This window comes from Cellulomonas sp. P2_B4 (assembly GCF_056404795.1).
Window position 1 is genome coordinate 1 of the sequence record NZ_JBFUDI010000012.1, and the last position, 113552, is coordinate 113552.

105 protein-coding genes (1 of these 105 running past the window's edge) are annotated in these 113552 nt (G+C 73.0%); 33 read left to right on the forward strand and 72 right to left on the reverse strand.

The window, feature by feature from the left end:
* The coding region (gene infC / locus AC1DZC_RS17225; protein WP_477044201.1) for a translation initiation factor IF-3 at positions 1-854 on the reverse strand (854 nt) is incomplete at its 3' end.
* Between the two features lie 327 nt (positions 855-1181).
* Here infC and AC1DZC_RS17230 point away from each other — a divergent pair.
* Positions 1182-1541 carry a DUF1844 domain-containing protein gene (locus AC1DZC_RS17230; RefSeq protein WP_477041153.1) on the forward strand — a complete coding sequence of 120 codons (360 nt, stop codon included), beginning with the start codon at positions 1182-1184 and terminating at the stop codon, positions 1539-1541.
* On the opposite strand, the gene AC1DZC_RS17235 is transcribed toward AC1DZC_RS17230, so the two are convergent.
* On the reverse strand, positions 1522-2856 hold the full coding sequence (locus AC1DZC_RS17235) for an MFS transporter (protein WP_477044126.1): 1335 nt from the start codon (positions 2854-2856) through the stop codon (positions 1522-1524). The two genes, AC1DZC_RS17230 and AC1DZC_RS17235, sit on opposite strands and share 20 nt — an antisense overlap.
* Before the next feature lie 114 nt (positions 2857-2970).
* Here AC1DZC_RS17235 and AC1DZC_RS17240 point away from each other — a divergent pair, with 114 nt between their 5' ends.
* The 3 genes from AC1DZC_RS17240 to AC1DZC_RS17250 are packed head-to-tail and all read left to right on the forward strand — an operon-like array spanning position 2971 to position 4930.
* On the forward strand, positions 2971-3774 hold the full coding sequence (locus AC1DZC_RS17240; RefSeq protein ID WP_477044127.1) for a hypothetical protein: 804 nt from the start codon (positions 2971-2973) through the stop codon (positions 3772-3774).
* On the forward strand, positions 3771-4496 hold the full coding sequence (locus AC1DZC_RS17245) for a S1C family serine protease (RefSeq protein ID WP_477044128.1): 726 nt from the start codon (positions 3771-3773) through the stop codon (positions 4494-4496). Before AC1DZC_RS17240 ends, AC1DZC_RS17245 begins: the two co-directional genes overlap by 4 nt.
* Positions 4497-4513: 17 nt before the next feature.
* Positions 4514-4930, forward strand: a complete 417-nt coding sequence (locus AC1DZC_RS17250) for a hypothetical protein (protein WP_477044129.1) — start codon at positions 4514-4516, stop codon at positions 4928-4930.
* A 9-nt stretch (positions 4931-4939) separates the two neighbouring features.
* On the opposite strand, the gene AC1DZC_RS17255 is transcribed toward AC1DZC_RS17250, so the two are convergent.
* The 11 genes from AC1DZC_RS17255 to hisD form a co-directional block, all read right to left on the reverse strand.
* Positions 4940-5671, reverse strand: coding sequence for an SseB family protein (locus tag AC1DZC_RS17255; RefSeq protein ID WP_477044130.1), 732 nt, complete (start codon positions 5669-5671; stop codon positions 4940-4942).
* 2 nt (positions 5672-5673) lie between these two features.
* A complete protein-coding gene (gene priA / locus AC1DZC_RS17260) occupies positions 5674-6414 on the reverse strand; it encodes a bifunctional 1-(5-phosphoribosyl)-5-((5-phosphoribosylamino)methylideneamino)imidazole-4-carboxamide isomerase/phosphoribosylanthranilate isomerase PriA (protein ID WP_477040812.1) in 741 nt (246 codons plus the stop codon).
* Entirely contained in the window at positions 6411-7043 is a 633-nt protein-coding gene (locus AC1DZC_RS17265; RefSeq protein WP_477044131.1) for a type 1 glutamine amidotransferase family protein, read from the reverse strand. The genes priA and AC1DZC_RS17265 overlap by 4 nt, the downstream gene beginning before the upstream one ends.
* Positions 7044-7101: 58 nt before the next feature.
* Positions 7102-8856 (reverse strand): cation:proton antiporter, encoded by a 1755-nt coding sequence (locus AC1DZC_RS17270; protein WP_477044132.1) that lies wholly within the window; start codon positions 8854-8856, stop codon positions 7102-7104.
* A 9-nt stretch (positions 8857-8865) separates the two neighbouring features.
* Positions 8866-9357 (reverse strand): hypothetical protein, encoded by a 492-nt coding sequence (locus AC1DZC_RS17275; RefSeq protein WP_477040809.1) that lies wholly within the window; start codon positions 9355-9357, stop codon positions 8866-8868.
* A complete protein-coding gene (hisB, locus tag AC1DZC_RS17280) occupies positions 9354-9968 on the reverse strand; it encodes an imidazoleglycerol-phosphate dehydratase HisB (protein WP_477040808.1) in 615 nt (204 codons plus the stop codon). The genes AC1DZC_RS17275 and hisB overlap by 4 nt, the downstream gene beginning before the upstream one ends.
* The gene (locus AC1DZC_RS17285; RefSeq protein ID WP_477044133.1) at positions 9965-11086 is read right to left on the reverse strand and encodes a histidinol-phosphate transaminase; all 1122 of its coding nucleotides are present in this window, start codon (positions 11084-11086) and stop codon (positions 9965-9967) included. The genes hisB and AC1DZC_RS17285 overlap by 4 nt, the downstream gene beginning before the upstream one ends.
* A 9-nt stretch (positions 11087-11095) precedes the next feature.
* Entirely contained in the window at positions 11096-12085 is a 990-nt protein-coding gene (locus AC1DZC_RS17290) for an NAD-dependent epimerase/dehydratase family protein (protein WP_477044134.1), read from the reverse strand.
* Positions 12082-14679, reverse strand: coding sequence for an alpha/beta fold hydrolase (locus tag AC1DZC_RS17295; RefSeq protein WP_477044135.1), 2598 nt, complete (start codon positions 14677-14679; stop codon positions 12082-12084). Before AC1DZC_RS17295 ends, AC1DZC_RS17290 begins: the two co-directional genes overlap by 4 nt.
* Entirely contained in the window at positions 14676-15698 is a 1023-nt protein-coding gene (locus tag AC1DZC_RS17300) for a 3-oxoacyl-ACP synthase III (RefSeq protein ID WP_477040804.1), read from the reverse strand. Before AC1DZC_RS17300 ends, AC1DZC_RS17295 begins: the two co-directional genes overlap by 4 nt.
* 73 nt (positions 15699-15771) lie before the next feature.
* Positions 15772-17094 (reverse strand): histidinol dehydrogenase, encoded by a 1323-nt coding sequence (gene hisD, locus AC1DZC_RS17305; RefSeq protein WP_477044136.1) that lies wholly within the window; start codon positions 17092-17094, stop codon positions 15772-15774.
* Positions 17095-17173: 79 nt separating this feature from the next.
* On the opposite strand from hisD, the gene AC1DZC_RS17310 reads away from it, so the two are divergent.
* Positions 17174-17392 carry an RNA-binding S4 domain-containing protein gene (locus tag AC1DZC_RS17310; protein ID WP_034622432.1) on the forward strand — a complete coding sequence of 73 codons (219 nt, stop codon included), beginning with the start codon at positions 17174-17176 and terminating at the stop codon, positions 17390-17392.
* Positions 17393-17399: 7 nt separating this feature from the next.
* On the opposite strand, the gene dnaE is transcribed toward AC1DZC_RS17310, so the two are convergent.
* The 21 genes from dnaE to mraZ form a co-directional block, all read right to left on the reverse strand.
* Positions 17400-20939, reverse strand: a complete 3540-nt coding sequence (dnaE, locus tag AC1DZC_RS17315; RefSeq protein ID WP_477040802.1) for a DNA polymerase III subunit alpha — start codon at positions 20937-20939, stop codon at positions 17400-17402.
* 81 nt (positions 20940-21020) lie between these two features.
* Entirely contained in the window at positions 21021-21512 is a 492-nt protein-coding gene (locus AC1DZC_RS17320) for a GNAT family N-acetyltransferase (protein WP_477044137.1), read from the reverse strand.
* Positions 21509-22447: an RluA family pseudouridine synthase gene (locus tag AC1DZC_RS17325; protein WP_477044138.1), complete on the reverse strand. Its 939-nt coding sequence runs from the start codon at positions 22445-22447 to the stop codon at positions 21509-21511. Before AC1DZC_RS17325 ends, AC1DZC_RS17320 begins: the two co-directional genes overlap by 4 nt.
* Positions 22440-23051, reverse strand: a complete 612-nt coding sequence (lspA, locus tag AC1DZC_RS17330; RefSeq protein WP_477044139.1) for a signal peptidase II — start codon at positions 23049-23051, stop codon at positions 22440-22442. The genes AC1DZC_RS17325 and lspA overlap by 8 nt, the downstream gene beginning before the upstream one ends.
* Positions 23052-23071: 20 nt before the next feature.
* Positions 23072-23533, reverse strand: a complete 462-nt coding sequence (locus AC1DZC_RS17335; RefSeq protein ID WP_477040798.1) for a TraR/DksA family transcriptional regulator — start codon at positions 23531-23533, stop codon at positions 23072-23074.
* Between the two features lie 191 nt (positions 23534-23724).
* A complete protein-coding gene (locus AC1DZC_RS17340; protein ID WP_477044140.1) occupies positions 23725-24408 on the reverse strand; it encodes a DivIVA domain-containing protein in 684 nt (227 codons plus the stop codon).
* Positions 24409-24541: 133 nt separating this feature from the next.
* A complete protein-coding gene (locus AC1DZC_RS17345) occupies positions 24542-24826 on the reverse strand; it encodes a YggT family protein (RefSeq protein WP_477040796.1) in 285 nt (94 codons plus the stop codon).
* 3 nt (positions 24827-24829) lie between these two features.
* The gene (locus tag AC1DZC_RS17350) at positions 24830-25324 is read right to left on the reverse strand and encodes a cell division protein SepF (RefSeq protein WP_477040795.1); all 495 of its coding nucleotides are present in this window, start codon (positions 25322-25324) and stop codon (positions 24830-24832) included.
* Between the two features lie 176 nt (positions 25325-25500).
* Positions 25501-26217 carry a peptidoglycan editing factor PgeF gene (gene pgeF, locus AC1DZC_RS17355; RefSeq protein WP_477044141.1) on the reverse strand — a complete coding sequence of 239 codons (717 nt, stop codon included), beginning with the start codon at positions 26215-26217 and terminating at the stop codon, positions 25501-25503.
* A gap of 5 nt (positions 26218-26222) precedes the next feature.
* Positions 26223-27479, reverse strand: a complete 1257-nt coding sequence (ftsZ, locus tag AC1DZC_RS17360; RefSeq protein WP_477040793.1) for a cell division protein FtsZ — start codon at positions 27477-27479, stop codon at positions 26223-26225.
* 212 nt (positions 27480-27691) lie between these two features.
* A complete protein-coding gene (locus AC1DZC_RS17365; protein ID WP_477044142.1) occupies positions 27692-28741 on the reverse strand; it encodes a cell division protein FtsQ/DivIB in 1050 nt (349 codons plus the stop codon).
* Entirely contained in the window at positions 28738-31305 is a 2568-nt protein-coding gene (gene murC / locus AC1DZC_RS17370; protein WP_477044143.1) for a UDP-N-acetylmuramate--L-alanine ligase, read from the reverse strand. Before murC ends, AC1DZC_RS17365 begins: the two co-directional genes overlap by 4 nt.
* A complete protein-coding gene (gene ftsW, locus AC1DZC_RS17375) occupies positions 31298-32530 on the reverse strand; it encodes a putative lipid II flippase FtsW (RefSeq protein ID WP_477044144.1) in 1233 nt (410 codons plus the stop codon). Before ftsW ends, murC begins: the two co-directional genes overlap by 8 nt.
* A 22-nt stretch (positions 32531-32552) precedes the next feature.
* On the reverse strand, positions 32553-33983 hold the full coding sequence (murD, locus tag AC1DZC_RS17380; RefSeq protein ID WP_477044145.1) for a UDP-N-acetylmuramoyl-L-alanine--D-glutamate ligase: 1431 nt from the start codon (positions 33981-33983) through the stop codon (positions 32553-32555).
* Positions 33984-35066: a phospho-N-acetylmuramoyl-pentapeptide-transferase gene (mraY, locus tag AC1DZC_RS17385; protein ID WP_477040788.1), complete on the reverse strand. Its 1083-nt coding sequence runs from the start codon at positions 35064-35066 to the stop codon at positions 33984-33986.
* On the reverse strand, positions 35063-36502 hold the full coding sequence (locus AC1DZC_RS17390; RefSeq protein WP_477040787.1) for a UDP-N-acetylmuramoyl-tripeptide--D-alanyl-D-alanine ligase: 1440 nt from the start codon (positions 36500-36502) through the stop codon (positions 35063-35065). Before AC1DZC_RS17390 ends, mraY begins: the two co-directional genes overlap by 4 nt.
* On the reverse strand, positions 36499-38064 hold the full coding sequence (locus AC1DZC_RS17395; protein ID WP_477044146.1) for a UDP-N-acetylmuramoyl-L-alanyl-D-glutamate--2,6-diaminopimelate ligase: 1566 nt from the start codon (positions 38062-38064) through the stop codon (positions 36499-36501). The genes AC1DZC_RS17390 and AC1DZC_RS17395 overlap by 4 nt, the downstream gene beginning before the upstream one ends.
* Positions 38065-38125: 61 nt before the next feature.
* Positions 38126-40030: a peptidoglycan D,D-transpeptidase FtsI family protein gene (locus AC1DZC_RS17400; RefSeq protein WP_477040785.1), complete on the reverse strand. Its 1905-nt coding sequence runs from the start codon at positions 40028-40030 to the stop codon at positions 38126-38128.
* Positions 40027-40443: a cell division protein FtsL gene (gene ftsL / locus AC1DZC_RS17405; RefSeq protein WP_477044147.1), complete on the reverse strand. Its 417-nt coding sequence runs from the start codon at positions 40441-40443 to the stop codon at positions 40027-40029. The genes AC1DZC_RS17400 and ftsL overlap by 4 nt, the downstream gene beginning before the upstream one ends.
* The gene (gene rsmH / locus AC1DZC_RS17410) at positions 40440-41450 is read right to left on the reverse strand and encodes a 16S rRNA (cytosine(1402)-N(4))-methyltransferase RsmH (protein WP_477044148.1); all 1011 of its coding nucleotides are present in this window, start codon (positions 41448-41450) and stop codon (positions 40440-40442) included. Before rsmH ends, ftsL begins: the two co-directional genes overlap by 4 nt.
* A gap of 158 nt (positions 41451-41608) precedes the next feature.
* On the reverse strand, positions 41609-42085 hold the full coding sequence (gene mraZ, locus AC1DZC_RS17415; RefSeq protein ID WP_477040782.1) for a division/cell wall cluster transcriptional repressor MraZ: 477 nt from the start codon (positions 42083-42085) through the stop codon (positions 41609-41611).
* Between the two features lie 366 nt (positions 42086-42451).
* Here mraZ and AC1DZC_RS17420 point away from each other — a divergent pair, with 366 nt between their 5' ends.
* From AC1DZC_RS17420 to AC1DZC_RS17430, 3 genes are read left to right on the forward strand one after another with little or no spacing between them, the layout of a single operon-like run.
* Positions 42452-43453, forward strand: a complete 1002-nt coding sequence (locus tag AC1DZC_RS17420) for an AAA family ATPase (RefSeq protein WP_477040781.1) — start codon at positions 42452-42454, stop codon at positions 43451-43453.
* A complete protein-coding gene (locus tag AC1DZC_RS17425) occupies positions 43453-44706 on the forward strand; it encodes a DUF58 domain-containing protein (RefSeq protein WP_477040780.1) in 1254 nt (417 codons plus the stop codon). Before AC1DZC_RS17420 ends, AC1DZC_RS17425 begins: the two co-directional genes overlap by 1 nt.
* Positions 44703-47000 carry a transglutaminase TgpA family protein gene (locus AC1DZC_RS17430; protein ID WP_477044149.1) on the forward strand — a complete coding sequence of 766 codons (2298 nt, stop codon included), beginning with the start codon at positions 44703-44705 and terminating at the stop codon, positions 46998-47000. Before AC1DZC_RS17425 ends, AC1DZC_RS17430 begins: the two co-directional genes overlap by 4 nt.
* Here AC1DZC_RS17430 and AC1DZC_RS17435 read toward each other — a convergent pair.
* From AC1DZC_RS17435 to AC1DZC_RS17445, 3 genes are read right to left on the reverse strand one after another with little or no spacing between them, the layout of a single operon-like run.
* Positions 46945-47346, reverse strand: coding sequence for a DUF3040 domain-containing protein (locus AC1DZC_RS17435; RefSeq protein WP_477040778.1), 402 nt, complete (start codon positions 47344-47346; stop codon positions 46945-46947). The two genes, AC1DZC_RS17430 and AC1DZC_RS17435, sit on opposite strands and share 56 nt — an antisense overlap.
* Before the next feature lie 39 nt (positions 47347-47385).
* Complete coding sequence (gene dinB, locus AC1DZC_RS17440) at positions 47386-48660, reverse strand: DNA polymerase IV (RefSeq protein ID WP_477044150.1); 1275 nt, start codon at positions 48658-48660, stop codon at positions 47386-47388.
* Positions 48657-49136: an SAV_6107 family HEPN domain-containing protein gene (locus tag AC1DZC_RS17445; protein ID WP_477044151.1), complete on the reverse strand. Its 480-nt coding sequence runs from the start codon at positions 49134-49136 to the stop codon at positions 48657-48659. Before AC1DZC_RS17445 ends, dinB begins: the two co-directional genes overlap by 4 nt.
* 188 nt (positions 49137-49324) lie before the next feature.
* Between AC1DZC_RS17445 and AC1DZC_RS17450 the strand changes: the two genes are divergently transcribed.
* Positions 49325-50116 (forward strand): spermidine synthase, encoded by a 792-nt coding sequence (locus AC1DZC_RS17450; protein WP_477044152.1) that lies wholly within the window; start codon positions 49325-49327, stop codon positions 50114-50116.
* A gap of 92 nt (positions 50117-50208) precedes the next feature.
* On the opposite strand, the gene AC1DZC_RS17455 is transcribed toward AC1DZC_RS17450, so the two are convergent.
* The 3 genes from AC1DZC_RS17455 to AC1DZC_RS17465 all read right to left on the reverse strand — a co-directional run bounded on the left by AC1DZC_RS17455 (position 50209) and on the right by AC1DZC_RS17465 (position 52073).
* A complete protein-coding gene (locus AC1DZC_RS17455; RefSeq protein WP_028049841.1) occupies positions 50209-50412 on the reverse strand; it encodes a cold-shock protein in 204 nt (67 codons plus the stop codon).
* A 265-nt stretch (positions 50413-50677) separates the two neighbouring features.
* Entirely contained in the window at positions 50678-51610 is a 933-nt protein-coding gene (locus tag AC1DZC_RS17460) for a PAC2 family protein (RefSeq protein ID WP_477044202.1), read from the reverse strand.
* A 112-nt stretch (positions 51611-51722) separates the two neighbouring features.
* Complete coding sequence (locus AC1DZC_RS17465; RefSeq protein WP_477044153.1) at positions 51723-52073, reverse strand: response regulator; 351 nt, start codon at positions 52071-52073, stop codon at positions 51723-51725.
* Between the two features lie 285 nt (positions 52074-52358).
* Here AC1DZC_RS17465 and AC1DZC_RS17470 point away from each other — a divergent pair, with 285 nt between their 5' ends.
* Together AC1DZC_RS17470 and serA are read left to right on the forward strand one after the other, a co-directional pair.
* Positions 52359-54587 (forward strand): HelD family protein, encoded by a 2229-nt coding sequence (locus AC1DZC_RS17470; protein WP_477044154.1) that lies wholly within the window; start codon positions 52359-52361, stop codon positions 54585-54587.
* Positions 54588-54645: 58 nt separating this feature from the next.
* The gene (gene serA / locus AC1DZC_RS17475) at positions 54646-55845 is read left to right on the forward strand and encodes a phosphoglycerate dehydrogenase (protein WP_477044155.1); all 1200 of its coding nucleotides are present in this window, start codon (positions 54646-54648) and stop codon (positions 55843-55845) included.
* A 75-nt stretch (positions 55846-55920) separates the two neighbouring features.
* Here serA and AC1DZC_RS17480 read toward each other — a convergent pair whose 3' ends face one another.
* Positions 55921-56118, reverse strand: coding sequence for a DUF5302 domain-containing protein (locus AC1DZC_RS17480; protein ID WP_477040771.1), 198 nt, complete (start codon positions 56116-56118; stop codon positions 55921-55923).
* A 134-nt stretch (positions 56119-56252) separates the two neighbouring features.
* On the opposite strand from AC1DZC_RS17480, the gene AC1DZC_RS17485 reads away from it, so the two are divergent.
* Positions 56253-57257 carry an aldo/keto reductase gene (locus AC1DZC_RS17485; protein WP_477044156.1) on the forward strand — a complete coding sequence of 335 codons (1005 nt, stop codon included), beginning with the start codon at positions 56253-56255 and terminating at the stop codon, positions 57255-57257.
* Here AC1DZC_RS17485 and AC1DZC_RS17490 read toward each other — a convergent pair.
* From AC1DZC_RS17490 to AC1DZC_RS17500, 3 genes are all read right to left on the reverse strand, one after another.
* The gene (locus tag AC1DZC_RS17490) at positions 57223-59223 is read right to left on the reverse strand and encodes a S9 family peptidase (protein WP_477044157.1); all 2001 of its coding nucleotides are present in this window, start codon (positions 59221-59223) and stop codon (positions 57223-57225) included. The two genes, AC1DZC_RS17485 and AC1DZC_RS17490, sit on opposite strands and share 35 nt — an antisense overlap.
* 47 nt (positions 59224-59270) lie before the next feature.
* Positions 59271-59777 (reverse strand): transcriptional regulator NrdR, encoded by a 507-nt coding sequence (gene nrdR / locus AC1DZC_RS17495; protein ID WP_477040768.1) that lies wholly within the window; start codon positions 59775-59777, stop codon positions 59271-59273.
* Between the two features lie 515 nt (positions 59778-60292).
* Positions 60293-60685, reverse strand: coding sequence for a LysM peptidoglycan-binding domain-containing protein (locus tag AC1DZC_RS17500; protein ID WP_477044158.1), 393 nt, complete (start codon positions 60683-60685; stop codon positions 60293-60295).
* Positions 60686-61044: 359 nt separating this feature from the next.
* Here AC1DZC_RS17500 and lexA point away from each other — a divergent pair, with 359 nt between their 5' ends.
* Positions 61045-61806: a transcriptional repressor LexA gene (lexA, locus tag AC1DZC_RS17505; RefSeq protein ID WP_477044159.1), complete on the forward strand. Its 762-nt coding sequence runs from the start codon at positions 61045-61047 to the stop codon at positions 61804-61806.
* A 100-nt stretch (positions 61807-61906) separates the two neighbouring features.
* Positions 61907-62092, forward strand: a complete 186-nt coding sequence (locus AC1DZC_RS17510) for a Rho termination factor N-terminal domain-containing protein (protein WP_477044160.1) — start codon at positions 61907-61909, stop codon at positions 62090-62092.
* Between the two features lie 7 nt (positions 62093-62099).
* Here AC1DZC_RS17510 and AC1DZC_RS17515 read toward each other — a convergent pair whose 3' ends face one another.
* From AC1DZC_RS17515 to hflX, 3 genes are read right to left on the reverse strand one after another with little or no spacing between them, the layout of a single operon-like run.
* Positions 62100-63098, reverse strand: a complete 999-nt coding sequence (locus AC1DZC_RS17515) for an L-lactate dehydrogenase (RefSeq protein WP_477040764.1) — start codon at positions 63096-63098, stop codon at positions 62100-62102.
* 58 nt (positions 63099-63156) lie between these two features.
* Positions 63157-65214, reverse strand: coding sequence for an ATP-dependent DNA helicase (locus AC1DZC_RS17520; protein ID WP_477044161.1), 2058 nt, complete (start codon positions 65212-65214; stop codon positions 63157-63159).
* A 9-nt stretch (positions 65215-65223) separates the two neighbouring features.
* Positions 65224-66741: a GTPase HflX gene (hflX, locus tag AC1DZC_RS17525; RefSeq protein WP_477040762.1), complete on the reverse strand. Its 1518-nt coding sequence runs from the start codon at positions 66739-66741 to the stop codon at positions 65224-65226.
* Between the two features lie 106 nt (positions 66742-66847).
* Between hflX and AC1DZC_RS17530 the strand changes: the two genes are divergently transcribed.
* Positions 66848-67453 (forward strand): class I SAM-dependent methyltransferase, encoded by a 606-nt coding sequence (locus AC1DZC_RS17530; protein WP_477040761.1) that lies wholly within the window; start codon positions 66848-66850, stop codon positions 67451-67453.
* A 44-nt stretch (positions 67454-67497) separates the two neighbouring features.
* Positions 67498-68841, forward strand: a complete 1344-nt coding sequence (locus tag AC1DZC_RS17535; protein ID WP_477040819.1) for an MFS transporter — start codon at positions 67498-67500, stop codon at positions 68839-68841.
* Here AC1DZC_RS17535 and AC1DZC_RS17540 read toward each other — a convergent pair.
* The 5 genes from AC1DZC_RS17540 to AC1DZC_RS17560 all read right to left on the reverse strand — a co-directional run bounded on the left by AC1DZC_RS17540 (position 68790) and on the right by AC1DZC_RS17560 (position 72308).
* The gene (locus tag AC1DZC_RS17540) at positions 68790-69113 is read right to left on the reverse strand and encodes a TlpA family protein disulfide reductase (RefSeq protein ID WP_477044162.1); all 324 of its coding nucleotides are present in this window, start codon (positions 69111-69113) and stop codon (positions 68790-68792) included. The genes AC1DZC_RS17535 and AC1DZC_RS17540 overlap by 52 nt on opposite strands.
* On the reverse strand, positions 69110-70057 hold the full coding sequence (gene dapF, locus AC1DZC_RS17545) for a diaminopimelate epimerase (protein WP_477044163.1): 948 nt from the start codon (positions 70055-70057) through the stop codon (positions 69110-69112). Before dapF ends, AC1DZC_RS17540 begins: the two co-directional genes overlap by 4 nt.
* Positions 70054-71010 carry a tRNA (adenosine(37)-N6)-dimethylallyltransferase MiaA gene (gene miaA / locus AC1DZC_RS17550; RefSeq protein WP_477044164.1) on the reverse strand — a complete coding sequence of 319 codons (957 nt, stop codon included), beginning with the start codon at positions 71008-71010 and terminating at the stop codon, positions 70054-70056. Before miaA ends, dapF begins: the two co-directional genes overlap by 4 nt.
* Entirely contained in the window at positions 71010-71495 is a 486-nt protein-coding gene (locus tag AC1DZC_RS17555) for a YbjN domain-containing protein (RefSeq protein WP_477040757.1), read from the reverse strand. The genes miaA and AC1DZC_RS17555 overlap by 1 nt, the downstream gene beginning before the upstream one ends.
* A gap of 78 nt (positions 71496-71573) precedes the next feature.
* Positions 71574-72308, reverse strand: coding sequence for a class III extradiol ring-cleavage dioxygenase family protein (locus tag AC1DZC_RS17560; protein WP_477044165.1), 735 nt, complete (start codon positions 72306-72308; stop codon positions 71574-71576).
* An 80-nt stretch (positions 72309-72388) separates the two neighbouring features.
* Between AC1DZC_RS17560 and AC1DZC_RS17565 the strand changes: the two genes are divergently transcribed.
* Positions 72389-72982 carry a type III secretion system chaperone family protein gene (locus AC1DZC_RS17565; protein WP_477044166.1) on the forward strand — a complete coding sequence of 198 codons (594 nt, stop codon included), beginning with the start codon at positions 72389-72391 and terminating at the stop codon, positions 72980-72982.
* Positions 72979-73500 carry a type III secretion system chaperone family protein gene (locus tag AC1DZC_RS17570; RefSeq protein ID WP_477040754.1) on the forward strand — a complete coding sequence of 174 codons (522 nt, stop codon included), beginning with the start codon at positions 72979-72981 and terminating at the stop codon, positions 73498-73500. Before AC1DZC_RS17565 ends, AC1DZC_RS17570 begins: the two co-directional genes overlap by 4 nt.
* On the opposite strand, the gene miaB is transcribed toward AC1DZC_RS17570, so the two are convergent.
* On the reverse strand, positions 73497-75059 hold the full coding sequence (gene miaB / locus AC1DZC_RS17575; protein WP_477044167.1) for a tRNA (N6-isopentenyl adenosine(37)-C2)-methylthiotransferase MiaB: 1563 nt from the start codon (positions 75057-75059) through the stop codon (positions 73497-73499). The genes AC1DZC_RS17570 and miaB overlap by 4 nt on opposite strands.
* 76 nt (positions 75060-75135) lie before the next feature.
* Between miaB and AC1DZC_RS17580 the strand changes: the two genes are divergently transcribed.
* The 4 genes from AC1DZC_RS17580 (at position 75136) to AC1DZC_RS17595 (ending at position 78472) form a co-directional block, all read left to right on the forward strand.
* Positions 75136-75912 carry an amino acid ABC transporter ATP-binding protein gene (locus AC1DZC_RS17580; protein WP_477040752.1) on the forward strand — a complete coding sequence of 259 codons (777 nt, stop codon included), beginning with the start codon at positions 75136-75138 and terminating at the stop codon, positions 75910-75912.
* Between the two features lie 68 nt (positions 75913-75980).
* Positions 75981-76853: a glutamate ABC transporter substrate-binding protein gene (locus tag AC1DZC_RS17585; RefSeq protein ID WP_477044168.1), complete on the forward strand. Its 873-nt coding sequence runs from the start codon at positions 75981-75983 to the stop codon at positions 76851-76853.
* Between the two features lie 63 nt (positions 76854-76916).
* Complete coding sequence (locus AC1DZC_RS17590) at positions 76917-77606, forward strand: amino acid ABC transporter permease (protein WP_477040818.1); 690 nt, start codon at positions 76917-76919, stop codon at positions 77604-77606.
* The gene (locus AC1DZC_RS17595; RefSeq protein WP_477044169.1) at positions 77603-78472 is read left to right on the forward strand and encodes an amino acid ABC transporter permease; all 870 of its coding nucleotides are present in this window, start codon (positions 77603-77605) and stop codon (positions 78470-78472) included. The genes AC1DZC_RS17590 and AC1DZC_RS17595 overlap by 4 nt, the downstream gene beginning before the upstream one ends.
* A 6-nt stretch (positions 78473-78478) precedes the next feature.
* Here the strand turns inward: AC1DZC_RS17595 and rny are convergent, their stop codons facing one another.
* The 6 genes from rny to AC1DZC_RS17625 all read right to left on the reverse strand — a co-directional run bounded on the left by rny (position 78479) and on the right by AC1DZC_RS17625 (position 85143).
* Positions 78479-79981, reverse strand: coding sequence for a ribonuclease Y (gene rny, locus AC1DZC_RS17600; protein WP_477044170.1), 1503 nt, complete (start codon positions 79979-79981; stop codon positions 78479-78481).
* Positions 79982-80207: 226 nt separating this feature from the next.
* Positions 80208-80699, reverse strand: a complete 492-nt coding sequence (locus AC1DZC_RS17605; protein ID WP_477044171.1) for a regulatory protein RecX — start codon at positions 80697-80699, stop codon at positions 80208-80210.
* A 98-nt stretch (positions 80700-80797) separates the two neighbouring features.
* Positions 80798-81838 carry a recombinase RecA gene (gene recA, locus AC1DZC_RS17610; protein WP_477040748.1) on the reverse strand — a complete coding sequence of 347 codons (1041 nt, stop codon included), beginning with the start codon at positions 81836-81838 and terminating at the stop codon, positions 80798-80800.
* 214 nt (positions 81839-82052) lie between these two features.
* Entirely contained in the window at positions 82053-82820 is a 768-nt protein-coding gene (locus AC1DZC_RS17615; RefSeq protein WP_477040747.1) for an MBL fold metallo-hydrolase, read from the reverse strand.
* On the reverse strand, positions 82817-84895 hold the full coding sequence (locus AC1DZC_RS17620; RefSeq protein ID WP_477044172.1) for an alkaline phosphatase family protein: 2079 nt from the start codon (positions 84893-84895) through the stop codon (positions 82817-82819). Before AC1DZC_RS17620 ends, AC1DZC_RS17615 begins: the two co-directional genes overlap by 4 nt.
* Before the next feature lie 14 nt (positions 84896-84909).
* Positions 84910-85143: a DUF3046 domain-containing protein gene (locus tag AC1DZC_RS17625; RefSeq protein WP_477040745.1), complete on the reverse strand. Its 234-nt coding sequence runs from the start codon at positions 85141-85143 to the stop codon at positions 84910-84912.
* An 89-nt stretch (positions 85144-85232) separates the two neighbouring features.
* Between AC1DZC_RS17625 and AC1DZC_RS17630 the strand changes: the two genes are divergently transcribed.
* Both AC1DZC_RS17630 and AC1DZC_RS17635 read left to right on the forward strand, forming a co-directional pair.
* Entirely contained in the window at positions 85233-90089 is a 4857-nt protein-coding gene (locus AC1DZC_RS17630; RefSeq protein ID WP_477044173.1) for an ATP-dependent helicase, read from the forward strand.
* Between the two features lie 81 nt (positions 90090-90170).
* Complete coding sequence (locus AC1DZC_RS17635; RefSeq protein WP_477040743.1) at positions 90171-90935, forward strand: DNA-formamidopyrimidine glycosylase family protein; 765 nt, start codon at positions 90171-90173, stop codon at positions 90933-90935.
* Between the two features lie 308 nt (positions 90936-91243).
* On the opposite strand, the gene AC1DZC_RS17640 is transcribed toward AC1DZC_RS17635, so the two are convergent.
* The 3 genes from AC1DZC_RS17640 to pgsA form a co-directional block, all read right to left on the reverse strand.
* On the reverse strand, positions 91244-91585 hold the full coding sequence (locus tag AC1DZC_RS17640; protein WP_477040742.1) for a helix-turn-helix domain-containing protein: 342 nt from the start codon (positions 91583-91585) through the stop codon (positions 91244-91246).
* A gap of 240 nt (positions 91586-91825) precedes the next feature.
* Positions 91826-92299: a CinA family protein gene (locus AC1DZC_RS17645; RefSeq protein WP_477040741.1), complete on the reverse strand. Its 474-nt coding sequence runs from the start codon at positions 92297-92299 to the stop codon at positions 91826-91828.
* 4 nt (positions 92300-92303) lie between these two features.
* Positions 92304-92897 carry a CDP-diacylglycerol--glycerol-3-phosphate 3-phosphatidyltransferase gene (gene pgsA, locus AC1DZC_RS17650; protein ID WP_477040740.1) on the reverse strand — a complete coding sequence of 198 codons (594 nt, stop codon included), beginning with the start codon at positions 92895-92897 and terminating at the stop codon, positions 92304-92306.
* 64 nt (positions 92898-92961) lie between these two features.
* On the opposite strand from pgsA, the gene AC1DZC_RS17655 reads away from it, so the two are divergent.
* A complete protein-coding gene (locus AC1DZC_RS17655) occupies positions 92962-94284 on the forward strand; it encodes a CapA family protein (RefSeq protein WP_477044174.1) in 1323 nt (440 codons plus the stop codon).
* 64 nt (positions 94285-94348) lie between these two features.
* Here the strand turns inward: AC1DZC_RS17655 and AC1DZC_RS17660 are convergent, their stop codons facing one another.
* The 3 genes from AC1DZC_RS17660 to AC1DZC_RS17670 form a co-directional block, all read right to left on the reverse strand.
* On the reverse strand, positions 94349-96511 hold the full coding sequence (locus tag AC1DZC_RS17660; protein WP_477044175.1) for a putative bifunctional diguanylate cyclase/phosphodiesterase: 2163 nt from the start codon (positions 96509-96511) through the stop codon (positions 94349-94351).
* A 29-nt stretch (positions 96512-96540) separates the two neighbouring features.
* Positions 96541-99246 (reverse strand): FtsK/SpoIIIE family DNA translocase, encoded by a 2706-nt coding sequence (locus AC1DZC_RS17665; RefSeq protein WP_477044176.1) that lies wholly within the window; start codon positions 99244-99246, stop codon positions 96541-96543.
* A 64-nt stretch (positions 99247-99310) separates the two neighbouring features.
* Entirely contained in the window at positions 99311-99721 is a 411-nt protein-coding gene (locus AC1DZC_RS17670) for a hypothetical protein (RefSeq protein ID WP_477040736.1), read from the reverse strand.
* A gap of 75 nt (positions 99722-99796) precedes the next feature.
* Here AC1DZC_RS17670 and AC1DZC_RS17675 point away from each other — a divergent pair, with 75 nt between their 5' ends.
* Both AC1DZC_RS17675 and AC1DZC_RS17680 read left to right on the forward strand, forming a co-directional pair.
* Positions 99797-100396, forward strand: a complete 600-nt coding sequence (locus AC1DZC_RS17675) for a TetR/AcrR family transcriptional regulator (RefSeq protein WP_477044177.1) — start codon at positions 99797-99799, stop codon at positions 100394-100396.
* A complete protein-coding gene (locus AC1DZC_RS17680; protein WP_477044178.1) occupies positions 100393-101505 on the forward strand; it encodes a winged helix DNA-binding domain-containing protein in 1113 nt (370 codons plus the stop codon). The genes AC1DZC_RS17675 and AC1DZC_RS17680 overlap by 4 nt, the downstream gene beginning before the upstream one ends.
* Here AC1DZC_RS17680 and AC1DZC_RS17685 read toward each other — a convergent pair.
* Positions 101502-102278 carry an MBL fold metallo-hydrolase gene (locus AC1DZC_RS17685; RefSeq protein ID WP_477044179.1) on the reverse strand — a complete coding sequence of 259 codons (777 nt, stop codon included), beginning with the start codon at positions 102276-102278 and terminating at the stop codon, positions 101502-101504. The genes AC1DZC_RS17680 and AC1DZC_RS17685 overlap by 4 nt on opposite strands.
* A 70-nt stretch (positions 102279-102348) precedes the next feature.
* On the opposite strand from AC1DZC_RS17685, the gene AC1DZC_RS17690 reads away from it, so the two are divergent.
* Both AC1DZC_RS17690 and AC1DZC_RS17695 read left to right on the forward strand, forming a co-directional pair.
* Complete coding sequence (locus tag AC1DZC_RS17690; protein ID WP_477044180.1) at positions 102349-103299, forward strand: GlxA family transcriptional regulator; 951 nt, start codon at positions 102349-102351, stop codon at positions 103297-103299.
* A gap of 105 nt (positions 103300-103404) precedes the next feature.
* The gene (locus AC1DZC_RS17695; protein WP_477044181.1) at positions 103405-104334 is read left to right on the forward strand and encodes a DMT family transporter; all 930 of its coding nucleotides are present in this window, start codon (positions 103405-103407) and stop codon (positions 104332-104334) included.
* 65 nt (positions 104335-104399) lie between these two features.
* Here AC1DZC_RS17695 and AC1DZC_RS17700 read toward each other — a convergent pair whose 3' ends face one another.
* The 6 genes from AC1DZC_RS17700 to AC1DZC_RS17725 all read right to left on the reverse strand — a co-directional run bounded on the left by AC1DZC_RS17700 (position 104400) and on the right by AC1DZC_RS17725 (position 110320).
* Positions 104400-106085, reverse strand: coding sequence for a ribonuclease J (locus AC1DZC_RS17700; protein WP_477040730.1), 1686 nt, complete (start codon positions 106083-106085; stop codon positions 104400-104402).
* Positions 106086-106101: 16 nt separating this feature from the next.
* The gene (dapA, locus tag AC1DZC_RS17705; protein ID WP_477044182.1) at positions 106102-107019 is read right to left on the reverse strand and encodes a 4-hydroxy-tetrahydrodipicolinate synthase; all 918 of its coding nucleotides are present in this window, start codon (positions 107017-107019) and stop codon (positions 106102-106104) included.
* A 43-nt stretch (positions 107020-107062) separates the two neighbouring features.
* Positions 107063-107398 carry a hypothetical protein gene (locus tag AC1DZC_RS17710; protein ID WP_477040728.1) on the reverse strand — a complete coding sequence of 112 codons (336 nt, stop codon included), beginning with the start codon at positions 107396-107398 and terminating at the stop codon, positions 107063-107065.
* A gap of 3 nt (positions 107399-107401) precedes the next feature.
* The gene (locus AC1DZC_RS17715) at positions 107402-108922 is read right to left on the reverse strand and encodes a M6 family metalloprotease domain-containing protein (protein WP_477044183.1); all 1521 of its coding nucleotides are present in this window, start codon (positions 108920-108922) and stop codon (positions 107402-107404) included.
* Positions 108923-109022: 100 nt separating this feature from the next.
* Positions 109023-109517 carry a dihydrofolate reductase gene (locus tag AC1DZC_RS17720; RefSeq protein WP_477040726.1) on the reverse strand — a complete coding sequence of 165 codons (495 nt, stop codon included), beginning with the start codon at positions 109515-109517 and terminating at the stop codon, positions 109023-109025.
* Positions 109514-110320, reverse strand: a complete 807-nt coding sequence (locus tag AC1DZC_RS17725) for a thymidylate synthase (protein WP_477044184.1) — start codon at positions 110318-110320, stop codon at positions 109514-109516. The genes AC1DZC_RS17720 and AC1DZC_RS17725 overlap by 4 nt, the downstream gene beginning before the upstream one ends.
* 60 nt (positions 110321-110380) lie before the next feature.
* On the opposite strand from AC1DZC_RS17725, the gene AC1DZC_RS17730 reads away from it, so the two are divergent.
* From AC1DZC_RS17730 to AC1DZC_RS17745, 4 genes are all read left to right on the forward strand, one after another.
* Positions 110381-111853, forward strand: a complete 1473-nt coding sequence (locus tag AC1DZC_RS17730) for an NAD-dependent succinate-semialdehyde dehydrogenase (protein ID WP_477044185.1) — start codon at positions 110381-110383, stop codon at positions 111851-111853.
* The gene (locus AC1DZC_RS17735; RefSeq protein WP_477044186.1) at positions 111840-112583 is read left to right on the forward strand and encodes an AzlC family ABC transporter permease; all 744 of its coding nucleotides are present in this window, start codon (positions 111840-111842) and stop codon (positions 112581-112583) included. The genes AC1DZC_RS17730 and AC1DZC_RS17735 overlap by 14 nt, the downstream gene beginning before the upstream one ends.
* Entirely contained in the window at positions 112580-112900 is a 321-nt protein-coding gene (locus AC1DZC_RS17740) for an AzlD domain-containing protein (RefSeq protein WP_477040722.1), read from the forward strand. Before AC1DZC_RS17735 ends, AC1DZC_RS17740 begins: the two co-directional genes overlap by 4 nt.
* A 130-nt stretch (positions 112901-113030) precedes the next feature.
* Positions 113031-113552, forward strand: partial view of a TIGR00645 family protein gene (locus AC1DZC_RS17745; RefSeq protein ID WP_477040721.1) — the 5' portion only. The gene runs 57 nt beyond the window's last position; the window shows 522 of its 579 coding nt (coding positions 1-522); it begins with the start codon at positions 113031-113033; its stop codon lies off the right edge, out of view.

Genomic DNA, 113552 nt, shown 5'->3' on the forward strand with positions numbered 1-113552 from the left:
GCGGCGGCAGCCGGGYGGGGCGCGGCGGCGGGTCGCGGTGCTGCCGGAGCAGCGGGGGCGACCGGAGCAGCCTGAGCGGCCGGGGCGGCCGGCGTCTCGACGGCAGCGGGTGCTGCGGTCTCGACGACCTCGACAGCCTCGACGACCGGGGCGGGAGCCGCGACCGGCGTCTCGACGACGGCCGGAGCCTCGACGGGAGCCTCAGCAGGGGCGGTCTTCTGCGCGGCGGCGGCCGCAGCGGCTGCCGCGTTCGCCTCGCGCTGCGCAGCAGCCTGCGCCGCACGGCGCTGCTCCTGCTTCTGGTCGGCCTTCTTCTTGTTCGGGCCGAGCACCATGATCATGTTGCGGCCGTCCTGCTTCGGCGAGCTCTCGACGAAGCCCAGCTCGCTGACGTCGTCGGCGAGCCGCTGCAGCAGGCGGATGCCCATCTCCGGGCGCGACTGCTCGCGGCCGCGGAACATGATCATGACCTTGACCTTGTCGCCGGCCGTGAGGAACCGCTCGACGTGGCCCTTCTTGGTGCCGTAGTCGTGCGGGTCGATCTTCAGCCGGAAGCGGATCTCCTTGAGGACCGTGTTGGTCTGGTTCCGCCGGGCCTCGCGGGCCTTCATGTCTGCTTCGTACTTGAACTTGCCGTAGTCCATGATCTTGCAGACCGGCGGACGAGCGTCAGGGGCGACCTCGACGAGGTCGAGGTCGGCGTCCTGGGCCAGGCGCAGGGCGTCCTCCACGCGCACGATGCCGACCTGCTCGCCGTTGGGGCCGACCAGGCGGACCTCGGCTACGCGGATCCGATCGTTGATGCGGGGCTCGCTGATGTGGTGCTCCTCAGGTTCGTGGTGGTGGACCGCCAGGAACGAGGAAGGCCCCCGTCCTGGTCACAGGAGGAGGCCTCAGTACATCCGCTACGTGTGCACAGCCGTGGCCATGCTCACGCGACCGGGAGCGGCTTTTGCCGTCCGGTGCGGACTGTGACCCGGTCTCTGTCGTCGGAGCGAGTCGAGATCGCTTCGAGCATTCGAGGCCAAGGTGGGAGAGGACTCCACTTGTGCGCCTGGGCAGCCAACGTTCAGCCGTCCAGGTCAGTCAGCGGTCAAGACTACCAGAGGAGGCCGCTCGGACCGAATCGGGGCCGCACAGCTCGGGACCGTAGCCCGCGTCCGTGGTGAGACGATCTAGGCATGTCGCAGAGCACCGACCCCACCGCCGACGCCACCCGGGACATCGCCGACGTGGCCGCCGTCGAGGTCATCACCACGGCCGCCGTCCACCTCATGAGCGCGGCCGCTGTGAAGTGCGGCCTCGCGGAGGACGGACCGGACGGTGCCGGAGCTGACTACATGGACCTCGACGAGGCCCGCAAGCTCATCACGGCGCTCGCCGCGCTGGTCACCGCGTCGGCCCCGGACATCGGCAACCAGCACGCCCGCTCGCTGCGCGACGGTCTGCGCTCGCTGCAGCTCGCGTTCCGCGAGGCGTCGCCGTTCCCGGACGCCCCCGGCGACGGGCCCGGCGAGAAGTTCACCGGCTCGGTCGTCTGACCGCCGTCCGGGCCACGTCCCGCTCCCGTCGACGGACCGCGCGGGGGCGCAGACCGTGCCGGACCGAGTGCCGACGGGCGTCCGCGGACACGGACCGCGGCAGGCGCGGCGGCTCGGCGGCCCGGACCGGCGCGGCTGCGACGGGTGCCGGCGTCCGGCGACGACCGAGGCGCAGCGCGACCAGCCCGGCCACGGCGATGCCGCCGCCGACGACCGACGCCGTGAGGAACCCGGCACCGGGCGTCGCGCGGTCGATCACGGCCCCGCACAGCGGCGCCCCGAGCGCGTTGCCGACGGTCGACATGGTGCCGCTCCAGCCCATGACCTCGCCGCGGCGCCCCTCGGGCACCAGCCGGACGAGCGTGGCGTTGATCGACGCCAGCGCGGGAGCGCACGGCAGACCCGCGACGACGACCGCGACCGCGAGCCAGAGCTGACCCTGGGCGAACGCGGCGGGGACCGTGGCCAGCGCGAGGACCGCGACGAGCACCAGCGGGGACGGCGTGCGTCGGGCCGTCCCGTGGACCAGGCCGCCGATCACCGAGCCGCCGGCCCACAGCGCGATCATCCAGCCGATGTCCGCAGAGCGGCCGGCGTCGTTGAGGGTGGCGACCAGCGACACGTCGGTGCCGACGAGGACGAACGCCGCGGCGACGCCGGCGAGCAGCACGACGATCAGCGCCGGCGTCAGCAGGCGGCCCGGCGCGACCTCGTCGGAGACCTGCACGGTGACCGCGGACCGCGTGGGCGGGTTGGCCCACATCAGCAGCAGGCCAGCCAGGACGGTCAGGGTCCCGACGACGGTCAGGGCGAACGACGTCGACACCTGGGTCGCCAGGAGCACCCCGACGACCGGCGAGAGCATGAAGGTCAGCTCGACGGCGACCGAGTCGAGGGCGAACGCGGGCCGCTGGTGCTGGATGGGCACCAGGACGGACAGCGACTGCCGCGAGACCGAGAAGACGGGCACGAGGAACAGGCCGCCGAGGAACACCGCAGCGATCAGGGCCTCGTAGGACAGGTGCGGCGCGGCGAACCAGACGGCCGACTCCACGACGACCGACGGTGCGATCGCGCGCCGGAGGCCGAACGTGTCGACCAGCCGGCCACGCCACGGCGCACCGAGCGCCATCCCGATCGTGGCCGAGCCGACGACGACGCCCGCCTGGGCGTACCCGCGACCGAGGCTGGTGACCACGTGCAGGGTGAGGACGACCCCGATCATCGCGGCCGGGATCCGGGCGATGAAGGACACGACGAAGAGACGCGCGACGCCGGGCAGGCGCAGCACAGCTCCGTAGGTCGTGGTGGGCATGTGCTCGATTGTGCGGGGTGCGCAGACCTGCTCTCGCCCTGATTTCGGTACGACCCGGACATCCGGGTCCACCTGTGGCGAAGACCACACGGTCGGGCCTCCTATCCTGAACCGATGGCGCCCGACGACCCCCGACCGAGCGACGAGATGCCGACGCGCCCCGTCCCGGAGGCGCAGCCCGCGCGGGCCGACGAGGTCGGGTACGCGCATGCCGGCTGGTTCTCCGCCGGGCACCCGCTGGCCGCGCCCGTTCCGCCCCCGGCACCCGCCGCCACCACTCCGCCCGCCTCAGGCGAGCCGGTCCCCGATCCTGTGGCGCCCGGGGCGCCCGCCGAGCCGGTCCCCGTGCCCGCGGCCCTCGAGGCTCCGGGCGGCCCGGCCCCGACGGCGCCTCGCCGGCGGCGCGGGGCACGGATCGCGATCGTCGTCTTGTCGGTCGTCCTGGTGCTCGTCCTCGTCGCCTCCGGGCTGCTCCTCGCCCGCATGCTCACGACGACGAGTGCGTGGGAGGACTCGAGCGCCGGGTGGGAGAAGCTGGCGAACGAGAGTGCGACGGAGCTGGCCGCGACGCAGAGCGAGCTCGCGACGACCCAGGCGGAGCTCGACACGACCACCGCGCAGCTCGCCACGGCGCAGACGCGCATCACCGACCTCGCCAACGAGAAGGCGCAGCTGGGCGACACGAGCGCGACGCAGCAGCAGCTCGCCGACTACCAGTCCCGCGTCTCGCAGGCCGCCGGCCAGGTGGCGACGGCGCTGGCCGCCTGCGTCACCGGCCAGCAGAAGCTCATCGGGTACCTCAAGGAGTCCGAGAAGTACGACGCGGCCCAGCTGACGCAGTTCGGGCAGGACGTCCAGACGCTGTGCTCGCAGGCCACCGACGCGAACGCAGCGCTGCAGGCCGAGCTGACCCGATGATGCGCAGGCTCGTCGGCGCCGTCGTGGTGGTCGGCGTGCTCGCCGGGTGCAGCGCGCTGCCCGCGATGCCCGACCCGGTGCCGTCGCGCGTCGAGCCGACGATCGGTCCGGCGCCGGAGCCGACCTCGTCGGGAAACCTCTCCCCCGACGGCTTCGACACCGCCCAGCGCATCGCCGTCCGCATCCGCAACATCGGGTGCGGGGCGCTGTCGACCGGCTCGGGCTTCGCGATCGACGATCACACCGTCATCACCAACAAGCACGTCGTGGCGGACACCTCGACCCTCCAGGTCAGCACGTACGACGGGCGGGACCTGCCCGGGAACGAGGCCGCCACGGCCGGTCTGGCCGATCTCGCGATCGTGCGGACGTCCGACACGCTCCCGGCGGCCCCGGAGCTCGCGGAGTCCGACGCCCAGATCGGCGACGCCGTGACCGTCGTCGGTTATCCCCTGGGGCGGGCGCTGACGGTGACGCCCGGGCACGTCGTCTCACGTCAGACCGATCCGTTGAACGCCACCCTCGGGGAGGTGCTGGTGACGGACGCGCCGGTCGAGCCCGGCAGCTCCGGTTCGGCCGTCCTGGACGCCGACGGGCGTGTCGTCGGCGTGGTCTACGCGAAGGACATGAACGGGCACAGCTTTGTGGTGCCCGTGAGCACTTTGCGGTCCATGCTGGACGACGACACCGCATTCACGCCGCTGACGCCCTGCACCAGCTGACCGACCGGAGGACGACCATGGGCACACCGCGCTTCGACCCCGCGAGCCTGACGAACGCAGCGAACGACTCGATCACGGTGCGGCGCGTGTTCGGGGAGGCCTACGAGCGCGCCGGGACGCTGGTCATCCCCGTCGCGCGCGTCTGGGGTGCCACCGGCTCGGGCGCGGGCGGCGGCGAGATGGCGGTGCCGCACCACGGGGAGACCGGGGCGGCCGAGTCCGAGAAGGGGAATGAGCGCAGTGCGAGCGAGGGGCACGGCGGGGGCGGCGGGTACGCCACGCACGTCAAGGCGGTCGGCGTGTTCGTCGTCGACGACACCGGCACGCACTGGCAGCCGACCCTCGACGTCAACCGCGTGATCCTGGGCGGGCAGCTGGTCGGCGCGTTCGTGGTCTCGGTGATCGCGCTCGCCTGGGCCGTCAAGCGGCGCTAGGGAACGGGCTCAGCGCGCGGAGCGCGGCCGCAGCTCGAGCGAGTCGACGCGCTCGGCGACGAGCTCGACGCTGCCCAGAGCTGCGTTGACGCCGGCGAGGACCGCGTCGAGGCCGGTGCGGTCCAGGCCGGGCACGAGGTCGACCACCACCGCGACCTCCGCGCGCGTCCCGGGCACCGCGTCCACGGCGACGACCCCCCGCACCGGCGCGACCGCGGCGACGATCGCGTCCTTCACGGAGGCGTCGACCCCGTCCGGCCCGACCGCGGGCACCCACGGCTGCTGCTGCGCGAGCGCCCAGACGGCCGGCCGCGGGAGCAGGACGGTCGTCGGGCCGCCGGGGTCGACGACGAGGACCTCCCAGCCCTCGGTCACCGCCGAGAGCGCGGCCCGGGCGACGTCCGACGGCACCGGCCGGGCGTCCGGCCGCCACGCCGTCATCGCCGCGACGGACGTGAACACCGGCAGCGCGGTGCGACCGTCGGGAGCCTGCAGGGCGACGATGCCCGCCGAGGCCTCCTTGTCGACCGTGTGCGCGTGCCCGTCGTGCACGACGACGTCCTCGACCTCCAGCTCGGCCAGCACGGGCACCAGCACACGCGTGCCGTGCAGGGCCCCGACGACGTCGGCCACCGAACCGCTCCCGTCGCTCATCGCGCTCAGCGACGCGGCGACTGCGGGGTCGGCGGTGCCGTCGTCCCCGGCGAACGGCGACGACGGCGGCAGCTCGCGTCCGGCCACGGTCACGGCCTGCCGGCGACGTCCAAGGCCTCGGGAAGCGTGAACGCGCCCGCGTAGAGCGCCTTGCCGACGATCGAGCCCTCCACGCCCAGCGGCACGAGGGTGCGCAGCACGCGGATGTCCTCGAGGCTCGACACGCCACCGGACGCGACCACGGGGGCGTCGGTCTTCGCGCACATCTGCTTCAGGAGCTCGACGTTCGGACCGTTGAGCATGCCGTCCTTGGTCACGTCGGTGACCACGTAGCGCTCGCAGCCGACGTCCTCGAGGCGGGAGAGCACCTCCCAGAGGTCGCCCCCGTCCTTGGTCCAGCCGCGGGCCGCCAGCGTGGTGCCGCGTACGTCGAGCCCGACCGCGATCTTGTCGCCGTACTGCCCGATCATCCGCGCCGTCCACGACGGGTTCTCGAGCGCCGCGGTGCCGAGGTTCATCCGGGTCGCGCCCGTGGAGAGGGCCCACTCGACCGAGGCGTCGTCGCGGATGCCGCCGGACAGCTCGACCTTGACGCCCTTGCCGGCCAGCTCGGTGGTCACCTCGGCCAGCAGGGCCGCGTTCGTCCCGCGCCCGAAGGCGGCGTCGAGGTCGACCAGGTGGATCCACTCCGCGCCGCCGGCGTACCAGTCGAGCGCGGCCGACAACGGGTCGCCGTACCCGGTCTCGGTGCCGGCGGCGCCCTGGGTGAGCCGGACGGCCTGCCCGTCGGCGACGTCGACGGCGGGCAGCAGCTCGAGGCGTTCGGTCATGGGTGCTTCTCCTGGTTCAGCGAGGCGACCCAGCGGGTCAGGACGGTGGCGCCCGCGTCGCCCGAGAGCTCGGGTCGCAGCTGCAGCGCGGTCAGGGGGCCGTTCTCGACCGCGGCGACGAACGGCTCGTCGTGCCGCGCCCACGTGACGACGGGTGCGTTCAGACGGGTGTCGGACGGCCAGGTCTCGAGCAGCGGGAACCGGCGGGCGGCGTAGGCGTGCGCGAAGCGGAAGGCTGCGTCCTCCAGGCCGGCGAACAGGACGGACTCCGGCGGCACCTCGACCGTCGACCAGCCGTCGTGCTCGTGCGGCTCGACGGCGCCGGGCCACTCCTCGAGGCCCTCGACACCCGGCCCGGTGAACATCGCGTGCAGCCCGACGTCGACCGCGAGGACGGCGCGTCCGCCCGCTAGCCGGCGGTCGATCACCTGGTCGGCACCGGCGGCACGGATCCCGGCCATCAGGTCGGCGAGGTCGCCGTCCCCGACGATCACCAGGCCGTCCGCGACGAGCCCGCTGCGCTTGTCCGCGCTCAGGACCGCCGACGCGCCCGCACGCTCCAGCGCGGCGACGAAGCCGGTCGCGTCGCCTGAGCCGTGGTCGAGGACGACGACGGTGGGATTCGGCACCCGGCAAAGTTACCTTCACGTCTGAGGGCGCGCGCACAGCGCCGGTCCGCGAGACGGCTCAGTCGTCGGTTCTCGTGGTCCGACTGAGCCTGCGCTTCGCTACCGCTCCGTCGTCGGTCGGGGCGCCCTTGAGCTCGGCGCTGATCTGGTCCGCGTCGAGGATGGCGAGCGCACCGCTGAGTGCGCCCGAGCTGAACGTGCCGTCCATGCGTGCGTCGAGCAGAACCTCACGCTGCGCCTTGATGACGGCCAGCTGCAGCTCGAGCATCTGGTCGCTCATCGAGCGCGGCTCCTCGGCCGCGAAGTCCGCCGCGCGGCGCTCCGACACCTGTCGCATCCCCCGCAGGAGCTGCTCGTCGTAGGGCGACCCGTCGTGGCGCAGCAGCGTGGGGTCGTCGAGCATCGTCAGGGCCGCGTGCGACATCGCCTGCAGCAGCTCGGCGCGCTCCGGGTCGTTGTCGGGAGGTCCCGACGAGCCCAGGCCGAGGCGGCGGACCACCCACGGCAGCGTCCCGCCCTGCACCAGGAGGCTGCCCGCCGCGACGACGAACGCGATGAGGATGAGCAGCTCGCGCTGCGGCGTGCCCTCCGGCAGCGTCTGCGCGGCCGCGAGCGTCACCGCGCCGCGCATGCCGGCCCAGACGAGCACCACGCCCTCGCGCGCACCCAGGGGCGACGAGACCAGGTAGTCGATGTCCGCGAGCCCGCGCGTCATGCGCCGCGTCCAGTTCTGTCGCCGGCGCTCGGACCGCGGCCCCACCGACTCGTCGGCGGCGAGCGTGTCGTTGACCTGGGCGTAGCGCTCCTTCATGCGGTCGCTGGCGCCCGCCTTCTTGGTGAGCCACCAGACGAGCGGGGAGACGTACAGGCCGCGCACGACCAGCGTCAGGACGATCGCCGCGCACCCCAGCCCGACCGCGGGCCACACCGACGAGCCGCCGTCGCGCACGCCCGCCACGAGCTGTTGCAGCTCGTAGCCCATCAGCAGGAACACGGCCCCCTCGAGCAGCAGCTCGACCGTCCGCCAGTTCGACTCCTCCGCGATCCGGTCCTGCGGGCGCAGGAACCGCGGCGCCCCCTGGCCGGTCACCAGGCCGGCGACGACGGCCGCGACGAGGCCCGAGGCCCCCAGGTGCTCGGCGGGCAGGAACGCGACGAAGGGCGCGACGAACGAGACGGCCGTGTTCGCGGCAGGCTCGGGGATCGAGGCGCGCACCCGCAGGTTGAGGACACCGACGACCACCCCGATCGCCGCCGCGACCAGGACCGCGAAGACGAAGTCGCCGAGCACACCCCACAGCGAGACGGACACGGCCGTCGCCGCGATCGCCGAGCGGAGCAGGACGAGCGCGGAGGCGTCGTTGAGCAGGCTCTCGCCCTCGAGCACAGTGACCAGCCGCGACGAGACACCCAGCCGTCTGGTGATCGAGGTGGCGACGGCGTCGGTGGGGCTCACCACCGCACCGAGGGCGATGCCCGTCGCGAGGCTCAGGTCCAGCGCCCAGGAGAAGAACAGCCCGAGCCCGACGGCGCTGACGACGACGAGCACGACCGAGAGCCCGCCGATCGCGCCGAAGTCGCGCCGGAAGTCCATCCCCGGCATGGAGACCGCCGAGGAGTAGAGCAGCGGCGGCAGGACGCCCGCCAGGATCCACTCCGGCTCGATCGTCAGGTCCGGTGCACCCGGGACGAAGCTGGCGACGACACCGAGCGCGAGGAGGAGCAGCGGCGCGGCGACGCCGACCTTCGGCGCCAGCCGCGTGACCGCGACGATGCCGATGACCGCGACGACGAGGGCCGGTGCGACCTCCATGCCGGCTCCCTACTTCTTGGGCTTACCTGCTCCGGTGATCATGCGCAGCGCCTTCCAGCGCGAGATGCCCTCGGTGGGCACGACGCCGTCCAGCGACCCGACCTCGACCGAGCCGAGCAGCAGGTCCTCCAGCACGGGCGGCGCGTCCGAGAGCACGAGCCCGGGCGGCAGGTTGTCGCCCTGCTGGGCACCACCCATCCACCGGGTCGCCGTGATCTGGCCCTCGCGACGCTCCATGAGCACGATCGGCACCTGGCGCAGCAGCTGCGAGACCGCGGCGGCCGCGGCCCGGGCGGCGGCCGGCGCACGCAGGACGCCGATCGCGCCGACGTCGCTGAGCACGACGTCCGCGTCGACCTTGGCCAGCACGCACGTCGCCGCGAGCGGGGCCGCCTGCGCGACGGGCGTCAGGAGGAGTGCGACCGACGGCTCCTCGGTGGTGCCGTCGAGCAGCGACGACAGGTCGTCGGGAACCTCGAAGTCGTCGGGGAGGTCGGTCACAGCGCGCCCTTCGTCGACGGGATCCCGTCCACCCGCGGGTCCAGCTCGACCGCGAACCGCAGGGCGCGGGCCAGGGCCTTGAACTGCGCCTCGACGATGTGGTGCGGGTCGCGGCCGGCCAGCACGCGGACGTGGATGCTGAACGCGGCGTGGTGCGCGATCGACTCGAGCACGTGCCGCGTCAGCGACCCGGTGAAGTGCCCGCCGATGAGGTGGTACTCCTGCCCGGGCGGCTCGCCGGTGTGCACGAGGTACGGGCGGCCGGAGACGTCGACCACGGCCTGCGCCAGCGCCTCGTCGAGGGGCACCGTGGCGTCGCCGAACCGCGAGATGCCGCGCTTGTCCCCGAGCGCCTGGCGAAGGGCCTGGCCGATCGTGATGGCCACGTCCTCGACCGTGTGGTGCGCGTCGATGTCGGTGTCGCCGGTCGCCCTGACCGTGAGGTCGATGAGCGAGTGCTTGCCGAGCGCGGTGAGCATGTGGTCGTAGAACGGGACCGTCGTCGAGATGTCCGTGCGACCGGTCCCGTCCAGGTCGAGCTCGACGAGCACGCTGGACTCGCTCGTCGCGCGCTCGATGCGCGCGGTGCGAGCAGTCGTCTTGGGGCTCACAACGATGCCACCTCCACCAGGGCGTCCTTGAACGCCTGCGTCTCCTGCGGCGTGCCGACCGACACGCGCAGCCATCCGTCCGGGCCGACCTCACGGATCAGGACGCCACGGTCGAGCAGACCCTGCCAGATTGCGTGCCGGTCGTCGAACACCCCGAACAGCACGAAGTTCGCGTCGGAGTCGGCGACCGTCAGCCCGCGGTCCCGCAGCCAGGTCACGAGGGCGTCGCGCTCGTCGCGCAGCGACCCGACCTGGGCCATCAGCTCGGGTGCGTGACGCAGCGCCGCGCGGGCGGTCGCCTGCGTCACGGCCGACAGGTGGTACGGCAGCCGCACCACCGTGAGCGCGTCGACGAACGCGGTCGACGCCGCGAGGTAGCCGACGCGTGCGCCGGCCAGGCCGAACGCCTTGGACATGGTGCGGCTCACGGCCAGGTGCGGGTGGTCGGCGAGCAGCTCGAGCGCCGACGGGGTGCCGGTCCGGCGGAACTCGCCGTAGGCCTCGTCGACGACGACCACGCAGCCGCCCGGCACGCGCGCCGCGGCGTCCAGCACGGCCAGGACGGTGCGCGCCGGCAAGGCGGTGCCCGTGGGGTTGTTCGGGCTGGCCAGCAGGATCACCGACGGGGCGTGCTGCGCGATCGCGGCGACGGCGACGTCCGGGTCGAGCCCGAAGTCCTCCTCGCGGCGGCCGGCCACCCAGGTGGTCGACGTGTCGCGGGCGTACTCGGGGTACATCGAGTACGTCGGCGCGAACGACAGCGCGGTCCGACCGGGTCCGCCGAACGCCTGCAGGATGTGCAGCATGACCTCGTTGGACCCGTTGGCTGCCCAGACCTGCTCCGGGGCGACCGAGACGCCGGACTCGACGAGCAGGTAGTCCGCGAGCTCGGTTCGCAGCGCGACGAAGTCGCGGTCGGGGTACCGGTTCAGCCCGGTCGCGGCCTCGGCGACGGCGGCCGCGATGTCGGCGACGACCTGCTCCGAGGGGCCGTACGGGTTCTCGTTGACGTTGAGCACCACCGGCACGTCGAGGTGCGGAGCGCCGTACGGCGAGATCCCCTCGAGCTCGGGGCGCAGCGGGAGCGCCGCGGGTGCGGGACGGGCTTGTGCAGTCACGTGCCGAGTCTAGGGAACGTGCCGGTCCCGCTCCGCGGCGGTCCAGGACGCGAGCCGTTCGAGACCCTCGTCGAGTCTCACCACCGGCTCCCAGTCCAGCGCCTCCCGGGTGCGTCGCTGGTCGAACCAGTGCGCGGTCGAGAGCTGTTCGGCGACGAACCGGGTCAGGGGTGGCTCGCCGGGCAGGGGCAGCCTCGCCCACGCGGCGTCGAGCAGACCGCCGGCGGCGCGCGCGACGACCGCCGGCACGTGCCGGTGCGGCACCGGCACGCCGGAGGCCGTGCAGATGCCCGCGAGCAGCTCGACCACCGGACGCGGCTCGCCGTTGGTCACCACGTACGCCTCGCCGCACGCCTCCGCCGGCGCGGCCAGCGCGGCGACGAGCGCGTCGACCGCGTTGTCGATGTACGTCGTGTCGATGAGCGCGGCCCCGGCGCCGAGCACCGGGAGTCGCCCGGAGCGGGCACGGTCGACGATCCGGCCGACGAGCTGGGTGTCCCCCGGCCCCCAGACGACGTGCGGCCGCACGACGATCACGCGCATCCCGTGCGCGTCGTCGGCGGCGAGCGCCAGCAGCTCCGCGGCTGCCTTGGTGCGTGCGTAGCTCCCGCGCGCGTGCTCGGGGTCCGCCGGTCCGGCGCCGGCACCGGCCAGGGAGGTCCCGAGGTGCGCGACCGACGGCGAGGAGACGTGCACGAACCGGGCGACGCCGGCGTCCCTCGCCGCCCGCAGCAACCGTCGGGTGCCGCCGACGTTCACGTCCTCGTACTCGGCGAGCGGGCCGGTGATCGAGACCTTCGCCGCGAGGTGGATCACCGCCTCGCGGTCGCGCACCGCCTCCGCCACGGCGTCGTCGTCGGTGACCGAGCCCCGCACGTCCGTCGCCACACCGGACGCGCCGCGCTGCAGGGTGCGGACGTCGTGCCCGTCGGCGACGAGCCGCGCCGCGACACCGCGCCCGAGCATGCCGCTCGCGCCGGTGACCAGCACCCGGGTCACAGGCTCGCCCGTTCCCCCGCCAGCACCTTCGCCGCCCAGCCGGCGACGCGGGTCCGGTCGACCTTCGAGTTGTGCCGGACGTCCGTGGGCAGGCGTGGCGCGACCAGGACGGCCGCGACGTCGGTCGGCTCCAGGGCCTCGCGGACGCTCGCGGCCAGCACGGGATCCGCGACGAGGGCCGACGGGGACCCGGTCTCGACGACGACGACCACCTGCTCCGTCCCGCGGGGTCCGACGCCGACGACCGCCGCCGCGCGCACCCCCTCGACCGTCTGCGCCCGGTGCTCCAGACCGACCGGCGTGACCACGCCGGACGCCGTGACGACCACGTGGGCCAGCCGGCCCTCGATCCAGAGCCGCCCGTCCGCGTCGAGATGCCCCACGTCGCCGGTCCGGTGCCAACCCGCGTCGCGCGCGGAGGCCTCCTGCGTGAGCCAGAGGCCGTCGTAGCGCTCCTTGACGTGCGGTGCCGAGACGAGGACCTCGCCCGTGACGCCCGGATCGGTCCCGGGGGCGCCGAGAGCCTCGCCGTCCGGCCCGAGGGCGCTGGTCGCAATCCGTGCGCCGTGGACGGGGCGGCCGACGCAGACGCCGTCGCCGGTGCCCGCAATGCGCAGCTCGTCCAGGGAGACGTCGCTGACCAGCAGCGACTCGGTCATCCCGTACGGCGTGTGCGCGTCGGCGTTCGGCATGACCGCGACGGCAGACTCCAGCAGCTCCGGCGGCACGGGCGCTCCCGCCGACAGGAAGAGCCGCACGCCCGCGAGAGCCGCGCGATCGTGCGTCGCGAGCCCGTCCGCGGTGCGGACCACGTTGCGGAGCGCGGCCGGCGACGCGAAGACGACCGAGCCGTCGATCGCCCGCACGGCCTCGGCGAGCGCGGACGCGGTGAGCGAGCCGGGCGAGGTCACGTCCATGTCGGGGCTCACGCTGGTGGCACCGAGCGCGGGTCCGAGGAGCACGAACGGCGCGAACGCCGCGACCAGCGGGCTGTCGGGGCCGATGCCGTACGTGCCGCCCACCGCGTCGCGCATCGCGGCGAGCCGGCGGTGCGTGTAGGCGACGCCCTTGGCCGGCCCGGTCGAGCCCGAGGTGAACAGGATCGCCGCGTCCTCGTCGGGAGCGGGCCAGGGCAGCTCCTCCTCCCAGGACCGGCCGAGCGCGGCGACCTCGTCGAGCGACGCGGCGACGCCGAGCGCTCGACGCACGCCGGGACGCAGCGGGCCCGCGCTGATCAGCGTCGGCGCCCAGCGCAGCCAGCGGGCCGCGACCAGCGCACGCTCGATGCCGATCACGACCGTCGGCTCGGCCGCGCGCACCGCACGCGTGAGCCCCTGCACGCCGAGGCCCGCGTCCGCGACGACCACCACGGCCCCCAGGCGCAGGCACGCGTAGAGGATCGAGGTGAGGTCCACGCCCGGCGGGACGAGCAGCGCGACGCGGTCCCCCGGCTTGACCTCGTAGGCGGCCAGGCCGCGCGCCAGCTCGTCGGTCCGGGCCGCCAGGGCCCGCCAGCTGGCGCGACGCGCGTGCGCGCCGAGCTCCACAATCGCCGTGCCGTCGTCGTCCGACCGCTCGTCGAGCGCCGCCCCGAGGGGCCGGTAGGGCGTGTCCGCCGCGGTGGGTTCCGGTCCGGGTGAGCCACCGAGGCCCAGCCCGCGCGCGTCCAGCCAGCGCAGGACTCCCCCGGCGACGTCGCGGTCCTCGACCACGAGGTGTCCGGCACCCTCGAACCGGTGCACGTCTGCGTGCGGCAGACGCTCGCGCAGGTCGCGCAGGTACCGCGCGGTGAACACGGGGTCGCGCGGACCCCACAGCAGCAGCGCGGGGACGTCGAGCCCCGCGACGCCCTCGGCGATCTGCTCGAGCTCCGGCCGGCTCGGGTGCTCCGCCGTGGCCGGGATGTCCGCGACGAACCCGCCGATCCCCTCGCGCCGGTCGGCCGACCGGTACGGCGCGCGAAAGGCGTCGGCGACCTCGGGGTCGAGACGCGGGTGCGCGATCGCGAGCGTGGTCTCGAGGAACGCCGACGTCGTCACCGTGCCGAGCGGCCGCACGGCCGGGGCCATCGCGAGGCGCAGCACGGGCGGGACGCGCTCGTCGACGGGCTGGAACACCGCCGTGTTGGTGAGCACCACGCCCGCGAGCAGGTCGGGGTGGTCGATAGCCCAGCCGAGGCTGACCAGCCCGCCCCAGTCGTGCCCGACGGTCACCACGGGACCGGTCAGCCCGAGGGCGTCGGTCAGCGCGCCGAGCTCCGCGACGCGGTCGGCGAGCCGGTGGGTGTCCCCGGTCCGCTCGGAGAAGCCCATCTCCAGCTGGTCGACCGCGATCACGCGCCACGGGCGCTCCGCGCGGGCACCCGCGGCGACCAGACGCCGCCACAGGTACGACCACGTCGGGTTGCCGTGCACGCACAGGAGCGTCCCGACGGGCTCGTCGGTGAGCGTCGCCGCGTTGTCGAGCAGGTGCCAGCTCCGGTGCGGGGTGCCGGGCACGTCGACGACGCGCGACCAGCGTGGGTCGATGCCGCCCTCGTCGAGCAGTGCCCGTGGGGGCGAGGACGCGACCGTCGGGATGGGCCGGACCGTCACCAGACGATCTCGGCCATGGCCGTGTGCAGACCGGACCCGACGCCCATGCACAGCACGCGGTCGCCGGAGCGCAGCGAGTCTGCCTGCTCCGCGAGAGTCATCGGCAGCGCGGCGGGTCCGACGTTGCCCCAGCGCGGGAACGTCGTCGGCACCTTCTCGGGGTCGAGGTTGATCGCCTCGATGATCGAGCGGGTGTGCACGGACGACACCTGGTGGGTGACCACCCGGTCGACCCCGGACCAGTCCCAGTCGTCCTGCGCCTCGTTCCAGGCGTCGACGACGAGCTCCAGGCCGCCGGCCAGCAGCCCGCCCGGGTCGGTCTTCATCCCGTCGACCCCGCCGACGCACAGCTCGTGGTGCTGGGTGGCCGAGCGCGCGACCCCGCCGATGAGCCGGTGCGCACCGGGGTGCAGGTGGGCCGGGCCGAGGACCGCGGCGGCCGCGCCGGCGCCGAGCGTCAGGGTCGCGAACTCCTCGAGGAACTGCTCGCGCGTGCTGTCCGGGCTGGACAGGCGCTCGATCGTCGCCTCCTGGGTGGGGCGCGGGTCCTCGCCGTTGACGATCACGGCGTACTGCACCTGACCGGAGTCGATGAGCTGCGCGGCGAGTGTCATGCCGTTGACGAAGCCCAGGCACGCGTTCGTCAGGTCGAAGCCGAGCGCGCTGGACGGCAGGCCCAGCCCCGAGTGGATCCGGGAGGCGACCGAGGGCTCGAGGAACGTCCGGGTGACCGACGTGTTGATCAGCAGACCCACGTCCCCGGCATCGATGCCGGCCTCGGCGAGCGCCTTGGCGCCCGCGGCGGTCGCGGCGTCGTCGAACGTCATCTTGTCGTCCCACCAGCGACGCTCGTGCACGCCCGCGACCCGGGACAGCAGCCCCTTGGGCAGGTGCAGGCGCTTGAGCGTCGACGCGAGACGCTCGTCGAACACCGTGGACGGCACCACGACCGGTGCCTCGATGCCGACGACGGCCAGGAGCGCGACGTCACGGTGGCGGAACGTCGCGTTGCCCGTCACAGGCGGTCCTCGTTTCGGCAGGGGAAGGTGTTTAGGGCACGGTCGGGAGTGCGCTCGGCGCACGACGCGGTCATCAGAATCGGGCTCGCACCGCCTCGCCGTGCGCGGGCAGACCCTCGGCGTCCGCCAGGGCCACGATGCGGTCGGCGACCTCGGCGAGGGCGTCCGCGTCGTACTCGATCACCTGCACGGCGCGCAGGAACGAGTGCACGCCCAGCCCGCTCGTGAAGTGGGCGCAGCCGCCGGTGGGCAGCACGTGGTTGGAGCCCGCCATGTAGTCCCCGAGGGAGACGGGAGACCAGGGGCCGACGAAGATCGCGCCGGCGCTGGTCACGCGCTCGGCCAGCTCCGCGGCGCCGACCGTCTGGATCTCGAGGTGCTCGGCGCCGTAGGCGTTGACCACCTCGAGACCCTGCTCCAGGTCGTCGACGAGCACGATCGCGGACTGCTTGCCGCTCAGCGCGGTCATCACCCGGCCGCGGTGCTCGGTCGCGTCGACACGGTCGACCAGCTTGGCCTCGACCGAACCGGCCAGCTCGACGGACGGGGTGATCAGGACGGCCGCGGCCAGAGGGTCGTGCTCCGCCTGGGAGACCAGGTCGGCGGCGACGTGCGTCGCGTCCGCGGTGCCGTCGGCGAGGATCGCGATCTCCGTGGGGCCCGCCTCGGCGTCGATCCCGACGACCCCACGCACCAGCCGCTTCGCCGCCGCCACGTACACGTTGCCCGGACCCGTGATCACGTCGACCGGCTCGCACAGGATCGCGCCGTCGACGTCGTCGGACCCGTCCGCGCCGTACGCGAACATCGCGACCGCCTGCGCGCCGCCCACGGCGTAGACCTCGTCGACCCCGAGCAGGGCGCACGTCGCCAGCACCACCGCGTCCGGCAGGCCGCCGTCGTTCTTCTGCGGCGGCGACGCCACGGCGAGCGAGCCGACGCCCGCCTCCTGCGCCGCGACGACGTTCATCACGACGGACGACGGGTAGACCGCGAGACCGCCGGGCACGTACAGACCGACCCGGCGGACCGGGACCCAGCGCTGGCGGACCTGCGCACCGGGCACCACCTCGACCGTGAAGTTCGCCGGGCGCTGCGCCGCGTGCACGAGCCGGACGCGGCGGATCGTCTCGTCGAGCGCCGCCCGGACGTCGGGGTCGAGCGCGCCGACCGAGGCGGCGATCACGTCGGCGGGGACCCGCAGGTGCACCGGACGGACGCCGTCGAACCGCTCGGCGAGGTCACGCAGCTCCGCCGCGCCACGCTTGCGCACGTCGGCCAGGATGGGTGCGACGACCTCCGCGGCGTGCTCGACGTCGACCTCTGCACGGGGGAGCTCGTCGAGGAGCTCGCGGCGCGAGAGAGTGCGACCGCGCAGGTCGATGCGGGTGATCACGAGCCGAGTCTAAGACCGTCCCGGATCAGGGGCCTGACCACGCTCAACGTGCGGGCGTGCGCTGCGCCACACTGGTGCCATGACCAGCGTCCCCATCTCCGACGACTCCATCCGGCTCGGGCAGTTCCTCAAGCTCGCGGACCTCGCCGACTCCGGCGCCCACGCGCGTGCCCTGCTCGAGGACGGCGCCGTGACCGTGAACGGCGAGGACGAGACCCGACGCGGTCGCCAGCTCGTCAAAGGTGACGTCGTCGAGGTCGACCTGCCGGCCGGGTACAAGGAGGCGACCGTCGCCTAGCGACCGGTCAGGACGCCAGGCAGCTCGGGCCCAGCAGCGCCTTGAGGTCGCCGAACAGGGACGGTGAGCGCTGCACCCGCAGCCCGTGGTCGAGGCGCATGACGGTCGCCCGTCCCGGGCTGGTGAGCCGCAGGTGGACCTCGGTGACGCCCGGGTGCGTCGCGAGCACCTCGCGCAGCCGTTCGACGACGGGCGGCGTGCAGCGGGCCACCGACATCGAGACGACGACCGGCGCGTCGGCGGCCTGGCTCACGTCGGGCAGCGAGACCTCCATGGCCTGCAGCTGCATCGTCTCGTCGCGACGGCGCACCCGGCCCCGGATCACGACGACCGCGTCCTCGGCCAGCGCGGTGGAGTACGCCAGGTAGGTCTCGCCGAAGAACATGATCTCGACCGAGCCCTCCATGTCCTCGATCGTGACCGCGGCCCACGGGTTGCCCTGCTTGGACATCTTGCGCTGCAGCGACGTGATCAGGCCGGCCACCACGACGGTCGACCCGTCGGGCCGCGCCTCGTCGGCCAGCAGCGTGGCGATCGAGACGTCCGCCGCCGCCGCGAGCACGTGCTCCAGGCCGGACAGCGGGTGGTCCGACACGTACAGCCCGAGCATCTCGCGCTCGAACGCGAGCCGCTGCTTCTTGTCCCAGTCCGGCAGGTCCGGCACGACGACCGCGAAGCCCTGCGTGGCGTCGTCGCCGCCCATCAGGTCCGCGAAGAGGTCGAACTGGCCCTCGGCCTCCTTGCGCTTGACCCCGATGACCGAGTCGACGGCCTGCTCGTGGACCAGCAGGAGCGCGCGGCGCGGGTGGCCGAGCGAGTCGAACGCGCCGGCCTTGATGAGCGACTCGATCGTCCGCTTGTTGCAGACGACGGCCGGCACCTTGTCCAGGAAGTCGGTGAAGGACGTGAACTCGCCCTTCTCCTCGCGCGTCCGCACGATCGCGTCGACCACGTTGGCCCCGACGTTGCGGACCGCCGTCAGGCCGAAGCGGATGTCCTTGCCGACGGCCGTGAAGTTGGCGGACGACGAGTTCACGTCGGGCGGCAGGACGACGATCCCCATGTGCCGCGCCTCGCCGAGGTACAGCGCGGACTTGTCCTTGTCGTCGCGCACGCTGGTGAGCAGCGCGGCCATGTACTCCGTCGAGTAGTTCGCCTTCAGGTAGGCGGTCCAGTACGAGATGACCCCGTACGCCGCCGAGTGCGCCTTGTTGAAGGCGTAGTCGGAGAACGGCAGCAGGATGTCCCAGAGGGTCTGCACGGCCCCCATCGAGAAGCCGCGCTCGACCATGCCCGCCGAGAAGCCCTCGAACTGCTTGTCCAGCTCGGACTTCTTCTTCTTGCCCATGGCGCGGCGCAGGATGTCGGCCTGACCGAGCGAGTACCCGGCGACGCGCTGGGCGATCGCCATGACCTGCTCCTGGTAGACGATCAGGCCGTACGTCGTGCCCAGGATCTCCGCGAGCGGCTCCTCGAGCTCCGGGTGGATCGGGGTGACCGGCTGCGCGCCCGTCTTGCGCAGCGCGTAGTTGGTGTGCGAGTTGGCACCCATCGGACCGGGTCGGTAGAGCGCGCCGACGGCCGAGATGTCCTCGAAGTTGTCGGGGCGCATGAGCCGCAGCAGCGAGCGCATGCCGCCGCCGTCGAGCTGGAACACGCCCAGGGTGTCGCCGCGGCCGAGCAGCTCGTACGTGGCGCGGTCGTCGAGCGCCAGGTCCTCCAGGACCACGGGCTCCTTGCCGTTCATGACGATGTTCTCGAGCGCGTCGTCCAGGATCGTCAGGTTCCGCAGCCCGAGGAAGTCCATCTTGATCAGGCCGAGGCCTTCGGACGTCGGGTAGTCGAACTGCGTGATGACCGCGCCGTCCTGCGGGCGCCGCATGATCGGGATGATGTCGATGAGCGGGTCGCTCGACATGATCACGCCGGCCGCGTGCACGCCCCACTGGCGCTTCAGGCCCTCGATGCCCTTGGCCAGCTCGACGACGCGCTGCGCCTCCGGGTCCGCGGCGTGGACCTGGCGGAACTCCTCGGCCTCGTTGTAACGCTTGTCCGTCGGGTCGAAGATGCCCGTGAGCGAGATGTCCTTGCCCATGATCGCGGGCGGCATCGCCTTGGTGAGCTTCTCCCCCATCGCGAACGGCATCCCGAGGAGCCGCGCCGAGTCCTTGAGGGCCTGCTTGGCCTTGATGGTGCCGTAGGTGACGATCTGCGCGACGCGGTCCTCGCCGTACTTGTCGGTCACGTAGCGGATGACCTCGCCGCGACGACGCTCGTCGAAGTCGACGTCGAAGTCGGGCATCGAGACGCGGTCGGGGTTGAGGAACCGCTCGAAGATCAGGCCGTGCTGCAGCGGGTCCAGGTCGGTGATCCGCATGGCGTACGCGGCCATCGAGCCGGCGCCCGAACCACGGCCCGGCCCGACCCGGATCCCGTTGTTCTTGGCCCAGTTGATGAAGTCGGCGACCACGAGGAAGTACCCCGGGAAGCCCATGTTCGTGATGACCTCGGTCTCGAACTCGGCCTGCTTGCGCACGTCGTCGGGAATCCCGTCCGGGTAGCGCACGTGCAGGCCGGTCTCGACCTCCTTGATGAACCAGCTGGTCTCGTCCTCGCCGGCCGGGACCGGGTAGTTCGGCATGTAGTTGGCCGACGTGTTGAACGTGACCTCGCACTGCTCCGCGACGAGCAGGGTGTTGTCGCACGCCTCGGGGTGCTCGGCCCAGATCCTGCGCATCTCCGCGGCCGACTTCACGTAGAAGCCGTCGCCGTCGAACTTGAACCGGTCGGGATCGGCGAGCGTCGAGCCCGAGTTGATGGCCAGCAGCGCGTCCTGCGACGCGCGGTCCTCCTGCTTCACGTAGTGCAGGTCGTTGGTGGCCAGCAGCGGCGCGCCGATGGTCTCCGAGAGGCGCAGCAGGTCCTTGAGCACCCGGGTCTCGATGTCGATCCCGTGGTCCATCAGCTCGACGTAGAAGTACTCCTTGCCGAAGATGTCCTGCAGCTCGCCGGCCACGCGGACGGCCTCGTCCCACTGGCCCAGGCGCAGGCGCGTCTGGATCTCGCCCGACGGGCAGCCGCTGGTGGCGATCAGGCCCTTGCCGTACCGCTCCAGCAGGTCGCGGTCGATGCGCGGCCACTTGCCCATCTGGCCCTCGAGCGACGCGAGCGACGACGCGCGCATGAGGTTGTGCAGACCTTCGTTGTTCCGCGCCAGCAGCGTCATGTGCGTGTATGCGCCGCGGGCCGAGACGTCGTCCTGCTCCTGGCCCTGCTGCCCGAACCGCACCCGCGTCTGGTCGAACCGGCTGGTGCCCGGCGTGACGTAGGCCTCGACGCCGATGATCGGCTTGATCCCCGCGGCCGTGGCCTTGGCCCAGAAGTCGAACGCGCCGAACAGGTAGCCGTGGTCGGTGGTCGCGATGGCCGTCTGACCGAGCCGCTCGACCTCCGCGAACAGGTCGCCCAGGCGGGCCGCGCCGTCGAGCATCGAGTACTCGGTGTGCACGTGGAGGTGGACGAAGTCGGAGCCTCCAGCAGATGCCATGCGGGCGATCCTACGTCGCTCCACCGACACCCGACGGTCACCACTCCGCCACCCCGCAGGTGCCGACGGCGTGTCTGGCGGCTAGTGCTGCGGCGTGTCGGTCGACCGCACGATCTTGACCGCGTCGCGGTGCCAGATGTTCTCCGAGAGGTACCTCTCGGACCGTGCGACGTAGCCGGCTCGCTCGTAGAAGCCGATGGCCTGCTCCTGCGCGCTGAGCTCGACCGACACGCTCCGCACGTCGTCGACGACGACCCCGAACCGCGCGACGGCCTCAGCCTCGAGCGCCGTCATCAGGAGAGCGCCGACGCCCAGACCGCGCGCTTCCGACAGCACCGCGACGCGACCGATGTGCGCCGGCTCGTCCGCGTGGTGCGGCGCGAGCAGACGCGCGGTGCCCAACGCCCGGCCCTCCGACGAGAGAGCCACGACGTGCAGCGTCGAGGGGTCGTCGTCGAGCTCGTCCATCTCGACGTCCGCATCCACGCCCTGCTCGTCGACGAACACGGTCATCCGGATCGCGGTCATCGCCGCGCGCAGCTCGTCGGTGTCGACCGGGACGACTCGGATCACGCGTAGCCGTCCTGCAGGATGGCGAGCGAACGGGCCAGGTCCTGCGGGTACTCGCTGGTCAGCTCCAGCCACTCGCCGGTGCTCGGGTGGTGGAAGCCGAGCCGCATCGCGTGCAGCCACTGGCGCTCCAGGTGCACCCGCGCCGCGAGCGACGGGTCCGCACCGTAGGTGATGTCGCCGACGCACGGGTGCCGCAGCGCGGCGAAGTGCACGCGGATCTGGTGGGTGCGCCCGGTCTCCAGGTGCACCTCGACCAAGGACGCCGCGGGCAGCATCTCGAGCACCTCGTAGTGCGTGACCGACGGCTTGCCGTCGGCGACCACCGCGAACTTCCAGTCGGAGCTCGGGTGCCGGCCGATCGGGGCGTCGATCGTGCCGGTCGTCGGCTCCGGGTGGCCCTGCACGAGCGCGTGGTAGACCTTCTCGACCGTGCGCTCCTTGAACGCCCGCTTGAGCACCGTGTAGGCGTGCTCGCTCTTGGCGACGACCATCAGCCCCGAGGTACCGACGTCGAGCCGGTGCACGATGCCCTGCCGCTCGGCCGCCCCGGACGTCGAGATGCGGTAGCCCGCGGCCACGAGCGCGCCGACGACCGTGGGACCGGTCCAGCCCGGCGACGGGTGCGCCGCGACGCCGACCGGCTTGTCGATGACCACGACGTCGTCGTCGTCGTACACGATCACCATGCCGGGCACGGGCTCGGCGACGATCTCGATGCTCGCGGCCGGTGCGACGTCGGGGATCTCCACCTCGAGCCAGCCCCCGGCCACCAGCCGGTCGGACTTGCCCAGCTCCTTGCCGTCCAGGTGCACCCCGCCGGCCGCGGCGATCTCGGCGGCGCGGGTACGGGACAGGCCGAGGAGCCGGGACAGGGCGGCGTCGACGCGCTCGCCCACGAGCCCGTCGGGCACGGGCATCGCGCGGGTGTCAGGCATTCTGCTCGGTCGTGCTGCCGTCGGTGGCGACGGTCTCGTCGGCCGCCGTCTCGTCCGGCTGCTCGCCGTCCTTGGCGTCGCGCGTGCCGTCGATGTGCACGCCCGTCGCGGCGAGGAAGACGATCATCACGGCCGCGACCACGATGGCGATGTCGGCGACGTTGCCGACGAAGACGTTCCAGTACGCGATGAAGTCGACCACGTGCCCGCGCGCGAACCCGGGCTCCCGGAACAGCCGGTCCATGAGGTTCCCGAGCGCGCCACCGAGCAGCAGCCCGAGGGCGATCGCCCAGCCGCGGGACCCGATCCGCCGGCTCGCGCGGATGATGAAGACGATCACCGCGACCGCGACCAGCGTCAGCAGCCAGGTCATCCCCGTGCCGATGGACAGCGCCGCGCCGGAGTTGAACACCAGCTGCAGGCCGAGCAGGTCACCGACCAGGACCCGGCGGACGCCCTCCTCGAGGTTGTCGAGCGCCCAGACCTTCGACAGCTGGTCCAGGACGAGCACGACGGCCGTGATCGAGAAGAGCAGGATCAGCAGCCGGCGCCGGCGAGGGTTCGCCGAGGGCGCGACGGGATGGTCGTCCGGGGTGGTGGGCACCGCAGGAGTCTACGTGCGCGTCAGCGACGCTCTTCGCGCTGCTTGCACTCGACGCACAGGCTGGCACGCGGGAACGCCTGCAGGCGCGCCTTGCCGACCGCACGGCCGCAGGACTCGCAGGTGGCGAACGTGCCGTTCGCGATACGCGCCAGCGCACGCTGCGTCTGCGAGAGCAGGTCGCGCGTGTTGTTGACGAGCGTCAGCTCCTGCTCGCGCTCGAGCGCCGACGAACCGGAGTCCGCCTGGTCGTCGCCCGCGCCGTCGCCGGAGTTGCGCAGCAGGTCGGACAGCTCGGCGTCTGCAGCCGCAAGCTCGCTGGTCAGACGGTCGATGTCGCTCGTGAGCTCCTCGGCGATGTCCTTGACCTCGCGTGCGGTCCAGGCCTTCTCCCCGTCGCGGACGGGCAGCCCTCGAACGATCTTTGCCAGCTCCTTCGTGTCGGTGCTGACGTCGATCGCGCTCAGTGCGTCGTTGATGGCCACTTAACGGGCCCCCCTGTCCTCGAAGTCACGTGACTGTATGCGGGTGTCGGAGCGGACACAACACAACACGCCGGGTGAAACCCGGCGCTCCGCTCAGAGCGGACGCACCAGGCGCAACCCGGCGTGGTGTGTTGCGACGAACCCGACCTGACCTGTGGCGATGCTGTGACGCAGAGTCGGACGGGTGGCCGTCAGAGGTTCTGCGCGTCTCCGACCGGCTGCGGCTGGCCGGAACGCGGCGGGAGCGCGTTGCCCCGGTTGTCCAGGTCGCCGAGAAGGTTCTCGAGGTAGCTCTTGAGGCGCGTGCGGTAGTCCCGCTCGAACACCCGGAGCTCGTCGATCTTGCGCTCGAGCAGCGAACGCTCCTGCTCCAGCTGGCCGAGCGTCCGCTGCGACGTCTCCTCGGCCTCGCGCACGATGCGGTTGGCCTGGCTCTTCGCCTCGCCGACCAGACGGTCCGACTCCTCCTGGCCGCTGCGCACGTAGTCGTCGTGCAGCTTCTGGGCCAGGGCGAGCATCCCGGTGGCCGACTCCGGCTCGCTGGCGCGAGGCGCCTCGGCGACGGGGGCGACGATCGGCGCCGGCGCGGCGACGGGTGCCGCGACCACGGGGGCCGGCGCCGGAACGGGCTCGGGCGTGGGCTCGGGCTTCGCGGCGGRAGCGGGCTGCTGGGCACCCGCGCGGCTCAGCTCGGCGATGCGGCGCTCGGCCGCGGCAAGCTTGGTCTTGAGGTCGTCGTTCTCCCCCTGGAGGTCCCGGAGGGTGTTCACGACCTCGTCGAGGAAGTCGTCGACCTCGTCCTGGTCGTACCCCTCGCGGAACTTCGTGGCCTGGAACTTCTTGTTCAGGACCTCGTCTGCGGTCAGCAGCGCCATCGTCGTCACCTCTGTCGGTAGAGCTCATTGGTCGAGCTAGCCGGTCCGGCGGCAGTCCACCGACCGCCACGGGCCACGGTATCGGAGAAAGTCCTCGGTGCACGCCCCCACGACACGCCCACGGATGGGTGGTTCAGAGGGACGCGAAGACCCTCATCAGGATCAAGCACAGGATGAAGAGCACCATGAACGCCAGATCCAGGCGGACCGAGCCGATGGTGACCGGTGGGATGATCCGCCGCAACGCCTTCAACGGCGGGTCGGTCACCGAGTACGTCACCTCGGCGATCACCAGGGCGATGCCCGAGGGACGCCAGTCACGCGCGAAGAACTGCACCCAGTCGAGCACCAGCCGCACCAGCAGGATCAGGAAGAAGACCAGGACGACGAAGTACAGGATCGAGCCGACGAGATGCACGCGTCAGCTCTGGTTGTAGAAGCCCGCACGCGTCGGCTGCTCGGCGGGGGCGGCGGCCTCGCCGGCGACCTCGACGTGCGCCGGCGACAGCAGGAAGACCTTGCTGGTCACGCGCTCGATCGCCCCGTGCAGCCCGAAGATCAGACCCGCGGAGAAGTCGACGAGACGCTTGGCGTCGGCGTCGTCCATGTCCGTGAGGTTCATGATCACGGGCGTGCCCTCGCGGAACGCCTCGCCGATCTTGCGCGCGTCGTTGTACGACCGCGGGTGGATCGTGGTGATGCGGCGCAGCTCCCCGGCGGGCGCGGCCGTCTGGACGACCCGGTTCGCCTGGGTCGGCTCCGAACGCGTCGGGCGGTGCAGCGGTGTGACCTGGGCCTCGTACTCGGTCGGCACGGCGACCTCCCCGTCGTCGTAGTCGTCGAGGTACTCCTCGTGCTCGGCCCTGTCGTCGGCCAGGCCGAGGTACAGCATCGTCTTGCGCAGCGCTCCGGCCATCGCCTTGGCTCCCTCCCCGCATTCCTGCGGACCACTTCTGTCACTACTGGCGGCCCGGCGTCGATGTGGGTCGCGAAGACGCTGGTGGGCTCCCTCTGCCGGTCACGCTAGCAACGGGTGCGCACCGATCACCGTCGCGACACGCCCGCACACCGGCCCGGCGTGCAGAGCGGTCCTCAGAGCGGCGGGCGGACAACCCCGGCGAACCGACCCGTCCGCGACGAGCGCCGGAACGAGTACAGGTCGCCGTCGGTGTACGTGTCGCGGTCCGACACGAGCACGTCCCGGATGCCGAGCCTGCCCAGGACCGCGACCGCACCCGCCGGCAGGTCGAGCGCAGGCGTGCCCCACGACGTCGTGGCGTAGGTCTCCGGCACGACGTCGGCCACCTCGTCGCGCAGCTCGGCCGGCACCTCGTACGACCGACCGGCGATCGCCGGACCGGTCGCCGCACGGATCCGCCCGACGTCCGCCCCCGCACCGACCATCGCCGCGACCGCCCACTGCAGGACCCCGGCCGCGAGCCCGCGCCGTCCGGCGTGCACCGCGGCGACGACCCCCGAGGACGCGTCGGCGAGCAGGACCGGCACGCAGTCCGCCACGAGCACCGCCACCGCGACGTCCGGCGAGGTCGAGACCAGCGCGTCGGCCTCCCCCACGTCCGTGGGCTCGGTCAGCACCACCACCCCGGTGCCGTGCACCTGGGTGGCATAGACGACGGGCGCGCCGGCCCAGTCGTCGAGCACCGCCCGGTTGCGCGCGACCACGGACGGGTCGTCACCGACGGCCAGCCCGAGGTTGAGCGTGTCGAACGGCGCCACGCTGGACCCACCACGACGCGAGGTGAAGCCGGCGCGGACCCCGGTCCCGAGGTCGACGCCATCGACGAGCACGGCTGCTACTTGAGGAAGTCCGGCACGTCGAGCTCGTCGCGCTCACGGTCGCGACGCGGTGCGTCCTCCGTGAAGATCCGCGGCACCTCGAGCGCACCCGTGATCGGGGTCGGCTCGGCCTCGGTCGACAGGAAGGCGGGCACGCCCGGCTGGCCTGCGGTGCCGGCGTAGGCACCGACCGGGACCGGGACCTCCTCGCGCTCGACGACCGGTCGGGGCGTCGGGACCTGGGCGGGCGCCGGCGCCGGACGGGCGGCACCGGCGGAGTTGCCGGAGACCTGACCCAGCGCGCGGGCGTCGCGGCGGATCGTCGGCGAGCCGCTGTCGAAGCCGGCGGCGATGACGGTGACCCGCACCTCGTCGCCGAGCGCGTCGTCGATCACCGCGCCGAAGATGATGTTGGCCTCGGGGTGCGCGGCCTCCTGGACCAGCCGGGCCGCCTCGTTGATCTCGAACAGGCCGAGGTCCGAGCCACCCTGGATCGACAGGAGCACGCCGTGCGCGCCGTCGATGCTGGCCTCGAGCAGGGGCGACGAGATGGCCATCTCGGCGGCCTGGACCGCGCGGTCGTCGCCGCGGGCGAAGCCGATGCCCATGAGCGCGGACCCGGCACCCTGCATGACCGACTTCACGTCGGCGAAGTCGAGGTTGATCAGGCCCGGCGTGGTGATGAGGTCCGTGATGCCCTGGACACCGGAGAGCAGCACCTGGTCGGCCGAGTGGAACGCGTCGAGCACCGAGACGGACCGGTCCGAGATCTGCAGGAGGCGGTCGTTCGGGATGACGATGAGCGTGTCGACCTCGGCGCGCAGCGCCTCGATCCCGGAGTCGGCCTGCACGGAGCGGCGACGACCCTCGAAGGTGAACGGGCGCGTGACCACACCGATGGTCAGGGCTCCGAGCGAGCGGGCGATCCGCGCGACGACCGGCGCGCCACCGGTGCCGGTGCCGCCGCCCTCGCCCGCGGTGACGAAGACCATGTCAGCCCCGCGCAGGACGTCCTCGATCTCGTCCTTGTGGTCCTCGGCGGCCTTCTTGCCGACCTCGGGGTCCGCGCCGGCGCCGAGACCGCGCGTCAGCTCACGGCCGATGTCGAGCTTGACGTCGGCGTCCGACATGAGGAGCGCCTGCGCGTCCGTGTTGACGGCGATGAACTCGACACCCTTGAGGCCGACCTCGATCATGCGGTTCACGGCGTTGACGCCGCCGCCGCCGATGCCGACGACCTTGATGACCGCCAGGTAGTTCTGCGGAGCTGCCACGGTGGGTGCCTCTCGTTCTGTGCGTTGCGCGGTGCCGGTGTGCGGCACGGGCCGCGGGGTCCGTCCCGACGACACGCCGGGGACGGGTTCAAACCTTCACCCTCAAGTTGAGGGTTATAGTTATGTCAGGTTCTGCTGTCAGGCGTGACGCTAGGTCGCGCACCCGGCACTATCAACGACCGCGCCGCGCGTGTCGGCACTTGCCGACGAATTCAGCCCTGCTTCGTGATGGGCAGCCGCGGCGCGGACACGTCGATGACCGTCGCCCCCGCCGCCGCGGGCGACGCGCGCAGCGCCTTGAGGACCGCGATCTTCAGCGGGGTCTCGTGCGCGCTCCCCCAGTCGACGCGCACGCCGTCGCGCAGCTGCATGGTGACGGTGTCCTGCGTGTGCGCGGCGACACCCTGGACCTGCGCGAGCAGGTCGGCAGGAAGCTGCTGCAGGACGCCCAGGACGGCCGACAGCGTCCGCTTGTCGCCCACGGGCACGTCCACGACGGGGAGCCCCTCCGGAGCCGCGTCGACGCGACCCACCTGCACGCCGTCCTGGTCGAGCAGCGCGAAGCCGGCGCCGGAGGCGCTGTCGGGCACCGCCGCGACCGGTTCCCGGGCGACGAGCGTGACGGACAGGCCCGTCGGCCAGTCGCGCGTCACGCGCGCCTCGCGGACGCCCGGGACGTCGAGCAGCTCGTCGCGCAGCGACACCGTGTCGAGGCGGGGCAGCGGCGTGCCGGCATGGGCCGCGACGACGGCCTGGACCTGGTCGACGGCGACGACCGTCCCGGCACCGTCGACCTCGACGCCGGCCGGGTCGAGCGCGAGGACCGGCGAGGCGAACAGCAGCCAGCCCAGGCCGACCACCGCGACCACGACGGCGGCGGTGAGGATCAGCTGGCGGCGCGCGAGGTTGCGGCGTGCCCGGGCCCGCTCGGCGAAGCGCGCGATCGAGCTGGTGGACACCACGGGCGGTGCGACCGGCCCGCCGTAGGAGCGACCGCGGCCCGCCGCGTAGGTGGTCACCGACCGGCCGAACGCGTCGGTCGCGGCCCCGGTGGGCTCCGTCCGCGGCGACGGGCCGGGCTTCTCGACGACCGGCTTGGCGACGGCCGGCTTCTCGACGACCGGCTTGGCGGCGGCCGGCTTCTCGGCGGCCGGACGTTCGGCGGCGGGCTTCGGGACCGGCGCGGTGCTGGGACGGGCGGTCGGACGCGCGGGCCGGGTCGGTGCCGGGTCGCGCGGGGCGGTGGGTCGCGACGGGCTCACGACGACCCCCCGGCCAGCTCGTCGAGCACCACCGGCGCGAGGAGCGTGACGTCGCCCGCGCCGACGGTCAGGACGAGGTCGCCCGGCCGCGCGGCGCGCGCGACGGCGCGGGCGGCGTCGAGGCGGTCCGGCACGAACGTGGCCTTGCCCTCGGTCGGCACGCGGTCGACGATCAGCGCGCCGGTCACCTCCGGGTCGAGGTCCTCGCGTGCGGCGTAGACGTCCGTCACCACGACCACGTCCGCCAGGTCGAACGCGGCCCCGAACTCGGCCGCGAACGTGCGGGTGCGCGAGTAGAGGTGCGGCTGGAACAGGACGATCACCCGGCCGTCCCCGACGACGGAGCGCGCCTGCCGGAGCAGCGCGGCGACCTCGGTCGGGTGGTGGGCGTAGTCGTCCACGACGCGCACCCCGCCCGCCGTCCCCCGGTCCTCGAACCGGCGACCGGTCCCCCGGAACGCCGCCAGGCCGGTCGCGACCGCGACGGGGTCGGTGCCCAGCCTTCGCGCGGCCGCCCAGGCACCGCCCGCGTTCAGCGCGTTGTGCGCGCCGGGCACGGCCAGCCGGACGGTCAGCACGCCGTCGGGCGTCGTCAGGTCGACGCTCCACGCGGCCCCGTCGGGCCGCAGGTCGCCGACGACGACGTCCGCGGTCGGCGACGTGCCGTAGGTGACGACCTCGACGTCGCGGGCGGCCAGCTGGGCGCGGGCGCGGTCGACGAGGCGGACGGCACCGGCGTCGTCGGCACACGCCACGAGGGCGCCGCCGGGCCGGATGCGCTCGGCGAAGGCCACGAACGCGTCCTCGAAGGCCTCCGCGGACCCGTAGTGGTCGAGGTGGTCGGGCTCGACGTTGGTGACGAGGGCGACCAGCGGCGCGTATGCCAGGAACGAGCCGTCGGACTCGTCGGCCTCGGCCACGAAGGCCCGCCCGGAGCCGTCGCGGCTGCCGCCGAGCGAGCCGTCGGCGGTGAGCACGGTGCCGCCGATCGCGAAGGACGGGTCGGCGCCGGCGTCGAGCAGTGCGGTGGCGACCATCGCCGAGGTGGTCGTCTTCCCGTGCGCACCGGCGACCGCCACGGCGTCGCGGCCGACCATGAGCGCGGCGAGGGCCTGCGACCGGTGCAGCACGCGGACGCCCAGGGCGCGGGCCCGCGCGAGCTCGGGGTTCGACTCGCGCACAGCGGAGGAGACCACGAGCGTGTCGATGCCGTCGACGAGCGCGGCGTCGTGCCCGACGTGCACCGTGACGCCGGCCTCGCGCAGGGCGGGCAGGGCCGGTCCGTCGGCGGCGTCCGACCCGCTCACCGTCAGCCCGCGGGCGGCGAGCAGCGCGGCGATCGCCGACATGCCCGCTCCGCCGACCCCGACCAGGTGCACCCGGCCCAGCTTCTCGGCGGCCAGCTGCTTGGCGGGAGCCTTCGCCGGCGCGGGAAGCTCGACCTCGACCAGCCGGGCGACGCGCGCGGCCGCGTCCCGCACGCCGACGCTCGCAGCGGCCCGGCCCATGCGCGCACGGGTCTCGGCGGCCGTGTCCCCGACCAGCAGGACGGGCAGGTGCGCGAGCAGCCAGGCCGGATCGAGGTCGTCGTCGTCGACGAGCAGCCCGCCGCCCGCCGCGACGACCGCCGCGGCGTTGAGGCGCTGCTCGCCGTTGCCCACGGGCAGCGGCACGTAGACGGCGGGGATGCCGAGCGCGGCCAGCTCGCAGACCGTGCCGGCGCCGGACCGCCCGACGACGACGTCGGCCACGGCCAGCGCGAGGTGCATGTCGCTCAGGTACTCGCGCACCTGGTAGTGCTCGGCGCCGGGCACCCCCTCGAGCGCGGCCCGGACGGCGTCGGCCTTGCCGGTGCCGGTCAGGTGCAGCACCTGGACCCCCGCGGCGAGCAGCTGGGGAGCCGCGCCCGAGACGGCGGTGTTGACGCTCACCGCACCCAGCGAGCCGCCGGACACCAGAAGCGTGGGCAGCGCCGGGTCCAGGCCCAGCGACTCGGCGGCGGCGACGCGCGCGGCGTGGGCGTCGGCGGTGCGCTCGGCGAGGAGGCGGGCGATCGGCGCCCGCAGCGGCAGCCCGGTGACCTGTGCGCCGGGCAGGGCCGTGCCCGGGAACGTCACGGCGACGGACTTCGCCCAGCGCGCGCCCAGCCGGTTGGCCAGGCCCGGGCGGGCGTTCGCCTCGTGGATCACGACCGGGATCTTGCGGCTCCGGGCGGCCAGGTACGCGGGCGTCGAGACGTAGCCTCCGAACCCGACGACGACCTGCGCACCGGACTCGTCGATCGCCGTCCCGGCGGCACGGATCGCGGCGCGCAGCCGGCCGGGCAGGCGGAACCAGTCGAGGGTCGGGCGCCGCGGCAAGGGCACCCGCGGGACGAGGGCGAGGTCGAGCCCGTGCTCCGGCACCAGGCGCGCCTCGAGGCCCTGCGCGGTGCCCAGGACGGTCAGGCGCGCGTTGGGGTGGCGACGGTGGAGCTCGTCGGCCACGGCGAGGAGCGGGTTGACGTGACCGGCCGTCCCGCCGCCGGCCAGGAGCACCGACGGGGGTCGGCGGTCGTCAGCCACGGGACCGCCCGACGACGGCCAGCGAACGACGCACGACGCTGGGCCGCGCGGCGAGCGCCTCGGCGGCGCCGGGCTCCGAGCGCGCGAACGAGATGAGCACGCCGAGGGCGGCCATGGTCATGATCAGCGCCGACCCGCCCGCCGAGACCAGCGGCAGCGGGACCCCGATGACCGGGGCGAGGCCGATGACGACGGCGATGTTCACGATCGCCTGCCCGATGATCCAGCACAGGATCGCCCCGGTGGTGATCTGCACGAACGGGTCGGGGTGCCGGCGGATGATGCGGATCATCGCGAAGGCGAGCAGCCCGAACAGGGCCAGCACGAGCAGCGTGCCGATGAGCCCGAGCTCCTCGCCGAGGATGGCGAAGATGAAGTCGTTGTGGGCGGCCGGCAGGTAGGACCACTTCTCGCGGCTCTCCCCCAGACCGAGCCCGCCCCAGCCGCCGCTGGCCAGGCCGTAGCCGCCGTGCAGCGTCTGGTAGCAGGCCGACTGCACGTCGCACTCGCTCGAGAGCCAGCTGAAGATGCGGTCCGTGCGGTTGGTGCTCGTCACCGTGAGCGCGGCTGTCAGCCCCGCGGCGAGCAGCGCCGCGAACCCGAACATCCGCAGCGGGACGCCGGCGACGAACAGCGCGCCCGCGACGAGCAGGATGATCACCATCGCGGTGCCCAGGTCGTGCCCCGCGAGAACCACGCCGAGCGCGAGCGCAGCGACCGGGACGGCGGGGATCAGCGCGTGCCGCCACTGCCGCAGCAGCGGCAGCTTGCGCGCCAGCACCGCGCCCAGCCACACGGCGAGGGCGAGCTTGATCGCCTCGGACGGCTGGGCGGAGATGCCTCCGACGCGCACCCAGTTCTGGTTGCCACCCACACCCGTGCCGAGCGGTGTGAACACCAGCAGCTGGAACAGGATCGCGGCGCCGAGCACCGGCCAGGCGAAGCGCTGGAAGATCCGTACGGGCATCCGGGAGAGCCCGAACATGATGGGCAGGCCGAGCAGCGCGAACTTCGCCTGGTCGAGGAAGACGGCGTACGGCGAGCCGTTCTCGTCGAGCGACTCCACGCTCGAGCTGGACAGCACCATGACGAGCCCGATCACCAGCAGCAGCGCTGCGGCGCCGATGAGCACGTAGTAGCTCGTCACGACGCTGTTCCACTGCCCGAGCAACGAGCCGGTGCGCTCGGGACGCGACGCGGCCCCGGGTGCGACGTTCGCGGTCATGCCCGGGCTCCCTTCTGCGTCCTCACACGTCCTCGCCGAGCGCACGCACGGCGGCGGCGAACTCCTCACCTCGGGCGGCGTACGACGTGAACTGGTCCATCGACGCGCACGCGGGGGCGAGCAGCACGGTGACGGGCCGGGCCGAGGCGACGGCGAGCCGTCGGGCCTCCTGCACGGCGCGAGTCATCACGCGCTCAGTCTCACCGGCGTCCACCTCGACCACGGGGACCTCGGGTGCGTGTCGGGCGAGTGCCTCGCGCAACGGTTCGCGATCGACCCCGATCAGCACGACGGCGGCGAGCCGGTCCTTGCGCGCCTCGACGAGCTCGTCGAACCGCGCGCCCTTGGCGAGCCCGCCCGCGACCCACACGACGGAGTCGGGCGCGAACGCCCCGAGGGCCGCGGCGGCGGCGTGCGCGTTGGTGGCCTTCGAGTCGTCGACGTAGGCGATCCCGTCGATCGTCGCGACGGTCTCCAGCCGGTGCGCGCCGGCGGAGTACGCGCGCAGACCGGCGCGGACCGCCGCCGGCTCGACGCCGTGCGCGAGGGCGAGCGCACCGGCGGCCAGAGCGTTGGCGACGACGTGCGGCGGGACCGTCCCGTCCGGCCCGGCCAGCTGCGCGAGGTCGCCGAGCGTGCCCAGCTCGGCGGCGTGCGTGTGTCGCAGCCGGGAGAAGCCGCGGTCCACCAGGACGTCCTCGACCAGGCCGACCTGACCGACCAGGGGCGTGCCGAGCGTGAAGCCGACCGCCACGGCGCCGTCCACCACGTCCGCCTCGCGCACGAGGTCCTCGGTGCGGCTGTCGGCGAGGTTGTAGACGCACGCGACCTGGGCCCGCTCGAAGATCCGGCCCTTGTCCGCCGCGTACGCCTCGAGCGACCCGTGCCAGTCGAGGTGGTCCGCGGCGATGTTGAGCACGGCGGCGGCCTGCGCGGACATGGAGTGCGTGAAGTGCAGCTGGAAGCTCGACAGCTCGACGACGAGGACGTCGAGCGACGGGTCCGTGGCGGCGAGCACGACGGGCGTCCCGACGTTGCCGACCGCGGCGACGCTCTCCCCGGCCGCGCGCAGGATCGACTCCAGCATCCCGACGGTGGTGGTCTTGCCGTTGGTGCCCGTSACCGCGAGCCACGGCGCCGGGCCGTCGCCGGACGCCCGGTCGACGCGCAGCCGCCACGCCAGCTCGACCTCGCTCCAGACCGGGATGCCGCGGTCGAGCGCGGCGGCGAGCAACGGGTGGTGGGGCGCGAGGCCCGGCGACGCGACGACGAGCGACGCACGGTCCAGCGCGGTGCCGGCCAGCAGCTCGTCCGTGCCGATCACGTCGTCGGCGTGGTCGTCGACCGGGACGACGCGGGCGCCGCGGGAGGCGAGCACCTCGGCGGCGGCACGGCCCGAGACCCCGAGGCCGGCGACGACGACGAGAGCGTCGTCGAGCTCGACGTCCGACACCTACCCGGCCACCCACTCGGCGTAGAAGATCCCCACGCCGAGCGCGACGAAGAGCCCGGCGATGATCCAGAACCGGATGACGATCGTGACCTCGCCCCAGCCCGAGAGCTCGAAGTGGTGGTGCAGCGGCGCCATCTTGAAGACCCGTCTCCCGGTCATCTTGAAGAAGCCGATCTGGATGACGTCGGACATCACCTCGAGGACGAACAGGCCACCGATGATCGCGGCGAGGATCTCGGTCCGCGTGAGGATCGAGAGCCCGGCGAGCGCGCCGCCGAGGGCCAGCGAGCCCGTGTCCCCCATGAAGATCTTGGCCGGGCTGGCGTTCCACCACAGGAAGCCGAAGCACGCGCCGACGATCGCCGCGGCGACCACGGCGAGATCGAGCGGGTCGCGCGTCTCGTAGCAGCTGGGTCCGGCGGTCGCCAGGAACTGGCAGCTCTGGTTGAACTGCCAGACGCCGACGATGACGTACGCGCCGAACACGATGAGCGAGACGCCCGTGGCGAGCCCGTCGAGCCCGTCGGTGAGGTTCACGGCGTTCGACCACGCGGTGATGAGGAAGTTCGCCCAGACGACGAACAGCAGGATGCCGGCGGTCACGCCCCAGAACGCCAGGTCGAGATTGGTGTCCCGGATGAACGAGATGTTCGTCGACGCCGGCGTCCGGAACTTCTCGTTGGGGAACTGCAGGGCGGCCACGGCGAACGTGATGCCCACGAGGCCCTGTCCGACGATCTTCCAGCGGGCGCTCAGGCCGAGGCTGCGCTGCCGGGAGATCTTGATGAAGTCGTCGAGGAACCCGACCAGGCCGAGGCCGGTCATCAGGAACAGGACCAGGACCGCCGACGCGCTGGGCATCGTGCCGGTGGCGATCAGGCCGCCGATCCAGCCCAGCAGCGTGGCGGCGATGATCACGACGCCGCCCATGGTCGGCGTCCCGCGCTTGGTGAAGTGCGCGGTCGGGCCGTCCTGCCGGATGAACTGGCCGTACTGCTTGCGCACCAGGAACCGGATGAACAGCGGCGTGCCCAGCAGGGCGATGATCATCGAGAGCCCGCCGGAGATCATGAGCGCTCTCACGAGGCCACCAGCCGATCTCCCAGCCGCCAGAGCCCGGCGCCGTACGACGACTTCACCAGGACCACGTCGCCGGGACGCAGCTCGGACTCGAGGAACCGGGTGGCGACGTCGAGGTCGTCGGCGAGCACCACCTCGTCGCCCCACGAGCCCTCGTGGTTCGCGCCGTCGCGGATGGCGCGGGCGCCCTCGCCGACGACGATCGTCAGGCCGATGTTCAGCCGGACGCAGAGGCGCCCGATCGCGTCGTGCGCGGTGCGGGACTCGGGGCCGAGCTCGAGCATCTCGCCGAGGACCGCGATCGAGCGACGGTCCCGTCCGGCGAGCACGGCCAGCGCCTTGAGCGCCGCGCGCATCGAGTCGGGGTTGGCGTTGTAGGAGTCGTCGACGACGGTCACGCCGTCGGGCCGGTCGACCACGTGCATCCGGTGCGGGCTGAGCGCGTCCGCGACCGTCAGGCCGGCCGCGACCTCGTCGACGTCGAGCCCGAGGGCCAGTGCCGCCGCGGCCGCGCCGAGCGCGTTGTGCACGTGGTGCTCGCCGACGAGACGGAGCTCGACCTCGGCGGTCCGCTCCTCGTCCCCGAGGCGGGACACCAGCGTGAACCGTGCGCGGCCGGCGCGGTCCAGGACCACGTCCCGCGCCCCGACCGACGCCTCCGGGGCAGCACCGAACGTCACGACGTCCCCGGGCGCGAGCGCCGCCATCGCCGAGACGCGCTGGTCGTCGGCGTTGAGCACGGCGACGCCGTCGGACACCAGGCCCTGCACGATCTCGGCCTTGGCGCGGGCGACGGCCTCGATCCCGCCGAACCCGCCCAGGTGGGCCTGTCCCACGACGAGGACCACGGCGACGTCCGGCGGGGCGATCTGCGTGAGGTAGTCCAGGTGACCGGGACCGCTCGCGCCCATCTCGAGCACGAGGAAGCGGGTGTTCTCGTCGGCACGCAGGACCGTCAGCGGCAGGCCGATCTCGTTGTTGAACGAGCGCACGGGCGCGACGGTCGGGCCGACGCTCCCGCACAGCTGGGCGAGCAGGTCCTTGGTGGTGGTCTTGCCGACCGAGCCGGTGATGCCGACGACCTTCAGCCCGCTGCCGCCCGGCTCCCAGGACGCCTCGCGCAGACGCTCGAGCACCACGCGGGCCAGGTCGCCGAGCGCCTTCTCGACGTCCGGGACGACGACGCTCGGCACGATGCCACCGCCCTCGCCGACCACGTCGCGGGCGGCGAGCACGAGGGCGGCGCCGGCCTTCACCGCGACCGCCGCGTACTCGTGACCGTCGACGTGCTCGCCCGGCAGCGCGACGAACAGGCCGCCGAGGACCTCCTCGCGGGAGTCGACCACGACGGACCCGCCGACCAGCAGGGAGGGGTCGACGTCGCCGCGCAGCACGCCGCCGGTCGCGGCCGCGATCTCGGCCGCCGTCAGGGCGATCACGCGTGCTGCTCCTGACGGTTCTCGCGCGCTGCGAGCAGCACGAACCGGTCGTTGTACCGGTGGAACACTCCGGCGATCTCCTGGGTGGGCTCGTGCCCCTTGCCCGTGATGATCACGGTGTCCTGCTCATCGGCGAGGACGAGGGCGTCGCGGATGGCCTGCGCGCGGCTCGTCGCCTCGTGCACGTCGACCAGGTCCGGGCGCTTCGCCCGCACTCCGTCGAGGATGGCGGATCGGATGGCCGCCGGCTCCTCGGAACGCGGGTTCTCGTCGGTGACGACGATCACGTCGGCCAGCTCGGCGGCGATCTCGCCCATGATCGGGCGCTTGCCCTGGTCCCTGTCGCCGTCGGAGCCGAACACGAGGATCAGGCGGCCGGGCGTGATGGGTCGGACGGCCTGCAGCGCGAGGACCAGCGCGTCCGGGGTGTGCGCGTAGTCGACGAGTGAGAGCGGGAAGCCGTCACCGCGCTCGATCACGCGCTCCATGCGGCCCGGGATCTCGTGCGCGTGGCCGACCGCCTCGATCGCGACGTCCATCGGCACGCCCGCGGCGCGCGCGAGCACGATGGCGAGCGCCGCGTTGGACACGTTGACCAGGCCCGGCAGCGGGCTCGCGGCCTCGTGCTCGGTGCCGTCCGGCCCGCGGAGCGTGAACGTCGAGCCCACGCCGTCGAGCCCGATGTCCGCGGCCGTGACCGTCCAGTCCGCGTCGACCCCGGAACCCGCCCTCGTCGCGACCGACTCCACGGGGATCTGCGCCTCCGCGACGAGCCGCCGGCCCCACTCGTCGTCGACGACCACGACGCCGCGGCGGGCCTGTCCGGGCGCGAACAGGCGCGCCTTGTCGCGGAAGTAGCCCTCCATGTCGCCGTGGAAGTCGAGGTGGTCGCGCTGCAGGTTGGTGAACCCGACCACGTCGAACACGAGCCCGTTGACCCGGCCGAGGGCCAGGGCGTGCGAGCTGACCTCCATGGCGACCGCGGTGGCGTCCCGCTCGAGGGCCGCGGCGAGCAGCGCCTGCAGGGCGGGCGCCTCGACCGTGGTCCGCGGGCTCTCGACGGCCTCCTCACCGATCCGCAGCTCCACCGTGCCGAGCAGGGCGGTGAGGGGGTGCACGGCACGCAGAGCGGCGTCGATGAAGTAGGTCGTGGTGGTCTTGCCGTTGGTCCCGGTCACGCCGATCGAGACGAGCCGCTCGCCGGGCTCGTCGTGCGCCCAGGCAGCCACCGGACCCGCGAGCGACCGCGGGTCGTCGCTGAGCAGGACCGGCACGCGGTCCGCGAGCTCACCGAGCAGGTCGAGCCCGGCCCGGTCCGTGAGGATCGCCGCAGCGCCTGCGTCGACCGCCTGTGCGGCGTACGTCGCGCCGTGGACCTTGAGGCCCGGGACCGCCACGAAGACGTCGCCCTCGACCACGTCACCGCTGGCGAGGCTCACCCCGGTCAGTCGGGCGTCCGGCGCGACCGGCAGACCCGCAGCGACCAGGTCGAACGTCCCGACGAGGTCGGCGACCCGGTGGACCGCGGGATGCATCGGGCGCATCCGAGCCGGGGACGTCATGGGGAGAATCTACCCCGGGCGGGCACGCCCGATCGTCGCGCGGCGTCTGGGCGGGACACCGTCACCACGTCGTCGGGAACAGGGTCCCCGTGGTACCCGACGGCGCCACGCCGAGCTCGCCGAGCGTGTACCCGGCGACGTCGCTGAACACGGGTGCCGCGACCACACCGCCGTAGACCGAGGTCCGCGGGTTGTGCAGGATCACCGCGACCGCGATGCGCGGGTCGTCGGCCGGGGCGACGCCGATGAACGACGCCGTGATCCCCTGTGCCCCGTTGGCGAGCCACGCCTGCGCGGTACCCGTCTTGCCGGCCACCCGATAGCCGGGGATCGCCGCGCTGGAGCCGGTCCCGTCGTCGACGACGCTCTCCATCATGGTGAGCACGGTCTGGGCGGTCTCGGGCGAGACCACCTGCGTCGTCGTCGGGGGGGCGGCCGGCGTGAAGGTGCCGTCCGGGGAGGTCCAGCCCTTGATGATGTGCGGCGTGACGCGCACGCCGCCGTTGGCGATCGTCGCGAACACCTGAGTCGCCTGGAGCGACGTGACCGACAGCGACTGGCCGAAGAGCACCGCGAACTTGTCGCGACGCTGCCAGGTGTCCACGGGGTGCAGGATGCCGACCGACTCCCCCGGCATCTCGATGCCCGTCTTGGCCCCGAAGCCGAACTTGGCGAGGTAGTCGTAGCGCGTCTGGACCGGGAGGTTCTGGCCGACCATGACCGTGCCGGTGTTGGAGGACTCCGCGAGGATGCCGGCGAGCGTCAGGTTCTGCACCGCGTGCTCGTGCGAGTCGTGGAACGTCTCCTTGCCGTCCGGGGAGTACGAGTACGGCACCTGGAACTGCGACGTCGGCGTCGCGACGTGGTTGTCCAGGATGGCCGACATCGTGATGACCTTGCCGGTCGACCCCGGCTCGAACACGTCCGAGATCGCGGAGGACAGCGAGCCGCCCTTCCAGTCGCCCGGGTGGTTGGGGTCGACGCTGCCGGAGTCGGCCAGCGCGTAGATCTCCCCGGTCTTGACGTCCATCACGACCACCGAGCCGGAGTCCGACCCGGTGGCTGCCACCTGCGCGTCGAGGGCCGCCTGCGCGCGGTACTGCACGTCGGACCGCAGCGTGAGCATGACCGAGTCGCCCTGCTTGGCAGGCGTGTCCTTGGAGTAGCCGCCCGGGATCGCCTGCCCCTTGCGGCCGCTCTCGTAGGTCTCGGTGCCTGCGGTGCCCGTCAGGCGCTTGTCGAGCGAGAGCTCGAGCCCCTCCAGCCCGACGCCGTTCGAGTTCACGAACCCGAGGACGTTCCCCGCGAGGTTGCCGTTCGGGTAGACGCGCTCGGCGACCCGGTCCACGTTGACCCCGGGCAGGCCGAGCTTGCGAACCTCGCGGGCGACCTCGGGCAGCACGCCCTTCTTGATGTAGACGAACTGCCGGTCGCCGACGAGCTTGCCGCCGAGCTCGGCGACGTTCATGTCGAGCAGCGGGGCGAGACGCGCGGCCACTCCGGCGGCACCGTCGGGCACCTCCACGGCGCCGGTCGCCCGGAACTCGGGGACCGTCTTCTGGTTGACGGAGATGTCGTACCGCTCGACCGACGCCGCGAGCGCGACGCCGTCGGCGTCGGTGATCTCCCCGCGTCCGCCCAGCGTCGCGACGGAGATGAGCCTCTTGTCGCGCGCCTGCTCCGCGATGCTCGGCCCGCGCAGACCCTGGACGTAGACGAGACGCCCGCCGAAGACGACGAGCGTCAGGACGATCGCGATGGTGAGGAAGATCATCCGGCCGCGCGAGCCGGGCAGCGGCGGACGGGCGGTGGGCCGCGTCGGCACCTCGACCGTGCGCGGTGGTCCGCCGCGGCCGGGTGCGGTCTGGCCCGGGCGAGGACGCGGGACGGTGCCGGTGCTCGCGGGCCGCTGGGTGCCCGGCGGGCGCGCTCCGGTCCGCGGGCGACCGGTGACCGGCGTGGTCATCCGGCGGCCCCGGCGKGCTCGGGAGCACCCTGCACGCTGCCGTCGGAGAGCCGCAGCCAGCCCGTGCCGTTCGTGGGCACCATGCCGAGCGCCGAGGCGGCGGCGGCCAGGTGCGCGGGCGACGCGAGGGTGTCGAGGTCCGCCTGCTTGTCCTTGGCGTCCTGGTTCAGCCGACCGAGCTGGTTGGACAGGTCGTACTTGGCGTAGGCGCTCGACGCCATCGACGTGTTGAGCAGGAGGGCGGAGAGCAGCGCTCCCGCGAGGACGGCCATGCACAGCAGGATGAACGGCATCCGCGTCCGAGCGTGCTGCGGCGCGCGGACGACCTTCAGACGAGGTGCGGGTGGATTCTGCGGCGCGGTGCGGGGACGGGCCGGGGAGGTACGGGCACGGACAGCGGACTGGGCGCTCATGCCGCCCTCCTTCCGGTCGGTCGGTGACGCAGGTGGTCAGGGGTGGGACGGGTGCGCTCGGCGGCGCGGAGGCGGACGGACTGCGAGCGCGGGTTGCGGGCGATCTCGGCCTCGTCGGCCTCCTCGGCACCCCGCGTGACGAGGCGCAGGTACGGCGCGTGCGTCGCGGGCTCGACGGGCAGGTCCGGCGGGGCGCTCGACGTGGCACCGGCCGCCATGGCCCGCTTCACGGCCCGGTCCTCGAGCGAGTGGTACGACTCGACGACCAGCCGCCCGCCGACCGCGAGCGCCTCGATCGACTCGGGCAGCGCCTGCTCCAGCGTCTCGATCTCGCCGTTCACCTCGATGCGCAGCGCCTGGAACGTGCGCTTGGCGGGGTTGCCCCCGGTCTTGCGCGTCGCCGCGGGGATGTTGGCGCGCACGATGCTGACCAGCTCCCCCGTGCGCTCGAGCGGCTTGCGGGCGCGCTGGGCGACGATCGCGCGGGCGATGCGCGGCGCGAACCGCTCCTCGCCGTACTCGCGCAGGATCCGGGCGAGCTCGCGCTCGTCGTAGGTGTTGAGCACGTCCGCCGCGGTCTGCCCCGTGGTGGCGTCCATCCGCATGTCCAGAGGGGCGTCCGCCGAGTAGGAGAAGCCGCGCTCGCGCTCGTCGAGCTGCAGCGACGAGACCCCGAGGTCCATGAGGACGCCCTGGACCTTGTCGATGCCGAGGCCCTCGAGGACCTCGTTGATCTCGTCGTAGACGGCGTGCACGCCGGTGAACCGGTCACCGAACGGCGCCAGGCGCCGGCCCGCGAGCTCGAGCGCCTGCGTGTCACGGTCCAGGCCGACCACCCGGACGTTGGGGAACGCCTGCAGCACGCCCTCGGTGTGGCCCCCCATCCCGAGCGTCGAGTCGACCATGACGGCCGAGTCGAGGTCAGCGAACGCGGGCGCGAGCAGGTCGAGGCAACGCTGCAGCAGCACCGGGGTGTGCCGGGAGGCAGCGTCGTCGGTCGTGGTCATCGTCTGCCTCCTGCCGGGTCTCGCGTGCTGAGAAGTGAGGTCGGACGGCCCTCCGCCGTCCGACCAGATCCCCCTCCGACCGTCTGACACCGGGGAAGTGCGTCAGCAGGTCGGGGGGAGGTCTCACCGGGCGGCCCATGGAGCCGGGGGTGGTGCGTCTAGAAGGGACCGTTCGGGAAGACCTCCTCCGCCGTGTCGGCGTAGCCGGCCTCCTGCTCGGCGAGGTACGTCTCCCAGGCCGCTAGGTCCCAGATCTCGACGCGGGTGCCGGTACCGATGACGGCGACGTCCCGGTCCAGGCCCGCGTACTTGCGCAGCATCGGCGGGATCGAGATGCGGCCCTGCTTGTCGGGCAGCTCGTCGCTGGCCCCGGACAGGAACACGCGCAGGTAGTCGCGCGCCTGGCGGCTGGTCACGGGCGCCTGGCGCAGCTGGTCGTGCATGCGCTGGAACTCCGCCATGGGGAGCAGGAAGAGGCAGCGCTCCTGGCCACGGGTCATCACGAGGCCCGGTGCGAGCTGGCCGCGGAACTTGGCCGGAAGGATGAGCCGGCCCTTCTCGTCGAGCCGCGGGGTGTACGTCCCGAGGAAGGGCGCGAAGGAGCCGAACGTGCCGGTGGACGGCTCATACGTCACCACGCCTCCCTCTGCTCCCCCGGTACGACGCTCCCCGCCTCACCACGTGCCTCCACGGTACTCCACTTCACTCCACCAGCGACCGGCATTCACCCGGATTCACCCGATGGACGGGATGTCTTCCCCGGTCACACGCGTGGGGCGAAGTGGAGGGGATTCACAGGTGCGCGCCGCGCAGATGCGTGTCGAGTGGCGCTCGCGCGCTCCAGATCGGACATTTGAGGGCGAAACGTGCACCGGCGACGGGTTCGGCGAGCGGGTGAACCCGTCGGCTACCGGCCACGTGGAGGGAAGTGGGGACCCGTGGGCGATGAATGTCGGCGCAACGGCCTTTAGGCTCGTCCCAGTTCCGCCAAAGGAGGCGCCATGCTGCAGGCCACCCCGTCGTCGACAGAGCTCGAGGACGTCGTCGCCACCACGCACCGGATGCGTGGCGCGATCGAGAGTGTCGTCACCGGACGACCCGAGCTCGTGCGCGTCACCGTCGCCGTGCTGCTCGCCGAGGGGCACCTGCTCCTCGAGGACGTGCCGGGAGTCGGGAAGACCACCCTCGCGAAGGCGCTCGCCCGGTCGATCGACTGCTCCGTCGGCCGGATCCAGTTCACACCGGACCTGCTGCCGTCGGACCTCACCGGCGTGAATATCTACCGGTCCCAGACGCACGAGTTCGAGTTCCGCCCGGGTCCGGTGTTCGCGCACATCGTGATCGGCGACGAGATCAACCGCGCCTCCCCCAAGACCCAGTCGGCCCTGCTCGAGTGCATGCAGGAGGCCCAGGCCACGGTCGACGGCCGCACCTACCCGCTGCCCCGGCCGTTCCTCGTCGTCGCGACGCAGAACCCGGTCGAGATGGAGGGCACCTATCCGCTGCCCGAGGCGCAGCGCGACCGCTTCATGGCTCGCCTGACCGTCGGCTACCCGAGCATCGAGTCCGAGCTCGACATGCTCGACCTGCAGGAGACGTCCGACCCGCTCGACAGCCTGACCCCGGTCACGGACGCCGCGCAGGTGAAGGCCGCGATCGAGACGACCCGCCGCCTCTACGCCTCCCCGGCCGTCAAGCGGTACATCGTCGACCTCGTCACCGCGACGCGCGAGGACACCGGGCTGCGGCTCGGCGCCTCCCCGCGGGCCGCCATCCAGCTGCTGCGGGCCGCCAAGGCGCTCGCCGCCATGGACGGCCGGGACCACGTGCTTCCCGACGACGTGCAGCAGCTCACCGTCCCCGTGCTGGCGCACCGGCTCCTGCCCAGCACGGAGTCGCGCCTCTCGGGTCGCACGACGTCCGACATCGTGGTGGACATCGTCGACCGCATCCCGCTGCCCGCGTCGGCCACCGCCGGGCGGGCCCGTCGCGCCGTCGGCTGATGCGCCTGCGTCCGACCGCTCGTGGGTGGGCCCTCGCGGTCGCCGGGATCGCCGCGCTCCAGCTGGGCGTGGTGCTCGGCTCGGTCGACCTCGTCCGGATCGGCACCCTTGCGCTCCTGCTCGTCGTGGCGGCGGCGATCGGCGTGCTCGTGTTCGACCCGGGCCGTGGGCGGCACCGCCTCGGTGTCACCCGCAGCAGCACGCCCAACCCGGTGCACGCCGGCTCAGAGGCGCAGATCGAGGTCGTCATCGCCGCGACCGACCCCGCGGCCCGCGTCCGCCTCGCCGGCCTGAAGTTCGCCGAGCAGGCCGCCACCGAGCTGTCGGGCGGCCGTCCCCTGCGGGCACGCGTCGCGCGCGCCCCGCGTCGCGTGACGGTCAGCTACGCCGTGCAGGCAGCGCGCCGTGGCCGCTGGCCGCTGGGGCCGCTCGTCGTGACCCGCAGCGACCCGTTCGGCGTGGTCCGCGCCTCGGCCACCCTCGGCGAGCAGGCCGAGGTCTCCGTGTGGCCCACCGTCGTCCCGCTGCCGACGCCCGGGGACGTCCTGGTGGGTGAGCCCGACCGCGTCGCGCTCGGCGCCCGCACCCCCTCGACCGACGACGCCTCGCTGCGCGACTACCGCGAGGGAGACGACCTGCGCCGCGTGCACTGGAGCAGCAGCGCCCGCAGGGGCGCGCTGATGGTGCGGTCCGACGAGCGCGCCGGGATGCGTCCCGTGTCCATCCTGCTCGGCCTGCCCGCCCGCGCCTCCGCGCTCGAGTGGTCGATCTCGCTCGCCGCCTCCATGGCGCTCGCGATGCTCGAGGGCGGGCACCCGGTCCGGCTCGTCGGGGGCAACCGGTCCGAGCCCGAGGCGGGTCCGTACCCGCTCGCCTTCGTGCACAGCCGCTCGGGCCCCGGTGCACGCGCCGCGGTGCTCGACCGCACCATCGACCTCGAGGCACCGCGCACCAACGTCCAGGGCGAGGTCGACCTCGTCGCGGCCGCGCACCTGCTGCACACCACCGACGCGGCCGGCGAGATCGTGCTCGCCGTGCTCGGCCCGCTCGGCGGCTCCGCCCGCGCCGCCCTCGCCCACGTCGCCGACGACGCACAGGCCTGGGCCGTGGTCCGCGCCGACACCCCGGCCCACGTCGCCGAGGCCGACGAGACCATCCGGGCCCTGCGCCGGGCGGGCTGGCGCGCCTGCCGCGTGACGCCCGACGAGCCGATCGTCGACTGCTGGCTACGACTCCTCGGAAGTGCGACATGACCGGCCGCCTGCGCCCGATCCCCCGCGGTTCGCGTTCCGCCATCGGCACCACGCTGGTGGCCCTCGCGACGTGCTCGAGCCTGCTCGCGCTCCAGAACCTCATCATCCGGGGCACCTGGCTCTCGACGACCTGGCTCATCGTGGTCGTCGTCGCGGCGGTCGTCATGGGCGTACGCGCCGTGACCCGCTCGTGGTGGGCCCCGTCGCTCGCCGGGCTCCTGGTGTCGGCCGCGATCATCCTGGTCCGCTACGGCGCGACCCCGGGACGCGTGCGCGTCCTGCCGGACAGCGGCTCGTTCGAACGCACCCTGACCACGGCACGCGAGGGCGTCGCCGTCATCAACTCCTCCCTGGTGCCCATGCAGGGCGTCCGCTCCACCGAGCTCCTCGTGGTGACGGGGGCGCTGGCGGTGTTCCTGCTCGCCGACGCGCTCGCCATCGGGCTCGGCGCGCCCGCGCTGTCCGGACTGGCCTTCGCGACGCTGTGGATCCCCGTCGTGGTCCTCGGGTTCCCCGCGAGCGGCTGGGCCCTCGCCTGGACCGCGATGTTCTACCTCCTGCTGCTCGCCCTGAGCGCCGCGCCCGCCACCGCCCACGCGGACCAGGGCCGACGTGCATCCGTGGCGATCTTCTCGTCGCTCGGGCTCATCGTCGCGACCGTCGTCATCGGGCCGGCCGTCGCCTCGTTCCCCGGCTGGGCCTCGATGAGCCTGCCGTCGTTCGGGTCCGGACCCGTCGGTCCGCTGCAGCTCAGCGACGACCTCGACCTGCGCCAGAGCCTGGGCAGCCGCTCGGGCCAGGTGGTCATGCGGTACAAGGTGGACGCAGTCGCCCCCGTCGTCGGCCCGGCGGCTCCGACGCCCTCACCGAGCGCCTCGAGCGACGCGCCGCTCGGTGCCGTCACGGCTCGCACGGTCGGGCCGCTGCGCGCCTTCACGCTGGCCGACTTCGACGGCACCAGCTGGCAGCGCACGGACGCGCTCGAGCTCTCCGCGTGGGACCCCACGACCCTGCTGACGTCCGACCCGGCCATCCTCGGCACCACCCCTGACGCCGAGCGCGGGACGCTGGCCGACGTCTCCATCAGCATCGCCGGCCTGCGCGAGCGGCGGCTGCCGATCACCACGTTCCCGCGCACGGTCGTCGTCGACGGCGCGTGGCAGTACGACTCGGCACGCGACGAGGTCGTCGGCCGGCGCAGCACCTCCAACGGGCTCACGTACGACATGCAGGTCGAGATCCCCGACCTGACCAAGGACGACCTCGCGAACGCGCAGGTCGGCGACCCCGGCGACGGCGGGGCGACCCTGGAGGTCCCGGAGACCTCGCACACCGACGACATCGCCCAGCGGGCCCGCGAGCTCACCGAGGACGCGAAGACGCCGTACCAGCAGGCCATGGACCTGCAGTCGTTCTTCCACGCGACGACGAACTTCACCTACGACACCCACGTCGCGCCCTCACGCTCCGACGACGCGGTCTGGGACTTCCTGCAGTCGACGCGCGGCTACTGCGTGCAGTTCGCCACCTCGATGACGATCATGGCGCGCACGCTCGGCATCCCGGCCCGCGTGGCCGTCGGGTTCCTGCCCGGCGAGGCCGACGACAACGGGAACTACGTCATCACGGGCCGCCAGTCCCACGCCTGGCCCGAGCTGTACTTCCAGGACTACGGCTGGGTGCGGTTCGAGCCGACGCCCGCGAGCCAGACCGGACCGCTGCCTGTGTGGAGCGACCCGTTCGCCGGGGTCAACTCGCCCGACATCAACCAGAACGAGAACGTGCCGGCCCAGTCGCCGGGTGCGACGACCGCGCCCGCGCCGGCGCAGCCGCAGACCGGTGCTACCGCTCAGCAGACGACCGACGCCTGGCTGCCGGTCGGGATCACCGTCGCGGTCGTCCTGGTGATCGCGTCGCTCGGCCTGATCCTCGTCCGTCGCCGCGCCAGCCTGCTGCCCGACCTCACGCCCGAGCGTGCCTGGACGCGCGCGCGCCGCCGGCTGGCCAAGCAAGGGATCGTCTGGTCGGACGCGGACACGCCCCGCACCGTGATCTCGTCGGTCAACGCCCAGCTCCTGACCCGCACCGGGTCCGAGCTCGCCGGGGAGTCGGCCGCGGCGCTGGTGGCGCTGGCACGCACGATCGAGACGGAGCGCTACGCACGAGAGCACCCCGAGGTTGACCCCGGGGTGCTCTCGAAGTGGGTGGACGACCTGGTGTCCGGAGCAGAGGACCTGCTCAGCGACCGCCCTCGCCGCGACGCCGTTCCCAGCGCTCCTCGAGGCGACTCATAAAGCCTGCGCGCTGCTTCTTCGCAGGACGCACGGCACCGTCGCTCTGGACCACGCCCTGCGGGCCGGACTGGCGGCCGGATCGGCGGCCGTGGTGCGGGTCGGCGAACGCGAAGGCGACCGCCGCGAACATGATGATGAACCCGACGACGCCCAGCCACGCCTGGCTGTTGGCGGCGCCGAGGACGAGCAGCAACAGGCCGACGGTCGCACCGACTCCCGCGATCACGTAGCGGCCGAACGGGCGTCGCCCGCGCTGGGTCAGCGTGTTGGCGAGCCGAGGGTCGTCAGATGTCAGCTGACGTTCCATCTGCTCGAGCACGCGCTGCTCGTACTCCGAGAGAGGCATCCTGACCCCCGTTGTCAGCTGTAAGCACCTGTGTTGCCCTCAGGATAGATCCGCGGGAACGAAGGTGGTAGTCGAGCGTGAGGGTACTCCACCAACCTGCGTAGTCCCGGCGTGTATCGCAGATCCCCCGAAACGACCACGAACCAGGTCCATGGCGTGCTCCGCCTCGCGGCGGCCGCGAACAGGTTCACCCACTGCCTCGTCCAGCGTGGGCTGCCGGACGGTGTCCGCGACGGCCGAGAGGCCGTCTGCCCGTACCCCGACCAGCCGAACGGGCAGCCCTCCGAGGTCGACGCCTGCGATCAGCTCGCGGGCGGCGAGGTAGAGCTCGCGGCCCACGTCGGTCGGCGTCTGAAGCGTCCGCGAGCGCGTCAGGGTGCGGAAGTCGGAGGTGCGGACCTTCACGCTCACGGTCCGCGTCACCAGGCCCTTGCTCCGCAGCCGGGTCGCGCACCGGTCGGCGAGGTCTCGCGCCTTCTCCTGGACGACGCCGAGGTCCGCCTCGTCCACGGTGAACGTCTCCTCGGCGCTGATCGACTTCTCCGCGCGGTGCGGGTGGACCGGCCGGGGGTCACGACCCCACGACAGGTCGAAGAGGTGCGCACCGGCCACCTTGCCGACCACCTGCTGCACGGTGGCGACGTCGCTGTCCGCCAGCTCGGCGACCGTGCGGATCCCCCACCGCGCGAGGGCAGCCTCCGTCCGCTCGCCGACACCCCAGAGAGCACCCACCGGCAGCGACCGCAGGAAGTCGACGGTCGCCCGGCGCGGGATCAGCAGGACACCGTCCGGCTTGGCGAGGCCGGAGGCGAGCTTGGCGACGAACTTGGTGGAACCGATGCCGACCGAGCACGTGATGCCGTACTGCTCGTGCACCCGACGCCGGATGAGCGCCGCGATCACGGTCGGCGGACCGAGCCGGCGCCTGGCGCCGCCGACGTCCAGGAACGCCTCGTCGACGCTGACCTGCTCCACCAGTGCCGTGACGTCGCCCAGCAGCTGCATGACCCCCGTGGAGACCTCGTGATAGGCGTGGTGGTCGGGCCGGACGACGACGGCCTGCGGGCACTGGCGCATCGCCACCGCCATGGGCATCGCCGAGTGGACCCCGAACGCCCGTGCCTCGTAGGTGGCCGCCAGGACGACACCCCGCGTCGCTCCCCCGACGATGACCGGCAGTCCACGCAGCTGCGGACGGCGGGCCAGCTCGACCGACGCGAAGAACGCGTCCATGTCGACGTGCAGGATCGAGCAGCCGTCCTCCTCACGCCCCCAGTCGCGCCGGGCCACGGCGGACCGGGGCGCGCGGCTCATGACGCCCGCAGAGCGTGCGCGTCTCCGCGGACGTCCTCGCCGGTGCCGTCGCCGTGAACGGCCGAGCGTGCGGCGTCGACGAAGTCCTCCGCCCAGAACAGCGCCTGCTCGGCGCGCCCCGCGGAGAGCTCCTCGAACCGTCCGGCGTCGACCGCCGACCGCAACGGCGCGGCGTCCGCGAAGTAGGCCGACCAGGCACCGAGCTCCGGCGCGACCGTGTCGAGCAGCTCCCACACGGTGCGGAGGGCCTTGCGACCCGGCCGGGCAGGGCGACCGGGAACAGCGGTGCGCGCGGCCACGACCGCCGCCCCCGCCCGCAGCGCGGCCAGGTGTGCGTGCGTGAACAGCTCCCACGCCTCGGAGGACAGTCGCCCGGCGACCAGCTCGGCGTCGGCGCGTCGGAGCAGCTCGGCGGCACGGGTGGACTGGGGGCCGGTGGCCGCCCCAGCGGACCTGCTCTCGAGCTGCTGTGCCATCACGGCCTCCCTGGTCTCCTGCCGAACCCGTCCCACCAAGCATCGAACACTTGTTCGATGCTGTCAACCGTCGGCGGCACCCGTACCGTGTGGCCATGCCCGCCCGTGATCGATCCACCCGTCGGAGCACAGGGTCCCAGCGACCACCCACACGCGCCGCTGTGCGGGCGCTCTGGCCGACCGGCCCGATGCCGATCTCCACCGGCACCGTGGAGCTCGAGCGCGACCCGGACGACCCCGACGGCGTCACCGTGCTCGTCAACGGCGTCCCGAGCTCCTACCTCGACCTCGCCGACCCCTCGCACCTCGTCTTCGAGTACATGCAGCAGATGGCGGAGGTGATCGACCGCGTCGGCCCCGCCGGCGGACCGCTCGACGTGGTGCACCTCGGCGCCGCAGGCTGCGCGCTGGCCCGCGCGATCGACGCCGAGCGGCCCGGGTCGCGGCAGCTGGCGATCGAGCTGGACACGGCCCTGCCCGAGCTCGTGCGCGGATGGTTCGACCTCCCCCGCTCGCCGGCGCTCCGCATCCGGGCGGGCGACGCGCGGGCCGAGCTGGAGAAGCTGCCCGACGCGTCCGCGGACGTCGTCGTCCGGGACGTGTTCGCGGGCGACACCACCCCGCGGCACGTCCGCACGCGCGAGATGGTGGCGCAGGTGGCGCGGGTGCTGCGGCCCGGCGGGGTCTACCTGGTCAACACGGCCGACCGCCCGCCCCTGGCCGGGGCGCGCGCCGAGGTCGCGACGATCGACCGGGCCTTCGCGGACGTCGTCGTCATCGCCGAGCCGGGGCTGCTGCGCGGTCGCGGCTACGGCAACCTCGTCGTCGCCGCGACCGACGACCTCGACCTCCTCGCGTCGGCGGCGCTCGCGCGGGGCATCCGCAGCCTGCCCGCGCCTGCCCGGCTGTTGCGCGACGAGGAGCTCGTCGGCTTCGTCGCCGGAGCGCAGGAGCTGCGCGACGGTCCACCCCTGACCTGAGCGCTAGCGAGACAGCACCGGGGCAGCACCGAGACGGCAACGGACCGCACCCACGGTCGGGGGTGCGGTCCGTGCGCAGAGATCAGGTCAGATCAGAGCGGGCGAACGCTCTCGGCCTGGGGGCCCTTGGCACCCTGCGTGATCTCGAACTCGACGCGCTGGCCCTCGTCGAGGCTGCGGTAGCCCGAGGAGTCGATCGCGGAGTAGTGGACGAAGACGTCGGCGCCGCCGCCGTCCTGGGCGATGAACCCGTAGCCCTTCTCAGCGTTGAACCACTTGACAGCACCCTGTGCCATGTTCGTTTCCTTCTGTTCCCACCGGTGACGGCGCCGACCCTGCTGTCCGCGCCGTGCCGCAATGCCTCACGTCCTGCACCGGGTGACCCAGCCGAGAACGACTGGTCGGAACCGCTCCCTGCGCACAAAGGCCCAGGTCACGACGCCGGTCAAGCGAGTACGTCACTGCAACGGGTGCATCCTTGCATCGCAGATGTGGGCTGCGCCACGTTTTCGCCCGTCCGGCAGGCACGCAGAAGGCAACGATTGGGTAAAGGTCCGAGCGTCAGGCGGGGCCGCCGTCGGACTGCTGCGCCAGGAAGCGCTCGAACTCCGCCCCCAGCTCGTCGGCCGTGGGGATGTCCGAGGAGCCCGCGAGCAGGCTCGTCCGGCCGATGCTGCGCGTGAAGGCGTCGTACTGCTCCTCGAGCGCGTGCACGACCGCGGCGACGTCCTCGGACGCCGTGACCTGGCGCTCGATCTCCTGCATGGCATCGGTCGCCGCGGGCGTGAGCGCCTCGACGTTTAGCTCGAGACCGGTCGCACGCTCGACCTTCTGCAGCGCCGCCTGGCTGGCCTGCGGGAACGCGGACTGCGCCAGGTAGTGCGGCACGTGGACGGCGAAGCCGAGGGCGTCGTGCCCGTTCTGGCCGAGGCGGAGCTCGAGCAGCGCGCTCGCGCTGGCCGGCACCTGCACCGTGCCGAACCACGACGGGTGGTCGGCGACGAGCTCAGGACGCGTCGCGTGCGCCGTCACCGACAGCGGGCGCGTGTGCGGGATGCCCATGGGGATGCCGTGCAGCCCCACAGTCAGCGGCACGTCGAACCGCTCGACGATCTGCCGGACCGCGGCCACGTACCGCTCCCACTGGACGTCGGGCTCGACCCCGTGCAGCAGCAGGAAGGGCACGCCGTTCGTGTCCTCGACGACGTCCACGACGAGCTCGGGCTCCGAGTAGGAGGCCCACGTCGTCTGGTCGAAGGTCATGAGCGGCCGGCGCGAGCGGTAGTCGAGCAGCTGGTCGACGTCGAACGTCGCCAGGCGCGTGGTGGTGAGCTCGTCCGTGAGGTGCTCGGCCGCGAGCTGGCCGGCGTTCCCGGCGTCGACGAAGCCGCGCACCACGTGCACGAGGACCGGGCCCGCACCGTTCGCGGTCCGTGCCTCGACCTGCGCGGCGACCTCGGGGTCGACCTCGTAGATGTCGCTCGGGTTCAGCATGCTCATCTCACTTCCGTCCGGGGCGGAGGTCGCGACTCATCGTTCCGAGCCTGCTGGCCACCGCCGGTACGGGGGTCAACGCCGCGCTGCTGCGACTTTGTTCCAGCGCTGCTCAGTGGCTGGGCAGACGGACCACCTCGACGAAGAACTCGTCGATCTGCCGCACGACCTCGATGAACCGGTCGAAGTCGACCGGCTTGGTCACGTAGGCGTTGGCGTGCAGGGAGTAGCTGCGCACGACGTCCTCCTCGACCTCGGACGTGGTCAGCACCACCACGGGGATCTGACGCAGGACCTCGTCGGTCTTGATCTCCTGGAGCACCTCCCGCCCGTCCATGCGCGGCAGGTGCAGGTCCAGCAGGATCAGGTCCGGCGTCGGGGCGTCGACGTGCTCGCCGACCTTGCGCAGGAAGTCGACGATCCGCTTGCCGAGGGCCAGACCGATGCCGGTGCCCTCGTGCACGTCCTTGGGGTGTGCAGTCGCTGGAGGATCACGAAGACCCGTTCCGCGTACTGCTCGTCGATCCCGATGCCGGGGCCACCCTGGTGGTTGACCTCAGGATAGGGCGACGCCGAGCGAGACGGCCGACGATGCTTCGGCCGCCACCCGGACGGGTGCGTGCGAGCACGCCGCGATCGGCGGATAATGGACGGCCGCTCTGTGCGCCGCGCGTCCCCCGACGCGTCGCCGGGCGCTGGACGCACGGCCGGTCGAACCGGCGGAACGGAGAACGCCCACGTGGCAGGCATGGACAACGAGCTGACCGGCGAGCAGGTGGTCGTCGACCAGCTCTACGGCCGTCTCGACGACCTGCGGGCGCAGACGCGTGCGCGCCTGGCCGAGGTCCGTCGGGAGGGACCGTCGGGCTCCCCGCAGAACCGCAGCGAGCGCGACGCGTTCGCCACGCTGTACGAGGACCGGATCGCCCAGCTCGAGGCGGTCGAGGAGCGCCTCGTGTTCGGCCGGCTCGACCTGGCCGACGACACGCGCCGCTACATCGGTCGCATCGGCCTGACCGATGCCGAGCAGTCGCAGCTGCTCACCGACTGGCGCGCACCCGCCGCACAGCCGTTCTACCGCGCCACCGCCAAGAACCCGGACGGCGTCGTGCAGCGCAGGCACGTGGTCACGCGCGGGCGGACCGTGACGAGCGTCGAGGACGAGGTGCTCGACCTCGACCGCCTGGGCGACTCCGAGGCGCGGCTCTCCGGGCTCTCCGGCGAGGGCGCGCTGCTGGCCGGCCTGGCCGCCGGCCGCACCGGACGCATGGGCGACATCGTCGCGACGATCCAGGGCGAGCAGGACGCGATCATCCGGTCCGAGCTGAACGGCGCGCTCGTCGTGCAGGGCGGACCGGGCACCGGCAAGACGGCCGTGGCCCTGCACCGGGCCGCCTACCTGCTCTACGCGCACCGGCGTCTGCTGGAGCGTTCGGGTGTCCTCCTCGTCGGCCCCAGCCGCACGTTCCTGCGGTACATCGACCAGGTGCTCCCCTCCCTCGGCGAGACGGGCGTCGTGACGACGACCGTCGCCGAGCTGTACCCGGGCATCGTCGCCACCGCGACCGAGGACGAGAAGGTGGCCGAGCTCAAGGGCCGCGCCCTGTGGGCGGACGTCATCGCCCGGGCCGTGCGGGACCGCGAGCGCATCCCGGCGCAGCCCGTGCACGTGCGCGTCGAGGGTCACGACCTGGTCATCCGGCCCAACGACATCGCGTCGGCGATCGCCCGGGCCAGGCGCAACCACAAGCCGCACAACCAGGCACGCATCGCGTTCGTGCGCGACATGCTGAGCCGGCTCGCCGACCAGTACGTGACCTCGTTGGGCCAGGACGTCCCGCCCGACGAGCGCGGCGAGATCATCGAGGAGATCCGCACGACGCGCGAGGTGCGCATCGCGCTCAACCTCGCGTGGATGCCGATCACCCCGCAGAAGCTGCTGTCGGACCTGTTCAGCAAGCCGGCCCGCCTGGCGTCCGCGGCGCCCGGGATGGCCCCGCACCAGCGCGCGATGCTGGTCCGCGACGCCGACGCCCTCTGGACGCCGGCGGACGTGCCGCTCCTCGACGAGGCCGCCGAGCTGCTCGGCGAGGACGACCAGGCGGCACGTGCTGAGGCCCGGGCCGCCGCGGACCGGCGCGCCTCGGAGGTGGCCTACGCCCGGCAGGTCCTCGAGTCGACCGGTGCGAGCGGCATGGTCTCGGCCGAGATGCTCGCGGACCGCTTCGCGACGACGGGACCGACGCTCACGACGGCCGAGCGCGCCGCCGCGGACCGCTCCTGGACCTACGGCCACGTGGTGGTCGACGAGGCACAGGAGCTCTCCGCGATGGCCTGGCGCTGCCTGCTGCGCCGCGTCCCGACCCGGTCGCTCACCATCGTCGGCGACGTGGCCCAGACCACCGCGTCGGCCGGTGCGCGGTCCTGGTCGAGCCAGCTGGACCCCGTGCTGCGCTCGTCGTGGCGGCTCAACGAGCTCACGGTGAACTACCGGACGCCCGCCGAGGTCGCCGACACCGCCCGCCGCGTCGCGGTCGCCGCCCGCCTGCCGGTCAGCCCGCTGACGTCCGCCCGCGAGGTACCGGACTCCCTGCTCGTCGAGCGCGTCGCTGCCGACGGGTTCGCCGAGGCGGTCGCGCGACAGGCCGAGAAGCTCACCGCCGAGATCACCGACGAGACCGGCGCCGGTCGCCTGGCCGTCATCGCGGTCGACGACCGGCTCTCCGCGATCGCCGACGCGCTCGTCGGGGCCGGTCTGCGCCCCGCGATCGGGACCGGGGCGAGCGCCGCGGACCTCGACGCACCGCTGGTCGTGCTCACGCCGCGCGAGGCCAAGGGGCTGGAGTTCGACGTCGTCGTCCTCGTGGAGCCTGCCGAGGTCCTCGACGCGAGCGCAGGCGACCTCTACGTCGCCATGACGCGGCCCACCCGGACCCTCCAGGTGATCCACGACCGCGCCCTGCCCCGGGGCTGGTGAGCTGTCCGCAGGGCGGACCGGAGTAGGCCCCTGCCCCGACCAGGCGCACCATAGGGGCGTGCCCAAAGCCCTCCTGCTCGAAAATCTGCACCCGCAGGCCGTCTCGATCCTCGAGGCCGCCGGCTACGACGTGACCACCCGGACCGGCGCGCTCGACGAGTCCGAGCTCATCGACGCCCTCGCCGGCGTGCAGGTGCTCGGCATCCGGTCCAAGACGCACGTGACGGCCGAGGTGCTCGCCCAGGCCCCCGACCTGGTCGCGATCGGCGCCTACTGCATCGGCACCAACCAGATCGACCTGGCCGAGGCAGCCTCGCGCGGCGTTGCCACGTTCAACGCGCCGTTCTCCAACACCCGGTCGGTGGTCGAGATCGCGCTGGCCGACATGATCTCCCTGACCCGTCGCCTCACCGAGTTCGACAAGGCGATGCACGACGGCGTCTGGAACAAGTCGGCGACCGGCGCGCACGAGATCCGCGGCCGCACGCTGGGCATCATCGGCTACGGCAACATCGGCACGCAGCTGTCCGTGCTCGCCGAGAACCTGGGCCTGTCCGTCGTCTTCTACGACACCGCCGAGAAGCTCGCGCTGGGCAACGCCCGCCGCATGGACACCCTCGACGAGCTGCTCGAGACGGCCGACATCGTCACACTGCACGTGGACGGCCGCAGCGGGAACGCCGGCCTGTTCGGGGCCAAGCAGTTCGCGCAGATGCGCCCCGGCGCGGTGTTCCTCAACCTCTCGCGCGGGTTCGTCGTCGACTACGCCGCACTGCGCGACGCCGTCGTCTCCGGCCACGTCAGCGGCGCGGCCGTCGACGTGTTCCCTGTCGAGCCGAAGCGCAAGGGCGACCCGTTCGACTCCGAGCTGCGCGGCCTGTCCAACGTCATCCTCACGCCGCACACCGGCGGGTCGACCGAGGAGGCGCAGGAGGCCATCGGGCAGTTCGTGTCGGCGAAGCTGCGCGACTACATGACCACCGGCTCCACGACGCTGAGCGTCAACGTGCCGAACCTGGCGCTCGAGCAGAAGCCCGGCGTGCACCGCCTCGCGTACCTGCACCGCAACGTGCCCGGCGTCCTGGCGGCCGTCAACGCCACGCTCGCCGAGCACGGCGTCAACATCGAGGGCCAGCTCCTGACCACCAGCGGCGAGCTGGGCTACGTGGTCACCGACGCGGGCGCCCCGATCGAGCCCGCCGTCGTCACGGCGCTCACCTCGCGGCCCGAGTCGGTGCGGCTGCGCCAGCTGTCCTGACGGCTCTGCCGACTGCACCCCTCACGACGAAGGGCCCGACCGGGAACGGTCGGGCCCCTTCGTCAGTCTCGTGTGTCAGGCGGAGCCGGACTTGCGCTGGAACCGGCGCTGGGTCGGTCCCGCGGTCTCGGAGCCGTGCACCTGACCGGTGTTCGAGGTCCCGTCCGCGGTGCGGTGCTGGTTCGACTTCTTGCGCTCGAGCGCCTCGCGGTACTTCGCCTTCGCGTCGTCGCTCACCGCTCCCGTGGTCGTCTTCTCGTCGTTCTTCGCCATGGGCGTTTCCTCCTGTGCTGTGAGCTTTGCGCTGCGCGCCCTGCGGTGCGGCGTGTGCGCCTCCCCTGCCAGCGTCCCTGAACCGGGCCGATGGCGCCACCTCTTCTCATCTGCGGCGAGGTAGCGTCGCACGGATGGACCTGCCTCACCGCCGCGCCGGCGGCCTGTCGCTGCCCGTCGTCTCGCTCGGGCTCTGGCAGAACTTCGGCGACTCGACACCGTTCGCCGACCAGCGCCGGCTCGTCCTGCACGCCGTGGACCGGGGCGTCGTGCACCTCGACCTGGCGAACAACTACGGCCCGCCGCCGTTCGCGGCCGAGTCGTCGGTCGGACGACTGCTGGCCACGGACCTGCGTCGCGACGAGCTCGTCATCACGACGAAGGCCGGCTACCGCGCGTGGCCCGGGCCGTACGGCGAGCACGGCTCGCGCAAGTACCTGCTCGCGTCGCTCGACGAGTCGCTGCGACGCCTCGGCACCGACCGAGTGGACGTCTTCTACAGCCACCGGTTCGACCCGGACACCCCGCTCGAGGAGACCCTCGGAGCACTGCGCGACGCGGTCCTGTCCGGCAAGGCCCTCTACGCGGGGATCTCGTCCTACTCGGCCGACCGGACCGTCGCGGCCCTCGAGGTCGCCCGCTCGTTCGGGCTCCCGCTCGCCGTGCACCAGCCGGCGTACTCGATGCTCAACCGCTGGGTCGAGCGACCCGGCGCCGACGGGCGCTCCCTGCTCGACGTCGCCGCGGCAGCGGGGATGGCGGTCGTCGCCTTCTCCCCTCTCGCGCAGGGGTTGCTGAGCACCCGGTACCTGCACGGGATCCCCGCCGACTCACGTGCCGCCCGCGGAGGACCGCTGCGACCGGAGTGGATCACCGACGAGGTCCTCGACCACGTCCGCGCCCTGGACGCCATCGCGCGCGCAGGCGGACGGACGCTCCCCCAGCTCGCGCTCGCGTGGGTCCTGCGCGACCCGCGGGTCACGTCCGTGCTGGCCGGCGCGCGCACCACCGACCAGCTGGACGAGAACCTCGCCGCCGCCACCGCGTCCCCGCTCGACGACGACGAGCTCGCCGCGATCGAGCCGCACGCCGTCGAGGCGGGGATCAACCTGTGGGGGTCCCGGTCGAGCGACCTGTGACCGGCAGGTGGCGCTCCCACCAGCGCAGCACGTGCTCGAACCGAGCCTTCCGGTGGTTCGGGGTGCCCGAGCGGGTCAGCTCGTGGCCCTCGCCCGGGAAGAGCAGCAGCTCGGCCTCGACCCCGCGCCGCTTGAGCTCGACGAACCAGCGCTGCCCTTGCTCGACCGGGCACCGCCAGTCCTGCTCGGAGTGGATGACGAGCGTGGGCGTCGTGACCTCCCCGACGTGGGCCATCGGCGACTGCGCCGCCACCGCCGCCGCACCGGCCTCGTCCGCGGCGTCGCCGACGTAGTCCAGGCCGAAGAACCAGCCGATGTCGCTCGATCCGACGAAGCTCACCGGGTCGAGGAACCCGCGTTCCACGATCGCCGCCCGGAAACGGTCCGTGCGCGTGGTCAGCCACGCCGTCAGGTACCCGCCGTACGAGCCGCCCATCACGCCGACCCGCTCACCGTCGAGCTCCGGGTCGTCGAGCGCCGCCCCGAGGAGCGCGAGCACGTCCTCGGTGTCCACCGCCCCGAACGCACCCCGCAGCTCGCGACCGTGGGTCGCGCCATACCCCGACGACCCCCGCGGGTTGCCGTACACGACCGCGTAGCCCGCCTGGGCGAGCACCTGGACCTCGTCGAACAGGCCGTGCGTGTACTGCGAGAACGGGCCGCCGTGGATCATCAGGATGGTCGGGTGCGGTCCGGCACCGTCGGGTCGCACCACCCACCCGTGCACCGGGTACCCGTCGGACGACCGCGCCGTGATCTCGACAGGCACCCGCACGCGCCCCGTCTCGCGCAGCGGCGCCGACAGGTCCGTCCGGGACACCGCCTCGCCGGTGGCGGGATCGACGACGACCAGGTCGCCGGACGACGTGGGACCCGCGGCCGTCGCGACGACGCGGCCGCCCCCGACCGCAGCGCCTGAGACCACGACCGGACCGTCGAGGAGCGTGCGCAGCGAGCCGTCCGGGCCGACGTGCACCAGGTGGACCGCGCCGCGGGCCTGGTCGGCGACGACGACGCCGCCCTCGTGCTCCGCGAGGACGCTCGTCAGCAGGTCCACGCTCTCCGGGTCCGTCAGCCGGACCGGCTGTCCCGGTGCGCCGTCGATCGTCACCCGGAACAGCCCCACCTGCGCGGCTATGAAGTCGCGTCCCGACTCGCCCACGTCGCTCGCGAGCAGCCACACGGCCGTCCCGTCCGCCGACGGCAGGACCGCCTCCACGTCGAGGGTGCTGCCGGCGTCCGCGTCGGTGAGCGGAGCGGGCGTCTGCGGGTCGCCGTCCGGGTGCGCCTGGACCACGACGGCGTCCTGCCGCAGGTCGGACTCGTGGCCCGCGTGCCGCGCGCTGACGGCGACCAGGGCGTCACCGGACGGCAGCCAGCGGGCGCCGTCCACGCCGACGTCACCGCTGGTCAGCGTCACCGAGGGCGGCAGCTCGTCCGTCCCGTCCGACGGGACCTGCACGACGAACAGGTGCTGGGGTCGGTCGCGGACGAAGCCGACGCCGTCCGCGCGGTACTTCAGCTCGGTGATGTGCCGCGGCGGCTCCGAGCCCGGCCGACCGTCCGGCTCGTACCGGCCCGCCTCCGGGACCCGCGCCAGGTAGGCGATCCGGGTGCCGTCCGGGGAGAAGCGGGGCGCCGACGCCCCGAGCGGCGCGTCGGACAGCCGGACCGGCTCGCCGCCCGACGACTCGACGACGTGCACCTGCGGCTTGCCCTGCGGCTCCGAGCGCAGGAACGCCACCCAGCGGCCGTCGGCGGAGACGTCCGGGGCGGTGTCGCGATGGCCGCGGGTCAGCCGGCGCGGACCTCCGTCGCCGTCCGTCAGCGGGACGGTCCACAGGCCGCCGGTGTACTCGTCGTCCGAGAGCCGTGGGTGCACCACCGAGACGACAGCACTGCTGCCGTCGGGGAGGACCGCGGGTGCGCCGGGGACGTGCAGGAGCTCGATGTCTGTAGGAAGCACCCGTAGAACCTATGCCGCGGCACCCACGGGCGTCGCGACGGACACGGTCAGTCGCGGACGGCCGGCTCGTCCTCGGCGACGACGTCCTCGGCGGAACCGGACTCCGTCTCGTGCTCCGCGCGCAGCACCGTGATCGCGGCCTCGAAGTCCTCGAGCGAGTCGAACGCCTGGTAGACGGACGCGAACCGCAGGTACGCCACCTCGTCGAGCTCGCGCAGCGGACCGAGGATCGCCAGACCGATCTCGTAGGCGTCGATCTCGGCGGATCCGGCCGCGCGCAGCGTCTCCTCGACCTTCTGCGCGAGCAGCGCCAGGTCGTCCTCGCTGACCGGGCGACCCTGGCAGGCCTTGCGCACCCCGCCGGCGATCTTCTCGCGGCTGAACGGCTCGGTGGCTCCCGACCGCTTCACCACGGACAGGCTCGCGGTCTCGACCGTGGTGAACCGGCGGTTGCAGCTGGGGCACTGGCGCCTGCGGCGGATGGTCGAGCCGTCGTCCGAGGTCCGCGAGTCGACGACCCGCGAGTCCGGGTTTCGGCAGAACGGACAGTGCACCGGATCCCCTTCGAGTGCGTGACGCCGCGCGGCGGCGCGGCGTCGTCAACGCCTCCGTGACGGTAGGCCAGCGGCCGCCCGGTCGCAAGGCGCCTCCCACGGCACCTCGCACGCCCGGACGGCCGGGGACGTGGCGAGGGCGGCCGCCGTCGTGGCGACCGCCCTCGCGGGGACGCCCCCGTCCCCAGATCACGGGCCGACTCGCCTCGGCGCCGCGCGTACCGCGGTCGGTGCCCACGGCTCGCGCCGCACACACCCCGCACCTCCAGGCGAGCCCCCCAGCCCACCGTGTGAGGTAAGGCTAACCTAGCCGACCCGCGGGCCCCTGACAAACCTCTCCAGGATCCCGGCTCCCCGACCACCCACCGCTCAGACGAGCAGGTCGATGGAGCAGGTCGGCGGAGCAGGTCGGCGGAGCAGGTCAGTGGAGCAGGTCAGTGGGGCGCGTCAATCGACCAGCAGGTCGGCGGAGCGGGTCGATGAGCAGGGACGGCCGAGCAGGTCGGTCCGACGGCTCAGTCGAGCGGGACGACGATCACCTGACCGGCCATCAGACCGGCGTCCGGAAGCTCGTTCATGCGGACCAGCTCGAAGACGACGTCGCGCACGTCCTGGCCGGGATCGGCGATCTGGCTGGCGATCTGCCACATCGTCTCGCCTGGCTGCACCACGTGGCTCTCGACCTGCTGCGCGCGCTGCGGGCCGTCTGCGACGGCGCGGCCGGCCACCAGGACCGCCATGACGACGATCACCAGCGCGAGGAGCCAGAGCACGACACGGCCCCGCCCCGTGAGGGACAGGTGCGACAGCCCACGGTCGTCGACCGCGCGGACCGGGCGGACAGCGCGGGCAGAGCTGGTGCGTCCCGAGACCTTCGGCAGCGCCGGTGCCATCGCCATCGTGCTCATGATGTCCCTCGTCCTCGTTCGGCCGGGTGGATCCCGGCGGTCCTTCGTCGGTGGCGATCCACCGGAAATCCGGGGAACTCCTCCGCCGACCTTGTCGAACAGGTGTTCGTCGTACGTCTGTACGATGTCTACCAGCATCCGCCGACACTTGTCGAGACACGATCGAACAGATGTTTGATCTTCGTGCTCGAGTTCCCTAGGCTGGCGATGCAGGACAAGCGGACCACGAGCCACTGACACGACCGCCGGACGGCCTCACTCATCGCCAGAGGACCGAGCATCGTCGCAGGTCAGAGGCTCGAGAGCACGGCAGCGGCAAACAGGCGGAGCTCACGACCGCCCGACACAGGAGGAGCGCAGTGACGGACTCACGGGACACGTCCCAGCCCGGCCAGGTCGACACGGACCTGGCGACGATCCACGCCCTCCCGGACGGCGCGCCCGGCCCGGACGGCCTGACGGCCCGTCAGCGCCTGGTGCTCGACACCATCCGTTCGTCGGTCGAGTCCCGCGGCTACCCCCCGAGCATGCGCGAGATCGGCGAGGCCGTCGGGCTGACCAGCCCGTCGAGCGTCAAGCACCAGCTGACCGCCCTCGAGCGCAAGGGCTACCTGCGCCGCGACCCCAACCGGCCCCGCGCCATCGAGGTCGTGCACGCGGACGACTCGCGCGGCGTCGGCACGTGGACCGCGCCGGACGGCACCCGCGAGGCGTTCCCCGACCAGGCCGAGGGCGAGCGGATGCCCGCTCCGTCCTACGTCCCGGTCGTCGGCCGCATCGCCGCCGGTGGTCCGATCCTGGCCGACCAGGTCGTGGAGGACGTCTTCCCGCTCCCCCGCCAGCTCGTCGGAGACGGCGACCTCTTCCTGCTGAAGGTCGTCGGCGACTCGATGATCGACGCGGCGATCTGCGACGGCGACTGGGTCGTGGTGCGGCGCCAGCCCGTCGCGGAGCAGGGCGAGATCGTGGCGGCCATGATCGACGGCGAGGCCACGGTCAAGACGCTCAAGCGGATCGACGGCCACGTCTGGCTGATGCCGCACAACCCGGCGTACCAGCCGATCCCTGGCGACGAGTCGACGATCCTCGGGCGCGTCGTCAGCGTCCTGCGCAGCCTCTGATCCGTCCGCGGGTGCGCACGTGAGCGCACCCGCGGCCGGCAGGATCCGGCGCTCCGGGCCATCCTGGAGCCGGCGCGACGTCGGACGAGAGGAGCAGCTGATGCCCGGAAGGATCCCCGACCCCCGGATCAAGGACCTGTCCGCCCTCGACGCCCTGCGGGACGGCGGCGCGAGCTACGACGACTGGTCCGTCGACGAGCTAAGGCACCGCGCGGCGGAGCTCGACATCCCCGGGCGCTCCCGGATGCGCAAGGACGAGCTGATCGCCGCGCTGCGACGCCGCTGACTCGCGGTCAGAAGCCGAACTGCCGGGCGACCTCCCGGACGGCGTCGGCCGACCGGCGCAGGCCCCACAGCTCGTCGTCCGTCAACGGGATCGGGAGCCGTTCTCCCACGCCGTCGTGCCCGACGATCGCCGGCACCGACAGGCAGACGTCGTCGATGCCGTAGTAGTCGGTGAGCAGCGACGACACGGGCAGCACCCGGCCCTCGTCCTTGAGGATCGCCTCGATGATCCGCGAGCCCGCCAGCGCGATCGCGTAGTTCGTCGCGCCCTTGCCCTCGATGATCCGGTAGGCGGACTCGACGACCTCGCGCGTGATGTCCTCCCGGTCCTGCCGGGTCAACGGGCCTCGGCCGCCCTGTCCCGGCCACTCCAGCAGCGGCACCGAGCCGATGCTGGCCGAGCCCCACAGCGGGAGCTCGCTGTCGCCGTGCTCACCGGCGATGTACGCGTGCACGTTCTGCACGGCGACGCCGGTGTACTGCGAGATGAGGTAGCGCAGTCGCGAGGAGTCCAGCACGGTTCCGGAGCCGAACAGCTGGGTCGACGAGAGACCCGAGACCTGCAGCGCGGCATAGGTGACCACGTCGACCGGGTTGGTGACCATGACGTACACCGCGTTCGGCGCTACTTGTACAAGTTTGGGTAGGACGGCCTTCACGACGGCGATCGTCGCTCCGGCGAGCTCGATCCTGGACTGACCCGGCTTCTGCTTGGCGCCCGCCGTGAACATCACGACGTCGGCGTCGGCGCACACCGCGATGTCGTCGGAACCGATCACCTGCGCCATGGGCATGAACTGGACGCCGTGCCCGAGATCGAGCGCCTCCGCCTGCACCTTGGCGGCGTCGATGTCGTAGAGCGCGACCGTGCGCGCCGCCCCGCGCAGGAGGGCCGCGTACGCCATCGTCGAGCCGACCGCGCCTGCGCCCACGATCGCCAGCTTGGTGCCTCGTGCGGACCGGGAGGGTCGCAGTCCGAGGTCTTCCACGTCCAGGCTCTCGGTCACGAACGGGCCGTCCTCTCGAGGAAGTCATGGGGCCGACGGGTGGTCTGCGAGTTCGAGGCTAACCCGTGCCCGTGAGGCGGCGCAGGGCGGCGAGGGCCGTCGCGCGGTCGGTCGTCCGCCAGAAGTCGGGCAGCGAGCGGGTCAGGAACGGTGCGTAGCGGGCCGTGGACAGGCGCGGGTCGAGCACGGCCACCACACCCCGGTCGCTGCTGGTCCGGATCAGCCGACCGGCGCCCTGGGCGAGCAGCAGGGCGGCGTGCGTCGCGGAGACGGCGAGGAACCCGTTCCCGCCGGCCTTCTCGACCGCGTCGGACCGGGCGGACTGCACGGGGTCGTCGGGCCGCGGGAAGGGGATGCGGTCGATGATCACGAGCGTGCAGGTGCTGCCGGGGACGTCGACGCCCTGCCACAGCGACAGCGTCCCGAACAGGCACGTGGCCTCGTCGGCGATGAACTGCGAGACGAGGGTGGGCAGCTGGTCGTCGCCCTGCACGAGGATCGGCACGTCGAGGCGCTCGCGCATGGCGGCCGCGGCGGCGTTCGCGGCCCGCCGCGATGAGAACAGGCCGAGCGTGCGTCCGCCGGCCGCGGTCACCAGCTCGGCGATCTCGTCGAGCTGGGCGTCGGTGGCGGGCTCGCGACCCGGCGGCGGAAGATGCCGTGCGAGGTAGAGGATGCCCTGCTTCGGATAGTCGAACGGGCTGCCCACGTCCAGGCCGTGCCACGGTACCGACGACGGGGGCGCGGGGGCGTCGTCGTCGATCGAGGAGGGCCCCACGGCCGCGGCGGCCGGCTGGACCTCGAGGCCGACGGCGCGGGCGATCGGGTCGAACGACCCCCCGAGCTCCAGCGTCGCGGACGTGAGCACGCCGGACCGGCCGGCCAGCAGGTGCGTACGGATCAGGCCGTTGACGGCCAGCGGGGCGGCGAACAGCTTGGTGGAGACGTTGCCCCGGCGGTCCTCGGAGCGCGCGCACCACAGGACGGTGTGCTTGGTCTCCTCCGGGTCGGCGGCCATCCGCTCGGCCACCTCGTACAGGGCGAGCATGGTCGCCTGGGCCATCTTGCGGCCGGCGTCCTGCTGCGGCTGCCCGGCGCCCTCGGGCTTGAGCACGCTGAGCAGCGTGCGGGTGGCGTCGCGGACCGCGGCCACCGCGTCCCGGGCCGCCGGCGGGAGCCCCTCGCGGAACCGCGCCTCGGGCAGGTTCACCAGGACCGAGGCCATCGCCTGGCTCGCGGAGTCCAGGTCGGTCGTCGGGATGCCGCCGTGCCGCCGGGCGAGCCGGGAGGCGTGCTCGATGACCGCCACCGACAGCTCGGAGGTCGCCTGCGCCGTGACCCGGTCGGTGAGCTCGTGCGCCTCGTCGACCACCAGCACCTGGTGCTCGGGCAGCACGTTGGGCGAGCCGGAGGCGGCGATCCCCAGCATCGCGTGGTTGGTCACCACGACGTCGGCCTCCCGCGATGCCGCCTTGGCCCGCTCGGGGAAGCACTCGGTGAGCATCGGGCACTTGGTGCCCAGGCACTCCAGGGACGCGACGGAGACCTGCCGCCACGCCCGGTCCGTCACACCGGGCACGAGGTCGTCCCGGTCGCCGGTCGTCGTCTCCTCGGCCCACTCGCGCAGCCGGACCACCTGGGCACCGAGGTTCTCGCCGACGCCCTCGGCCGCCGGGTGCTCGGCGGCGCCGGCGTGGTCGCCCAGGTCGAACAGCGTCGCGGCGTCGTCCTCGGGGTACCCGCCGGCCACCTTGTGCACGCACACGTAGTTGTGCCAGCCCTTGAGCAGGGCGATGCTCGGCGTCCTCGGCAGGTGCGGCTCGAGGGCCTTCGCGACGAGGGGCAGGTCGCGCGTCATGATCTGGCGCTGGAGGGCGAGCGTGGCGGTGGAGACGACCACGTGCTCGTTCTCCAGCACGGCGTGCCGCACGGCGGGGACGAGGTAGCCGAGCGACTTCCCGGTGCCGGTGCCGGCCTGGACGAGCAGGTGCTCGCCCTTGTCGATGGTCTCGGCGACCGCGACCGCCATCTGGTGCTGGCCGTCGCGACGGATGCCACCGAGCGCTCCGACCGCGACGTCGAGGAGGTCCTCGACAGAGGGGTCGGTGTCCGGCACCGCGTCAGCCTAGTGGCGCGCCGCGGCCTCGAGCTCCGCGGCCAGTCCCGCGTCCACCCGCGCGCGGATGGCCGTGCCGTCCGCGGTGTGCTCCTCGGTCTGGATGTCCCCGTGCTCGTGCACACGGCTGATCAGGTCGCCCCGGTGATAGGGCACCACCAGGTCGACGCTCACGCCGGGGCGCGGCAGCTGGTCGGCCACCAGGGCCTGCAGCTCCGCGATGCCCTCGCCGCTGTGCGCCGAGACGACGATCGAGTGCACCTCGCGCGAGCGCAGCCGCGCGATGGTCTCGGGCGTCGCCAGGTCGGCCTTGTTGAGCACGATGATCTCGGGCACGTCCATGGCGCCGGGGATGTCCGCGAACACGTGCCGCACGGCCGCGATCTGGCCCTCGGGGTCGGGGTGCGACGCGTCGACGACGTGCAGGATCAGGTCGGCGTCGGCCACCTCCTCCAGCGTCGAGCGGAACGCCTCCACCAGCTGGTGCGGCAGCGACCGGACGAAGCCGACCGTGTCCGCGAGCGTGTAGATCCGACCGTCGATGGTCTCGGCGCGGCGCACGGTCGGGTCGAGGGTGGCGAACAGCGCGTTCTCGACGAGCACCCCGGCGTTGGTCAGCCGGTTGAGCAGCGACGACTTGCCCGCGTTGGTGTAGCCCGCGATCGCGACCGACGGGATCGCGTTCTTCTTGCGGGACGCCCGCTTGGTGAGCCGTGCGGGCTCCATCGCGGCGATCTCGCGGCGCAGCTTGGCCATGCGGTTGCGGATGCGCCGGCGGTCCAGCTCGATCTTTGTCTCACCTGGTCCGCGCGAGCCCATGCCCGCGGCGGCGCCGCCGACCTGGCCACCGGCCTGCCGGGACATCGAGTCGCCCCAGCCACGCAGACGCGGCAGGAGGTACTCCAGCTGCGCGAGCTCGACCTGCGCCTTGCCCTCCCGCGACTTGGCGTGCTGGGCGAAGATGTCGAGGATCAGGGCGGTCCGGTCGACCACCTTGACGCGCACGATGTCCTCGAGCGACCGGCGCTGCGACGGTGCGAGCTCCCCGTCGATCACGACGGTGTCGGCGCCGACAGCTGCGACGAGGGTCGCGAGCTCGGCCGCCTTGCCCGAGCCGAGGTAGGTGCCCGGGTCGGGCTTCATGCGCCGCTGCAGCAGGCCGTCCATGACCTGCGACCCGGCGGTCTCGGCGAGCGCCGAGAGCTCGCGCAGGGAGATCTCGGCGTCGGTGACGGTGCCGGAGCCCCAGACGCCGACGAGCACGACCTTCTCCAGCCGCAGCTGGCGGTACTCGACCTCGGTGACGTCCTCGAGCTCCGTGGACAGCCCCACGACGCGGCGCAGCGACGTGCGCTCCTCGAGCTCCAGCTGGTCCCCGTCGTAGGACGAGTGGACCGTCACGCCGGCCTGCAGCGCGGTCCCTGCCCTGGCGAGCACACGGGCCACGACGTCGTCGGCCACGTCCTGCGCGGACCGGGTCACCGGGGTGTCCTGCGTCTCGCGGGTGGTGTGCTGCGGGTCGTTCACGCGGTTCCTCTTCTCGTTGCCTGTCCCCAGGGTCCCACGCGTGCGCGCCCCAGGCCGAGGCATTTCGCTGCGGGCCGATCCGCCACCCATGGGTAGGGTCGGCGCCGTGAGCGAGCACGACCACTACTTCACCGCACAGCCCGCGTCCGCCGACGAGCGCCGCGTCCTGCGCGTGCACCTGGCCGGCCGGGACCTCGAGGTCGAGACGGCCCGCGGGATCTTCTCCCCCGACCACGTCGACCTGGGCACACGGGTGCTGCTCGACCACGCGCCCGACGCCCCACGCACCGGCGACCTGCTCGACCTGGGCTGCGGCTGGGGTCCGGTCGCGCTCACGCTGGCGCTGGAGTCCCCGGGCGCGCACGTCTGGGCGGTCGACGTCAACGAGCGGGCGCTGGACCTGGTGCGGCGCAACGCCGAGCGCGTCGGCGCCACGAACGTCACCGCGGCCCGCCCGGACGAGGTTCCCGACGACGTGGTGTTCGCCGCGATCTGGTCCAACCCGCCGATCCGCGTCGGCAAGGAGGCGCTGCACGAGCTGCTGCTGCGCTGGCTGCCTCGGCTCGCGGACGGCGGGGACGCGCAGCTCGTCGTCGGCAAGAACCTCGGGGCGGACTCGCTCCAGCGCTGGCTCGTCGACGCGCTGCCCGTCACGGTCGAGCGGACCGCGAGCGCGAAGGGGTTCCGCGTCCTGAGCGTGAGCCCGTCGTGACGCCGGACGCCGAGTGGCGTCGCCTGCGCACCACCACCTGGACCATGTGCACGCTGATCTTCCTGGTCGCGTTCGAGGCGTTCGCCGTGACGACCGTGATGCCGACCGTCTCCAGGGCGCTCGACGGCACCGCCCTGTACGCCGCCGCGTTCGCCGGTCCGCTCGCCACCGGCGTGATCGGCATGGTCGTCGCCGGCACCTGGTGCGACCGGCACGGACCGCGTGCACCCCTGACGCTCGCGGTCGCCCTGTTCGCCGCCGGGCTGCTGGTCGCCGGCCTCGCCCCGACCATGGGGGTCCTGGTGCTCGGCCGGCTCGTCCAGGGCGTCGGCGGGGGCGCGATGACCGTCGCGCTGTACGTCATCGTCGCGCGGCTCTACCCGGCCGTCCTGCACCCGCGCGTCTTCGGCGGCTTCTCCGCGGCCTGGGTGCTGCCCTCGCTGATCGGTCCCTCCGCCGCGGGGGCGGTCGCGCAGCACCTCGGCTGGCGCTGGGTGTTCCTCGGCGTCGCGGTGCTGGTGCTGCCGGTCTCGCTCGTGCTCCTGCCGACGGTCCGCCGGATCGGCGCGCCCAGCACGCCGGCGGCGCCCGCGCGACGGTCCCGGCTGGTGTGGGCGGTGCTGGCTGCGGCCGCGGTGCTCGGGCTCAACCTCGCGGTGTACGCACGCCTCCCGTGGTCGCTGGTCGTCGCGGCGCTGACCGCGGCCCTGGCCATCGTCGCGCTGCGCCCTCTGGTGCCGCGGGGCACGCTTCGGGTCGCTCGGGGGCTGCCTGCCGTGATCGCCACGCGGGCCCTCGTGGCCGGCGGATTCTCGGGCGCGGAGGTCTACCTGCCGTACCTGCTCACGGACCGGTACGGGTTCTCGCCGACGACCGCGGGGGTCGCCCTGACGTTCGCCGCGCTGGCCTGGGCGGCGACCTCGTGGCTGCAGGGCCGGCTGGGCGAGCGCCTCGCCAGCCGCGACGCGATCGTCCTCGGCGCGGCGCTGCTGGTGGTCGCCGTCGCCGGGGTGACGGTCGCAGCGGCCGCCCACCTCGCACCCGCCGTGGCGATCGGCACCTGGACGCTCGCGGGCGCCGGGATGGGTCTCATCTACTCGCGGCTCACCGTGCTCGTGCTGGCCTACTCGTCACCCGGGAGCCAGGGCACGCACAGCTCGGCGCTGTCCATCGCGGACTCGATCGGTGCGGCGCTCGCCCTGGCGCTCACGGGGCTCGCGTTCACCACGGTGCTCGCCTCCGACGCCGCCCCGGACGTGCCGTTCGTCGCCAGCCTGGCCGTCGCCCTCCTGTTCGCGTGCGGCGCGCTGCTCGCCGCGCCCCGCGTGCGGGCGCGTCAGGCGGTGGAGACCGCGGAGGCTGCCTCGGCGAGCGCGCTGCGCACCTGAGCCAGGGTCGGGACGCCCGTCGCACGGCGGACGACCGAGCCGGTCGCGTCCAGGACCAGCACCGTCGGCGTCACGTCGATGCCGAGCCGCTCCCCCAGGTCCGTGTGGTCGGCGACGTCGAGGTCGACGTGCGCCACCCCGTCGGTCGTCGCGACGACGCGGTCGACCACGTGCCGGGTCGCGCGGCACGGCGCGCAGAAGGTGCTCGAGAACTGCACGACCGTCGCACGCTCCCCGAGCGCGATCCCGAGGTCGTCGGCGCCGAGCCTCATCGCAGCGCCGACAGGTCCACGTCGGCGGTCGCGACGAGCAGCGCGGGGCCGGCCAGCTCGACGTTGCCGCTCGGCAGGACGGTGACCCGGACGGTCCCGCCCGGCACGTCGACCAGCCAGACGTCCGGTGCTCCCGCGCCGGCCCAGGTGCGGACAGCGAGCGCGGCGGCGCACGCACCCGTCCCGCAGGACCGCGTCTCGCCCACGCCGCGCTCGTGCACCCGCATGCGCACCCGGCCGACGAGCGTGCCGTCGACGGCCCGGTCCTCGCCCAGCGGCACGACGAGCTCCACGTTGATGCCGTTCACCGGCACGGGGCTCACGGACGGCGCGCGGGTCAGGTCGGCCGCGGTCAGCTCGTCCTCGTCCTGGAGCGCGAGCACGACGTGCGGGTTGCCGACGTCCACGCTGAGCCCCGGACGTGTGTCGTCCACGCCCGCCACGGTCACCTCGGCGTCGACGCCGGCCGCAGCCGCCTCGTCGCCACCCGGCAGGAACCAGCGGCCCATGTCCACGGCGTACCAGACGTCGTCGCCGATGCCCGCGGGCACCGGGACGCGGCGGACGCGCTTGACGCCCGCGCGGGTGCCGAGCGCCAGCTCGCCGTCGGCGGCGTCCCAGAGGCCGAGACGCTCGAGGAAGGCCGCGAACACGCGGACGCCGTTGCCGCACATCTCGGCGACCGAGCCGTCGCCGTTGCGGTAGTCCATGAACCAGCGCGCGAGCGGCTCCTCGGCCAGGACCGCCGCGCCCTCGGGCAGGTGCTCCGTGCCGATCACCCGGATGACCCCGTCGCCGCCCAGGCCACCGCGACGATCGGCCAGCTCGCGAACCAGGTCGGCGGAGAGGTCCACGGTGCCCTGGCGGTCGTCGAGCAGCACGAAGTCGTTCTGCGTCCCGTGGCCCTTGGTCACGTGCAGCGTCGAGGTCGCGACGGCGGTCATGAACCCAGGCTACGTCGTGGCGACGGGTCCTCGGTGGCCAGGCCGAGTGACCCGTCGTCGGCCGCGGCGACCAGGGCGAGCGCACGGTCGACGAGCGCGGGGTCCTGCGCGTCCAGCCAGTGCACGCGGGGGTCGCGGCCGAACCAGCCCATCTGCTTGCGGGCCAGCCGTCTCGTGCCGGCGGCGATCGCCTCGAACGCCTCGTCCTCGTCGATCTCGCCGCGCAGCATCGCGAGGATCTCGGCGTACCCGACGGCGCGCGACGCGGTCCGGCCGAGACCGCTCGCCACGAGCGCCTCGACCTCGTCGACGAGGCCCTGCGCCCGCATCCGACCGACGCGCACACCGATGCGCTCGTCGAGAGCGGCCCGGTCGCAGTCGAGCCCGATCTGGACCGCCGGCACCTCATAGACGTGCTGAGGCAGCGAGGCCGAGTACTTCCGGCCCGTCAACGCGATGACCTCGAGCGCCCGCACGGTCCGGCGCGCGTTCCGCGGCCCGATGCCGTCGGCGGCCTCCGGGTCCACCGCGGCCAGCTCGGCGTGCAGCGCCCGCGCCCCCTCGGCCCCGACGCGAGCCTCCAGCGCCGCGCGCACGTCGGGGTCGGTGCCCGGGAACTCCATGTGGTCCAGGAGGGCCCGCACGTACAGGCCCGAACCACCGACCGCGACGGCACGGTGGCCGCGGGCCGCGATCTCGTCGAACGCCGTCCGTGCCCGGGCCTGGTAGTCCGCGACGGACGCGTCCTCGTGCGGGTCGAGCACGTCCAGGAGGTGGTGCGGGATGCCGCGCCGCTCGTCGACGGGCAGCTTCGCGGTCCCGATGTCCATGCCGCGGTACAGCTGCATGGCGTCGGCGTTGACCACCTCGCCGGCGAGCGCCTCGCAGAGCGCCAGCCCGAGGTCCGACTTGCCGGTCGCCGTGGGTCCGACGACCGCGACGACGAGCGCCACTAGATGCTGGGCCGCGCGGGGTCGCTCATGTCGACGGGCGCGCTCGGCGTCTCGGGGACGAACCGCTTGGTCATCTCGCGGAAGAACCCGAGCGACGAGCCGATGCTCGTCGAGAGCTGCAGGTCCAGCTGCGCGTCGGTCAGGCCACGGTCCCAGGCGATCGTGTGCTCGGTGTAGACCGCGACCTCGTCCTCGTCGGCCTTCACGTAGACCTTGGGCCAGAGCATCTGCTGCGACCACTCGTTGCACGCGATGAGCATGGTGCCCAGCTGGGAGCGCGGGACCGTGTGACCCCAGCGGCCCCGGACCTGGAAGTACGCCTTCTCGGGGCCGATGGTCATGAACCAGAACGGGTTCCCGTCCCAGGCGGCGAACAGGTCGCCGTCGTCGTCCGTGCCGTACTTCGCACCCTGCGCGTCCAGCAGGCGCGCGGCCCGCTCGATCGACAGCGGCGGCAGGGTGGGCTCGGTGCTCTCGGCAGACATCGGTACCTCGTCGGATCGGTCCGTGGCGGCGCGCCGCGGGCGTGTGGTGGTCACGCAGACCTTACCGGCGCGACGGGATCACGCCGTGACCGTCCAGACCAGGACGGCGTGCTGCGCGCCCTGCACGACCTCGTCCGCGAGGAGGTGCGCGTCGACCGGCAGCGCCCCCACGGCGCCGAGCAGCACCTGCCACGGCGCCCAGCCGCGCACGGCGAGCTCGGCGGCCAGTGCGGGGTCCGACGACGCCAGGCGGCCCCGCGCCTCCGGCCCCGCGTCCGCCAGGTCGGCGAGCAGGGCGGCGTCATAGGCCACGGCTCGGTCGTCGTCGGCCAGCGGGGCGTCGGGGCCGTGCCGTCCGCTGCCCGAGCCGACGACGACCAGCACCACCCGGCGTCCGTCGACCAGGGACGCGCCGAGGGCCCGCAGGCTCTCAGGCCCGGGATCCGACGTCACCTCGACGACGCGCAGGCCTTCGTGCCGCCCGGCGCGGGAGACGACGTGCAACGCCGTCGCGCTCGCGACGGAGGGCAGCACCGGACCCGTCGACCCGTCCTCCAGCGTGAGCTCGCGTGTGGGCCACCGGACCATGGCGTCCGGGATCCCCGCGGCCGCGAGCGACGTGCGCACCGTCCCACCGACGACACGGTCGGACGGCCCGGGCGCGACGATCGCGACGACCTCGGGCTCCAGCGCCAGGACCTGCGCGATCGCGTCCAGGGTCGGTCCGAGCAGGCCGTGGACGGGGTCCGCGTCACCCGTGACACCCCCGACGAGCGTGGCCGTGTCGGGGATCAGGGCAGCGGCGACGAGCATGCACCGACGGTAGCGGCCGGACGGAGGGACTCTCGTCACTCCACCCCGCAACGGGCGCGACCGCCGGTATGGTCGTGCGCATGAGCTCGTTCGGGGATCGTGCGCGGCGTTGGTTCCGCGGCCCGGCACGCCCCTCGCCGACGCGGTCGGTGACCCCGATCCCGACCGACGACGAGGAGCTCCACGACCGCGTCGCCGAGCTCCTGGCCAAGGAGCTGGGTGTCGCCGAGTCCTCCACGGACCTGCCGACCGAGGTCTCCCCCGCCCGCATCGCGTCGTGGATGACCGACAACGCGTTCTCGTACTTCGTCGACAACGACGGCGACCTCGGCGGCCTGTGGCGCGGACGGCTCTTCTACTTCTTCCTGTTCGGCGAGGACTCCGAGATCCTGCAGATCCGCGGCCAGTGGCACCGTGAGGTGGCCATCGAGCGGCTCGAAGAGGTGCTCGACATCTGCAACGAGTGGAACGCCGACCGGATCTGGCCCAAGGCCTATGTCCGCGTCCGGGACAACGGCCGCATCCACGTGGTCTCGGAGGTCGCGACGGACCTCGAGCACGGCGCCACGGACGCCCAGCTGAGCCAGATGCTCTTCTGCGGGCTGTCCACGGGGAGCATGTTCTTCGACGCCCTCGACGAGCGGTACCCCGACCCGGCGGGAGTCTCGCCGTGAGCGGCCCCGGCTGGCTGCTGCGGGTGCTCGGCGGGCTGCCCAAGCCCACCAAGAAGCCCATCCCCGGCGACGAGCCGCCCTACCAGCTGACGCGCGAGCGCATCGCGGACTACCTGGTGGGACGCGGGTACCGGTTCGTGGTCGACGACGACGGCGACCTCACCGGCACCTGGGACGGCAGCCGGTTCTGGTTCCTCATGCTCGGCGAGCAGCAGGAGATCCTGCAGGTCCGCGGGCGGTGGCACCGCAGCCTCCCGCTCGACCAGCGTGCGACCGCGTCCCTGGCGGTCAACGACTGGAACCGTGAGCGGATCTGGCCCAAGGCGTACCTGCGCGAGGAGGAGGGCGTGCTGGCCCTCTACAGCGAGGTGTCCGCCGACTTCGAGCCCGGCGTCACCGACGTGCAGCTCGCGCAGCTGCTCGCCTGCGGCCTGGGCACCGGCGTGCAGATGTTCTCGACGCTCGAGGCGCTGCTCCCGCGCGACGACGTGACGCCCCCGGACGTGCCCGACAACTAGGCGCGTCGGCCGATCGTCGGCAGCCCGAGCACGACCGGACCCGCCGGCCCCGCGCCCGTCCCGCACGCGTCGCCCCCGTCGCCGTGGCTGTGATCGTCGTCGGACCGGCGGTCCCACGCGTCGCCCGCCCGCGTGCGCCTGATGTCGAACCGACCGCCGGGCTCCAGCGCCGAGTCCGCGACCAGGTGGTACGGCGCCGCGTAGGTGACGTCCACCGTGACCAGGTCGCCGGGGCGGGGGACCTCGCCACCCTCGGGCAGGGCCAGGTGGACGAGACGGTTGTCCGCGGCGCGGCCCGTCAGCCGGTGCGACGCGCCGTCCTTGCGGCCCTCGGCCTCGGCGACGAGCACCTCGACGGTGCGGCCGACCTGCAACCGGTTCTCCTCGAGCGAGATGCGGTCCTGCAGTGCCGCCAGGCGCACGTACCGCTCCTGGACGACGGCCTTCGGCAGCTCGTCGGGAAGGTCGAACGCTGCCGTGCCGGGGCGCGGCGAGTACTGGAACGTGAAGGCCGACGCGAACCGGGACGCCTCGACGACGCGCAGGGTCTCCTCGAAGTCCTCCTCGGTCTCGCCCGGGAAGCCGACGATGATGTCGGTCGTGATCGCCGCGTCGGGCATCGCCGCACGGACCCGGTCGAGGATGCCCAGGAACTTGTCGGACCGGTACGAGCGGCGCATCGCGCGCAGGATGCGGTCCGAGCCCGACTGCAGCGGCATGTGCAGCTGCGGCATGACGGTCGGGGTCTGCGCCATGGCCTCGATGACGTCGTCGGTGAAGGCCGCCGGGTGCGGCGACGTGAACCGCAGCCGCTCGAGCCCCTCGGTCGCGCCGACCGAGCGCAGGAGCTTGGCGAAGGCGCCGCGGTCGCCGAAGCCGACGCCGTACGAGTTCACGTTCTGCCCGAGCAGCGTCACCTCGACCGCCCCCTGCCCGACGAGCGCCTCGACCTCGGCGAGGATCTCCCCCGGCCGACGGTCGCGCTCCTTGCCGCGCAGGTGCGGCACGATGCAGAACGTGCACGTGTTGTTGCAGCCCACGCTGATCGACACCCAGCCCGCGTAGACGGACTCGCGCCGCGTCGGGAGCGTCGACGGGAAGACCTTGAGGGACTCCTCGATCTCGACCTGCGCCTCGGCGTTGTGCCGCGCCCGCTCCAGCAGCACCGGCAGGACGTCGAGGTTGTGCGTCCCGAACACGACGTCGACCCAGGGCGCGCGCTCGACGATCCCCGCGCGGTCTTTCTGCGCCAGGCAGCCGCCCACGGCGATCTGCATGCCCGGCCGGGCCCGCTTGGTGCCGGCGAGCCTCCCGAGGTTGCCGTAGAGCTTGTCGGCCGCGTTCTCGCGGACCGCGCACGTGTTGATGACGATGACGTCGGCGTCCTCCGCGGCCGCGTCCGCCGGGCTCGCGGCGACGTAACCGGCCTGCTCGAGCATGCCGGCCATGTGCTCCGAGTCGTGCACGTTCATCTGGCAGCCGAGCGTCTTGATCGCGTAGGTGCGCGCGCCGGAGTCGCGGAGGGTGTCCTCGGCGGTGGGGAGCAGGCTCGTCGACATCCCGACAAGGGTACGGCGGATCCCTGGGTGCCCCTCCCGCTATGCGGGGCCGGGTGATTCGTCCTAACGTGTCCGGATGGCGGACCATTCGGCGGCGCCCCCGCCTGTGCACACAGACGAAGCCCTGGTCTCGCTGCGCGGCGTCGACAAGTACTTCGGATCCCTGCACGTGCTCCAGAACATCGACCTCACCGTGGCTCGCGGTGAGGTCGTCGTCATCATCGGCCCGTCGGGCAGCGGCAAGTCGACGCTCTGCCGCACGATCAACCGCCTCGAGACCATCGACGCCGGCGTGATCGAGGTGGACGGCAAGCCGCTCCCCGAGGAGGGCAGGGCGCTCGCCAAGCTCCGCGCGGACGTGGGCATGGTCTTCCAGTCGTTCAACCTCTTCGCGCACAAGACCGTGCTGCAGAACGTCACGCTCGGGCAGATCAAGGCCAAGGGCGTGAAGGCCTCGACCGCCAAGGCCACCGCCATGGAGCTGCTCGAGCGAGTGGGCGTCGCGAACCAGGCCGACAAGCTGCCCGCGCAGCTCTCCGGCGGCCAGCAGCAGCGCGTCGCCATCGCCCGCGCCCTGGCCATGCAGCCGAAGGTCATGCTCTTCGACGAGCCGACCTCGGCGCTCGACCCCGAGATGATCAACGAGGTCCTCGACGTCATGGTCGGCCTCGCCCGCGACGGGATGACCATGATCGTCGTCACGCACGAGATGGGCTTCGCCCGCCGTGCCGCAAACCGCGTCGTCTTCATGGACGCCGGGCAGATCGTCGAGGAGGCCGACCCCGAGACGTTCTTCACCGCCCCGACCAGCGCGCGGGCGCGCGACTTCCTCGACAAGATCCTCACCCACTGACCCCGGTACGGACCGGCGCCCACCCGAAACGACACCGCACACCGCACACACACAAAGGGGAACCCACGATGCGCACAGGACGACTGTTCACAGCACTGGCCGCGGCGGCGATGCTCTCGCTGGCCGGGTGCTCGAGCGGCGACGACGACGACACCGGCTCCGACTCCGGATCCACCGGGGAGGCGTCCGAGAGCAGCGGAGGGGCCGAGGGCTCCATCCGCATCGGGATCAAGTTCGACCAGCCCGGGCTGGGCTTCAAGGACGGCAACGAGTACACGGGCTTCGACGTCGACGTCGCCCGCTACGTCGCCGGGGAGCTCGGCTACGGCGAGGACCAGATCGAGTTCGTGCAGTCGCCGTCGGCCCAGCGCGAGAACCTGCTGGAGACCGGCCAGGTCGACATGATCTTCGCGACGTACTCGATCACCGACAAGCGCAAGGAGGTCGTCTCGTTCGGCGGCCCCTACTTCGTCGCCGGGCAGGACCTGCTGGTCGCCGCGGACGACGACTCGATCACCGGCCCCGAGGACCTCGAGGGCAAGAACCTCTGCTCGGTCACCGGCTCCACGTCCGCGCAGCGCATCAAGGACGAGTACGCCACCGGCACCAACCTGCTGGAGCAGCCCGGGTACGCCGAGTGCGTGACCGCACTGACCGCCGGGTCCGTGGACGCGGTGACGACGGACGACATCATCCTGGCCGGCCTGGCCGCCGTGCCCGCGAACAAGGGCAAGGTCAAGGTCGTCGGCAACCCGTTCTCGGAGGAGAACTACGGCGTCGGCCTGCCCAAGGGCAGCGACAAGTGCGAGGCGATCAACACCGCGATCAGCAAGATGATCGACGACGGCACCTGGGACAAGCTCCTCGCCGCCAACGTCGGTGCGTCCGGCTACGAGGCGAACGCCGAGCTCAACCCGCCGACGCCCGCCGCCTGCAGCTGACCCACCCACGTCCCGGAGGCTCGGACCGGGCCTCCGGGACCTCTGCGCCTGAGAGGAGGGCCGGTGGACGACGGGTACCTCGAGCAGTTCCTGTCCCTGTTCGACGAGTTCGACGTCGTCGCCGCGTTCTGGGTCAACATCCAGCTCACGGTGTACGCGGGCATCCTCGGCCTCGTGCTGGGCACCGTGCTGGCGACCATGCGCATCTCGCCCGTGCCGAGCCTGCGCTGGGCCGGGTCCGCCTACGTCACCGTGTTCCGGAACACGCCGCTGACGATCATCATGGTGTTCTGCGTGCTCGGCCTCTGGGGCCAGCTCGGCTGGACACTGTCCCCGGACTTCACGACGAACTTCTTCCGCTTCGCGGTCGTCGCCCTGGCGGTCTACCACGCCGCGTTCTTCTGCGAGGCGCTGCGCTCCGGCGTCAACACCGTGCCGATCGGCCAGGCCGAGGCCGCCCGCGCGATCGGGCTCAGCTTCCTGCCCGCCGCGCGTCTGGTGATCCTGCCGCAGGCGTTCCGCGGGTCGATCGCCCCGCTCGGCAACGTCCTGATCGCCCTCATCAAGAACTCGACCGTCGCCGCCGCCGCGAGCGTCGCCGAGGCCGCCGGTCTCATGCGCACGATGATCGAGTTCCGGCCCGACGTGATCCTCGCGATCTTCCTGACCTTCGCCTTCGGCTTCGTCATCCTGGTCGTCCCCGTCGGGCTGCTGACCACCTCGCTGTCCCGACGCCTGGCGGTGGTCCGATGACCGACTCACCGCTCTTCGACGCTCCCGGCCCGCGCGCGCGCCGCCGGATGCTCTGGATCAACATCGTCGGTGTCGTCGTGGTCGCGGGCATCGCGTTCCTGATCCTGCGGGCGTTCGCCGCCAAGGGCCAGCTCGACTCCGACCTCTGGAGCCCGTTCGTCGGCTCGCGGGCTTGGGAGAACTTCCTGCTGCCGGGCCTGAAGGACACGCTCAAGGCCGCGGGCATCTCGATCGTGACCGCCAGCATCTTCGGGATCGTGTTCGGCATCGGCCGGCTGTCCCGCTCCACGCTCGTGCGCGGTGTCAGCGGCGCGATCGTCGAGTTCTTCCGCGCGGTCCCGGTCCTGCTGATGATGATCTTCTTCTACCTCGGGATCGGGCAGCTGCACGTCGTGGACCCGTCCGACCTGCCGCTCGTCGCGGTCGTGCTCGGCCTGACGTTCTACAACGGCTCGGTGTTCGCGGAGCTGATCCGCTCCGGCGTGCACAGCCTGCCGCGCGGTCAGCGAGAGGCGGCGTTGGCCGTCGGGCTGCGACCCACGCAGTCGCTCCGGTCGATCGAGGTGCCGCAGGCGCTCATCGCCATGCTCCCCGCGATCGCGAGCCAGCTGGTGGTCATCCTCAAGGACACCGCCCTCGGCGCGATCATCACCTACCCGGACCTCCTCGACGCCGCCCGCCGGCTCGGCTCCAGCGACGGGAACATCCTGCAGGCACTGATCGTCGCGGCCGCCGTCTTCATCGTCATCAACTACGCGCTGACCCGGCTTGCGGGACTGCTTGCCCAGCGCGTCGGACGTCGTACCGCAGGCCGGCCCCGTGCCGAGGCTCCCGGCCTGGCCGTCGGCCCGGGAGCGACCGGCTGAGCAGTGTCAGCCCGCGGTCGCGCTCGCGCGGATCTCGCGGATGACCGTCACCTTGATCTCGCCCGGATAGGCCAGGTCGGACTCGATGTGCCGGGCGATGGCCACCGCGAGCTGCGGGAGCGCGTAGTCGTCCACCTCCGACGGCTCGACGACGACCCGCACCTCACGGCCCGCCGACATCGCGAGCGCCCGGCGTACGCCGGCGTGGGCAGCGACCAGCTGCTCGAGCTTGTCGATCCGCTCGACGTACTGGTCGAGCTCCTCGCGACGCGCACCGGGGCGGGCCGCGGAGATCGCGTCGGCGACCTGCACCAGCACCGCCTCGATCGTCTCCGGAGGGACCTCGTCGTGGTGCGCGGCGATCGCGTTCACCACGGCCGCCGACTCGCCGTGCCGCCGCGCGAGGTCGGCACCGACCGCCGCGTGCGTCCCCGGCACCTCCGAGGTCAGCGCCTTGCCCAGGTCGTGCAGGAAGGCACCGCGCCGGGTGACCTCGACGTCGGCCCCGACCTCCGCGGCCAGCGCGGCCGCCAGGAGACTGGTCTCGACCAGGTGCTCGAGCACGTTCTGCCCGTACGACGTGCGCAGCCGGAGTCGCCCCAGCGTCTGGATGAGGGTGGGGTGCAGGCCGGAGATGCCGACCCGCTCGGCGGCGTCGTGGCCCGCCGACTCCGTGCGTTCCTCGGCGCTCGCCAGGGCCTCGGCGTAGGCCTGCTCGATGCGCTGCGGGTGGATCCGGCCGTCCTCCATGAGCGCCTCGAGCGCCACCTGCGCGACCTCGCGGCGCTCCGGGTCGTAGCAGGAGAGCACCACGGAGTCGGGCTGGTCGTCCACGAGGACGTTGACGCCGGTGAGGGCCTCGAAGGACCGGATGTTGCGGCCCTCCTTGCCGATGATCCGGCCTTTCATCTCGTCCGACGGCAGCGGCAGCACGGTGATCGCTGCCTGCGAGCTCGTGGCGACGGCGAGGCGCTGCACGGCCGTGGTGACGACCCGGCGTGCCCGCGCCTCGGCCGTCCGGCGGGCCTGCGCCTCGGTGCGACGGACCTGCGCGGCGGCGTCGTTCTCCGCCTGCGCGGTGATCCGCTGCGTGAGCTCGGCGCGAGCGTCCTCCGCGGTCAGCCCGGAGACCGACTCGAGCTCGGCGCGTGCAGCGCGGTCGGCGCCGGCGAGCCTCTCGGCGACCTCCCGGTCGACCTCGGCGCGCAGCCGCTCCGCCTCACGCTGCTCGACGGCGACGGCCTCGGCGCGCGCACGCGTCGTGCGCTGCAGCTCGTCGATCTCGGCGCGGTCGGCGGCGAGCTTCTGCTCGCGCTCGGCGATCCGGTGGTCCCGGCGCTCCGCGTCCGCCAGGAGCGCACGGGCTTCGTCCTTGATCGCCGCCACGTCCTCGGCCGCGCGGGTGCGCTGGAGACCCGCCTCGCGACGAGCCACCAGGACCAGGACCAGGGCGACCAGGCACGCTCCGAGCAGGCCGACGACGGTGGCCAGTGCGCCTGGGTCGTCCACTGAGTCATCCTCCGGTCGTTCGCCGTGCACGCTGCACCGCGGCGGTGCGTATGCCGACAGCCATTCTCGCCCAGGTCCGAGGCGGATATGACGAAACGCCACCCGGGGCGGACCGCATGATTCCGGACTTCTCGGGCGGATCGAGGGTTCCGTGTGCCCGGCCGCGCAGCTGGACGACGACGCCCGACACGTCGGGGGCCACGACCGTCCGGGGTCGCGGACCTCCTCAGGACGTCGGGTCGGGACCGTCCAGATCGTCGTCCGCAGCACCGACGAGGGCGAGTTCCTCACGCACCAGCCGGGACACGAGTCCGGGCGGGTACCCCTTGCGCCCGAGGGCGGCGAACGTGCGCCGGGCACGCGTCTGCGCGTCGAGCGACGACGTCGCCGCGAGCTTGCGCCTCACGAGTGCTCGCGCGGCGATCTCCTCGTCGTCGCTGTCGACCTCCTCGAGCGCGGCGCCGGCCAGCTCGTCGTCGATCCCCTTGCGGCGCAGCTCCACCGCGATGGCCCGGCGGGACAGTCCCCGCTCGGCGTGACGGGTGCGCACGAGCATCCGCGCGAACTCCTCGTCGTCGATCAGCCCGACCTCGATGAACCGGTCGAGCACCTTCTCGGCCACAGCCTCGGGGACGTCCTTGCGCGCCATGGCGTCGGCGAGCTGTGCCCTGCTGCGCGCCGCCCCGGTCAGGAGCCGCAGCGCGATCGCTCGCGCCACGGACTCCTGATCCGGCTCGGCATCCAGAGAGGCGGCACCGGACGAGGGCGGCTCGTCGCCGCGTCGCCCCCGTCGGCCGCTCTGGAAGGTCATGCGTCTCAGAAGTCGACAGGCGCCGGAGCGTCGGCCGGTGCGTCGATCCGTGCGCCGATGCCGAGCTTCTCCTTGATCTTCTTGTCGAGCTCGTTGGCCAGGTCCGGGTTGTCCTTGAGGAACGCGCGGGCATTCTCCTTGCCCTGCCCCAGCTGGTCACCCTCGTACGTGTACCAGGCACCCGACTTGCGCACGAAGCCGTGCTCCACGCCCATGTCGATCAGGCTGCCCTCGCGGGAGATGCCGACGCCGTAGAGGATGTCGAACTCCGCCTGCTTGAAGGGCGGCGCCATCTTGTTCTTGACGACCTTCACGCGCGTCCGGTTGCCGACCGCCTCCGTGCCCTCCTTGAGGGTCTCGATGCGGCGGATGTCCAGGCGGACCGAGGCGTAGAACTTGAGCGCCTTGCCACCGGTCGTGGTCTCGGGCGAGCCGAAGAACACACCGATCTTCTCGCGCAGCTGGTTGATGAAGATGGCCGTGGTGCCGGACTGGCTGAGCGCACCGGTGATCTTGCGCAGCGCCTGCGACATGAGCCGCGCCTGCAGACCGACGTGGCTGTCGCCCATCTCGCCCTCGATCTCGGCCTTGGGCACGAGGGCCGCGACCGAGTCGATGACGACGATGTCGATGGCGCCGGAGCGGATGAGCATGTCCATGATCTCGAGCGCCTGCTCGCCGGTGTCCGGCTGCGAGACCAGCAGCGCGTCCGTGTCCACGCCGAGCTTCTTGGCGTACTCGGGGTCCAGCGCGTGCTCGGCGTCGATGAACGCCGCGATACCGCCGGCGCGCTGTGCGTTGGCGACCGCGTGCAGGGCCACCGTCGTCTTGCCCGAGGACTCCGGGCCGTAGATCTCCACGACGCGGCCCCGGGGCAGCCCGCCGATGCCGAGCGCGACGTCCAGCGCGATGGAGCCGGTGGGGATGACCTCGACCGGGGCACGCCCGTCGTCGCCGAGGCGCATGATCGATCCCTTGCCGAACTGGCGGTCGATCTGGCTCAGTGCTGCCTCGAGGGCCTTTTCGCGATCCTGTGGTGCGGGCATGTCCGACCTCGTCTGTCTCGAGCAGCTCGTGCTGCGGTACGGGGGCTGGTCCTTGTCACGAGCGACGCTATGTCCGACCACCGACATCTCGACCGGGCCACCCTCGTCCCCGCGTTCCGGCGGGGCTGTGGACGGCTCGGTCGCTCGCAGGACTCACCATACCGAACAGATGTTCGAGTGCACCCGACACGCCGGGCGTGTCGGAAACTGGACCTCAGGACAGCTCCAGCTGCTCCCCCGGCATCACCACGCGCACGTCCAGGCCCGGAGCGACGCGCGCGGCGGCGTGCGCGAACGCGGGCCCGGCGCGGTCCATCCAGCCCGGCGGCAGTCGTCGCGAGACCGGGGCGTGCAGCGTCCCCCAGTGCACCGGGACGGCCGCACGGACCCCCACCGTCACGCAGGCGCGCGCGGCCTGGACCGGGTCCATGTGCCCGCCCGAGAGGCGCGGCCCCCAGCCACCCACCGGGATCAGCGCCAGGTCGATCGGTCCTCCCGCCAGGGCCGGCAGGTCGGCCATCGCCGCGTACGGCGAGGTGTCCCCGGCGAACCAGATCCGGTACGTCGGGGTGGCCACCAGGAAGCCGTTCACCGCGTTCGGGCGGTGCGGCATCGGCCGGTGGACGTGCACGGCCTGCACCAGCCGGACGCGGACCTGCGACCCCGGCACGTCCCACCAGTCGTGGTCCGTGAGCCCGGTCGCGCCCTCGATGCCGCGCAGGCGCAGCCAGTGCGCGTTCGCCGGGGCGGTCAGCACGGGCACGCCCGGCAGCCGGCGCAGCGACCCGAGCTCGGCGTGGTCGTGGTGCAGGTGCGAGAGCAGCACCGCGGCCGGGCCCGCCCAGTCCGTCGCCCGCGGGGCCGCACCACGACGCCGCAGGAGCCCGGCGTGCCGCAGGAGCAGGGGGTCGGTCAGGATCCGCACCCCGTCGAGATCGAGCACCGTGCTCGCGTGCCCCAGCCAGCGGAGTCGCAGCGTCACGGGCGCAGGCCCTGCGCCGCCGCCCACCGGATCAGCTGCTCGTGCACGGACTCGGCACCCACCAGGATCTCGTCGTCGCCCACCGGCTCGCGCAGCTCGTCGTCCATCGCCCAGCGCGTCGGGTGCAGCAGGAACGCGTGGTTCTGCGCCCCGCCGATGCCGCCGTGCGAGCCGACCTGCCCCTCGAACGCGTGCACGTGCCCGGTCTCGCCGACCGTGGAGATGAGCAGCAGGTCGCCGGTGTGCGGCAGCCGCGCGGCGCGCATCAGGTCCGGACGACCGCGCGGGCCGTACGGCAGGAGCGGGTCCTCGCCCTCGGGCTCGGCGTCGTCCTGCTCGAGCAGGACGAGCCCCCGGGGCCCGATCGCGACGAGCCCACGGTCCGCGGTGTCGACGACGACGACGCCCACCCCCGGCCGGGCCGCCAGCCCGGTGACGAGGCCCGGCCAGCGCTCCTGGAAGTCCTCCAGGGTGAGCCGCTGCGGCACCTGCGGGAACCAGACGAGGCCGAGGTTGCCCGAGCCCACGGTGACCACGTCGGGCAGGTCGTCGGCATCCTGCTGCTTCGGGCGTCCCTGGTCGGGGCCGAGCACGGCCGTCGTCTTGCCGGAGAGGTTCAGCGCGCTGTTGACCAGCGCGTTCAGCGGTCCCCAGTCCTCACCGGTCCCGCTGTCGACGCCGTCGGCACCGGGCTCCGCCATGAGCGTGCGGACGGTGTCGAGGAGCGTCTCACCGCCCAGCTGCTCGTAGGTCGCGCCCAGGGCCTGGCCGTGGTCGGACAGGACGACGATCTCGTAGTCGCGCGGCGCCACGGCGATCACGCGCTCGAGCGTGCCGAGCACCCGGTCGAGACCCTCCAGCGAGCGCAGCGACTCCGGTCGCGTCGGCCCGGCGTGGTGGGCGATCTCGTCGTAGTCGACGAGGTCCACGTAGATCGTCGGGTCCCCGCGCAGCAGCGCCTCGGCCACCAGGGAGGTGTTCAGGTCGCGCAGCAGGACGTTGCTGATGCCGCGCAGGATGACGTACCAGCCGGCCCGGGAGATGCGGGGCTGCACGTCGCGCACCTTCTGCCGACGGGCCTGGTAGAGCTCCTTGAACATCTCCCCGACGGAGACCGTCAGGGCGCGTGCGAGCACGAACGGGCTGGCGAAGAACCGCACGTAGGCCGGACCGGGGCCGAGGCCACCGTCCGGACCCTTGGTGCGCGACCGGCTCATCACGACGTACGCCGTCGCGGCGTCCCCGGAGAACATCGTCGAGATGGCCGAGCCGCCGCCCGCGAGGAGGCCCTTGCCCGTGGTCAGCCGCTGCTCGACGAGCGCGGCGTCCTCCGGATGGTTCGTCACGACGAGGCGGCCGAGGTCGCGGTCCCACCAGCGGAACGCGGGGATCTGCCCGGAGTCGCCGTGCAGCAGCCCCGCCTGGCTCGCGGGCGTGGTCGACGGGATGCGCGCCCACCAGTCCTCGAGCACGTGGTTGCCGTCCGTGATCCAGCGCTGGATGTTCGGCGCGAGCCCGGCCTCGATGGCCTCCCGCAGCACCGGTGCGGCGACGCCGTCGAGCTGGACGACGAGCATCCCGGCCTCGCGCGGCGCCCCGTCACCCGGCTGGACGATGCCCTTGCGGCGCGCCTGACGGCGGGCACGGCGCACGACGACGGCGATCACGTAGTCGCTGTCGTTCGCGCCCATGATCCATCGGCCGACGGCCATCACGACCGCGGTGACGAGCAGGACCCCGACGACGTCCCAGACGTTGTCGGCGACGATGCCGGGGACCAGACCCAGGGCCAGCCAGAGCACCGCGATCTGCGCGAGCAGCCCCAGGCCCAGCGCCAGGACGGCGCTGCCTCGTCGCGCGAGGAACCGCAGCGGCCCGCCCAGCAGGAGGTCGCCGACGGCGACGACCACCGCGGCCAGCACGATCGATCCCGGGTTGTCCGACCGCACGCCGTCGATGAGCCACACCGCGACGGCGAGGCCCAGCGTCGTCGTCGCGAGCGTGAGGACGGCTTCGCCGATGTCTTGCAGGGTCGGCACCCATGCGCGGATGCGCCGGCCTGTCGGGGACGTCATCGTCGGTGTCTCTCCTAGGACCGGGGTGGCGCCGGGCGGCGGGCGTCCGCCCCCCAGCGTGCGTTCTCGGGTATCTCGAGCTCGTCGCAGAGGGCGTGCCAGACGTTGCGAGGTTCCTCGTTGTCCTCGAGCGCCTGCACCGCCGTGCGCTGGCCGAGCCCACCGAGCACCAGCTCACGCGTGAGCTCGCGCCCGTGCGCAGTGCCCAGGACCTCGTCCACCAGCTGCCAGAACTCGCGATACCTCACGAGGCACAGCCTGCCACCTGCGCAGGAGTCGGCGGTCCCCCGTCTGATGAGAACTGTCGGGTGTCGGTGCCTACGGACACAATGACCCCGTGGTGCTGCAGCGATTCTCGGACCCGACCAGGACGTGGTTCACGGGCGCCTTCGCCGAGCCCACGGCCGCGCAGCTCGGGGCGTGGGCGGCCGTCGCCGGCGGCGACCACGCGCTCGTGGTCGCCCCGACCGGATCGGGCAAGACGCTCGCTGCGTTCCTCTGGGCCGTCGACGGGCTGCTCACGGGCCCCCCGGTGGACGACCCCGTCGAGCGGTGCCGCGTGCTGTACGTGTCGCCGCTCAAGGCCCTGGCCACGGACGTCGAGCGGAACCTGCGCTCCCCCCTCGTCGGCATCCGGCAGGCGGCGCAGCGCCTGGGCGCCACGCTCCCCGACGTCACGGTGGGCATCCGCACCGGCGACACACCCCCCAACGAGCGTCGGGCCTTCGCGACGAAGCCGCCGGACATCCTCATCACGACGCCCGAGTCGCTGTACCTCGTGCTGACGTCGGGTGCGCGCGCCGGTCTTGCCGGGGTCCGCACGGTCATCCTCGACGAGATCCACGCCGTGGCGGCGACGAAGCGCGGCGCGCACCTGGCGCTCTCGCTCGAACGTCTGGACGCGCTGCTGGACCGCCCTGGTGGACCCGGACCGGCGCAGCGGATCGGGCTCTCGGCCACGGTCCAGCCCGTCGAGGCGGTCGCGGAGTTCCTGGGCGGCGCGCGCACGCAGCAGGACGGGGGGCGCGAGGTCGTCGTCGTGCAGCCGCCCTCGACCAAGAAGATCGTCGTCGACGTCGTGGTCCCGGTGCCGGACCTGGCCGACCTGCGCGCGGCCGGCACGCTGCCCGACCTCGACCTCGCGGGCAGCGCCGACGCACCCCTCGTGCGGCCGTCGATCTGGCCGCACGTCGAGGAGCGCGTCGTCGACCTGGTCGCCGCGCACCGCTCGACGCTCGTCTTCACCAACTCCCGGCGCGGCGCCGAGCGCCTGACCGCCCGGATGAACGAGGTCTGGACGGAGCGCCTCGGCCAGGACGTCCCGGACCACGGCTCCGTGCACGCGGCGGCCGTCCCCGGCCAGTCCGGCACCGCGGTCGGCATCGACACCCGGGACGCCGCGACCATCCTGGCCCGCGCGCACCACGGGTCGATGAGCAGGGCCGAGCGGACCCGGACCGAGTCCGAGCTCAAGGCCGGCAACCTGCCGGCCGTGGTCGCGACGAGCTCGCTGGAGCTCGGCATCGACATGGGCGCGATCGACCTCGTCGTGCAGGTCGGGTCGCCGCCCTCGGTCGCCAGCGGGCTGCAGCGGATCGGCCGCGCCGGGCACCAGGTCGGGGCGGTGTCGCGCGGGGTGGTGTTCCCGACGTTCCGCGGCGAGCTCGTCGCGGCGGCGGTCACCGCCGAGCGGATGCGCACCGGGACGCTCGAGCCCCTGCGCGTGCCGCGCAACCCCCTGGACGTGCTCGCGCAGCAGATCGTGGCGATGGTCGCGGTCGAGGACTGGTCGCTCGACGAGCTGTCGACCGTGGTGCGTCGTGCGGCGCCGTTCTCGGGCCTGGGCGAGGCGACTCTGCGCGCGGTGCTCGACATGCTCGCGGGCCGCTACCCGAGCGAGGAGTTCGCCGAGCTGCGTCCGCGGCTCGTCTGGGACCGGATCACCGACGTCCTGCGCGGGCGCCCCGGGTCGCTGCGCCTCGCCGTGACCAGCGGCGGGACCATCCCGGACCGGGGCATGTACGGCGTCTTCCTGGCCGGCGGTGCGACGACGAGCGACGTCCCGGTCGACGCGGAGCGCAGCGGCGGCGCCGTGCGCGGCGGGAAGCGGGTGGGCGAGCTCGACGAGGAGATGGTCTACGAGTCGCGCGTCGGCGACATGTTCACGCTCGGGTCGAGCACCTGGCGCATCGACGACATCACGCCCGACCGCGTGCTCGTCACGCCCGCGCCCGGCGTCCCCGGGAGGCTGCCGTTCTGGAAGGGCGACGCGCCCGGCAGGCCCGCGGAGCTCGGTCGCGCCATGGGTGGCTGGGTCCGCGAGGTCCTCGGGTCCGACGACGCCCGCGGGCGCGTCGAGGCCGCCGGGCTGGACGCCTGGGCGGCCGACAACCTGCTGACGTACCTGACCGAGCAGCAGGCCGCGACCGGCGAGGTGCCGTCGGACACCACGCTCGTGGTCGAGCGGTTCCGCGACGAGCTGGGCGACTGGCGGGTCGTCGTGCACTCGCCCTACGGCGCCCGTGTGCACGCTCCGTGGGCCATCGTCATCGGCGCGCGGCTGCGCGAGAAGTACGGCGTCGACGCGGCCGCGATGCACTCCGACGACGGGATCGTCCTTCGCTTGCCGGACATGCTCGATCCGGGCTCGTCCTTCGGCGGCGGCCTCGGCAACGACGACCCGTGGGCGGACCCGTCCGGGCCGGCGATCGACCTCGCGGACCTGCTGCTCGACCCCGACGAGGTGCTCGACTCCGTGCGCACCGAGCTCGGGTCGTCGGCCATGTTCGGCGCGCGGTTCCGGGAGGCGGCCAGCCGGGCGCTGCTGCTGCCCCGCCGCCGCCCCGACCGCCGGACCCCGCTGTGGCAGCAGCGGCAGCGGTCCGCGCAGCTGCTGTCGGTCGCCTCCGAGTACCCGGACTTCCCGATCCTGCTCGAGGCCGTCCGCGAGTGCCTCCAGGACGACTTCGACACCGACGCGCTGACCGCGCTCATGCGGGACGTCGTGGCGCGTCGTGTCCGGGTGGTCGAGGTGACCACGACGCAGCCGTCCCCCTTTGCGCAGTCCCTGCTGTTCGGCTACACCGCGCAGTTCCTGTACGACGGCGACGCGCCCCTGGCCGAGCGGAGGGCCGCGGCGCTCACGCTCGACCCGACCCTGCTCGCCGAGCTGCTCGGGCAGGGCGGCGAGTCCCAGCTGGCCGACCTCCTGGACCCCGACGCCGTCGTGCGCACCGAGGCGGAGCTGAGCGGACGGGCGCCCGAGCGGCAGGCGGGCACGCTCGAGCAGGTCGCCGACGTGGTGCGCCGGCACGGGCCGCTCACCGCCGACGAGGTCGCCGAGCGTGTGCAGCCGGCGGTCGTCGCCCAGGTGACGGACTGGCTGGCGTCGCTCGAGGGAACCCGTCGGCTCATCCGCGTCCGGCTCGGGGGCGTGCCGCCCGAGCGGGCCGAGCAGTGGGCGGCCGTCGAGGACGCCGGAAGACTCCGGGACGCGCTCGGCGTCGCGCTGCCGGTCGGGGTGCCCGAGGTGTTCACCGAGCTCGTGCCCGACCCGGTCGGCGACCTGCTCCGGCGCCATGCCCGCACGCGCGGGCCGTTCACCGCGGCATCGGCGGCCGCCCGGTTCGGCTGGGGCGTCGCGATCGTCACGGACGCCCTGCGGCGGCTCGAACGCACCGGCGTCCTGGTCCAGGGCCGACTCCGTCCCGACGTGCTGGGCGGGACGGGCGACGAGTTCTGCGACGCCGACGTGCTGCGCCAGCTGCGTCGGCGGTCACTGGCCGCGCTGCGCGCCGAGGTGGAGCCGGTCGCCCCGCAGGCGCTCGGCGTCTTCCTGCCGCGGTGGCAGGGCGTGCACCCCGTCGGTCGCTCGGCCCGAGCGTCGGCGACCGGATCCCTGCGCGGCGTCGACGGCGTCGCCCGGGTGGTGGAGCAGCTCGCGGGCTCGGTGCTGCCCGCCTCGGCCCTCGAGACCCACGTGCTGCCCGCCCGCGTGCCCGACTACGTCCCGGCCATGCTCGACGAGCTCACGGCCGCCGGTGAGGTGGTGTGGGCGGGGCACGGCGCCCTGGCCGGTCACGACGGGCTCGTCTCTCTGCATCCCGCCGCGGTCGCGGACCTGACGCTGCCGCCCCTCGGAGCGGACGCCGCGGTCCACGACGACCTCCAGCAGGCCGTCCTGACCGCCCTGGCCGGCGGCGGTGCCTGGTTCCTGGGCGCCCTCACCGATCGCGTCCGCGAGCTGCTCGAGGAGCCGCCGACGCAGGTGGACGTCGCGACGGCGGTCTGGGACCTCGTGTGGACGGGGCACGTCACCAACGACGGCCTGGCGCCGCTGCGCGCCTGGCTGGGCACCGGCACGACGGCCCACAAGACCCGGTCGCCTGCGCCGCGCGGGCGTGCGCTGCGGCCCCGGCTCGGTCTGCGTGCGGCCGTGCGGGTCGGCGGCGCGTCGGACGTCGGGTCGTCCCGCGGCACCGCGCTCGCCGCGGGTGGTGGACGGTGGTCGCTGCTGCCGACGCGCGAGGCGGACCCGACCCTGCGGGCCCACGCGCTCGCCGCCCAGCTGCTCGACCGGCACGGGATCCTCACCCGTGCGGTCGCACCGGCCGAGGGCATCGGGGCGCAGTTCGGGGACGTCTACAAGGTGCTCTCGGCGCTCGAGCAGGGCGGTCAGGTCCGGCGCGGGTACTTCGTCGAGCGCCTCGGCGGTTCGCAGTTCGCGCTCCCCGGCGCCGTCGACCGGCTGCGCGTCGACGCCCAGGTGGTGGACCGTGCGGCCGACCCGGACGACCACCCCGAGCCGCTCGTCGTCGTGCTGGCCGCCACCGACCCGGCCAACCCGTACGGCGCCTCGCTGCCCTGGCCCGCCGCCACCACGGACGGGGGGCACCGGCCCGGCCGCAAGGGCGGCGCGCTCGTCGTGCTCGTCGACGGAGCGCTCGTGCTATACCTGGAGCGCGGCGGTCGCACGGTGCTCTCGTTCTCGCCCGACGACGCGATCCTGCTCGCCGCCGCCGACGGGCTCGCGGTCACCGCCCGCACCCGGCACGCCGGACGCCTCACCATCTCGAGGGTCGACGGGATCGACGTGCTCGGCGGCGGCGCGCTGCACGGGAGCGTGGGGCGGGCCCTGGTCGCGGCCGGGTTCGCCCCGACCCCGCGCGGGCTGCGCCTGCCGGGCCAGTCGTGACGGCGACAGCCAACGCCACGGGGACGGACGTGACGCCCACACCGGCGACAGCGAGGCCCGCAGCGACGTCAGCGGGCGACCGTGCCCGAGGGTGACGTCCTGCGCAGGACGGCCCAGCGCCTCGACCTCGCCCTGACCGGCCACGTCGTGGTGCGCTCGGACCTGCGGTGGCCCACGGCCGCGACCGTCGACCTCGTCGGCACGACCGTCCTGGGCACGCGCTCCTACGGCAAGCACCTGCTGACGCGGTTCGACGACGGCCGAACGCTGCACACGCACCTGCGGATGGACGGCTACTGGCGCGTCCAGGCGACCGGGTCACCGCAGGCGGCAGCACGGTCGCCGCAGGTCCGCGCCGTGCTGGCCACCGAGCGGTGGACCGCGGTCGGGCACCACCTCGGGATGCTCGACGTGGTGCGCACCCGCGACGAGCACACGGTCATCGGGCATCTCGGTCCCGACCTGCTCGGCGAGACCGTCGACGTCGACGAGGCCCTGCGCCGGTGGTCCGCACGGGGATCGACGCCCGTCGCCGAGGTCCTGCTCGACCAGCAGGTCGTCGCGGGCATCGGCACGATCTTCTCCGCGGAGTCGCTGTTCGCCGAGCGGATCTGGCCTTGGACCCCCGCGGACGCCGTCGCCGACCCGTCCCGGCTGCTCGCGGTCGCGCGCCGACAGCTGCAGCAGTCCGTGGCGAGCGGCCGGCCCCCCGAGCGGGTCCACGGCCGGCTGCGACGCCCATGCTTGCGGTGCGGCACCCCGATCGCGGTCGGCCAGGCCCGCAAGCCGCCGATGGAGCGGCCGATCTTCTACTGCCCCCGCTGCCAGCCGGCGCCGGCGAGCTGAGATGCGGACGCTGAGCAGGGCGCGGAGCAGCCGCGCGGAGCTCCCTCACCGTCGGGGCTTCGTCCGTGAGTTCCTGCAGCTCGAGCCGGAGCGACGCTCGGGGCGCGGTTCCGCCCAGCGACGGACGCAGAACGGCCCGTGGACCGAGGTCCACGGGCCGTCCGAGCTGTGTGGCGCGCTATCCGTGTGGCGCGCGCAGATGCGTTGGGGCGGCACTCCGCGCCGGCGCATCCCGAGGGACGCGCGGGCATCCGTGCACCGCAGTGAGCCGAGCGTCCAAGGCCGCGCTGACGCGTGGCCCGGGCAGATCAGCCGATCGCTGCGAGCTCCGACCGCGACCGCGCCCAACCGCCATCGGTGGCACCGGCCACCGACGCCGCCAGGTCCGCGGGAACCGTGTCGGGGATCAGCAGACCCTCGGCGACGGCAACACGGTCGCTGACCTCACGCAGGACGAGCGACATGGGGACGTCCAGCGCCTCACAGATGCTGTTCAGCAGCTCCGAGGACGCTTCCTTCTGACCCCGCTCCACCTCGCTCAGGTAACCGAGCGAGACGCGGGCCGCCGACGACACCTCACGCAGGGTGCGCCCCTGGCGCTGTCGCGCGTCCCGCAGCACGTCGCCGATCTCTCGACGGAGTACAACCATCCGGGCTCCCCCTCTCGCGTCACGTGTCTCTCCCACACCGGGCGCCTGGATCCTCTGCGGACCAGGAACCACGGCTCCCGGCTGTCCCTTTGCCGGAAGAACTCCACCGTACCGTGCACCGCCGACACGCGAAGCAGTCCTACGCGCCGGAGGTCGAGTGCTCATCACGGTCCTTGCAACGACGGGCGGGGGCGTCATGTTCCCGCCTACCTACCTCATCGGCTGATGACGCTCTCAGGTTCACCCTTCGTGCCCCAGCAATTCGGCGGCGAGCCCCAGGACCGCGTCGACCGTGCCCGCGCGGATCGCGGCGCGGTCACCGGACAGCTGCAACGAGCGGACGGTGACGTCGTCCGGGGTCGCGACCGCGACGTGGACGGTGCCGGGCGGGTGGCCGTCCTGCGGATCGGGCCCCGCGACGCCGGTGGTCGCCAGCCCGACGTCGGCGCCGAGCCGTGCGCGCACCCCGTCAGCCATCTGCCGTGCGACCTCCGGGTCGACGGCACCGCGTGCGGCGAGCAGCCCCGCGTCGACGCCGAGCAGCGTGCCCTTGAGGTCGGTCGCGTACGACACGACACCGCCGCGCAGGTTCGCGGACGCCCCGGGCACGTCGACGAGGGCCGCGCAGACGAGCCCACCGGTGAGCGACTCGGCGACCGCGATGCTCCACCCGCGCGAGCGCAGGGCCGCCAGCACGTCGGCAGCGGTGGCCATGAGGTCAGAGGCCCGCGTAGGGCGGCCGGCTCGCGGTCCGGCGGATCTGGATCGCGGCCCGCACGTAGTCGATGCCGGTCACGACGGTCACGACGAGCGCGGCCGCCATGAACCCGATCGCCGCCCAGGTGATCCACTCCGGGAGCACGTCGAGCGGCAGGAGGTACAGGCCGATCGCGACGGACTGCAGCATGGTCTTGAGCTTGCCCCCGCGGGAGGCGGGCAGGACCACGTAGCGCAGCAGGAAGAACCGCATCACCGTGATGCCGATCTCGCGCACCAGGATCACCACGGTGACCCACCAGGGCAGGTCGCCGAGCCAGGACAGCAGCACGAGGGCGGTCCCGACGAGGAGCTTGTCCGCGATCGGGTCGAGGATCTTGCCGAGGTCGGTGACGGAGGAGGACCTGCGGGCGAGCCAGCCGTCGACCAGGTCGGTCGCGGCGGCGACGACGAAGATCGCCGTCGCGATCAGGCGCCCGCTGGTGCTGTCACCGCCGTCGGACAGGAGCGCCCACGCGAAAAACGGCACCAGCGCGATGCGCAGCACCGTGAGCGTGTTTGCCAGGTTCCAGGCGGAGGGCACGGCGTCGACCACCCGGACAGCCTAGGTGGACCGTGGGGATGCTCCTGCACGACGCGACACCAACTACAGTCCGCGTGTGACCCGCCACGCCCGCGCCGGCCGCCGTTCGCCGGTGGTGATCGGCCTCGCGATCATCCTTCTCGTCGTCGCGAGCATCGGCGCCGCAGCGGCCGCGCTGCACCCGTGGGGCCCGGAGCCGACGGCGACGGGCCAGACGAGCACCGCGCCCGACCGTGCGGCCACGGCGTCACCGGAGCCGACTCCCACCCCGACACCGACGCCCATCCCGGACCCGGACGCCGAGTTCACGATCGTCGCTGCCGGGGACGTCCTGCCGCACCTGCCCGTGCTCTCGGACGCTCGCGTCGCGGGCGGCTACGACTTCGGCCCGCTGCTCGCACCGCTGAACCCGTGGGTGCAGGGCGCCGACCTCGCGCTGTGCCACATGGAGGTACCGATCACGCCCGCGGGCACGGCACCCAGCGGCTACCCGCTGTTCGGCACGCCGCCGGAGATCGCCGCGGGTCTGAAGGCCCAGGGCTGGGACGGGTGCTCGACGGCGTCGAACCACTCGGTCGACCGGGGGTTCGCGGGGGTCACCGCGACGCTGGACGCCTTCGACGCCGCCGGGCTCGGGCACACCGGGACCGCCCGGAGCGCGCTCGAGCAGTCGCAGCCGCAGCTCTACCAGCTCGAGCGCGCCGGCCAGACGGTCACCGTCGCGCACGTCGCGGCGACCTATGGGACCAACGGCATGCCGATCCCTGCCGACAAGCCGTGGTCCGTGAACCTCATCGACGTGCCCGCCATGGCGGCACAGGCCGCCGCTGCCCGCGCCGCCGGAGCCGACCTCGTCATCGCGAGCGTGCACTGCTGCGTCGAGTACCAGACCGCCCCGACCGCCGAGCAGCTCGCGTTCGACCAGACGATCGCGGACACCGGCCAGTTCGACCTGCTCATCGGGCACCACGCCCACGTCCCGCAGCCGGTGGCCCACCTGACCGGGGGGCCGCGCGGCGAGGGCATGTGGGTGGCCTACGGCCTGGGCAACTACCTGTCGAACCAGGACGGCGAGTGCTGCGTCGAGAACACCGACTCGGGGATCCTGCTCACCGCGCACGTGTCGAGCCCGGGCGCCTTCCCGGCCGAGGGCAGACCGGCAGGGCCCGCGCGGGTCACCGGCGTGGAGTGGACGGCCATCACCAACGACCGCCTGGGCGGACACCAGGTGCATGCCCTCGCGGACATCCCGAACGGCACGAGCACGCTGAGCCCGGCGGTCGTCGCGGACCGCCTCGCGCGCGTGACCGCCGCCGCCGGTGACCAGGCGCCGCAGAGGACCACGCCCACGGTCCCGACCGGCCCCGACCCGCTCGTCGTGCCCCGGACCGCCGGCTGAACCGAACCGCCGGCTGAGCCGGACCGCCGGCTGAACCGGACCGCCGGTCGAGCCGGACCGCGCGTCAGATCGAGACGTCTCCGGGCTGCGCGGGGCCGTAGAGCCAGCCCTGGCCGTACCGCCACCCGTTGCGGTGCAGGAACTCGGCCTGCTCCTCGTGCTCGATGCCCTCGGCGATCGTGACCATCGCGAGCTCGCGCGCCAGCGCGCCGAGCGCCCGGGCGACCTTGCCGGCGGTCGGGTCCTCGGGGATGCCCGAGGTGAACGACATGTCGAGCTTGACGCCCGCGACGGGCAGGTCGCGCAGGTAGGACAGCGGCGAGACGCCCGTGCCGAAGTCGTCGAGCAGCACCGGGACGCCCGCGGCGGACAGCTGCGTGAGCTCGTGCCGGATCCGGGTGCCGGAGGCCACGAGCGAGGACTCGGTCAGCTCGACGACGACGCGCCCGGCGGTCAGGCGGTGCCGCGAGATCTCGCCCAGCAGCGTCGTCGCGAACTCGCCGTCACCGAGCTGGTCGGCCGAGACGTTGACCGAGACCCACCGCGTCCGGTCGACGGTGGACGCGACGAACGCGACCACCTTGGTGGCCACGAACTGCCCGAGCGCGACCGCCATGCCGGCTTCCTGGATGAGCGGCAGGAACGACCCGGGCAGCAGCAGCCCGCGGTACGGGTGCTGCCAGCGGACCAGGGCCTCGTAGCCGACCACGCGGGCGTCCGCGAGGTCGACGATCGGCTGGTAGTGCACGACGAGCTGGTTCTCGGCCAGCGCGACCGCGAGCTCGCGCTGCAGGTCGGAGGCCGATCCGGCGGTCATGGACGGCTCGAAGACCTCGGTCCGGCTGCGGCCCGACGCCTTGGCGCGGTAGAGCGCGGCGTCGGCGGCCGCGAGCAGCGCCGGGGCTCCCCCGGCGGCGGTCTCCCGGTCGGCCAGGGCGATGCCGATGCTGGCGGCGACCGTGAGCCGGCGCCGACCGACGCGGACGGTCTCCCGCAACCCGGCGTGCACCGCCTGGGCCACGTCGAACACCGCGCGCGGTCCGTCCAGGTCCTGCACGACGACCACGAACTCGTCGCCGCCCAGGCGCGCGACCGTGCCCCGGCGGGCGGTCGCGGCGCGCAGCACCCCGGCGACGTGCACGAGCACCTCGTCGCCGGCGGCGTGGCCGTAGCGGTCGTTGATCTCCTTGAACCCGTCGAGGTCGCAGGCCAGCACGGCGACGCGGTCGACCACGTCCGGCTGCTCGAGGACGGACTGCAGCACCTCCTGCAGGAGCGTGCGGTTGGCCAGGCCGGTGAGCGGGTCGTGCATCGCGCGGTGCGTGAGCATCTCGGCCTGCAGGCGGGACTCGGTGGAGTCGCGGACCTGCACGACGAAGTGGTCCGGCTGCCCGCTCGGCGTGCGGACCAGGGCCGCGTCGAGCGCGACCCAGACCAGGTGCCCGTCGGCGCGCTGGTACTTCTTCTCGAGCGAGAACCGGTGCTGGCCGCCGCCGAGCAGCTTGTCGACCTCGAGCCGCTCGGCGGGCCGGCTGTCGGGCGTGCTGAGGTCCTCCATGCGGTAGCCGCGCAGGGCGCCGACGCTCGTGCCGAGCAGCTCGGCGAACGCCGCGTTCGCCTCGACGATCTGCCAGTCCAGGTCCACGAGCGCCATGCCGATCGGCGCGTTCTCCATGGCGACGCGGAACTGCATCTCGCTGCGGGTGAGCGCTGCCTCGACCTCGCGTCGGCCGGTGACGTCCACGAGCGTCGTCAGCAGCGCGTCACCGTCTCCGTCGCCGGCATGGACGAGCTGGCTCGACACCTGCACCATGCGCGCCTGGCTCCCGTCGGTCCCGGGAAGCGCGACGCCGACCAGCACGGGCTCGTCGTCGCCGGACGTCGCCGTGATCGTGCGTTGGCTGAGCACGGACGCCGGGTTCATGGCCAGGCCCTGCTCGTTGAGCAGCACGACCGGCAGGTCCGCGATCGCCCGACCGATCGAGCTCTCGGCGTCGATCCCGAGGATCGCCGCTGCCCGCTCCGACATGTCGAGCACGCGACCGGTGAGCGACTGGACGAGCACGCCCTCCTTGGTCACCGACTGGAGGGCGTCGTACCGGTGCCGCAGCTCGCGGCTCAGGGCCAGCAGCGCGTTGGCGCGCCGGACCTCGGCGCGCTGCTTGCCGAGCAGGACGAGGACCGAGACGAGGGCGACGACCGCGACGATCGCGATGACGGTGCTCACCAGCTGCACCGGGCCGCTCCCGAAGGGGTTCACCGGCGGTTGCCGGACCAGGGTCCGGCGTCCTCCTCCTCGGCACCGTCGAAGTAGTCCGTGGCGACCGGCGGCTCGCCCGGCAGGGCACCGTCCGGTCCCATCGCGTACGGGTCGTCGTCGGGCTCCGGCGGTGCGCCGCGCAGCATGGCGAGCGTCGCCGGGAGGTCGTCGGGCTGGACCAGCACCTCGCGTGCCTTGGACCCCTCGGAGGGGCCGACGATCTCGCGCGACTCCAGCAGGTCCATGAGCCGACCGGCCTTGGCGAACCCGACGCGCAGCTTGCGCTGGAGCATCGACGTGGACCCGAACTGCGTGGTCACGACGAGCTCGGCGGCCTGCAGCAGCAGGTCGAGGTCGTCGCCGATGTCGTCGTCCACCTGCTTCTTGGGCGCCACCGCGGCGATGTCGGAGCGGTAGGTCGGCTTGAGCTGCTTCTTGACGTGCTCGACGACGGCGTGGATCTCCGACTCGGAGACCCAGGCGCCCTGCGTGCGCATCGGCTTGGCGGCGCCCATCGGCAGGAACAGGGCGTCACCCTGACCGATGAGCTTCTCGGCGCCCGGCTGGTCCAGGACGACCCGGGAGTCGGTCAGGGAGCTCGTCGCGAAGGCCAGACGAGACGGCACGTTCGCCTTGATCAGGCCGGTGACGACGTCGACGGACGGCCGCTGCGTGGCGAGCACCAGGTGGATGCCGGCGGCGCGGGCGAGCTGGGTGATCCGCTGGATCGACGCCTCGACGTCGCGCGGGGCCACCATCATGAGGTCCGCGAGCTCGTCGACGACCACGAGCAGGTACGGATAGGTCGCGATCTTGCGCTCCGAGCCCGGCAGCGGCTTGACCTTGCCGAGCCGCACGGCGGCGTTGAAGTCGTCGATGTGCTTGAACCCGAAGTTGGCCAGGTCGTCGTACCGGGCCTCCATCTCGCGCACCACCCACTCGAGGGCCTCCGCGGCCTTCTTCGGGTTGGTGATGATCGGCGTGATGAGGTGCGGGATGCCCTCGTAGATCGTCAGCTCGACGCGCTTGGGGTCGACGAGCACCATGCGGACCTCGTCGGGCGTCGCGCGCATGAGGATCGAGACGATCATCGAGTTCACGAAGCTGGACTTGCCCGCACCGGTCGCACCGGCGACCAGGAGGTGGGGCATCTTGGCCAGGTTGGCGGTGACGTACCCGCCCTCGACGTCCTTGCCGACGCCGATGACCATCGGGTGCTCCGTGCGCTTGGCGGCGCTGGAGCGCAGGACGTCGCCGAGCGAGACGGTCTCGCGGTCGGTGTTCGGGATCTCGATGCCGATCGCCGACTTGCCAGGGATGGGCGACAGGATCCGCACGTCCGCGCTCGCGACGGCGTAGGCGATGTTCTTGCTCAGCGCCGTGACGCGCTCGACCTTGACGGCCTGGCCGAGCTCGACCTCGTACCGGGTGACCGTCGGGCCGCGCGTGAAGCCGGTGACCTTGGCATCGATCTCGAACGAGTCGAGGACGGTCGTCAGCGACTCGACTACGCGGTCGTTGGCGGCGGAGCGGACCTTGTGCGGGGCGCCCTTGGTGAGCGTCTCGTCGGACGGCAGCGTGTACAGGACGTCGCCCTCGAGCATCGGCTGCTCGCCACGCGGCACCGGGGTGGTCTCCGGCGCGGTGATCGGCTTCTTGACCCGCGCGATCGGCTCGGTGTCGGGAGCGGCGTCACGCTGGCGCGCCGCCTCCGCCTCGGCCTCGGCGGCGGCCGCCACGATCGCGGCACGGGCGAACGCCTCGTCGCCGTCGTACTCGTCGAGCCGCGTCTCGTCGGCCTCGTCGACCTCCTCGGCACGCTTGCGACGACCGAGCAGGCCGGGCTTCTTCGCCTTCTTGGGCGGAGCCTCGACCTCGTCGATCGCGGTGTGGCCCGCGATGATGACGAGCGGCTCGTCGTCGGCGGGCACCTCGTCGGACTCGTCCTGGTCGCGGTGGTTGCCGGTGAGCCGGTCGTACACGCCACGCAGGCGAGGGATCACCTGGTGCACCGGCGTCTTGGTGACCACCAGCACGCCGAAGAACGCGAGCAGGACCAGCAGCGCGATGGCCACGCCGGGCGTGAGCAGGGTGGCCAGCGGCGTGCCGACGATGAGCCCGAGCATGCCGCCCGCGGACCGGAGAGCCGCGAAGTCGTCCGTGCCGGGCAGCCCGGCGGAGATCTGCAGGATCCCGCAGACCGCGAGCGCGATCGCCGCGAGCCCGATGCCGATGCGGCCGTTGGCCTCGACGCGCTCGGGGTGGCGCATCAGCCGGATGGACAGGCCGAGCAGGACGAGCGGGACGGCGACGCCGACCGTGCCGAACGTGCCGGCGACGACGCTGTGCACCACCGTGCCTGCGGTCCCGGACAGCGCCCACCACTCGCGAGCCGCGATGACGATCGCGAGGCCCAGCAGCGTGAAGGCGAGCCCGTCGCGACGGTGGGCGGGATCCAGGTCCCGGGCGCCGCGACCGACGCGGCGCGCGGTGCCGCCGACGAGGTGCGCGCACCCCATCCAGACGCCCTTGACCATGCGGATCGGGAGAGCCTGCTTGGGCGGGGGCGGCGGGGCCTTGCGGCCCGACGGCCGCGTGGAGCCGCCGCCGGACCTGCCGGAGCTGGACGTGCCCTTGCCGGCGGCGCGCGACGACGTCGACGCACCGGAACGGGCGCCTGAGGTGGACGTACGAGTCGCCATGGTCCTCAAACTAGCCGGGGGCGGCGACCGCGGGCCCGTGCTCGGGTGCGTGTCGGCCCAGGGATCACCCGAGCAGCAGTCCGACGCCCAGCGCGACGACCCCGGCAGCGAGCATCACCGCGCCCGCCCCGAGCAGCACGACGAACCCGTTCGGCCGCTCGCGTCCGCGTCCCATCGCCGAGAAGAAGAAGCCGGCCGACATGAGGATCGCGGCGACGAGCACGCCGGTCTGCGCGAGCCAGCGCCAGAACCCCTCGAGTGTCGTCGCCTCCCCCAGCAGGAGGCACACCAGGCCGAGCGTGACCAGGACACCCGCATGGGCATGCCCTGCGCGGTAGAAGGACTTCTGGAAGTCCGTCGCCTGCTCGCGGCCGGTGCTGACCCGCAGCAGGAACACCCCGCCGGACTCGATGGCGACGACGGTCAGCGCCACGATCCCGGCGGTGGTCCGGGCGGCGTCGGTGAGCTCGATCATGACGGTCTCCTCGTTTGCGAACGTTGTTATAGAACACCGTTCGCAAATCTCCGTCAACACCCTAGACTCGGCGGCATGGCACGTCCCCGCGTCCACGACGACGCCCTGAGGCTCCGGCTGCTGGACGAGGCGTCGGCGATCGTCGCGGCCTCCGGTGCCGACTCCCTGACGGTCCGCGACCTCGCGCACCGGGCCGGCACCTCCGCGTCCGCCGTGTACTCCCTCTTCGGGAGCCGCGAGGAGCTGGTCCAGGCCGTCGGCGACGAGGCGTTCGCGCGCTTCGCGGACTCCCTGTGCAGAGCCCCGCGCACCGGCGACCCGGGCGCCGACCTGCTCGCCCTCGGGATCGCGTACCGCCAGCACGCCCTGCGGGCGCCGCACTTCTACCGCGTCATGTTCGGCTCCACCGGCGCGGGCGCGCAGGACGGCACGCGGGGTCCGGCCACCCAGGTCACGACGTTCCTCGTGCTGCGCGACGCCGTCGCCGCGATCCTCGGCCCGGACGCGGATCCCGTGCCCGCGGCGGTCGGCCTGTGGGCACTCGTGCACGGGCTCGTCGAGCTCGAGCTCCACGGCCTCCTTCCCGACGACTCCCCCGGCGAGCGCTACGTCGCGCTCCTGCAGGCGGCCGGACCGGGCATCCTGTCGGTCCCTGGTGGCACCGTAGAGGGATGAAGGTCTCTGCCTCTGCCGTCCGGCGCTACCGTGTGCACGCCCAGCAGCTCGACCGCGCGACCCGCTCCGACCGCGCCCCCGGGAACGCCGACGTGCTCGACCTCGGCGTCCAGGACACCGGACCGGACGGCGCGCTGTGGGCGCTCGCCGTCCGCGGCGTACCGGTGCGGGCCGGGCACTGGCCGCACGAGCTGGCGCTGGCCTGGACCGTCCGCGGCGCCCCGCACGCCTACCGCCGCGCGGACCTGCGCGACGTCGAGCGCGCCATGCGGCCCCACTCGGAGGCCGAGGCGGCCAAGCGCGTCATCAACGCCGCCAGCCCGCTGAAGGCCGCGGGCATCCCCGTCACCGAGGCGCTCGCCACGACGGCCCGCACGATGCGGGAGGTCGTGACCGAGCCGCTGGCCAAGGGCGAGCTGTCCACGCGCATGACCGCGCAGATGCCGGACCCCTACCTGCGCTGGTGCGAAGGCTGCCAGGCCACGCACATGTACGAGATGCCGTTCCGGCTGGCCGCCCTGCACGCCGGCCTCGAGCTCGAGCCCGGCACTTCTCCCCCGGTCGTCCGACGCATCCCGCGCTGGCCCGCCGGCCAGGTCGGCGTCCTCGAGCGCGCCGACGAGGACGACCGGGTCGACTCCATCCGTACCCTCCTGCACCTGGCCGGCCCGCTGACCGTCAAGCAGGTGGCCACGTACCTCGACTCCCCGGTGAAGGACGTCGCCGCGCGGTGGCCCTCGGACACGGTCGAGGTCCAGGTCGACGGCGTCGACGCCCAGCTCCTGGAGGCCGACGTGGACGCGGTGCGCGACGCGCCGGGCGCCGACGTGGTGCGGCTCCTCGGCCCCTACGACCTCTTCCTGCAGAGCGGCGACCGTGAGGTCCTCGTGCCCGACACGACACGGCACAAGTCGCTGTGGCAGGCCATCGGGCGCCCGGGCGCGGTGCTGTCGGGCGGCGAGCTCGTGGGCACCTGGCGGCCGCGGGCCCGTGGCAGGACGCTCGGGCTCGAGCTCGACGAGTGGGTCCCGTGGGATGCAGCCACCCGCGACGCCGTCGAGGTCGAGCACGCGCGACTGGCCACGTTCCGCGGCATCGACCCCGCCTAGGCGCGGACGCCCACCGGGACCTCGGTCGCCACGCCGCGCTCGAGCACCAGGAGCCGGTCGGGGCGACCGCCCGCGGACAGCCGCTCCTCGAGCGCGCTCAGCGGGTCGACGAAGTGCGCCCAGTCGGTGTGGTGCACCGGGATCACCAGGGCGGGCGCGAGCAGGTCGACCGCGGCGCCGGCCAGCAGCGCGTCGAGGGTCACGGGCTCGGCACCGAACCGGCCGACGTTCGCGCCGCCGACGAACAGCACGGCCACGTCGACCACGGGGAACCGGCGGGCCACCGACGCGACGACGTCGAGCGAGGCGTTGTCGCCCGACACATACACCGTCGGGTGCCCGGCCCCCTCGAGCACGAACCCGGTCACGACGCCGCTGTACGCCTCGGCACCCTCCGGCCCGTGACGTGCGGGCACGGTCGTGATCGTGACGTCGCCGACGGTCGTGGACTCCCACGGACCGAGCCCGACGACGCCCGGGAGGCGCTCCGCCGCGTCCGGGGTGGTGACGACGACCGGCACGTCGGCGAGGAGCGCCCGGCCGGAGTCGTCGAGGTTGTCGGCGTGCTGGTCGTGCGAGAGCAGGACGACGTCGACGGGGCCGAGGTCGCCGGCCGCGACGGCCGGGCCGACGAGCTTGGTCAGCGTGACGCCGCCCCGCGGGGCGTACGCCCCGGGCTCGTCGAACGTGGGGTCGGTGAGGAACGACAGGCCGGCGTAGGTGAGGTGCAGGGTGGGTCCGCCGACGAGGGTGGCGGTGATCGGTGAGGTCATGCGACCAGCGTCGTCGCGCGTGCCGAAGCTCGCCAGTGGCCCGATGGACACGGTTCGCTAGGATCGGGCCATGTCGTTGCACGAGGTCGCCGTCCTGGCCTTCCCGGGCATCAGCCCGTTCCACCTGTCGGTCCCGTCCACCGTGTTCGCGTCGCCGGCGGGCACGGCGCCGCCCGCGCGCTACCGCGTCACCGTCTGCGCGCAGGTGCCTGGCCGACTGCCGACCAACGCCGGCTACGACCTCGTCGTCGAGCACGGTCTCGAGGCTCTCACCACCGCGCAGACCGTCGTCGTCCCCAGCTGGGACAAGGACGTGGAGCCGTCGACCGAGCTGCTCGACGCCGTCCGCGCCGCACACGCCCGCGGTGCACGCGTCGTCGCGCTGTGCCTCGGCTCGTTCGTCGTCGCGGCCGCTGGGCTGGTCGACGGTCGGGAGGTCGCGACGCACTGGTCGGCGGCCGGCGAGCTGGCCCGGCGCACGCCCGCGGCCACCGTGCGCTCGGACGTGCTGTGGTGCGACCACGGCGACGTGGTCACCTCGGCGGGCGTGGCCGCGGCCCTCGACTGCTGCCTGCACGTGGTCCGCACCGACCACGGTGCCGCCTACGCCGCCGACGTGGCCCGCAGCCTGGTGCTGGCGCCGCACCGTGACGGCAGCCAGGCGCAGTACATCCCGGCACCCGTCGCGCCCGCGGACGGCGCCGATCCCGTCGAGTCCGCGATCGGGTGGGCGATGGCCCGGCTCGACCAACCCCTCGACCTGGACTCGTGGGCGGCGAGCGTGCACCAGTCGCGGCGGACGTTCACGCGGCAGTTCCGCGCACGGACGGGCACCAGCCCCGCGCAGTGGCTCCTGCGCCAGCGCCTCGTGCGCGCCCGCGTGCTCCTCGAGTCCACCGACCAGCCCGTCGAGCACGTCGCCGCGGCGTCCGGCTTCGGCTCGTCGGCCGCGCTGCGCCAGCACTTCGCCCGCGAGTTCCGCACCAGCCCGCGGCGGCACCGGGCGGCCTTCCGGGTCTGAGGAGGTTGTCGGTGGTCGGTCGTACGGTGGGCGGGTGCGTGCGAGAGATGCCGGGCGTCCGGTGAGAAGGCGAGCAAGCGTTCGAGTCACACCGGCGGGTGGGGCATGAGCAGGCGGGGTTGGCTGCTCCTGGTCACGATGGGGGTCCTGTGGGGCATCCCCTACCTGCTGATCAAGATCGCGGTCGGCGAGGTCACGCCGGTCATGGTCGTCTTCGTCCGGACCGGGCTCGGTGCGCTCCTGCTGCTGCCGTTCGCCCTGCGCGCCGGCGGCCTGCGGGTCCTGCACGGGCACTGGCGGCCCCTCCTCGCGTTCGCGGCGCTCGAGATCGTCGGGCCCTGGATCCTGCTGTCCAACGCCGAGACGAGCCTGTCCAGCTCGACGACGGGACTGCTGATCGCGACCGTGCCGATCGTCGCCGTGATCCTGGGCCGGCTCGTCGGCGACCGCAAGCCGGTCGCCGCGGTCCGGTGGTTCGGGCTCCTGGTCGGCCTGCTCGGGGTGGGCCTTCTGCTCGGGCCGGGTGCTGCGAGCAGCGGCAACCCCTGGGCGGTCGCGCAGGTCCTGCTCGCCGCCGTGGGCTACGCCAGTGCGCCCATGATCGCCGACCAGTTCCTGCGAGACGTGCCCGCCATCCCGTTGACGGCCACCTGCCTGGCCGTGACCGCGCTGTTCTACCTGCCGTTCGTGGTCGCCACCAGCCCGCACCCCTGGCCCGCCCTCGACGGGGTGCTCGCGCTCGTCGCCCTCGGCGCCATCTGCACCGCGCTCGCCTTCGTCCTGTTCTTCCGGCTCATCGTCGAGGTCGGCGCGGCGCGGTCGGTGCTCGTCGCCTACCTCAACCCCGTCGTGGCCGTCGCGCTGGGCGCGCTGGTGCTCGACGAGGCGATCACCGTGGCGGTCGTCGTCGCGACGGCCCTCATCCTCGTCGGGTCCGCGGCGGCGTCGCGGCGGTCCCGTGAGCCAGACATCGAGCCGCGAGCCGACGAGGTCGACCAGGTCGCGGTCACCGCGGACCAGGTACCGCCCAGCTGATCACCCACACAACGACGACGGCGGCGGCCCCGGAACCGGAGCCGCCGCCGTCGTTTCGTGAGATCTCAGGCCTCGACGACCACCGGGATGATCATCGGGCGGCGGCGCAGGCGGTTGGACACCCAGCGGCCGACCACGCGACGCATCACCTGCTGCAGCGAGTGCGCGTCGGAGTTGCCGTTGCGGGCGGCGTCCTCGAGGGCGGCGGTGAGCTCGGGCAGGATGTCGTCGAACACGGCGTCCTGCTCGGCGAACCCGCGCGCGTGGATCTGCGGACCGGCCAGCACCTTGCCGTCGGCCGAGCTGACCACGGCGAAGATCGAGATGAAGCCCTCGTCGCCCAGGATCCGACGGTCCTTGAGCTCGACCTCGGTGATCTCTCCGACGCTCGACCCGTCGACGTAGACGTACCCGCAGGGCACGGCGCCGACGATGCTCGCCCGACCGTTCACGAGGTCCACGACGATGCCGTCCTCGGCGAGCACCACGCGGTCGGCGGGCACCCCGGTCTGGACCGCGAGCGCGGCGTTGGCCACGAGGTGGCGGATCTCGCCGTGCACCGGCATGACGTTGCGCGGCTTGAGGATGTTGTAGCAGTACAGGAGCTCGCCGGCGCTGGCGTGCCCGGAGACGTGCACCTTGGCGTTGCCGGAGTGCACGACGCGGGCACCGAGCCGGGTCAGGCCGTTGATGACGCGGAAGACGGCGTTCTCGTTCCCGGGGATCAGCGACGACGCCATGATGACCGTGTCGCCGGGGCCGACGGAGACCTTGTGGTCGTTGTTCGCGATCCGTGACAGGGCGGCCATCGGCTCGCCCTGGGAGCCCGTGCACATGAGGACGATCTCGTCGTCGCGCAGCTGGTCCACCTGCTTGAGGTCGATCAGCACGCCGTCGGGCACGTTGAGGTAGCCCAGGTCGGCGGCGATGCCCATGTTCCGCACCATCGAGCGTCCGACGAGCGCGACGCGACGGTTGTGCGTGTAGGCGGCGTCGAGGACCTGCTGGACGCGGTGCACGTGCGAGGCGAACGACGCGACGATGATCCGCTTGGTCGAGTCGGCGAACACCTGGTCCAGAACCGGTCCGATGCCACGCTCGGGCGACACGAAGCCGGGGACCTCGGCGTTGGTCGAGTCGACCATGAAGAGGTCGACTCCCTTCTCGCCGAGCCGCGCGAACGCGCGCAGGTCGGTGATCCGGCCGTCCATCGGCAGCTGGTCCATCTTGAAGTCGCCGGTGTGCAGCACGGTGCCGGCCCCCGTGGTCACGGCGACGGCGAGCGCGTCGGGGATGGAGTGGTTCACCGCGATGAACTCGCACTCGAACGACCCGAGCTTCAGGGTGTCGCCCTCGGCGACCACGCGGGTGACCGGTGCGATGCGATGCTCCTTGAGCTTGGCCTCGATGAACGCCAGGGTCAGGCGCGAGCCGACCAGCGGGATGTCGCGGCGCAGGCGCAGCAGGTACGGGACGGCGCCGATGTGGTCCTCGTGCCCGTGGGTCAGGACGATCGCCTCGATGTCGTCGAGACGGTCCTTGATGTACTCGAAGTCGGGAAGGATCAGGTCGACGCCGGGCTGGTGGTCCTCGGGGAACAGGACGCCGCAGTCGATGACGAGCAGGCGGCCGGCGTACTCGAGGACGGCCATGTTGCGGCCGACCTCACCGAGCCCGCCGAGCGCGACGACGCGCAGGGCACCGCTGGGCAGAGCCGGCGGCAGGGTGAGCTCGGGGTGCGGGTGACTCATGTGTCTCCTGGTGGGATCAGCGCACCGCGACGTCGAGCAGCCCGGCGGCACGGAGGCCGTCACGGATCTGCGCGAGCTCGTCGTCGGACGCGGGGACGAGCGGGAGGCGCACCGAGCGCTCGGGCAGGACGCCCAGCACCTGGAGCGCGGCCTTCGCGGAGACGGCCTGGAAGCCGGCCCCGTTGAGCGCGTCGATCGCCGGGGCGATCGACAGGAAGATGCGGAGCGCCCCGGCGTGGTCGCCGGCGTCGAACGCGCGGACGACGGCCGCGAGCGCAGGACCGGCCACGTGGCCGGTGACGCTGACGATGCCCGCGGCGCCGTGCGCCAGCAGGCTGAGCAGGGCGCTGTCGTCGCCGGAGTACCAGGCCAGGCCCGTGCGCTGGATGGCCTTCGCGGCGGCGTACAGGTCGCCGGTCGCGTCCTTCATGGCGACGACGCGGTCGTGCTGCGCGAGCGCGTCGATCGTCGCCGCGCTGAACCGCACGCCGGTGCGGCCCGGGACGTCGTAGAGCATGACGGGCAGGTCTGTGGCGTCGGCGACCTCGGTGACGTGGCGTCGCACGCCCTCCTGGGAGGGGCGCGAGTAGTACGGGCTGACGACGAGCAGACCGTGCGCCCCGGCCTCGGCGGCCTGCTCGGCCATCCGGACCGCGTGCGCGGTGTCGTTCGAGCCGGCACCGGCGATGATCCACGCCTGGTCGCCGACGGCCTCGACGACCGCCGCGACCAGCTCCGCCTTCTCGGGCGCGTGGGTGGTGGGCGCCTCCCCCGTGGTGCCGTTGAGCACGAGCCCGTCGTGCCCGCTGGCGACGAGGTGCCGCGCCAGCTGGACGGCGGTGCCGAGGTCGACGGCGCCGTCCGCCGTGAAGGGCGTGACCATCGCGGTGAGCACGGACCCGAACGGGCGGGTGGGCGTGGCGGTACGCGGCATGGGGCCCACGGTACCGCCCTGGCTGCCTCCCCGTTGTAGCCGCTCACGTGCGGAAGGGCTGCACGTCCTGCTCGTCGTCGGGTGGCGTGAGCATCGGCTGGGGGTCCACCGTGAGGAGCCGGACGACGTCCGGACCCGCGACCGTCGCCTCTCCCGACAGGCGCCAGCCGACCAGGTCGCCGTCCGGCAGCTCGGAGCGACGGGCCTGCAGGGTCCAGGGCGCGTCGGTGGACTGGTTGGCCGTGAGCATGTCCGGCTGCCCCTCGACCGACCCCGCGCTCTGCACCATCACGTCCAGCTCGACGACGTCCGGACCCTGCTCGCGCACGGCCTGGATCACGCCGACCACGGCCGTGCGGTTCCTCCGGGCTGAGACCACGCCTCAGTCTCCTACCGACGTGCTCTCGTACAAGTCCTTGAGGTCCTGAGCCTGCTTGGCGATCTCCGAGCCATCCTTGATCAGCTCGTCGATCAGCACCTTGATCGCGGCCGTGGTGTCGGTCGTCGGCGTCGTCGCCGAGCTGACCCGGGCGTCCACGGTCATCGAGGCGCCGGACGCGGAGATCGCCGCGAGGGCCACGCTCGTGTCGGCGTTCGCGAACGAGCGCGTGCTCGGTGTCGTCGAGCCGTCGATCACCGTCACCGCGGACGTGCCGGGGAACGTGTCGGCCGCGTCGCCGCCGTTGTGGTTGAGCTCCAGGTCCCGGCGCCCGTCGGCCTGCACGAGGCCCACCTTGTAGTGGTTCTCGTCGGTGTTGCCCGGCATGGACTCGTCGATGTGCCACAGGAGCAGCCCGCTCCCGGGCAGCGCCGCGTCGTAGCCGCTCGGCTGCCGGTTCTCGAGCAGGAAGTACTCGGACCCGCCCCCGCCGTCCTTCCAGAGCCGGAAGACGGTGTGCGACGTCTCGACCTCCGGGACGGTGAGTGGTCCGTCCGCCGAGACGACCGTGGTGGTGACCCAGCCCTGGTTGGCCTTGCACCACGCGCTCGGGTGGGCGGGCTGCTCGCCCGGCACGGCACCGTTCCACGACCCGCCGGCCATGAGGCACCAGTCGCCGATGCCCGCGGACGAGTAGTCGGTGTCGTAGAGGTCGGGGAAGCCGAAGAGCAGGTGACCCAGCTCGTGCGCACTGACGCCGATCTTGGCGTCCTCGGGGATCGTCAGGTAGCCGTAGATCTTGCTCGAGTCGGCGACGTACGGGTTCTCGAGGGTCGACTTGTGCGACCAGATGTCCCCGAGCGCACCCGTCTGCTCGGCGCCCTGGCCGGCGTGCACGACGATGAACGCGTCGACGAACCCGTTGCCGTCGTTGTCGTACGGCGAGAAGTCCACGTCCGCGTTCGCGGCCACCGCGGCGTCGTGGGCCAGCTCGGGCGAGCGGAACGGGGTGCCGTTCTTGCCCACGCCCGAGCCGTTCGCGGCGTAGTACGCGAGCGTCTTGGGCATCGTGTAGGGCCCGACGACCACGCCGGCGAGCTGGACCAGGTTGTTCGTGACCTCCTGGTAGTACTCCTTGACGCTGCCGAGCGGCACGGCACCCGTCGAGAAGAACAGCTTCTCCATCTGCTGCTTCGTCGTCGTGATCGCCTTGTCGGTGAACTGGACGAGGACCACCGCGACGCGGACCGTGCCGCGCAGCGGGGCACGGTCGCCGGCGGCGCTGCGGATGGCCGAGAGCGACGTGCCCACGGGGAACTCCTCGGGCGGGACGATCACGCCGTCGTTGAACCCCAGCGGCCGCGGGTCGCGCTCGATGCGCATGAACGGTGCGGCGCCACCGGTGCGCGCCGCCACCGCGTTCGCGCCGTCGAGCGCTCGGGCCCACTGCTCACGCAGCTGGGGGCTCGGCGGGACCGCGCAGCTCAGGTGCTGCTGATCGTGGGTGAAGCCAGACTCCGACATCGCCGTGCCTCCCTGCATCGTGGCCGCGTCCCCTACGAACGAGGTCCCCGCTCACAGGAGCCTTCCGCGCGGCCGCCAGATACGCCAGGGCCCGGGTTGATCAGCGCCGCAGGTAGGACTCGAACCGGTACCGGGTGCCGCCCGCCGCCGAGGAGAGCCACGACTGGTCCGGCTCGGTGCGCTTCCACTCCAGGGGGTCGAGCGACGGGGCACGCGTGTCCCCGCCGACGTCGAGCGAGACGAGCGTGCGTTCCACCCGGTGGGCGAGCGGGAGGAACAGCGCGTAGACCTCTCCCCCGCCGACCACCCACGCGTCCCGGTTCTCGACGAGCCGCAGGGCCTCCTCGGCCCCGCGCGCGACGATCGCGCCGGCGGCCTCGAACTGCGGGTCGCGGGTGAGCACGACGTTGTCCCGGTCGGGCAGCGGCCGGAACCTGGGCGGGAGCGAGTCCCACGTGCCGCGTCCCATGATCACGGGGTGCCCGCGGGTCAGGTCCCGGAAGTGGGCCATGTCCTCGGGCACGTGCCAGGGCAGCGTCCCGTCGCGGCCGATGATCCCCGTGGGCGTCTGCGCCCAGATCAGGGAGATCGTCACACGGCCACCGGCGCCTTGATGGTCGGGTGGTGCTGGTAGCCGACCACCTCGATGTCCTCGAAGGTGTAGTCGAAGATCGACGCCGCCCGGCGCAGGTTCAGGGTGGGCGCGGGGTACGGGTCACGGCTCAGCTGCTCGCGCACCTGGTCCACGTGGTTGTCGTAGATGTGGCAGTCGCCGCCGGTCCACACGAAGTCGCCCACCTCGAGGTCGCCCTGCTGGGCGACCATGTGCGTGAGCAGCGCGTAGGACGCGATGTTGAACGGGACGCCGAGGAACAGGTCCGCGGAGCGCTGGTACAGCTGGCACGACAACCGACCGTCGGCCACGTAGAACTGGAAGAACGCGTGGCACGGGGCCAGCGCCATCGAGGGGATGTCGGCGACGTTCCAGGCCGAGACGATGTGCCGGCGCGAGTCGGGGTCGCGCCGCAGGTTCTCCATCAGCTGCGTGATCTGGTCGATGTGGCCGCCGTCCGGCGTCGGCCAGCTGCGCCACTGCACGCCGTAGACCGGGCCGAGCTCGCCCTCCGGGGACGCCCACTCGTCCCAGATGGTGACCTTGTTCTCGTGCAGCCACGCGACGTTGGACTCGCCGCGCAGGAACCACAGCAGCTCGTACGCGATCGAGCGCAGGTGCACGCGCTTCGTCGTGACCAGCGGGAAGCCCTGCGAGAGATCGAAGCGCAGCTGGTGACCGAACACGCTGCGGGTGCCGGTGCCGGTGCGGTCCGCCTTCGGGGTGCCCGTCTCCAGGACGAGTCGGAGCAGATCCTCGTACGGCGTCTCGATCATGGGGGCCATCGTAGGTCGGGATCGGGCGCGTCGGTGGTGCCGCGCGGCCCGGAGAGCGAGACTGCGGGCATGACGCCGTCGTCCCTGCCGCCCACCGTCGCCGCGCACGTGCCCACCGGGATCCTGATCGACGGGTCCTGGCGGCCCGCCGCCTCCGGGAAGACCTTCGCCGTGTCCGACCCCGGCACCACCGAGACGCTGTTCGACGTCGCCGACGGCGGTTCCGACGACGCGCTGGCCGCCCTGACCGCGGCGTCCGAGGCGTTCCCGGTGTGGCGCGCCACGGCCCCGCGGGTCCGCTCCGAGCTGTTGCGCGCGGTCTTCGAGACGATCACGGCACGCACCGAGGACATCGCCGCCCTGGTGACCGCCGAGGGCGGCAAGCCGCTCGCGGAGTCCCGCGCCGAGGTCGCCTACGGCGCCGACTACATCCGCTGGTACGCCGAGCAGGCGGTCCGGTTCGACGGCCTCGCCCGGCGCGCGCCGTCGGGGACCAACCACCAGCTCGTCCTGCGCCGGGCGGTCGGACCGGCGCTGCTGATCACGCCGTGGAACTTCCCGATCGCGATGATCGCCCGCAAGGTGGCGCCCGCGCTCGCGGCCGGCTGCAGCGTGGTCATCAAGCCCGCGCAGCTCACGCCGCTGACCACCGCGTACGTCGCGGAGATCATCCGCGAGGAGCTCGAGGGACGCGGCCTGCCGACGGGCGTCATCAACGTCGTGCCGTCGGCGTCCGCGCGCAGCATCTCCGGCCCGCTGCTGTCCGACCCGCGCCTGCGCAAGCTGTCGTTCACGGGCTCCACCGAGGTGGGCTCGGCGCTGCTCAAGGCGTCGGCGGACACCGTCCTGCGCACGTCGATGGAGCTCGGCGGCAACGCGCCGTTCCTGGTGTTCGAGGACGCCGACATCGACGCCGCCGTGACGGGCGCCGTGCAGGCCAAGATGCGCAACGCCGGCCAGACCTGCGTCGCCGCCAACCGGTTCCTCGTGCACGCGTCCGTCGCGGAGGAGTTCACGGCCGGGCTGACCGCGGCGTTCGACAAGCTGGTCGTCGGGCACGGCGCCGAGGAGGGCGTCACCGTCGGCCCGCTCATCGAGGAGGCGGCCGTCGACCGCGTCGAGGAGGTCGTCGCCGAGGCCGTGGACGGCGGCGCCCGCGTCCGGATCGGCGCGGACCGCCCGAGCCGTCCCGGGTACTTCTACGCCCCGACCGTCCTCGACCGGGTCTCGCCGGACCTGCGGGTGATCACCGAGGAGACCTTCGGGCCCGTCGCGCCGGTCGTGACGTTCGGCTCCGAGGACGAGGGCGTCGCGATGGCGAACTCCACGCCGTTCGGCCTGGTCGCCTACGCCTACACGCGCGACATCGCACGGGTCCTGCGCCTGGCGGAGTCGGTCGACACCGGGATGCTCGGCGTGAACCGCGGCCTGGTCTCCGACGCGAGCGCGCCCTTCGGCGGCGTGAAGTCGTCGGGCCTCGGCCGCGAGGGCGGCGAGGCCGGGATCGAGGAGTACCTCGACAGCGTCTATGTCGCCATCTGACGCGGAGGGCGTCGAGGAGCCTCGATCCGAGGCTGACGACGGCCGCGCCGCCGTCCGGCAGGCGATCTCGGTCTCGGTCGCCACCGGGCTGTACGGCGTCTCGTTCGGTGCGCTCGCGGTCGCGGCGGGGCTGTCGGTGCCGCAGACCATGGCGCTCAGCCTCCTGATGTTCTCGGGCGGCTCGCAGTTCGCGTTCATCGGGGTGGTCGGTGCCGGAGGGCTGGCCGGAGCCGCCATCGCGACGGCGGGGCTGCTCGGCGTGCGCAACGGGCTGTACGGCCCGCAGGTCGCTCCCCTGCTCGGCGCCCGCGGCTGGCGTCGCGTCGCGGCGGCACAGCTCACCATCGACGAGTCGACCGCCGTGGCGACGGCGCACAAGGGCCGACGGGCGTCGCGGCTGGGGTTCTGGTGGACCGGGATCGGCGTGTTCGTCCTCTGGAACACCTTCACGCTCCTCGGCGCGCTGCTCGGGGACGCCCTGGGCGACCCGCGCAAGTACGGCCTGGACGCCGCCGCGGCCGCCGCGTTCCTCGGCCTGGTCTGGCCGCGCGTGACCGGTCCCGGTGCGCGGCACGCCCAGCTCGTCGCCGCAGGCGCCGTGTTCGTCGCCCTGGCGGTGACCCCGTTCGTGCCGGCCGGGATCCCCGTCCTGCTGGCGGCGATCGTCGCGATCCTCGCCGGTCTGCTCACCAAGCCGGCCCCGGAGAAGTCGCAGGAGGCCATCGCATGAGCCCGACCGTCACGTGGGTCGCCCTCGTCGTCGCGAGCGCCGTCTGCTTCGCCCTCAAGCTCGCCGGGCACCTGGTGCCGGAGCATTGGCTCGCCCAGCCGCGGGTCGCCCGCACGGCCGCGCTGGTCACCGTCGCGCTGCTGTCCGCGCTCGTGGCCGTCCAGACGGCGACCGACGGCCGCAGCCTGGTCATCGACGCCCGGCTGCCCGCGCTCGCCGTCGCCGCGATCGCGCTCGCCCTGCGGGCGCCGTTCATCGTCGTGGTCGTGCTGGCCGCCCTGACCGCCGCCGGCCTGCGCGCGCTCGGCATGGCCTGACGGGCACTTCTGCGAGCCCCGGTCCGTTGTGGGCAAGAGCGCTGCGACAGCGCCGCACCGACCGAACATCCCGACCCGGCGCGGCTGCTGTGAGAAAAGAGTCGCCCCCGCACCGTCCCCGGAGGACACCGTGGCAACGCCCACCACCCGAGTTCCCACCAGCCGTCTCGGCTCCCTGATCTTCTTCTCCCGCTGGCTGCAGGTGCCGCTCTACCTCGGCCTGATCGTCGCGCAGGCGATCTACGTCTGGCAGTTCATGCTCGAGCTCTGGCACATCGCCGAGGGCGTCTTCGGCGGCCACGGGCTGACCGAGGAGGAGATGATGCTCGGCGTCCTCGGCCTCGTCGACGTCGTGATGATCGCCAACCTGCTGATCATGGTGATCGTCGGCGGCTACGAGACGTTCGTGTCGCGCATCCGCCTCGACGACCACCCCGACCAGCCCGAGTGGCTCTCGCACGTCAACGCCAACGTGCTCAAGACGAAGCTCGCCATGTCGATCATCGGCATCTCGTCGATCCACCTGCTGCGCAGCTTCATCGAGGCCCGCTCGATCATCGCGACCGACGGCACCGACGTGCTCCTGTGGCAGACGATCATCCATCTGGCGTTTATCGTCTCCGCAGTGGCGCTCGCGTGGATCGACAAGGTC

What these genes read in the sequence shown, in the direction of transcription:
- AC1DZC_RS17230 (WP_477041153.1), top strand. Translation starts at nt 1,182, where the DNA reads ATGTCGCAGAGCACCGACCCCACCGCCGACGCCACCCGGGACATCGCC.
- AC1DZC_RS17235 (WP_477044126.1), bottom strand. Translation starts at nt 2,856, where the DNA reads ATGCCCACCACGACCTACGGAGCTGTGCTGCGCCTGCCCGGCGTCGCG.
- AC1DZC_RS17240 (WP_477044127.1), top strand. Translation starts at nt 2,971, where the DNA reads ATGGCGCCCGACGACCCCCGACCGAGCGACGAGATGCCGACGCGCCCC.
- AC1DZC_RS17245 (WP_477044128.1), top strand. Translation starts at nt 3,771, where the DNA reads ATGATGCGCAGGCTCGTCGGCGCCGTCGTGGTGGTCGGCGTGCTCGCC.
- AC1DZC_RS17250 (WP_477044129.1), top strand. Translation starts at nt 4,514, where the DNA reads ATGGGCACACCGCGCTTCGACCCCGCGAGCCTGACGAACGCAGCGAAC.
- priA (WP_477040812.1), bottom strand. Translation starts at nt 6,414, where the DNA reads ATGACCGAACGCCTCGAGCTGCTGCCCGCCGTCGACGTCGCCGACGGG.
- AC1DZC_RS17270 (WP_477044132.1), bottom strand. Translation starts at nt 8,856, where the DNA reads ATGGAGGTCGCACCGGCCCTCGTCGTCGCGGTCATCGGCATCGTCGCG.
- AC1DZC_RS17310 (WP_034622432.1), top strand. Translation starts at nt 17,174, where the DNA reads ATGACCAGCGTCCCCATCTCCGACGACTCCATCCGGCTCGGGCAGTTC.
- dnaE (WP_477040802.1), bottom strand. Translation starts at nt 20,939, where the DNA reads ATGGCATCTGCTGGAGGCTCCGACTTCGTCCACCTCCACGTGCACACC.
- AC1DZC_RS17325 (WP_477044138.1), bottom strand. Translation starts at nt 22,447, where the DNA reads ATGCCTGACACCCGCGCGATGCCCGTGCCCGACGGGCTCGTGGGCGAG.
- AC1DZC_RS17350 (WP_477040795.1), bottom strand. Translation starts at nt 25,324, where the DNA reads ATGGCCGGAGCGCTGCGCAAGACGATGCTGTACCTCGGCCTGGCCGAC.
- ftsW (WP_477044144.1), bottom strand. Translation starts at nt 32,530, where the DNA reads ATGACCGCGAACGTCGCACCCGGGGCCGCGTCGCGTCCCGAGCGCACC.
- AC1DZC_RS17395 (WP_477044146.1), bottom strand. Translation starts at nt 38,064, where the DNA reads ATGACGTCCCCGGCTCGGATGCGCCCGATGCATCCCGCGGTCCACCGG.
- AC1DZC_RS17400 (WP_477040785.1), bottom strand. Translation starts at nt 40,030, where the DNA reads ATGACCACGCCGGTCACCGGTCGCCCGCGGACCGGAGCGCGCCCGCCG.
- rsmH (WP_477044148.1), bottom strand. Translation starts at nt 41,450, where the DNA reads ATGACCACGACCGACGACGCTGCCTCCCGGCACACCCCGGTGCTGCTG.
- AC1DZC_RS17420 (WP_477040781.1), top strand. Translation starts at nt 42,452, where the DNA reads ATGCTGCAGGCCACCCCGTCGTCGACAGAGCTCGAGGACGTCGTCGCC.
- AC1DZC_RS17425 (WP_477040780.1), top strand. Translation starts at nt 43,453, where the DNA reads ATGCGCCTGCGTCCGACCGCTCGTGGGTGGGCCCTCGCGGTCGCCGGG.
- AC1DZC_RS17430 (WP_477044149.1), top strand. Translation starts at nt 44,703, where the DNA reads ATGACCGGCCGCCTGCGCCCGATCCCCCGCGGTTCGCGTTCCGCCATC.
- AC1DZC_RS17435 (WP_477040778.1), bottom strand. Translation starts at nt 47,346, where the DNA reads ATGCCTCTCTCGGAGTACGAGCAGCGCGTGCTCGAGCAGATGGAACGT.
- dinB (WP_477044150.1), bottom strand. Translation starts at nt 48,660, where the DNA reads ATGAGCCGCGCGCCCCGGTCCGCCGTGGCCCGGCGCGACTGGGGGCGT.
- AC1DZC_RS17445 (WP_477044151.1), bottom strand. Translation starts at nt 49,136, where the DNA reads ATGGCACAGCAGCTCGAGAGCAGGTCCGCTGGGGCGGCCACCGGCCCC.
- AC1DZC_RS17450 (WP_477044152.1), top strand. Translation starts at nt 49,325, where the DNA reads ATGCCGATCTCCACCGGCACCGTGGAGCTCGAGCGCGACCCGGACGAC.
- AC1DZC_RS17455 (WP_028049841.1), bottom strand. Translation starts at nt 50,412, where the DNA reads ATGGCACAGGGTGCTGTCAAGTGGTTCAACGCTGAGAAGGGCTACGGG.
- AC1DZC_RS17460 (WP_477044202.1), bottom strand. Translation starts at nt 51,610, where the DNA reads ATGCTGAACCCGAGCGACATCTACGAGGTCGACCCCGAGGTCGCCGCG.
- AC1DZC_RS17470 (WP_477044154.1), top strand. Translation starts at nt 52,359, where the DNA reads ATGGACAACGAGCTGACCGGCGAGCAGGTGGTCGTCGACCAGCTCTAC.
- AC1DZC_RS17480 (WP_477040771.1), bottom strand. Translation starts at nt 56,118, where the DNA reads ATGGCGAAGAACGACGAGAAGACGACCACGGGAGCGGTGAGCGACGAC.
- AC1DZC_RS17485 (WP_477044156.1), top strand. Translation starts at nt 56,253, where the DNA reads ATGGACCTGCCTCACCGCCGCGCCGGCGGCCTGTCGCTGCCCGTCGTC.
- AC1DZC_RS17500 (WP_477044158.1), bottom strand. Translation starts at nt 60,685, where the DNA reads ATGAGCACGATGGCGATGGCACCGGCGCTGCCGAAGGTCTCGGGACGC.
- AC1DZC_RS17510 (WP_477044160.1), top strand. Translation starts at nt 61,907, where the DNA reads ATGCCCGGAAGGATCCCCGACCCCCGGATCAAGGACCTGTCCGCCCTC.
- AC1DZC_RS17535 (WP_477040819.1), top strand. Translation starts at nt 67,498, where the DNA reads ATGTGCACGCTGATCTTCCTGGTCGCGTTCGAGGCGTTCGCCGTGACG.
- AC1DZC_RS17540 (WP_477044162.1), bottom strand. Translation starts at nt 69,113, where the DNA reads ATGAGGCTCGGCGCCGACGACCTCGGGATCGCGCTCGGGGAGCGTGCG.
- dapF (WP_477044163.1), bottom strand. Translation starts at nt 70,057, where the DNA reads ATGACCGCCGTCGCGACCTCGACGCTGCACGTGACCAAGGGCCACGGG.
- AC1DZC_RS17555 (WP_477040757.1), bottom strand. Translation starts at nt 71,495, where the DNA reads ATGTCTGCCGAGAGCACCGAGCCCACCCTGCCGCCGCTGTCGATCGAG.
- AC1DZC_RS17560 (WP_477044165.1), bottom strand. Translation starts at nt 72,308, where the DNA reads ATGCTCGTCGCCGCTGCCCTGATCCCCGACACGGCCACGCTCGTCGGG.
- AC1DZC_RS17565 (WP_477044166.1), top strand. Translation starts at nt 72,389, where the DNA reads ATGAGCTCGTTCGGGGATCGTGCGCGGCGTTGGTTCCGCGGCCCGGCA.
- miaB (WP_477044167.1), bottom strand. Translation starts at nt 75,059, where the DNA reads ATGTCGACGAGCCTGCTCCCCACCGCCGAGGACACCCTCCGCGACTCC.
- AC1DZC_RS17580 (WP_477040752.1), top strand. Translation starts at nt 75,136, where the DNA reads ATGGCGGACCATTCGGCGGCGCCCCCGCCTGTGCACACAGACGAAGCC.
- AC1DZC_RS17585 (WP_477044168.1), top strand. Translation starts at nt 75,981, where the DNA reads ATGCGCACAGGACGACTGTTCACAGCACTGGCCGCGGCGGCGATGCTC.
- AC1DZC_RS17595 (WP_477044169.1), top strand. Translation starts at nt 77,603, where the DNA reads ATGACCGACTCACCGCTCTTCGACGCTCCCGGCCCGCGCGCGCGCCGC.
- recA (WP_477040748.1), bottom strand. Translation starts at nt 81,838, where the DNA reads ATGCCCGCACCACAGGATCGCGAAAAGGCCCTCGAGGCAGCACTGAGC.
- AC1DZC_RS17620 (WP_477044172.1), bottom strand. Translation starts at nt 84,895, where the DNA reads ATGACGTCCCCGACAGGCCGGCGCATCCGCGCATGGGTGCCGACCCTG.
- AC1DZC_RS17640 (WP_477040742.1), bottom strand. Translation starts at nt 91,585, where the DNA reads ATGGTTGTACTCCGTCGAGAGATCGGCGACGTGCTGCGGGACGCGCGA.
- AC1DZC_RS17645 (WP_477040741.1), bottom strand. Translation starts at nt 92,299, where the DNA reads ATGGCCACCGCTGCCGACGTGCTGGCGGCCCTGCGCTCGCGCGGGTGG.
- AC1DZC_RS17665 (WP_477044176.1), bottom strand. Translation starts at nt 99,246, where the DNA reads ATGGCGACTCGTACGTCCACCTCAGGCGCCCGTTCCGGTGCGTCGACG.
- AC1DZC_RS17670 (WP_477040736.1), bottom strand. Translation starts at nt 99,721, where the DNA reads ATGATCGAGCTCACCGACGCCGCCCGGACCACCGCCGGGATCGTGGCG.
- AC1DZC_RS17675 (WP_477044177.1), top strand. Translation starts at nt 99,797, where the DNA reads ATGGCACGTCCCCGCGTCCACGACGACGCCCTGAGGCTCCGGCTGCTG.
- AC1DZC_RS17680 (WP_477044178.1), top strand. Translation starts at nt 100,393, where the DNA reads ATGAAGGTCTCTGCCTCTGCCGTCCGGCGCTACCGTGTGCACGCCCAG.
- AC1DZC_RS17685 (WP_477044179.1), bottom strand. Translation starts at nt 102,278, where the DNA reads ATGACCTCACCGATCACCGCCACCCTCGTCGGCGGACCCACCCTGCAC.
- AC1DZC_RS17690 (WP_477044180.1), top strand. Translation starts at nt 102,349, where the DNA reads ATGTCGTTGCACGAGGTCGCCGTCCTGGCCTTCCCGGGCATCAGCCCG.
- AC1DZC_RS17695 (WP_477044181.1), top strand. Translation starts at nt 103,405, where the DNA reads ATGAGCAGGCGGGGTTGGCTGCTCCTGGTCACGATGGGGGTCCTGTGG.
- AC1DZC_RS17700 (WP_477040730.1), bottom strand. Translation starts at nt 106,085, where the DNA reads ATGAGTCACCCGCACCCCGAGCTCACCCTGCCGCCGGCTCTGCCCAGC.
- dapA (WP_477044182.1), bottom strand. Translation starts at nt 107,019, where the DNA reads ATGCCGCGTACCGCCACGCCCACCCGCCCGTTCGGGTCCGTGCTCACC.
- AC1DZC_RS17715 (WP_477044183.1), bottom strand. Translation starts at nt 108,922, where the DNA reads ATGTCGGAGTCTGGCTTCACCCACGATCAGCAGCACCTGAGCTGCGCG.
- AC1DZC_RS17725 (WP_477044184.1), bottom strand. Translation starts at nt 110,320, where the DNA reads ATGGCCCCCATGATCGAGACGCCGTACGAGGATCTGCTCCGACTCGTC.
- AC1DZC_RS17730 (WP_477044185.1), top strand. Translation starts at nt 110,381, where the DNA reads ATGACGCCGTCGTCCCTGCCGCCCACCGTCGCCGCGCACGTGCCCACC.
- AC1DZC_RS17735 (WP_477044186.1), top strand. Translation starts at nt 111,840, where the DNA reads ATGTCGCCATCTGACGCGGAGGGCGTCGAGGAGCCTCGATCCGAGGCT.
- AC1DZC_RS17740 (WP_477040722.1), top strand. Translation starts at nt 112,580, where the DNA reads ATGAGCCCGACCGTCACGTGGGTCGCCCTCGTCGTCGCGAGCGCCGTC.